108 protein-coding genes, 1 pseudogene and 1 riboswitch (2 of these 110 running past the window's edge) are annotated in these 112,686 nt (G+C 71.3%); of the genes and pseudogenes, 47 read left to right on the top strand and 62 right to left on the bottom strand.

Features of this window, described 5'->3' with window-relative positions:
• A protein-coding gene (gene nhaA / locus V4Y04_RS16265; RefSeq protein WP_332428741.1) for a Na+/H+ antiporter NhaA crosses the window boundary here: on the top strand, window positions 1-1,603 show its 3' portion. 293 nt of this gene lie to the left of the window's left edge; only the last 1,603 of its 1,896 coding nucleotides appear in the window; its start codon lies off the left edge, out of view; the stop codon is at window positions 1,601-1,603.
• A gap of 75 nt (window positions 1,604-1,678) precedes the next feature.
• Here nhaA and V4Y04_RS16270 read toward each other — a convergent pair whose 3' ends face one another.
• On the bottom strand, window positions 1,679-4,810 hold the full coding sequence (locus V4Y04_RS16270) for a sacsin N-terminal ATP-binding-like domain-containing protein (protein ID WP_332428742.1): 3,132 nt from the start codon (window positions 4,808-4,810) through the stop codon (window positions 1,679-1,681).
• Between the two features lie 291 nt (window positions 4,811-5,101).
• Here V4Y04_RS16270 and V4Y04_RS16275 point away from each other — a divergent pair, with 291 nt between their 5' ends.
• From V4Y04_RS16275 to V4Y04_RS16290, 4 genes are all read left to right on the top strand, one after another.
• Window positions 5,102-6,010: a hypothetical protein gene (locus tag V4Y04_RS16275; protein ID WP_332428743.1), complete on the top strand. Its 909-nt coding sequence runs from the start codon at window positions 5,102-5,104 to the stop codon at window positions 6,008-6,010.
• A gap of 147 nt (window positions 6,011-6,157) precedes the next feature.
• Window positions 6,158-7,162 (top strand): diaminopimelate epimerase, encoded by a 1,005-nt coding sequence (gene dapF, locus V4Y04_RS16280; protein ID WP_332428744.1) that lies wholly within the window; start codon window positions 6,158-6,160, stop codon window positions 7,160-7,162.
• A 109-nt stretch (window positions 7,163-7,271) separates the two neighbouring features.
• Window positions 7,272-8,348 (top strand): fatty acid desaturase, encoded by a 1,077-nt coding sequence (locus V4Y04_RS16285; protein WP_332428745.1) that lies wholly within the window; start codon window positions 7,272-7,274, stop codon window positions 8,346-8,348.
• A 139-nt stretch (window positions 8,349-8,487) separates the two neighbouring features.
• Window positions 8,488-11,565 (top strand): N-6 DNA methylase, encoded by a 3,078-nt coding sequence (locus V4Y04_RS16290; protein WP_332428746.1) that lies wholly within the window; start codon window positions 8,488-8,490, stop codon window positions 11,563-11,565.
• A gap of 19 nt (window positions 11,566-11,584) precedes the next feature.
• Here the strand turns inward: V4Y04_RS16290 and V4Y04_RS16295 are convergent, their stop codons facing one another.
• On the bottom strand, window positions 11,585-11,794 hold the full coding sequence (locus tag V4Y04_RS16295; protein WP_332428747.1) for a DUF397 domain-containing protein: 210 nt from the start codon (window positions 11,792-11,794) through the stop codon (window positions 11,585-11,587).
• Window positions 11,791-12,666, bottom strand: coding sequence for a helix-turn-helix domain-containing protein (locus V4Y04_RS16300; protein WP_332428748.1), 876 nt, complete (start codon window positions 12,664-12,666; stop codon window positions 11,791-11,793). Before V4Y04_RS16300 ends, V4Y04_RS16295 begins: the two co-directional genes overlap by 4 nt.
• Window positions 12,667-12,824: 158 nt before the next feature.
• On the opposite strand from V4Y04_RS16300, the gene V4Y04_RS16305 reads away from it, so the two are divergent.
• From V4Y04_RS16305 to V4Y04_RS16315, 3 genes are all read left to right on the top strand, one after another.
• Complete coding sequence (locus V4Y04_RS16305; protein WP_332428750.1) at window positions 12,825-13,295, top strand: ATP-binding protein; 471 nt, start codon at window positions 12,825-12,827, stop codon at window positions 13,293-13,295.
• 403 nt (window positions 13,296-13,698) lie between these two features.
• Window positions 13,699-13,860 (top strand): hypothetical protein, encoded by a 162-nt coding sequence (locus V4Y04_RS37770; protein WP_443080027.1) that lies wholly within the window; start codon window positions 13,699-13,701, stop codon window positions 13,858-13,860.
• 20 nt (window positions 13,861-13,880) lie between these two features.
• Entirely contained in the window at window positions 13,881-14,753 is an 873-nt protein-coding gene (locus tag V4Y04_RS16315; RefSeq protein ID WP_332428751.1) for a hypothetical protein, read from the top strand.
• 478 nt (window positions 14,754-15,231) lie between these two features.
• On the opposite strand, the gene V4Y04_RS16320 is transcribed toward V4Y04_RS16315, so the two are convergent.
• Window positions 15,232-16,158: a DUF3027 domain-containing protein gene (locus V4Y04_RS16320; protein ID WP_332428753.1), complete on the bottom strand. Its 927-nt coding sequence runs from the start codon at window positions 16,156-16,158 to the stop codon at window positions 15,232-15,234.
• 445 nt (window positions 16,159-16,603) lie between these two features.
• On the opposite strand from V4Y04_RS16320, the gene V4Y04_RS16325 reads away from it, so the two are divergent.
• The 4 genes from V4Y04_RS16325 (at window position 16,604) to V4Y04_RS16340 (ending at window position 20,837) form a co-directional block, all read left to right on the top strand.
• On the top strand, window positions 16,604-18,046 hold the full coding sequence (locus V4Y04_RS16325) for an MFS transporter (protein ID WP_332428754.1): 1,443 nt from the start codon (window positions 16,604-16,606) through the stop codon (window positions 18,044-18,046).
• A 574-nt stretch (window positions 18,047-18,620) separates the two neighbouring features.
• Entirely contained in the window at window positions 18,621-19,118 is a 498-nt protein-coding gene (locus V4Y04_RS16330; protein WP_332428755.1) for a DUF2771 domain-containing protein, read from the top strand.
• Between the two features lie 116 nt (window positions 19,119-19,234).
• Window positions 19,235-19,930 (top strand): futalosine hydrolase, encoded by a 696-nt coding sequence (locus tag V4Y04_RS16335; RefSeq protein WP_332428757.1) that lies wholly within the window; start codon window positions 19,235-19,237, stop codon window positions 19,928-19,930.
• Entirely contained in the window at window positions 19,920-20,837 is a 918-nt protein-coding gene (locus V4Y04_RS16340; RefSeq protein WP_443080028.1) for a 1,4-dihydroxy-6-naphthoate synthase, read from the top strand. Before V4Y04_RS16335 ends, V4Y04_RS16340 begins: the two co-directional genes overlap by 11 nt.
• A gap of 13 nt (window positions 20,838-20,850) precedes the next feature.
• Here V4Y04_RS16340 and V4Y04_RS16345 read toward each other — a convergent pair whose 3' ends face one another.
• A complete protein-coding gene (locus V4Y04_RS16345; protein WP_332428758.1) occupies window positions 20,851-21,234 on the bottom strand; it encodes a cold-shock protein in 384 nt (127 codons plus the stop codon).
• 176 nt (window positions 21,235-21,410) lie between these two features.
• On the opposite strand from V4Y04_RS16345, the gene V4Y04_RS16350 reads away from it, so the two are divergent.
• Entirely contained in the window at window positions 21,411-21,662 is a 252-nt protein-coding gene (locus tag V4Y04_RS16350; protein WP_332428760.1) for a hypothetical protein, read from the top strand.
• Here the strand turns inward: V4Y04_RS16350 and V4Y04_RS16355 are convergent.
• Both V4Y04_RS16355 and V4Y04_RS16360 read right to left on the bottom strand, forming a co-directional pair.
• A complete protein-coding gene (locus V4Y04_RS16355) occupies window positions 21,638-22,339 on the bottom strand; it encodes an HAD family hydrolase (protein WP_332428761.1) in 702 nt (233 codons plus the stop codon). The genes V4Y04_RS16350 and V4Y04_RS16355 overlap by 25 nt on opposite strands.
• Before the next feature lie 78 nt (window positions 22,340-22,417).
• Window positions 22,418-23,560: a hypothetical protein gene (locus V4Y04_RS16360; protein WP_332428763.1), complete on the bottom strand. Its 1,143-nt coding sequence runs from the start codon at window positions 23,558-23,560 to the stop codon at window positions 22,418-22,420.
• A 119-nt stretch (window positions 23,561-23,679) separates the two neighbouring features.
• On the opposite strand from V4Y04_RS16360, the gene V4Y04_RS16365 reads away from it, so the two are divergent.
• The 3 genes from V4Y04_RS16365 (at window position 23,680) to V4Y04_RS16375 (ending at window position 28,657) form a co-directional block, all read left to right on the top strand.
• Window positions 23,680-26,388: a helicase C-terminal domain-containing protein gene (locus V4Y04_RS16365; RefSeq protein WP_332428764.1), complete on the top strand. Its 2,709-nt coding sequence runs from the start codon at window positions 23,680-23,682 to the stop codon at window positions 26,386-26,388.
• A gap of 43 nt (window positions 26,389-26,431) precedes the next feature.
• A complete protein-coding gene (locus V4Y04_RS16370) occupies window positions 26,432-26,806 on the top strand; it encodes an iron chaperone (RefSeq protein WP_332428766.1) in 375 nt (124 codons plus the stop codon).
• Window positions 26,807-27,013: 207 nt separating this feature from the next.
• Window positions 27,014-28,657, top strand: coding sequence for a DNA repair helicase XPB (locus V4Y04_RS16375; protein ID WP_332428768.1), 1,644 nt, complete (start codon window positions 27,014-27,016; stop codon window positions 28,655-28,657).
• Between the two features lie 30 nt (window positions 28,658-28,687).
• Here the strand turns inward: V4Y04_RS16375 and V4Y04_RS16380 are convergent, their stop codons facing one another.
• Both V4Y04_RS16380 and V4Y04_RS16385 read right to left on the bottom strand, forming a co-directional pair.
• Complete coding sequence (locus V4Y04_RS16380) at window positions 28,688-29,068, bottom strand: hypothetical protein (protein ID WP_332428770.1); 381 nt, start codon at window positions 29,066-29,068, stop codon at window positions 28,688-28,690.
• A 122-nt stretch (window positions 29,069-29,190) separates the two neighbouring features.
• A complete protein-coding gene (locus V4Y04_RS16385; protein WP_332428771.1) occupies window positions 29,191-29,394 on the bottom strand; it encodes a hypothetical protein in 204 nt (67 codons plus the stop codon).
• Between the two features lie 585 nt (window positions 29,395-29,979).
• On the opposite strand from V4Y04_RS16385, the gene V4Y04_RS16390 reads away from it, so the two are divergent.
• On the top strand, window positions 29,980-32,007 hold the full coding sequence (locus V4Y04_RS16390) for a HelD family protein (protein ID WP_332432870.1): 2,028 nt from the start codon (window positions 29,980-29,982) through the stop codon (window positions 32,005-32,007).
• A gap of 50 nt (window positions 32,008-32,057) precedes the next feature.
• On the opposite strand, the gene V4Y04_RS16395 is transcribed toward V4Y04_RS16390, so the two are convergent.
• The gene (locus V4Y04_RS16395) at window positions 32,058-32,792 is read right to left on the bottom strand and encodes a copper homeostasis protein CutC (RefSeq protein ID WP_332428772.1); all 735 of its coding nucleotides are present in this window, start codon (window positions 32,790-32,792) and stop codon (window positions 32,058-32,060) included.
• 136 nt (window positions 32,793-32,928) lie between these two features.
• Complete coding sequence (locus V4Y04_RS16400; RefSeq protein WP_332428773.1) at window positions 32,929-33,609, bottom strand: maleylpyruvate isomerase family mycothiol-dependent enzyme; 681 nt, start codon at window positions 33,607-33,609, stop codon at window positions 32,929-32,931.
• Window positions 33,610-33,966: 357 nt separating this feature from the next.
• On the opposite strand from V4Y04_RS16400, the gene V4Y04_RS16405 reads away from it, so the two are divergent.
• From V4Y04_RS16405 to V4Y04_RS16425, 5 genes are all read left to right on the top strand, one after another.
• Complete coding sequence (locus V4Y04_RS16405; RefSeq protein WP_332428775.1) at window positions 33,967-34,116, top strand: hypothetical protein; 150 nt, start codon at window positions 33,967-33,969, stop codon at window positions 34,114-34,116.
• Between the two features lie 455 nt (window positions 34,117-34,571).
• Window positions 34,572-35,222, top strand: coding sequence for an HD domain-containing protein (locus V4Y04_RS16410; RefSeq protein WP_332428777.1), 651 nt, complete (start codon window positions 34,572-34,574; stop codon window positions 35,220-35,222).
• A 53-nt stretch (window positions 35,223-35,275) separates the two neighbouring features.
• A complete protein-coding gene (locus V4Y04_RS16415; RefSeq protein WP_332428778.1) occupies window positions 35,276-35,572 on the top strand; it encodes a hypothetical protein in 297 nt (98 codons plus the stop codon).
• The gene (locus V4Y04_RS16420) at window positions 35,569-35,874 is read left to right on the top strand and encodes a hypothetical protein (RefSeq protein WP_332428780.1); all 306 of its coding nucleotides are present in this window, start codon (window positions 35,569-35,571) and stop codon (window positions 35,872-35,874) included. Before V4Y04_RS16415 ends, V4Y04_RS16420 begins: the two co-directional genes overlap by 4 nt.
• A gap of 203 nt (window positions 35,875-36,077) precedes the next feature.
• The gene (locus V4Y04_RS16425; protein ID WP_332428781.1) at window positions 36,078-37,181 is read left to right on the top strand and encodes a GNAT family N-acetyltransferase; all 1,104 of its coding nucleotides are present in this window, start codon (window positions 36,078-36,080) and stop codon (window positions 37,179-37,181) included.
• On the opposite strand, the gene V4Y04_RS16430 is transcribed toward V4Y04_RS16425, so the two are convergent.
• On the bottom strand, window positions 37,163-37,456 hold the full coding sequence (locus tag V4Y04_RS16430) for a DUF4031 domain-containing protein (protein ID WP_332428783.1): 294 nt from the start codon (window positions 37,454-37,456) through the stop codon (window positions 37,163-37,165). The genes V4Y04_RS16425 and V4Y04_RS16430 overlap by 19 nt on opposite strands.
• Window positions 37,453-37,971: a hypothetical protein gene (locus V4Y04_RS16435; RefSeq protein WP_443080029.1), complete on the bottom strand. Its 519-nt coding sequence runs from the start codon at window positions 37,969-37,971 to the stop codon at window positions 37,453-37,455. The genes V4Y04_RS16430 and V4Y04_RS16435 overlap by 4 nt, the downstream gene beginning before the upstream one ends.
• Window positions 37,972-38,026: 55 nt before the next feature.
• Here V4Y04_RS16435 and V4Y04_RS16440 point away from each other — a divergent pair, with 55 nt between their 5' ends.
• The 3 genes from V4Y04_RS16440 to V4Y04_RS16450 all read left to right on the top strand — a co-directional run bounded on the left by V4Y04_RS16440 (window position 38,027) and on the right by V4Y04_RS16450 (window position 40,612).
• On the top strand, window positions 38,027-38,977 hold the full coding sequence (locus tag V4Y04_RS16440; protein WP_332428785.1) for a MurR/RpiR family transcriptional regulator: 951 nt from the start codon (window positions 38,027-38,029) through the stop codon (window positions 38,975-38,977).
• A 78-nt stretch (window positions 38,978-39,055) separates the two neighbouring features.
• On the top strand, window positions 39,056-39,997 hold the full coding sequence (murQ, locus tag V4Y04_RS16445) for an N-acetylmuramic acid 6-phosphate etherase (RefSeq protein ID WP_332428787.1): 942 nt from the start codon (window positions 39,056-39,058) through the stop codon (window positions 39,995-39,997).
• Window positions 39,998-40,042: 45 nt separating this feature from the next.
• On the top strand, window positions 40,043-40,612 hold the full coding sequence (locus V4Y04_RS16450) for a hypothetical protein (RefSeq protein WP_332428789.1): 570 nt from the start codon (window positions 40,043-40,045) through the stop codon (window positions 40,610-40,612).
• A 49-nt stretch (window positions 40,613-40,661) separates the two neighbouring features.
• On the opposite strand, the gene V4Y04_RS16455 is transcribed toward V4Y04_RS16450, so the two are convergent.
• The 6 genes from V4Y04_RS16455 to thrC form a co-directional block, all read right to left on the bottom strand.
• Complete coding sequence (locus V4Y04_RS16455) at window positions 40,662-42,185, bottom strand: MFS transporter (RefSeq protein WP_332428791.1); 1,524 nt, start codon at window positions 42,183-42,185, stop codon at window positions 40,662-40,664.
• A gap of 333 nt (window positions 42,186-42,518) precedes the next feature.
• Window positions 42,519-43,649: an NADH:flavin oxidoreductase gene (locus V4Y04_RS16460; protein WP_332432872.1), complete on the bottom strand. Its 1,131-nt coding sequence runs from the start codon at window positions 43,647-43,649 to the stop codon at window positions 42,519-42,521.
• Between the two features lie 352 nt (window positions 43,650-44,001).
• On the bottom strand, window positions 44,002-45,624 hold the full coding sequence (groL, locus tag V4Y04_RS16465; RefSeq protein WP_332428792.1) for a chaperonin GroEL: 1,623 nt from the start codon (window positions 45,622-45,624) through the stop codon (window positions 44,002-44,004).
• 545 nt (window positions 45,625-46,169) lie between these two features.
• Window positions 46,170-46,373 carry a cold-shock protein gene (locus tag V4Y04_RS16470; RefSeq protein WP_004986573.1) on the bottom strand — a complete coding sequence of 68 codons (204 nt, stop codon included), beginning with the start codon at window positions 46,371-46,373 and terminating at the stop codon, window positions 46,170-46,172.
• A gap of 431 nt (window positions 46,374-46,804) precedes the next feature.
• On the bottom strand, window positions 46,805-47,080 hold the full coding sequence (locus V4Y04_RS16475; protein ID WP_332428805.1) for a MoaD/ThiS family protein: 276 nt from the start codon (window positions 47,078-47,080) through the stop codon (window positions 46,805-46,807).
• Between the two features lie 206 nt (window positions 47,081-47,286).
• Window positions 47,287-48,579, bottom strand: coding sequence for a threonine synthase (thrC, locus tag V4Y04_RS16480; protein ID WP_332428807.1), 1,293 nt, complete (start codon window positions 48,577-48,579; stop codon window positions 47,287-47,289).
• An 18-nt stretch (window positions 48,580-48,597) separates the two neighbouring features.
• Window positions 48,598-48,850: riboswitch (SAM riboswitch) on the bottom strand.
• Window positions 48,851-49,112: 262 nt separating this feature from the next.
• Here thrC and V4Y04_RS16485 point away from each other — a divergent pair.
• From V4Y04_RS16485 to otsB, 3 genes are all read left to right on the top strand, one after another.
• Window positions 49,113-50,057 (top strand): glucosyl-3-phosphoglycerate synthase, encoded by a 945-nt coding sequence (locus V4Y04_RS16485; RefSeq protein WP_332432873.1) that lies wholly within the window; start codon window positions 49,113-49,115, stop codon window positions 50,055-50,057.
• A gap of 172 nt (window positions 50,058-50,229) precedes the next feature.
• Window positions 50,230-51,639, top strand: a complete 1,410-nt coding sequence (locus V4Y04_RS16490) for an alpha,alpha-trehalose-phosphate synthase (UDP-forming) (RefSeq protein WP_443080180.1) — start codon at window positions 50,230-50,232, stop codon at window positions 51,637-51,639.
• Window positions 51,640-51,943: 304 nt separating this feature from the next.
• Window positions 51,944-52,870, top strand: coding sequence for a trehalose-phosphatase (gene otsB, locus V4Y04_RS16495; protein ID WP_332428809.1), 927 nt, complete (start codon window positions 51,944-51,946; stop codon window positions 52,868-52,870).
• A 52-nt stretch (window positions 52,871-52,922) separates the two neighbouring features.
• Here otsB and V4Y04_RS16500 read toward each other — a convergent pair whose 3' ends face one another.
• Window positions 52,923-53,228, bottom strand: coding sequence for a DUF3263 domain-containing protein (locus tag V4Y04_RS16500; RefSeq protein WP_332432874.1), 306 nt, complete (start codon window positions 53,226-53,228; stop codon window positions 52,923-52,925).
• A 247-nt stretch (window positions 53,229-53,475) separates the two neighbouring features.
• Between V4Y04_RS16500 and V4Y04_RS16505 the strand changes: the two genes are divergently transcribed.
• The 3 genes from V4Y04_RS16505 (at window position 53,476) to V4Y04_RS16515 (ending at window position 56,708) form a co-directional block, all read left to right on the top strand.
• On the top strand, window positions 53,476-54,447 hold the full coding sequence (locus V4Y04_RS16505) for an ROK family protein (RefSeq protein WP_332428810.1): 972 nt from the start codon (window positions 53,476-53,478) through the stop codon (window positions 54,445-54,447).
• Window positions 54,447-55,643, top strand: coding sequence for an N-acetylglucosamine-6-phosphate deacetylase (nagA, locus tag V4Y04_RS16510; RefSeq protein ID WP_332428811.1), 1,197 nt, complete (start codon window positions 54,447-54,449; stop codon window positions 55,641-55,643). The genes V4Y04_RS16505 and nagA overlap by 1 nt, the downstream gene beginning before the upstream one ends.
• Before the next feature lie 135 nt (window positions 55,644-55,778).
• A complete protein-coding gene (locus tag V4Y04_RS16515; protein ID WP_332428813.1) occupies window positions 55,779-56,708 on the top strand; it encodes a 1-phosphofructokinase family hexose kinase in 930 nt (309 codons plus the stop codon).
• 42 nt (window positions 56,709-56,750) lie between these two features.
• Here the strand turns inward: V4Y04_RS16515 and V4Y04_RS16520 are convergent, their stop codons facing one another.
• Window positions 56,751-57,704 carry a carbohydrate-binding protein gene (locus V4Y04_RS16520; protein WP_332428815.1) on the bottom strand — a complete coding sequence of 318 codons (954 nt, stop codon included), beginning with the start codon at window positions 57,702-57,704 and terminating at the stop codon, window positions 56,751-56,753.
• Window positions 57,705-57,857: 153 nt separating this feature from the next.
• Window positions 57,858-59,558: a diguanylate cyclase CdgB gene (gene cdgB / locus V4Y04_RS16525; protein WP_332428817.1), complete on the bottom strand. Its 1,701-nt coding sequence runs from the start codon at window positions 59,556-59,558 to the stop codon at window positions 57,858-57,860.
• Window positions 59,559-59,940: 382 nt separating this feature from the next.
• Between cdgB and V4Y04_RS16530 the strand changes: the two genes are divergently transcribed.
• On the top strand, window positions 59,941-60,525 hold the full coding sequence (locus V4Y04_RS16530) for a flavin reductase family protein (protein WP_332428818.1): 585 nt from the start codon (window positions 59,941-59,943) through the stop codon (window positions 60,523-60,525).
• Between the two features lie 82 nt (window positions 60,526-60,607).
• Complete coding sequence (locus tag V4Y04_RS16535; protein ID WP_332428820.1) at window positions 60,608-61,081, top strand: GNAT family N-acetyltransferase; 474 nt, start codon at window positions 60,608-60,610, stop codon at window positions 61,079-61,081.
• A gap of 145 nt (window positions 61,082-61,226) precedes the next feature.
• On the opposite strand, the gene arfB is transcribed toward V4Y04_RS16535, so the two are convergent.
• Window positions 61,227-61,664, bottom strand: coding sequence for an alternative ribosome rescue aminoacyl-tRNA hydrolase ArfB (arfB, locus tag V4Y04_RS16540; protein WP_332428821.1), 438 nt, complete (start codon window positions 61,662-61,664; stop codon window positions 61,227-61,229).
• A gap of 145 nt (window positions 61,665-61,809) precedes the next feature.
• Between arfB and V4Y04_RS16545 the strand changes: the two genes are divergently transcribed.
• A complete protein-coding gene (locus V4Y04_RS16545) occupies window positions 61,810-62,385 on the top strand; it encodes a TerD family protein (RefSeq protein ID WP_332428823.1) in 576 nt (191 codons plus the stop codon).
• Window positions 62,386-62,547: 162 nt separating this feature from the next.
• Here V4Y04_RS16545 and V4Y04_RS16550 read toward each other — a convergent pair whose 3' ends face one another.
• Window positions 62,548-63,960 (bottom strand): M1 family metallopeptidase, encoded by a 1,413-nt coding sequence (locus tag V4Y04_RS16550; RefSeq protein WP_332428825.1) that lies wholly within the window; start codon window positions 63,958-63,960, stop codon window positions 62,548-62,550.
• 225 nt (window positions 63,961-64,185) lie between these two features.
• On the opposite strand from V4Y04_RS16550, the gene V4Y04_RS16555 reads away from it, so the two are divergent.
• Window positions 64,186-64,686, top strand: coding sequence for a hypothetical protein (locus V4Y04_RS16555; protein WP_332428826.1), 501 nt, complete (start codon window positions 64,186-64,188; stop codon window positions 64,684-64,686).
• Window positions 64,687-64,753: 67 nt separating this feature from the next.
• Here the strand turns inward: V4Y04_RS16555 and V4Y04_RS16560 are convergent, their stop codons facing one another.
• On the bottom strand, window positions 64,754-65,437 hold the full coding sequence (locus V4Y04_RS16560; protein WP_332428827.1) for a pentapeptide repeat-containing protein: 684 nt from the start codon (window positions 65,435-65,437) through the stop codon (window positions 64,754-64,756).
• Window positions 65,438-65,605: 168 nt separating this feature from the next.
• Between V4Y04_RS16560 and V4Y04_RS16565 the strand changes: the two genes are divergently transcribed.
• From V4Y04_RS16565 to V4Y04_RS16575, 3 genes are all read left to right on the top strand, one after another.
• Entirely contained in the window at window positions 65,606-66,766 is a 1,161-nt protein-coding gene (locus V4Y04_RS16565; RefSeq protein WP_332428829.1) for an NAD(P)-binding protein, read from the top strand.
• A gap of 164 nt (window positions 66,767-66,930) precedes the next feature.
• On the top strand, window positions 66,931-67,905 hold the full coding sequence (locus tag V4Y04_RS16570; RefSeq protein WP_332428831.1) for a zinc-binding dehydrogenase: 975 nt from the start codon (window positions 66,931-66,933) through the stop codon (window positions 67,903-67,905).
• Window positions 67,906-67,927: 22 nt separating this feature from the next.
• The gene (locus tag V4Y04_RS16575; protein ID WP_443080030.1) at window positions 67,928-68,821 is read left to right on the top strand and encodes an aminoglycoside phosphotransferase family protein; all 894 of its coding nucleotides are present in this window, start codon (window positions 67,928-67,930) and stop codon (window positions 68,819-68,821) included.
• A 167-nt stretch (window positions 68,822-68,988) separates the two neighbouring features.
• Here the strand turns inward: V4Y04_RS16575 and V4Y04_RS16580 are convergent, their stop codons facing one another.
• Genes V4Y04_RS16580 through V4Y04_RS16595 form a run of 4 tightly spaced genes read right to left on the bottom strand, consistent with a single transcriptional unit; the run spans window position 68,989 to window position 71,916 of the window.
• The gene (locus V4Y04_RS16580; protein ID WP_332428834.1) at window positions 68,989-69,345 is read right to left on the bottom strand and encodes an MmcQ/YjbR family DNA-binding protein; all 357 of its coding nucleotides are present in this window, start codon (window positions 69,343-69,345) and stop codon (window positions 68,989-68,991) included.
• On the bottom strand, window positions 69,342-69,776 hold the full coding sequence (locus tag V4Y04_RS16585) for a VOC family protein (RefSeq protein WP_332428836.1): 435 nt from the start codon (window positions 69,774-69,776) through the stop codon (window positions 69,342-69,344). The genes V4Y04_RS16580 and V4Y04_RS16585 overlap by 4 nt, the downstream gene beginning before the upstream one ends.
• Window positions 69,773-70,558 carry a hypothetical protein gene (locus V4Y04_RS16590; protein WP_332428838.1) on the bottom strand — a complete coding sequence of 262 codons (786 nt, stop codon included), beginning with the start codon at window positions 70,556-70,558 and terminating at the stop codon, window positions 69,773-69,775. The genes V4Y04_RS16585 and V4Y04_RS16590 overlap by 4 nt, the downstream gene beginning before the upstream one ends.
• A gap of 2 nt (window positions 70,559-70,560) precedes the next feature.
• Window positions 70,561-71,916, bottom strand: a complete 1,356-nt coding sequence (locus tag V4Y04_RS16595) for an APC family permease (protein ID WP_332428840.1) — start codon at window positions 71,914-71,916, stop codon at window positions 70,561-70,563.
• 72 nt (window positions 71,917-71,988) lie between these two features.
• Between V4Y04_RS16595 and V4Y04_RS16600 the strand changes: the two genes are divergently transcribed.
• Both V4Y04_RS16600 and V4Y04_RS16605 read left to right on the top strand, forming a co-directional pair.
• Window positions 71,989-73,011, top strand: coding sequence for a GlxA family transcriptional regulator (locus V4Y04_RS16600; protein ID WP_332428842.1), 1,023 nt, complete (start codon window positions 71,989-71,991; stop codon window positions 73,009-73,011).
• Between the two features lie 168 nt (window positions 73,012-73,179).
• A complete protein-coding gene (locus tag V4Y04_RS16605) occupies window positions 73,180-73,581 on the top strand; it encodes a hypothetical protein (RefSeq protein ID WP_332428844.1) in 402 nt (133 codons plus the stop codon).
• Between the two features lie 135 nt (window positions 73,582-73,716).
• On the opposite strand, the gene V4Y04_RS16610 is transcribed toward V4Y04_RS16605, so the two are convergent.
• The 17 genes from V4Y04_RS16610 to V4Y04_RS16690 form a co-directional block, all read right to left on the bottom strand.
• Complete coding sequence (locus V4Y04_RS16610; RefSeq protein ID WP_332428846.1) at window positions 73,717-74,985, bottom strand: MFS transporter; 1,269 nt, start codon at window positions 74,983-74,985, stop codon at window positions 73,717-73,719.
• Window positions 74,975-76,354, bottom strand: a complete 1,380-nt coding sequence (locus V4Y04_RS16615) for an ATP-grasp domain-containing protein (RefSeq protein ID WP_332428847.1) — start codon at window positions 76,352-76,354, stop codon at window positions 74,975-74,977. The genes V4Y04_RS16610 and V4Y04_RS16615 overlap by 11 nt, the downstream gene beginning before the upstream one ends.
• 121 nt (window positions 76,355-76,475) lie before the next feature.
• A complete protein-coding gene (locus V4Y04_RS16620; RefSeq protein WP_332428848.1) occupies window positions 76,476-77,804 on the bottom strand; it encodes a cation:proton antiporter in 1,329 nt (442 codons plus the stop codon).
• Window position 77,805: 1 nt separating this feature from the next.
• Entirely contained in the window at window positions 77,806-79,629 is a 1,824-nt protein-coding gene (locus tag V4Y04_RS16625; RefSeq protein WP_332428849.1) for an ABC transporter substrate-binding protein, read from the bottom strand.
• A complete protein-coding gene (locus V4Y04_RS16630; protein WP_332428850.1) occupies window positions 79,629-79,955 on the bottom strand; it encodes a hypothetical protein in 327 nt (108 codons plus the stop codon). The genes V4Y04_RS16625 and V4Y04_RS16630 overlap by 1 nt, the downstream gene beginning before the upstream one ends.
• Window positions 79,952-80,818 (bottom strand): dimethylargininase, encoded by an 867-nt coding sequence (gene ddaH / locus V4Y04_RS16635; protein ID WP_332432875.1) that lies wholly within the window; start codon window positions 80,816-80,818, stop codon window positions 79,952-79,954. Before ddaH ends, V4Y04_RS16630 begins: the two co-directional genes overlap by 4 nt.
• Window positions 80,819-80,955: 137 nt before the next feature.
• Window positions 80,956-82,272, bottom strand: coding sequence for an ATP-grasp domain-containing protein (locus V4Y04_RS16640; protein WP_332428851.1), 1,317 nt, complete (start codon window positions 82,270-82,272; stop codon window positions 80,956-80,958).
• Window positions 82,269-83,885 carry a class I tRNA ligase family protein gene (locus V4Y04_RS16645; RefSeq protein ID WP_332428852.1) on the bottom strand — a complete coding sequence of 539 codons (1,617 nt, stop codon included), beginning with the start codon at window positions 83,883-83,885 and terminating at the stop codon, window positions 82,269-82,271. Before V4Y04_RS16645 ends, V4Y04_RS16640 begins: the two co-directional genes overlap by 4 nt.
• Window positions 83,882-84,331, bottom strand: a complete 450-nt coding sequence (locus V4Y04_RS16650) for a cupin domain-containing protein (protein ID WP_332428853.1) — start codon at window positions 84,329-84,331, stop codon at window positions 83,882-83,884. The genes V4Y04_RS16645 and V4Y04_RS16650 overlap by 4 nt, the downstream gene beginning before the upstream one ends.
• Before the next feature lie 67 nt (window positions 84,332-84,398).
• Window positions 84,399-85,694: a SidA/IucD/PvdA family monooxygenase gene (locus V4Y04_RS16655; RefSeq protein ID WP_332428854.1), complete on the bottom strand. Its 1,296-nt coding sequence runs from the start codon at window positions 85,692-85,694 to the stop codon at window positions 84,399-84,401.
• Between the two features lie 56 nt (window positions 85,695-85,750).
• Entirely contained in the window at window positions 85,751-86,011 is a 261-nt protein-coding gene (locus V4Y04_RS16660) for an acyl carrier protein (protein WP_332428855.1), read from the bottom strand.
• Window positions 86,012-86,042: 31 nt separating this feature from the next.
• Window positions 86,043-87,938 carry an HAD-IIIC family phosphatase gene (locus V4Y04_RS16665; RefSeq protein WP_332428857.1) on the bottom strand — a complete coding sequence of 632 codons (1,896 nt, stop codon included), beginning with the start codon at window positions 87,936-87,938 and terminating at the stop codon, window positions 86,043-86,045.
• A gap of 24 nt (window positions 87,939-87,962) precedes the next feature.
• Window positions 87,963-88,991 (bottom strand): 3-oxoacyl-[acyl-carrier-protein] synthase III C-terminal domain-containing protein, encoded by a 1,029-nt coding sequence (locus V4Y04_RS16670; RefSeq protein WP_332428859.1) that lies wholly within the window; start codon window positions 88,989-88,991, stop codon window positions 87,963-87,965.
• Between the two features lie 219 nt (window positions 88,992-89,210).
• On the bottom strand, window positions 89,211-90,344 hold the full coding sequence (locus V4Y04_RS16675) for an FAD-dependent oxidoreductase (RefSeq protein ID WP_332428861.1): 1,134 nt from the start codon (window positions 90,342-90,344) through the stop codon (window positions 89,211-89,213).
• A 5-nt stretch (window positions 90,345-90,349) separates the two neighbouring features.
• On the bottom strand, window positions 90,350-92,833 hold the full coding sequence (pepN, locus tag V4Y04_RS16680) for an aminopeptidase N (RefSeq protein ID WP_332428863.1): 2,484 nt from the start codon (window positions 92,831-92,833) through the stop codon (window positions 90,350-90,352).
• A 148-nt stretch (window positions 92,834-92,981) separates the two neighbouring features.
• Window positions 92,982-93,932, bottom strand: a complete 951-nt coding sequence (locus tag V4Y04_RS16685; protein ID WP_332428865.1) for a ParB/RepB/Spo0J family partition protein — start codon at window positions 93,930-93,932, stop codon at window positions 92,982-92,984.
• Window positions 93,933-94,899: 967 nt separating this feature from the next.
• The gene (locus tag V4Y04_RS16690) at window positions 94,900-95,667 is read right to left on the bottom strand and encodes a transposase (protein ID WP_332428867.1); all 768 of its coding nucleotides are present in this window, start codon (window positions 95,665-95,667) and stop codon (window positions 94,900-94,902) included.
• A gap of 46 nt (window positions 95,668-95,713) precedes the next feature.
• Here V4Y04_RS16690 and V4Y04_RS16695 point away from each other — a divergent pair, with 46 nt between their 5' ends.
• On the top strand, window positions 95,714-96,031 hold the full coding sequence (locus V4Y04_RS16695; RefSeq protein WP_332428868.1) for a DUF6221 family protein: 318 nt from the start codon (window positions 95,714-95,716) through the stop codon (window positions 96,029-96,031).
• A gap of 316 nt (window positions 96,032-96,347) precedes the next feature.
• Here V4Y04_RS16695 and V4Y04_RS16700 read toward each other — a convergent pair.
• The 8 genes from V4Y04_RS16700 to V4Y04_RS16735 all read right to left on the bottom strand — a co-directional run bounded on the left by V4Y04_RS16700 (window position 96,348) and on the right by V4Y04_RS16735 (window position 102,898).
• A protein-coding gene (locus V4Y04_RS16700; protein WP_332428869.1) for an IS3 family transposase occupies window positions 96,348-97,528 on the bottom strand; the annotation gives its coding sequence in 2 pieces (ribosomal slippage) (window positions 96,348-97,241 and window positions 97,244-97,528; 1,179 coding nt in all).
• Window positions 97,529-97,617: 89 nt separating this feature from the next.
• Window positions 97,618-98,145, bottom strand: a complete 528-nt coding sequence (locus V4Y04_RS16705; RefSeq protein WP_332428870.1) for an ATP-binding protein — start codon at window positions 98,143-98,145, stop codon at window positions 97,618-97,620.
• A gap of 120 nt (window positions 98,146-98,265) precedes the next feature.
• Window positions 98,266-99,003, bottom strand: a complete 738-nt coding sequence (locus V4Y04_RS16710; RefSeq protein WP_332432876.1) for a class I SAM-dependent methyltransferase — start codon at window positions 99,001-99,003, stop codon at window positions 98,266-98,268.
• Window positions 99,004-99,068: 65 nt separating this feature from the next.
• Window positions 99,069-100,463 (bottom strand): hypothetical protein, encoded by a 1,395-nt coding sequence (locus tag V4Y04_RS16715; protein ID WP_332428871.1) that lies wholly within the window; start codon window positions 100,461-100,463, stop codon window positions 99,069-99,071.
• A 1-nt stretch (window position 100,464) separates the two neighbouring features.
• Window positions 100,465-101,229 (bottom strand): hypothetical protein, encoded by a 765-nt coding sequence (locus V4Y04_RS16720; RefSeq protein ID WP_332428873.1) that lies wholly within the window; start codon window positions 101,227-101,229, stop codon window positions 100,465-100,467.
• Between the two features lie 37 nt (window positions 101,230-101,266).
• A complete protein-coding gene (locus tag V4Y04_RS16725; protein ID WP_332428875.1) occupies window positions 101,267-101,851 on the bottom strand; it encodes a CYTH domain-containing protein in 585 nt (194 codons plus the stop codon).
• Window positions 101,852-102,008: 157 nt separating this feature from the next.
• Complete coding sequence (locus tag V4Y04_RS16730) at window positions 102,009-102,308, bottom strand: hypothetical protein (protein WP_332428877.1); 300 nt, start codon at window positions 102,306-102,308, stop codon at window positions 102,009-102,011.
• A gap of 80 nt (window positions 102,309-102,388) precedes the next feature.
• Window positions 102,389-102,898, bottom strand: a complete 510-nt coding sequence (locus V4Y04_RS16735) for a nucleoside-diphosphate kinase (RefSeq protein WP_332428879.1) — start codon at window positions 102,896-102,898, stop codon at window positions 102,389-102,391.
• A 408-nt stretch (window positions 102,899-103,306) separates the two neighbouring features.
• Between V4Y04_RS16735 and V4Y04_RS16740 the strand changes: the two genes are divergently transcribed.
• From V4Y04_RS16740 to V4Y04_RS16760, 5 genes and pseudogenes are all read left to right on the top strand, one after another.
• Entirely contained in the window at window positions 103,307-103,966 is a 660-nt protein-coding gene (locus tag V4Y04_RS16740; protein ID WP_332428880.1) for an NUDIX hydrolase, read from the top strand.
• Entirely contained in the window at window positions 103,963-104,376 is a 414-nt protein-coding gene (locus V4Y04_RS16745; RefSeq protein ID WP_332428882.1) for an NUDIX hydrolase, read from the top strand. Before V4Y04_RS16740 ends, V4Y04_RS16745 begins: the two co-directional genes overlap by 4 nt.
• A gap of 143 nt (window positions 104,377-104,519) precedes the next feature.
• Window positions 104,520-104,972: pseudogene (locus tag V4Y04_RS16750) on the top strand (tyrosine-type recombinase/integrase); the annotation flags it as partial.
• A gap of 378 nt (window positions 104,973-105,350) precedes the next feature.
• On the top strand, window positions 105,351-105,941 hold the full coding sequence (locus tag V4Y04_RS16755) for a DUF6907 domain-containing protein (protein WP_332428884.1): 591 nt from the start codon (window positions 105,351-105,353) through the stop codon (window positions 105,939-105,941).
• Complete coding sequence (locus V4Y04_RS16760; RefSeq protein ID WP_332428885.1) at window positions 105,938-106,579, top strand: HNH endonuclease; 642 nt, start codon at window positions 105,938-105,940, stop codon at window positions 106,577-106,579. Before V4Y04_RS16755 ends, V4Y04_RS16760 begins: the two co-directional genes overlap by 4 nt.
• 360 nt (window positions 106,580-106,939) lie before the next feature.
• Here the strand turns inward: V4Y04_RS16760 and V4Y04_RS16765 are convergent, their stop codons facing one another.
• Window positions 106,940-107,143 (bottom strand): hypothetical protein, encoded by a 204-nt coding sequence (locus V4Y04_RS16765; protein ID WP_332428887.1) that lies wholly within the window; start codon window positions 107,141-107,143, stop codon window positions 106,940-106,942.
• A gap of 169 nt (window positions 107,144-107,312) precedes the next feature.
• Between V4Y04_RS16765 and V4Y04_RS16770 the strand changes: the two genes are divergently transcribed.
• On the top strand, window positions 107,313-107,546 hold the full coding sequence (locus V4Y04_RS16770) for a winged helix-turn-helix domain-containing protein (RefSeq protein ID WP_332428889.1): 234 nt from the start codon (window positions 107,313-107,315) through the stop codon (window positions 107,544-107,546).
• Between the two features lie 474 nt (window positions 107,547-108,020).
• On the opposite strand, the gene V4Y04_RS16775 is transcribed toward V4Y04_RS16770, so the two are convergent.
• The 7 genes from V4Y04_RS16775 to V4Y04_RS16805 form a co-directional block, all read right to left on the bottom strand.
• Window positions 108,021-108,143, bottom strand: a complete 123-nt coding sequence (locus tag V4Y04_RS16775; protein ID WP_332428891.1) for a hypothetical protein — start codon at window positions 108,141-108,143, stop codon at window positions 108,021-108,023.
• A gap of 290 nt (window positions 108,144-108,433) precedes the next feature.
• On the bottom strand, window positions 108,434-109,558 hold the full coding sequence (locus tag V4Y04_RS16780) for a phage major capsid protein (RefSeq protein WP_332428893.1): 1,125 nt from the start codon (window positions 109,556-109,558) through the stop codon (window positions 108,434-108,436).
• Between the two features lie 208 nt (window positions 109,559-109,766).
• Window positions 109,767-110,048 carry a hypothetical protein gene (locus V4Y04_RS16785; protein WP_332428895.1) on the bottom strand — a complete coding sequence of 94 codons (282 nt, stop codon included), beginning with the start codon at window positions 110,046-110,048 and terminating at the stop codon, window positions 109,767-109,769.
• Complete coding sequence (locus V4Y04_RS16790; protein ID WP_332428897.1) at window positions 110,045-110,296, bottom strand: hypothetical protein; 252 nt, start codon at window positions 110,294-110,296, stop codon at window positions 110,045-110,047. The genes V4Y04_RS16785 and V4Y04_RS16790 overlap by 4 nt, the downstream gene beginning before the upstream one ends.
• 17 nt (window positions 110,297-110,313) lie before the next feature.
• On the bottom strand, window positions 110,314-110,490 hold the full coding sequence (locus V4Y04_RS16795; RefSeq protein ID WP_332428898.1) for a hypothetical protein: 177 nt from the start codon (window positions 110,488-110,490) through the stop codon (window positions 110,314-110,316).
• Between the two features lie 9 nt (window positions 110,491-110,499).
• The gene (locus V4Y04_RS16800) at window positions 110,500-111,837 is read right to left on the bottom strand and encodes an AAA family ATPase (RefSeq protein WP_332428900.1); all 1,338 of its coding nucleotides are present in this window, start codon (window positions 111,835-111,837) and stop codon (window positions 110,500-110,502) included.
• Window positions 111,834-112,686: the 3' portion of a bifunctional DNA primase/polymerase gene (locus V4Y04_RS16805; protein WP_332428902.1), read on the bottom strand. 5 nt of this gene lie beyond the right edge of the window; the window shows 853 of its 858 coding nt (coding positions 6-858); its start codon lies off the right edge, out of view; it ends in the stop codon at window positions 111,834-111,836. The genes V4Y04_RS16800 and V4Y04_RS16805 overlap by 4 nt, the downstream gene beginning before the upstream one ends.

Here is a 112,686-nt window from a genome sequence, read left to right on the forward strand (position 1 = left end):
CGGTCTGGAGGTCCGCTACGAGGTCTCCGTGGGCGAGCTGAACAGCCGCAGCCGGGTGATGATCCCGGCCCTCGCCGGGATCGGCGGCATGGCCGTGCCCATCCTGCTGTACCTGCTGATCGCGCCCGGGGGTGACGCCGCCACGGGCTGGGGCATCGTCATCGGCACCGACACGGCGTTCATGCTGGGCGCGCTCGCCATCGTGGGCCCACGGTTCGTCACGCAGCTGCGCGTCTTCCTGCTGGCCATCACCGTCATCGACGACATCGTGGCCGTCACCGTGATCGGCGTGGTCTACTCCGGCAGCATCAGTGTGCCGCAGCTGATCATCGCGCTCGTCCTGGGCGTGGTCCTGTCCGCGCTGACCCGCTTCGGCGTCTGGCAGGCGGCCCCGTACGTCCTGATCGTCCTCGTGATGTGGCTCGCCACGCTCCAGGCCGGCCTCCACGCCTCCATCGCCGGCATGCTCGGCGGTCTCCTGATCCCCGCCACAAGCCCGTCACGGGAAGGGGTGGAGCAGGCCGCGCGGCTCTTCCGCGCCTTCCGCCAGTCCCCCCTCGCCGACGTCGGCAAAACGGCACGCAAGGGGCTCCAGAAGGCCGTCTCCGTCAACGAGCGGCTCCAGACGTTCCTCCACCCGTGGTCCAGCTACGTCATCGTCCCGGTGTTCGCGCTGGCCAACGCCGGTGTCGACCTGCGCGACGGCGTCCTGACCAACGCCCTGACGTCCCGCGTCACCTGGGCCGTGGTCGTCGGTCTCGTCATCGGAAAGCTCCTCGGCATCTGGGGTGGCTCCTGGCTCGGCACCCGGACCGGCCTCGGGAAGCTCCCGACCGGGGTGGGCCACGGCCATGTCCTGGGCGGCGGCGTCCTGTCCGGGATCGGGTTCACCGTCTCCCTGCTGATCGTCGGGCTCGCCTTCGAGGACCCGGTCATCCGCGCCGAGGCCACCGTCGGTGTCCTGCTCGCGGCCGTGTTCTCCGTCGCCGTCGGCTGGCTGGTGTTCCATCTGGCCGCCGTCCTGCGCGGCGAGACGGACGCGGACCTTCCCCGCTACCTGGACCGCCCCGTCGACCCGGAGACGGACCACATCCTCGGACCTCCGGACGCTCCCCTCACCCTGGTGGAGTACGGCGACTTCGAGTGTCCCTTCTGCGCCCGCGCCACCGGCGTCACCGCGGAACTGCGGCAGCGTTTCGGCGACCGGTTCCGCTATGTCTTCCGGCACCTGCCGCTGCCCGACGTGCACCCGCACGCCGAACTCGCCGCGCGGGCGGCCGTCTCCGCCGACTACCAGGGCCGCTTCTGGGAGATGCACAACCTGCTCTACGAGCACCAGGACGAACTCGAGTACGAGGACACCGCCGGTTACGCCGCCGACCTCGGACTCGACGTCGAGAGGTTCCTGCGCGACCTCAACGACGAGAGGACGGCCGCCCGGGTCCGGGCGGACGCGGCCAGCGCCGAGGCCAGCGGTGCCCGCGGCGCCCCGACGTTCTTCGTCGGCAACCGACGGCACACCGGCCCGTACGACGCGGCGACGCTCGCCCTCAAGCTCGAGGCGCTCGAGGAGGCGTCCGGCTCGCAGGCGCCCACGAAGTAGAAGTAACCGAACCGTCCGCCTTCGACGGGGGGCCGGGGCCGATCCGGCCCCGGCCCCCCGTTTCCTCCGTTCCGGTCAGTCGAACCAGCGGTCCCTGGCCAGCTCCTCGGTCCTGGACGGGTCCTCCAGCAGCGCCGCGACCTCGAACCGGCGCGGCCACTGGCGGGCCGCCCACGCCAGCCCGGCGGCGACCCCCTCCAGGGTGGCCGCGTGCAGCACGCCGTCACGGGTCAGCCGCCAGTCGATCTCCACACCGTCCACGACGAGTTCCTCGTGCTCGACGTACGTGGCGGGAGTGCCCGGCCCGAGCAGCGTCCGCACCGGCTCCGGTACGTCGTGCTCGGTGCCCTCGCTGCCGACGTCCCCGGTGACGGACTCGCTCAGCCGCCGCACCTGGAACAGTTCGGCCAGCTCGGCGGCGCGCGAGGGACGGACGGGCAGCAGGGCCACGCCCTCGGTGAACGGCAGCAGGTCGGGCGAGTCGACGACCACCGCGTCGGCGGCGTCCACCACCTCGACCCGGCCGTCGACCACCGCGCGCAGCTCGTCCGGCAGGGTCACCTGATCCGGGTCCAGGTCGGCCAGCGCCCCGTAGAGGGCGTGCAGCCGGCCGGGGGTGACCTCACGGTCGGGGTCGGCGAGACGGTCGAGGAGTTCGGCGGCGCCGCCCGGCTCGTCGAGCAGCGCGGAGACAGACGTACGGACGCCGAGGGCCCGCAGCACCTGCTCGTCCTCGAAGCCGGTGGCGTCGGCCTCGTCGTACAGGCCGCGCAGCAGCGGGTCACTCCCGGCGGCGCGCAGACCGGCCGGGCGGCGGCCGCCGAGCACCGGGTGTCCGCGCAGCCACCACGCGGTATAGGGGCGTACGGTCTCGTGGGTGCCGTCCGGCAGCAGGACGCGGACCGGCTGGGTGAGCGCGTCGCGCAGCGGCGGGCGGGCGAGCAGGGCGAGGGCGCGGGGCCACTGGTCGTCGTCCACGAGGTCGAGGTCGCGGACGGCGACGAGTTCGGTGGCCACCGGCGGCACCGGGCTGTCGGGGAAGCGGTCGAGGACGTCCTCGCTCCACACGTCCACGGCGTCCAGCAGACCCGCGTCGTCGGGCTCGGCGAAGTCCCCTTCGCGGGGCTCGAGCTCGTCCGGGTCGAGGACGACGTCGGTGGCGCGGACGAGGACGAAGTCGACCAGCACGCCGCAGGCGGCCAGCGGGTCCTCGCCCCACTTGTCCGCCAGCTCGCGTTCCACGGCGGCGAGTTCACCTTCCCGCATCACCTGGGCGAAGGGACCGCCGGGGAAGACCAGTTCGCAGGCCGGGGAGAGCTCGCCGTCCTCGTCGGGCAGCGCGAGGGCGCCCAGCCACGGCTCGTCACCGGGTTCGAGACCCGCGTCGCGCACCAGCCCGAGCACAGTGTCGGCGAGCTCGTCGGCGTCGGGCGCCTCGTCCTCCCAGTTCAGGGCGCCCTCGTCGTCCAGGGAGGCGGCGACGGCGGCCCGCACCTGCGGAGTGGTGAGCACCGCGCGCGGGGTCGCCGGGAGGGCGCCGAGCTTCTCCAGCAGGGGGTGCACCGCGTCCGGGTGGGCGACCTTGAGGCCGAGCCGGGCCAGCGTCGCGGGGTCGACCCGGGCGGCCTCGGCGCCGGGCAGCAGCACCTGCCGGGGGCCGGTGGTGGTACGGCCGTCGGCAAGGGGCACGGGCAGCCCCGAGAGCCGGTCGGGGTCGACGCCGGCGAGGCTCTCGTACAGCCGCCGCCACCAGTCGGGCGACTTCTCCAGCCCGGCCAGCCGGTCGATCGCGTCGGCCAGCGGGAGGCGGGCCACCCCGAGCGTGCGCAGTTCGGCCCGCCGTTCGAGCCCGGCGGGCAGGAGGGTCGGCAGCACCTCCGCGAGAACCCGGACCGTGTCGGCGCCGGCGCCCTCGACGACCTCGGCCTCCCGGGGCCGCAGCGCCTCGGGCAGGTCGGAGTCGTCGTCGTGCCCGGTGGGCCCGGCGGCGGGCGGCAGGAAGGACGTGCGCGGGAGCCGCCCGAGAACGGCCTGCCGCAACGCGCCGTCCAGCTCACCCCGGCCGAGCGGACCGGGCACGAGGTCGATGATCCCGGCGGTCACCGGACGCCAGTCGGCGAGGAGCTCGGTGTAGGCGTCGGCGGCGCGCTCCACCAGGAAGTCGGTGAGCGGGCCGGGGGCGGTGTGCCGGCGGGTGGAGTCCAGCGGGAAGGAGGCGATGAGCAGGGCCGGGACGCCCAACGGCTCCTCGCTCGGCGTCGGCGCGTGCACGACCGGGCTGGTACGGGGACGCGCGGGGGCCCCGTCGGAGTCCACCGGAACGGCCCACGTCACCGACCAGTGCGGGCGCAGCCGCTCCTCGATCGGCCGGTCGGCGAGCAGGTCCGGCGTGAGCGGCCCGTGCGCGGCGACGGTACGCCAGCGGGTGGCGCCGTCCCGCGAGTCCTCGATCACGGTGAGCTCGCCGTCACTGCCGCGGCGCACGGTACGGGGCTCGGCGTCGCCGATCTCGACGACGACCTCCTCCAGACCGGGCAGCGCGAGCAGCAGCGCGTCGTCGACGGCGTGCAGCAGCCGCTCGGCGAGGTCGGCGGCGGCCGTGTCGCGCAGCGGCAGGATGACGGCGGTGTCGTACGGCTCGGGGGCGGTGCCCTCGGCGGGGAGGGGAAGCCGCAGCAACGGCACATGCCCGTCACGCCGGCGGATCTCGTCCCCCAGTCCCGCACTGTCCCCGGCGCTCTCACCGGCCAGCCCGCGCGCCTCGGCGAGCGACCAGCGCACCCCGCCCTGCCGGCCGACGACGGCGGGCTCGTCGGTGACAGCGAGGACGGCCGCGAAGCCGACCCCGAACCGCCCCACCGCCCGGTCGGGAGTGTCCCGCTTGGCGGAGGCCCGCAGCGTGGACAGCGACTCGACCCCGGCCGCGTCCAGTGGGGCCCCGGTGTTGGCGGCGACGAGCACCCCGTCACGCAGCGTGAGCCGAAGGCGTCCCGGAACCCCCGCGCGGGCGGCGGCGTCGGCGGCGTTCTGCGCCAGCTCGACGACGAGGCGGTCCCGGTATCCGCCGAGGACGAGGTCCTCCTCGGCGTTGGCGTCCTCACGGAACCGTGCGGGGCCGGCGGCCCAGGCGTCCAGCACCCCGCGCCGCAGCCGCGCCGTACCGAACGGGTCCGTGCCCTCGGCAGCGGGCCGTACGAACTTGCTCACGGTCACTCTCCTCATCGGCCCTGATCGGCGTGAGGTCGAAGGTACCGCGCCCGACGCCCCCGGCGAGCCGGGCCCGGCCCGGCCCCGGGCCGTGCTGTTCCTTGTCCTCACGGGGATGGCCGCCGGGCGAAGGCCGCCGTGGCAGCGACCCGAAAACCCCATGACGGAGAGGTGATGTTTGGCCACAAAACGCACTTGCCCACTCGTAGTCGGAAGCCCGAAGATGTGAGCCGGGCATGGACACGCGTCTCCGGCACGACCTGCCGGACAGGCCCCAGGGGGATGGAGATCATGACAGCAGAGCCGCGGCGGGACGTCAGTACTCGCGTGGCGGACGCCTTGTCCTCCCAGGTACTGAACGCGCTGGTGGGCATCGCCGGTATCGCCATTCCCACAGCCGCGTGGGTTGCCGAGAGCGGCGTACTGAAGGACGCCCTGCTGGCGGCTGCGACGGTACTGCTGCTGCTCATGGTGGCGAACCACATGTGGTTACGCCGTATCTACATTCAGCTCCGCCGGGCCAACGACCGGCACATGGCGGACGCCCGGTATTTCTCGCTGGTCCGCGAGCAGTTGGAGCGTGAACTCATCTCGGAGTTCGGTGAGATCGCCGACGGTCACCTCCAGGTGTACGCGTCCGAGGTGCCGCGCCTGTCCGTGCTGCTCTTCCAGGCGCTCATCGACTCCGGCACCGAGCCCAAGCGCGTTCTGGCGGCTGATCTCACCACTGACCCGAGGCTGTTGTCACAGCGACGGGAGTACCTGGCCGTGAACCGGCGCCTGATCGAGGGTGGGGGGACGGTGCAGCGGTTGTTCATCTGCTGGCAGGACGATCTCGTCCGGGAGGACTTCGCCCGTAACCTGCTCACTCTTGTCGACCATCACCGTTCCCTGGGTGTGCAATGCGCCCTCGCCGTACGGGACCGGTTGCGTGCCGACCAGGCCGTGGATTTCGTGGTGGTGTCGAAAGCCGCGGTTCTCCTGGAGGAGGAACAGGGGGACTCGGATTACCGCCGGGGGCGCAGCTCCGTGTACTTCAAGCACGTGGAGCGCTGGGCGGGACGCTTCGAGTCGATCTGGGGGCACGGTTCGGACTCGGCTCCGTTCGTCCTCCAGTCCTACGAGTCGCTCGTCCGTCCCATGCTGGACGCTGGAACATGGGACGAGACAGCCGTCCGGGGAACTGCGGTACGGCTCTGAGGCATGACCACCGCCCATCCCTTGTCCCGCTCCATCACGTTCCGTCACACCCGCAGGTGCCTGAATGGGCTTCGTTAGCATGGAGAACGACAGCCGGTCCGGACCTGACGGGACCGAGCGAAGCCACAGCGCGACGGAAAGTACGTGATGTCCACTCTCTCGCTCACCAAGGCCCATGGCTCCCGGAACGACATCTTCGTGGTGGACGGCGCGCCTCTCGACCACTTCGCCACCACGGACGAACTGACGCGGGCCGTCGGGCTGCTGTGCGACCGCAAGCGGGGGCTGGGCGGTGACGGGGTGTACTTCGTCGCCGATCACGGTGACGGCACGGCGCGGGCCTGGTTCTACAACCCCGACGGGTCCGAGGCACTGCTGTGCGGGAACGGGATGCGGTGCGCCGGCCGGATACTGCTGGACCGGCACCAGGCCGACTCCGTCGTCGTGGATCAGGGCCCCTATTCCTTCACCGTGCATGACCGTGGCCGTACCTCCCACGGGGTGCGTCAGGTCTCCGTGGAACTGCCCGCCGTCGACTTCGCCCCGGGTCAGCCGATCGTGGCGGAGGCGGGTCCGCACGGCGAGTACGTGGACCGGCTGCTGCCGGCCTTCCACCCGTCGCGGCACGTGACGGCGGTCGCCGTACCGAATTCCCATCTGATCACGGTGATCGACGCGTACACCGAAGCGGAACTGGTCGAAACCGGGAAGCGCGTCGCCGGTTCGCCCGAGGTGTTCCCGATCGGCGCCAATCTCTCCTTCGTGCTGCCGCTGTCGGACGACGAGGTGTTCGTCCACACCTACGAACGGGGGGCCGGGCTAACACCGTCGTGCGGCTCGGGCATCGCGGCCTCCCGCGCCACCCTGTCCCGCCTCGGACGTGTCGAACCGGAGCAGCCGGTGACCGTACGCAACCCTGGAGGTATCGCCCGGAGCTTCCTCCAGCCCGTCGGTGACGTGTGGCAGCCCGTATTGGAAGGCAACGCCACCCTTGTGTACGAGGCGGAAATCGACCCGGCCGTGCTCCTCGGTGACGGTCCGGTGGAGTACACGGGTACCTCACACATGGCGGAAATCAGCGCGTTCGCGGAACTCAGCCGGGAAAATATGAAGGTGTTGCACGAGGCCGGTATCCACCCGACCGAGATCTGATCGCGTCCGTCCCTCTCCGGGGCTCGTCCGGCCGGGAGGCACCGCGCTCTCCCTCCGGTCGGCCCCGCCCCCGTGCCAGGTCCGGGACGGAAACGGGGAGGGAACAGTCTTGGGGGCATTGTCGGCCGGACTGGTGGCCATCGCGGCAGGCATCGCGCTGCGGCAGGTGGACCGCTGGTGGTTCAGCCCGATGCGGGGGCGGCACAGACCGGACTCGCTTCGGTCGGTAATGACGCTTCAACGTGAGCGGCTGAACAACCTCACTCCCGTGTTCCTGATTCTCGGGCACTGGCTGGAGTTCGCCGGATGGTGCGCGGTGGCTGTGCACGGCGGCCCGGGGGGTTGCGCCGTCGCCGCCTTCGCGGGCGCCGTGAAATTCCGCCACCTCCAAGAGGTGAGCCATTTCGCGGTGCACGGCGTGCTGGCTCGCGGCGCCCGGCTGAACACGCTGCTCGCCGAGGTCGCCGTACATATCCCGCTCGGCTTCGTTCCCGTGGCCGTACGCCGCCGTCGGCACGTACGTGAGCACCACCCGAACGCGACGGTCGCCGGAGCCGACCCGAACCTGGCCGAACTGCACCGGGCGGGAATACGGACGGGGGCCACGACGGTGCGGTACGTGCTCGGCACGGTTCACCCGCTCACTCCGGCCGGCATGTTCGACACCGTGCGCAGCCTGACGGTCCTGGGGCGGGAAGCGGGTGCCGGGCGGCTGCGGGCGGCCGGTCCGCTGGTGGTGGCAGCGGCTGCGGCCACGGCCTTCGGCTGGGAAGCGGCAGTTTTCGTCGTCGTGCTGCCCCGCCTGCTGCTGTATCCCCAGCTCGCCTGGATGTCACTGCTCGTCGAACACCGCTGGTTCGATCCTGAGCCGGTCACGGGACCGCCGGTCGCCGTCGAGGCGGGCCGCTGCCTGCGGTTGTACCCGCGCAACGTGCTGCTCGCCCTGCTGGCCCGGGGCACCTGGCTGCCGTACGGCGACCTGTACCACTTCGCCCACTCCGCGCACCCGGCAGTGCGCTGGAACTACCTCCCCGTGCTGGAGCGCTCCCTCCACGGCCCCGCCTACCGGCCGCACGCCCTGCTGCTGGGCGAGTCCGCGGTACTACGCCGCCACCGCCGCGCTCTGGCACCGGTCTCCGGCACCGGGGCCCCAGCACGTCCGGGATACCGCCCCAGGGAAGCGTGACACCCCCGCGCCCTGTGCTTCCGACCTCGCCCGGTGCCCGGCATGCCCTCGTTGTCGGTGCCCTGCGGCACAATGGCCGCTGTTTCCGGTTCCACCGCGTCACCGCTCCGGCGCTCGCGGTCTCATCAAGGGGGAGTGGATGACCACAGCGCCGCAGACCAACCTGGACAAGCTGCTCACCCGGCTCGCCGACCGCAAGGCCACGCGCACGGAGGCGGACCTCCAGTCAGATGTCCGACAGTTCCTGCTGGACGGCTGGCTCAACCTCGACGAGGACAACCTGAGCGTCGACCTGGAGTCCCAGGTGGGCGACGGTCGCCGCATTGACGTCGAGATCGGCCTCACCGCCATCGAATGCAAGCGGGACCTGCGCGGCACAAAGATCCTCAAGGACGCCGAGAAGCAGCTCGAAGGGTACGTCCGCACCCGCACCGAACAGGTCGGGCAACGTTACGTCGGCATCCTCACCGACGGCGCCGACTGGCGCGCGTACGCCTTGTCCGGTACGGCGTTCGTCCAGGCCGGCCGCTTTGAGGTCAAGCCGCGCCGCACCACGCCCCGGGAGCTGCTGACCTGGCTCGAGGACGTCATGGCGACCGTCGAGGGCGTCAAGCCGACCCCCGACGTGATCAAGGGCCGGCTGGGCGCGGGCAGCATTGCCCACGGCATCGACTACGCCACGCTGTCCGGGCTCTACGCGGAGCACAAGCACCTGCCCACCGTGCAGCTCAAGCGGGAGCTGTGGGCACGGCTGCTGCGCAGCGCGCTGGGCGCACAGTTCGAGGACAGCGACGAGCTGTTCATCGAGCACACCCTCCTGGTCAACACCGCCACGATCATCGCGCACTCGGTCCTCGGCTACGACGTCCGGCGGATCCCCCCGGCCTCGCTCGTCCTCGGCCAGCTCTTCGGGCAGGCAGACATCCATGGAGTCGTCGAGTCCGACTTCTTCGGCTGGGTGATAGAGAACGAGGTCGAGGGCGGCGCCGAGTTCGTCAGCGCCGCCGCCCGCCGTCTGGGCCGCTACGACTGGGCGAGCGTCGAGCACGACGTCCTCAAGGTGCTCTACGAGTCGGTGATCGCACCCGAGACGCGCAAGAAGCAGGGCGAGTACTACACGCCGGACTGGCTCGCCGAGAAGATGGTCTCCGACGTCCTGACCGACCCGCTGAACCAACGCGCCCTGGACCCGTCCTGCGGCTCCGGCACGTTCCTGTTCCACGCCGTACGCCGCTACCTGACCGCAGCCGAGGCCGACGGTCGCCCGCTGGCGAAAGCCCTCAGCGAGCTGAGCGACCACGTGGCGGGCATCGACCTCCACCCGGTCGCCGTCGCGCTGGCCCGCGTCACCTATCTGCTGGCCATCGGCCGCGACCGTCTGACCTCCGACGAGCGCGGGGAGATAAGAGTCCCGGTCTTCCTCGGCGACAGTGTGCAGTGGCAGCAGCGGACCGATCTCATCGACCACGGCTACCTGGTAATCCGCACGGAGACGGGGGGCCTGCTCAATTATCAGAACGAGCTGCGGTTCTCCGAGCGCCTCCTCGCGGACGCCGGACGCTTCGACCGGCTCGTCAACGCGCTCGCCGACCGTGCGGCCAGCGACAGCCGGAAGAAGGGGACCAGGCCGTCACTGACCAGTCTGTTCAAGGTCCTGGCCATCCACGACCCGGACGACCAGGACGAGATCACGACGGCCTTCCGCATCCTGTGCGAGCTGGTCGACGAGGACCGCAACCACATCTGGTCGTACTACGTGCGCAACCTCGCCCGGCCCATGTGGCTCTCCATGGCGGACAACCGCGTGGACGTGCTGATCGGCAACCCGCCGTGGCTGTCCTACCGGCACATGCCGAAGGACATGCAGAAGCGGTTCAAGGAGATGTGCCAGTCCCGCGAGCTGTGGCGCGGCGACGAGGTGGCGACCCACCAGGACCTGTCCGGCCTGTTCATCGCCAGGGCGGTGCAGCAGTACCTCGCGGATGACGGCGTCTTCGCCTTCGTCGTGCCCAACCCGGTCCTGGACCGGCCGTACTGGGCCGGCTTCCGGGCCGGCGACTACCCGGACCCCAACGAGCCCGTACGCGTCGAGTTCACCGGCTCCTGGGACCTGCGGCGGCTGCGCCCGCACTTCTTTCCGCGCGGCAGCGCGGTGGTCTTCGGGCGCCGGATGACCTCGGGCGTGGGCGACGCGGCGCGGGGCAACAACCCGGTTCCGTTGCCGAAGACCACGGAGCGGTGGACCGGGAAGATTCCGGTGACGGCTCATGACTGGGCGGATGTCCGGGGGTGGGTCATGCAGGAGACGGCCGAGCTGAAGTACGTGGGCGAGGATCTGATCTCGTCGCCGTATCGGTCGCGGTTCGAGAACGGGGCCACTATCTATCCCCGCTACCTGTTCTTCGTCACGCAGCAGGAGTCCGGCCCGCTGGGTCTGGGAGGCGGACGGATTCGACTCCGCTCGGAGCGGAGTAGCACGGAGAAGCCACCGTGGAAAGAATTGCCCGATCTCGAAGGCGTGGTCGAGACGCAGTTCGTGCGTTCAGTCCTTCTGGGAGAGAGTGTGCTGCCCTACCGCCTCCTCGCGCCGCGCAGAGCAGTCCTACCCATCGAAGGCACCAAGACCCTGCTCCACGGAGACCACGACAACATCGACCGTTACCCGGATCTCGTGAAGTGGTGGCGTAGAGCGGAGGGCCTGTGGTTGGAACATCGGAGCAGCGAGCGGCTGACTCTGCTTGAGCAGCTTGATTTTCGTCTAAAGCTTTCCACACAACTCCCGGGAACACGCCTGCGCGTGGTGTACGGCAAGGCCGGGATGCACGTCTCGGCCGCCCTGGTGGATAACCCGAGTGCTGTCATCGACCACAAGTTGTACTGGGGCACGGTGGCCACCCGTGAAGAGGGTATGTACCTCTGTGCCATCCTCAACGCGCCCGCGCTCACCGAGATCGTCCGCCCTCTCATGTCCTACGGCAAGGACGAGCGGGACATCGACAAGGCTGTATGGCAACTCCCCATCCCCCAGTTCGACCCTGCGAATCCGAGCCACCAGCGGCTTGCCGAACTTGGAGCCGTGGAAGCCACGCGCATTGCCGCTCTGGAGCTCGACGAGTCCAAAAACTTCGTCAAACTGCGTCAGGTAGTCCGCTCCGTGATTGCGGACTCACCGGACGCAGAGGAACTCGACCAGTTGGTCCGCCTACTCCTGGAGTAGGCGGACCAGGCGGTGCGTGTCAGCCCTCGGACACGTATGGAACGAAGGACGTCCATGTGTTCGGGGCGAAGGCGAGGCGGGGGCCTTCGGTGTTCTTGGAATCGCGGACGCGCACGGTACCGGGAGTAACGGCGAGCTCAACGCAGGAGTTGCCGTCCGTGCCACTGCTGTAACTGCTCTTGAACCACGCCAGTTCAGAGGCGTCCCTGACGGAGGCCTTACGGATCATGTCTCTCCCAGCAGTTGTTCGATGAAGGCGAGCGACTCTCTCGGCGGGAGAGCCTGCGCTCGGATGGTGCCATACCGCAACTCAAGGATGCGCAGGTCCCTGGGTTCAGCAGTCGGCCGACCGTTGAATGCGCCGTCGGAACGCCCCACGGCCGTACCGTCCGGGAACTTCAGCAACTCGATCTTGCCGTCCACACCCGGATGAGCATCGGTGTTCGTCGGCATCACCTGAAGAGTGACGTGGTTCAACCGCCCCACCTCCAGCAGACGTTCGAGCTGACGCTGCCACACCATTGTGCCTCCAACCGGTCGGCGCAACGGTGTCTCTTCCAGGACGAAGTGGATCGATGGCGCCGGGTCGCGTTCGAACACGGTCTGCCGAGCCAGGCGGGCAGCCACCATGCGCTCCATGTCGTCCGAGGAGTACGGCGGCTGTGCCGCCTCCATCAGCGCGCGAGCGTGCTCCGGCGTTTGCAACAGCCCATGGACGCTGTTGCACTCGTAGATACCGATCTCAACCGCCTTGGCCTCCAGCTTCCCCAGCTCCCGCACCTTCTTCGGGTACCGGACCTTCTTCACGTCCTCCCAGGCCGCCGCGATGAGCCCGCCTGCGCTCAACACCTCGTCGGCCCGGTCCAGGTACTCCTGCCGAGGAATCCGCTTGCCGCCCTCGATCTTGTACACCATGTCCTCGCCGTACCCGACCGTCCTCCCGAACTCGCCGGCCCGCATCCCCACCGCCTCGCGCCGCAGCTTCAACTGCCGCCCGACGGTCGTGATGACCGCGATGCCCCACTCGTCGTCCGGGTCCACCTCCCAACCCGGCTCGTCTGCCTCCGTCTTGAGCCGACCCGCCTCTGTCTCGACCGTCATATCGCGCCTCTCCGTCGAACCGCCTGTCGTGCACCCAGCGGCATACCCTCACCAACGGCCCGTACCGTCCGGACAGCACCGGACAAGCTCCGTACAGTGACCGTACGCGTACGCCAAGTCACCACTCACGGTATGCGGGTACCGCCACCCTGAGTGACGTGAACCAGAAAACCGCCGAACCCGCCACCCCCATCCGCAACTTCAGCGTGCAGCTCTCCCCCACACCCCGCGGCGCCCGCCTCGCCCGCCTGCTCGGGGCGGAACAGCTCCGCTCCTGGGGACTGCCGCTGGATCCCGCCCGCCAGATCATCGCGGAGCTGGCCGTCAACGCGACCACGCACGGCCGCGTACCGGGACGGGACTTCCGGCTCACGCTCTACGTCGTGGCCGACACCCTCCGTATCGAGGTCACCGACACCCGGGGCGAACGGCTCCCCCAGCCCCAACCGGCCGCCCCCGACGCCGAATCCGGCCGGGGTCTACTCCTCGTCGAGGCCCTCGCCGACCGCTGGGGCGTAACCGAGGGCCGCTTCCCGCGCAAGATCGTCTGGGCCGAACTGCGTCTCACGCCACCGGAACCCACGTCCCCAGGCTCCGGTGTCGTCAGTGCCTTTCCCAAAGAAAAGTGAGAGAGAAAGAACCTCCACCAAGCCCCACCCCACCGCCCGTTCGAGGTCTAGGACCAAACTCACTCGGGCGGGTGAACATCGCCGGTCGGGCTGGTTTTCCGGTCCCCCAACACCCTTACGCTCAGCGCAACAACCGCAGACCAGGCCGGTGATCGCCGGTCACCGGCCGCGGACAGACTTCGGCCCCCGCCGGGACAGACATCCCACTGCGAGGGCCTGACCAACAAGGAAGCACAACCTTCCCGATGGATACCCAAAACCCTAGCGCGCCCCCGCGCGCCCAGTCAGCCGACAGCGCCGATCGGCCCACGCGCGGGCGGCCCTCCGACCCCCTGTACGCCCCACCGCGCACCCCACGGCCGGCGTCGTCCACGAGAACACCCGTCACACCACCCGCTTCACGGTGATCGGCAATCACCTCGCCCAGCACCGCGAACTCTCCCTGCCGGCGATCGGACCGGCCTGCCACCTCCAGTCCCTCCCCACCGGCGCCCCGGCCGACAGCAAGACGATCGCCGATCGGTTCCCCGAAGGCCCGCCCCGCATCGCCGCCGCACCTGCCTGAACTCACAAAGAAAGAACCCCATGGTCAGTTCTTCCCACGAGGCGATGCACCGCATCTTCCAGCACGACCCCGGACTGTTCAGCCGCGTCTCCCGGTTCCTCGGGGTGGACGTACCCACTCCGGTGAAGGCGTCCATCCTGCCGACCGACCTCACCGAGGCCAACCCCGTCGAACGCAGGGTGGACACCCTGCTGCGGCTGGAGACCGCGGAACAGGGCGCGTTCCTGCTGGCCGTGGAGGCCCAGGGCAACAGGAAGCCGGACAAGCCGGCCAGCTGGGCGTACTACGTCAGCTACCTGTGGACGAAGTACCGGCTTCCCACGGCGCTCCTCGTCGTCTGCCAGGACCACGCCACGGCCCGCTGGGCCCAGCAGCCGGTGTGCAGCGGGCCGTCACAGATGCCCACCCTCACCCTGCGGCCCCTGGTCGCGGGCCCGCACAACATGCCCGTGATCAAGGACCCGGAGGAGGCCCGTGCCGACCTGGTGCTGGCCAGCCTGGCGGCCATCACACACGCCGCCGATACGGCCGTCAATGAGATACTGAAGGCGCTCTCCACAGCACTGCGGGACACCCCCGAAGACATCGCGGATCCCATTGTCGAATTCACCGCACAGGGGCTGGGCAACCGTCCGGCCAAGCACCTCTGGAGGAACCTGGTGGCCGTGGACCTCTCCTTCTACAAGTCCTACATCTCCGAAGAAATCCGGGACGAAGGGCGCGCCGAGGGCCGTGCCGAGGACATCCTGCTCGTCCTCGAGCAGCGCGGCCTCGACGTCTCCGACGACGTCCGCGGTCGCATCACGGACTGCACGGACCCCGACCTCCTCCGGCTCTGGCTCATGCGCGCCGTCACCGCGCCGAAGGCCGAAGAGATCTTCGGGGACCAATAGCCGGGCGGGTCCCTCCACCGGCGTGGAACGCGAAAAGCCGTGCACCTGGCCGACAGGGCCCGGTAGTGGAGGCGGAAAAACCTTTCCCAATGGCGCGGCATTGCTGAACGCCCACAAGGAGCGGCACAACAGCCGTTCCTTTCAAGGCAATTACGCTCGAAGGATATAAGCGTGCAGGTGAGGCGGGGTGTGGGTGTGCCGCCGCCGAGGGCGGCCCGCCCACGCAGGTCGGCGGGGGCAGGTCCGGACAAGCCGGGAAAGGTCGGGGCAGGTGTGAGTCGCCAGTGGACCGGTCGTGCCGGTCGTACCGGCCGCACCGGACATCTCATGTGCCCGGCTGCCTGGGCCACAGTGCCCCCCACGGGCACACCGAACAGAACGTCGGGGCGGGCCGGGGCACGTCGGGGCGGGCCCCGGCGCGTACCCGGCCCCGCCGGGAGCCGCGTGTGCGGCGCGCCCGGGGGCGTCCGCACCACTCCTACGAGTGCCCCAGCTCCGCCGACGACTCGTCCTGCGTCGCCGGGACCGAGCCCGAGTCCGGGGCCGGGCGGAGCGGGAACGGATCGACGCGGGTCTCGTCGATCCTCGGCGGGACGGGCTGCGGCGGCTTGGGCATGACCGCGGCCTCGGAGTGACCGCCGCAGCCGTACGCCAGGGAGACCACGCGGCCGTCGGCCGGGGAGAACTCGTTGGCGCACACGCCGAATGCCTGGCCCAGGGAACCGCCGATACGGGCGAGGAAGCCGCAGCTGACACAGGTGGCGGGGGCCGCCTGCGCCATCGGGGTCTTGGCGCCGAACGCCTCCTCCCAGCGGTCGGCGGCGATGTGCAGGCCGTAGCGGGACAGGACGCGGGCCCGGCGCATGCCGAGTTCCTCGGCGACCGACGCGATCGAGCCGCGGGCGGGTGCGATCGTCAGGTCGGCCGGGGCGGCCCCGGCGACCTCGGCGTCCTCCGCCTCGACCAGCTCGGCGAGTTCCGCGGAGACCGTGGAGTTCGGTGACGGCTCGTCCTCGCCGGAGTAGCCGGGCTCCAGGCGCAGGTCCTCGGCGTCGGTGGGCAGCAGGTCGCCGGGGCCCATGTCACCGGGGCGCAGCCGCTCGCTCCACGGCACCCACTCCGGCGCGAGCAGCGCGTCGGGGCCGGGCAGCAGGACCGCCTCGTCCACCGTGACGATCTTGGCGCGGGAGGCGCGGGCGACGGTGACGGCCCAGCGCCAGCCCCGGTAGCCGAGTTCGCGGCACGCGAAGAAGTGGGTGACGACCCGGTCGCCCTCGGAGACGAGCCCTTCGTGTTCTCCGACGACCCCGGGTGCGGCGGTCTCCTCGGCGGCGGCACGGGCGAGGTCGACCGCCTCGGCGCACAGGCGGTCGGGGGTGCGGCTTCGCGTTGTCGCTGCGCTCACAGGTATCGCTTCTCTCCTACGCCGTCTCACGAGTGCGCCACTCCCAGCGCGAGGGCGGACGGAGCGGACCGCAGGACCGCGTCGACGTCCACGCCTTTTCGTGCTCGGGCGCGCCTCCATCCATTCTGCGGGATGGCTGAGATACGCACGCTACCTTCTCACGTGCGTATGGCCTACACCGACGGTAGCTCTCGGGCCGCCACGCGCCGGAATCCGACCGGTCCACGGCACCTCGCCACAGCCCGTCACACCCGTACCGCACCGGCGTGGCGGGTGGTCGGCAGGGTGGTCGGCGGAGTGGTGGGCAGGGTGGTGGGCGGAAGTGGTCGGCAGGTCCGTCGGCGGGCACTGCGCCGATGCGGTGTTCCGCCGGACAGCGCACGTGCCGAAGCCGTCACCGCGGTGGGAGCACTACGTACCGCCATATCGGGGCACTATGAACGTCGTGGCTACCGCGAGGACACCCCAGGGCGCCACCGGGACCGGTGAGGCGAACGGGGTCAGGGTGAAGGGAAAGGACCGACGCGTCGGGACGGGCCGGACCGGCCGCCCGTTGCGTGCGCTCGGGCGCGGCCTGCGCTTTCCGGTGACCGGGACCGCGCGCGGAATCCGCCGGGCCACCCACGCGCACGGCGCCGGCGAGTCCGGGCTCGGCAAACTGATCGAACTGCACGGGGTGAACGGCGCCGGCGACGTCATGATCACCGTCGCGCTCGCGTCGACCGTCTTCTTCTCCGTGCCGACGGACGAGGCCCGGGGCCGGGTCGCCCTCTACCTCGCCATCACGATGGCCCCGTTCACGCTTCTGGCCCCGGTGGTCGGCCCGCTTCTCGACCGCCTTCCGCACGGCCGCCGGGCGGCGATGGCGGGCGCGATGCTCGCCCGTGCGGTCCTCGCCCTGGTGCTGTCCGGGGCGGTCGTCACCGGCGGCATCCAGCTGTATCCGGCCGCTCTGGGCGTACTGGTGTCCTCGAAGGCGTACGGGGTGGTCAGAAGTGCCGTCGTGCCCCGGCTGCTGCCCCCCGCGTTCTCCCTGGTGAAGGCCAACTCGCGGGTCACCCTCGGCGGGCTGCTGGCCACCGGCGTCGCGGCTCCGATCGGCGCGGGGCTCCACCAGATCGGGCCGCGCTGGCCGTTGTACGGGGCGTTCGTCCTGTTCGTGGCGGGGACGGTGCTGTCGTTCACGCTGCCGTCGAAGGTGGACTCCGCGAAGGGTGAGGACACGGCGCTGCTCGCGGCGGACGAGACGCATCTGCACGGCCCGCACCTCAAACCGGTCAAGCGGCCCGGTCTGCGCACGGTCGGACCGGCCGTCACGCACGCGCTGGCCGCCAACGCGTCCATCCGCTGTCTGACCGGGTTCCTGATCTTCTTCCTCGCGTTCCTGCTGCGCGAGCATCCGATGACCGGGCAGAGCGCCGCCGTGTCCCTGGGCGTGGTGGGCGTGGCGGCGGGCGTGGGCAACGCGCTCGGTACGGCCGTCGGGGCGTCGCTGAGATCCCGGGCGCCGGAGATCATCATCGTGACGGTGGTCGCCTGTGTGGTCGCCGCGGCCATCACCGCGGCGGCGCTGTTCGGCGCGGTCGTGATCGCCTGCCTGGCCGCGGTCGCCGGGTTCGCGCAGGCGCTGGCCAAACTGTCCCTGGACGCGTTGATCCAGCGGGACGTGCCCGAACTGGTCCGCACGTCGGCGTTCGCGCGCTCCGAGACGCTGCTCCAGGTGTCGTGGGTGCTCGGCGGGGCGATCGGCATCGCGATGCCGCTGATCGGGTCGCTGGGCCTGGCGGTGGGCGCCGCGATCGTCGCCACGGGCTGGCTGACCACCGTGCGCGGCCTGGTCGGCTCGGCCCGGCACGGAGGAGGCACCGGGCGTGCCCAAGTGGCGTGAGCCCGTCCGGCGTACGACGGGAGGTCACGACGTGGTCCGGTGCGGCGTCGGCGCGGCGTCCGCGCCACGTCTGTGCCGCGTCCGCGCGGCGTTGGCACCACACCGGTGCGACGCCGGCACCACGTCCGCGCGGCGTCCGCGCCACGTCTGTGTGGCATCCACGCGGCGTTGGTGCCACATCGGCGCAGCGTTGGCACCACACCGGTGCGACGCCGGCACCACGTCCGCGCGGCGTCCGCGCCACGTCTGTGTGGCATCCACGCGGCGTTGGTGCCACATCGGCGCAGCGTTGGCACCACACCGGTGCGACGCCGGCACCACGTCGGCACGGCATCGTCGGCGCGGCGTCCGCGCCGCGTTCGCGCGGCGTCCGCGCCATCCCGGCACCACGCCGGTGCGACGCCGGTACTGCGTCCGTGCCGCGTCCGTGTGACGCCGGTGCGGCGTCCGTGCCGCGTCAGCGCCACGTCCGTGCGGCATCGGCGCGGCGTCGGCGCGCGAGTGGCGTAACGCTCCGGCCACGCCGTACCCCCACGTGGGGAGCGGACAGGGCGCGCCCGATAACCTTCCGCCCATGACCACGTTGCCTCGCGGCGCAGCCGCTCCGAGTGCCCGCGCCGTGCGGCGCCGCCGTGCCGTCGCCACCGCCGGCGCCGTATCCGCCGGACTGCTCGTCCTGTCGGCCTGTGACAAACCGACGGCGGTCTCCACCCTCACCGTCGGCAGTTCCTCGGTGACCTCCGAGGCGACCTGCGGCGGCCACGGCGACGCGCTGAAGGCCGCCGACGTCACCAAGTGCCTGCAGGACAAGGGGGTCAAGGAGATCACGGTCGACCCGGACGAGACCGTGCGCTTCGGTGTCGACCCGGAGATCGCCGACAAGGGCTGGACGATCCTGATGAACGGCCAGCCGCTGACCGACTCCAGCACCAAGACGTACCGCACCATCCCCGGCAGCGTGTTCTTCAACGCCCAGTACGGCGCCCAGGGCGACTCGACCCTGGTGTCGGTCAAGGAGGGCGAGAGCAACGCCACGGGCCTGTGGTCCTTCCGGCTGAAGAAGGACGCCTGATCAACTCGCCCGGCCCGCACAGCCCTGAGAGCCCCGGCGGCGCTGACGGCCCTGGTACGTCCGCCCTCCCCGGGTTCCCCGCCCGTACGGGTCCGAGGGCCCGGGGCGGCGTTCTCGTGGTCACCGCGGTCCCCGCCGAGCGGGACGCGGTGGCCGGGGCGTTCCCGGGGGACTCGCACGAGGTCGCCCTGCCGGGAGTGACCGTGGTCGAGATCGCCGACGGTCCCGACGTGCTCGCCGCCGGTGTCGGCCCGGCCCTCGCCGCCGCCTCCACGGCCACCGCCCTCACCGCCGCAGCCCTGACCGGCCGCCCCTACGACCTCGTCGTCTCGGCCGGGATCGCCGGCGGTTTCGTACCCCACGCGCCCGTCGGCTCGCTCGTCGTCGCCGACGAGATCACCGTCGCCGACCTGGGTGCGGGGACGGCGGACGGCTTCCTGCCGGTGACCGCCCTCGGCTTCGGCGCCGTCACCCACCTGCCCCCCGCCGCCCTGGTCCGTGACGTGGCCGCCGCGGCCGGCGCGCTCACCGGCGTCGTCCTCACCGTGTCGACGGTGACCGGCACCGCGGCCCGCGCCGCGCACCTCGGTGACCTGCACCCCCGCGCGCTCGCCGAGGCCATGGAGGGCTTCGGGGTCGCCGAGGCCGCCGCCGCGCACGGTGTGCCCGTGCTGGAGATCCGGGCGGTGTCGAACCCCGTCGGCCCGCGCGACCGCGCCGCCTGGCGCATCGGCGACGCCCTGACGGCCCTCACCGAGGGCTTCGGGAAGCTCGCGCCCGTCCTGGAGAGTTGGAACCGGCATGACCACTGAATCCCGCGAGCCCGACGAGACCCGCGAGCCCGGCGAGACCCGTGAGCAGTCCGCGACCGGCGGCCGGCCGCTGGGTATCGCGTACTCCCCCTGCCCGAACGACACCTTCGTCTTCGACGCCCTCGCGCACGGCCGCGTCCCCGGCGCGCCCGCCCTCGACGTCACCTTCGCCGACATCGACATCACCAACGGCATGGCCGAGCGCGGCGAGTCCGACGTGCTGAAGGTGTCGTACGCGGCCCTCCCCTACGTCCTCGACGAGTACGCCCTGCTGCCCTGCGGGGGCGCGCTGGGCCGCGGCTGCGGCCCGCTGGTACTGACGCGGGGCGAGGAGTACGGGGACCTGAGCGGCCGTACGGTCGCGGTGCCGAGCGAGAGGTCGACGGCGTACCTGCTCTTCCGCCTCTGGGCGGCGGACACCCTGCCCGGCCCGATCGGCGAGATCGTCGTCATGCCGTTCCACGAGATCATGCCGGCCGTGCGGGACGGGAAGGTCGACGCGGGACTCGTGATCCACGAGGCGCGCTTCACGTACCGGAACTACGGGCTGCACAAGCTCGCCGACATGGGCGAGCACTGGGAGCGGACCACCGGGCTGCCGATCCCGCTCGGCGCGATCATCGCCAAGCGGTCCCTCGGCGCGAAGACCCTGACCCTGCTCGCCGACTCGGTCCGCGCCTCCGTACGGGCCGCCTGGGACGACCCCGAGGCGACGCGTCCGTACGTCATGGAGCACGCCCAGGAGATGGACCCGGCCGTCGCCGACCAGCACATCGGGCTGTACGTCAACGAGTTCACCGCCGACCTGGGCGAGGACGGCTACGCGGCGGTGCGGGGCCTGCTGACGCGCGCGGCGGCCGAGGGACTGGTGCCGTCCCTCGGCCCGGACGCGCTGCGGTTCCCGTGACGGGGTGCCGCTCTCACACGTCCAACTGGTCGGCGACGGCGCGCAGGAGGCCGGCGATCTGCTTCCCCGAGGTGCGCTCCGGGTAGCGCCCCCGCTCCAGCATCGGCGTGATGTTCTCCAGCAGGGTCGTCAGGTCCTGGACGATGGAGGCCAGCTCGTCGGGCTTCTTGCGCTGGGCCGCCGCGACCGACGGGGTCGGGTCGAGGACGGTCAGGGACAGGGCCTGATCACCGCGCTGTCCGGCGACCACGCCGAACTCGACGCGCTGGCCCGGCTTCAGCGTCTCGAGTCCGGCGGGGAGGACCGAGGAATGGACGAAGACGTCACCGCCGTCGTCGCGGGAGAGAAAGCCGAAGCCCTTCTCATTGTTGAACCACTTGACTTTGCCGGTAGGCACGTCTGTCCTCGTCCTCGTGCTCGTCGGAAAACTGCTTCGGAAAACGGCTCTTGAACGGCTCTTGATAGCACTCGGGCGGGTCCCGGTGACCCGCCGCTACCAAGGCTAATGGTCTCCGGGCAGGTGACAAGACTGCCGCCGGGTTGTTCCCTCGGGCCAGGAACTACCCTGGTCCGGTGGCTGACAAAACCCAAGCGAATTCCCCGGCTCCCGGAGACGGCCTGATCCGTGCCGGCGGCATCGTGTTCATCATCGGCGCCGTGGCCACTCTGGTCACGGTGGCCCCGTTGTTCCTCGGAATCGAGGCGTTCCCGACGTACATGTTCGTGCTGAGCATGCTCATGGGCGTCGGATTCCTGATGGCCGGCGCGGGTGTGCTGCGCTCGGCCGCGGCCGGACGCCGTCAGGCGCGCACCGCCGGGGAGTAACCGGGCGTCCCCCCGTTTTCCCGGTCGTCCATGTAGTCCGAGAGCCAGCCGGGGAATTCCGTCAGGTCGGCGAGGACCACGTCCGCGCCCGCCTCCCGCAGTTCCGCGGGGTCGCAGGGGCCGGTGGCGACGGCGACGGCCAGCGCGTCGGCGGTCCGCGCGCCGCGCACGTCGCCCACGTGGTCGCCGACGTACACGCCCGCACCGTGCTCGCGCAGCGCCAGTGCCTTCTGCTCGGCCCACAGGTTGCCGATCACGGCGTGCGGTTCGATGCCGAGGTGGGCGAGGTGCAGTTCGGCGTTCGGCTCGTGCTTCGCGGTGACGACGACGGCGCGCCCGCCCGCCTCGCGTACGGCGGATATCGCCTCGCGGGCGCCGGGCAGCGCGGGCGTGGCGGCGATGGCGTACGTCGGGTACATCGCCCGGTACAGGTCGGCCACTTCGTCGATCCGCTCGGCCGGGAACCAGTTGATCAGCTCGTCCTCGAGGGGCGGTCCCAGCCGGGTGACGGCGAGATCGGCGTCGATGTGGGTCCCGGTCCGCTCGGAGAGCGCCCGGTAGCAGGCGCGGATGCCGGGCCGGGAGTCGATGAGCGTCATGTCGAGGTCGAAGCCGACGGTGAGCGGGGGCGTGGTCGTGGTCGTAGTCGCGGTCGCGGTCGCGGTCGTGGAGGCCATACCCGTCATTGTGCCCAGTGCACGCAAACAACAGGCCGCCGGCGGTGCGCCCTCGCTCGGCGGCGGTGTACGCGCCCCTCAGCGGGGGCGCTGGGAGCGCCAGGTCAGGAACAGGGCCGAGGCGACGGCCGCGGCCCTGACCACCCAGGGCCAGGTCTCGGAGACGGCGTCGTTCATGGTGCCTTCGGCGATGGGGGTGCCCCAGCGTTCCTCGGTCCTGCCCCAGAGCCAGACGGCTCCGCCCGCGAGCGCGAGACCGGGCAGGACGACGACCGCCCACTTGATCTCGGCCCGGCTCAGGCGGCGGGAGGCGTAGACGATGACCCAGCCGAGGAACAGGGCGAACCAGTTGCCGAGCACGGCGCCCACGACCAGCAGGCCCGCGGCGACCAGGAGCAGGGGGTTGCTCCAGCCGCCGGACGGCAGGCGTGGGAGCCGGCGGCGGACGGCGGAGCCGCTCTTCCCGGCCCCGGTCCCGCCGGCGGCCGGGGCCCCTCCGGCCTGCGCGGCGGTGCGCGCGCCGGGTACGGACGGCCCGGCCTCCTTCCCGCCCGGTCCACCCGGTCCCTCGCCCGGCCCCTCGGCGCCGTCGACGCCCTTCGCTTCCCTGGACGGCGGGGCCTTGAGCAGTTCGGGGATCTCCACGCCGCCGACGAAGCCGGGGACCGCGTCGCCGACGCCGAAGGGGCTGCTGTCCACCCGCCACCAGTCGGGCTGCTCGGCGCTGTCGCCGAGTTCGTCCGTACCCGCCTGGTGCGGTGCGGACGGTCCGGCGGGGGCGGAGGGTGCGGCGTTCGGGTCCCCGGCCGGACGGGGCCGGGGGACGGCGCGGCGCAGGACGTTCTTCGCCCGCTGGGCGCGGTCGCCGGCCCGCTGGGCGGGGACCGCGGAGGGCACGGGCCCGGACCCGGGCTCGCCCGGGGTGGCGACCCCGTTCCCCTCCGCACCCCGAGCCGTCCCCCCGGTGCCGGAGGCGCCGGGGGAGCCGAGGGCGCCGTTGGAGGCCGCCGTCACGATCTCGTCCGGGGTGCCCATGCGGGAGATGATGCGGCGCACGGCGGCCGGGGAATCGACGGCGGCCTTCGCCCGGTACCGGTCGATCTCGTTCCGCAGGCCGGCGACCAGACGCATACGGGTCGCCGACGGCAGCTGCCGTTGCTGGGCCACGTCGCCGACACGGCTCAGATACTCGTAGACGACCTGGTCACTCTCGATACCCACGAAGTCCCCTCCGGGGCGGATGCGTTGGCGGACGACGTCGGACGACGGTACCGCGAGTCCGGCCGCCCGGCCCAACTCCACGCACCCCACCGGCGTATCCACCCGATACGGTGATGCGGATGAGCACCGAGGAGAAGCCCACGGCTACCCCCCGATCCCTCGCGGAGGCGCTCCGGGGACGGGACGACGCCGAGCTTGCCGCGCTCCTGCGCAGCCGGCCGGACCTTGTCACGCCCGTGCCCGCCGATCTCACGCAGTTGGCCGCCCGGGCAGGTACCCGCGCCTCGGTCGTCCGTGCCCTGGACCGGCTGGACCGGTTCACGACGCAGACCGCGCAGGCGCTGGCCGTGGCGGCGGATCCGGCGCCGTACGAGGAGCTGCTCGGGCTGCTGGCGGGCGACGAGGGCGACCGGGGGGTGGCCACCGCGCTGCCGGGTGCCGTGCGGACGCTGCGCGAGCAGGCGCTGGTGTGGGGCGACGACGACCGGCTGAGGCTGGTCCGTACGGCCCGTGAGCTGCTCTCCCCTTCCCCGCAGCATCCCTCGCCGACGGGCCTCGGCCCGACCGTGCGGGAGGCGACGGCCGGGATGTCCCCGGGGCGGATCCAGGAGATCGTGACGACGGCCGGACTGCCCTCCACGCACGACCCGGTCTCCGCCGTGGCGGCGCTGACCGGGCTGTTCACGGACCGGGAGCGGATGGCGGCGCTGCTGGCCGAGGTGCCGTTCGAGTCGCTGGATGTGCTGGAGCGGCTGGTCTGGGGGCCGCCCTACGGCCAGGTCACCGCCGATCCGGCGACCCGGCTGCGCCGGCTGCTGGACCGGGGGCTGCTGCTGCCGACCGCGCCCGGGACGGTCGTCCTGCCGCGGGAGGTGGCGCTGCATCTGCGCGGCGGGCGGGCGCACCTGGCGGTGGAGCCGGTGCCGCCGCCGGTCGTGGCCGCGGCCACGCACCCTCCCCGGGTGGTGGACGCGACGGCGGCCGGGCAGGCGTACACGGCGACGGCGACCGTCGAGGAGCTGCTGAAGGACTGGGACGAGGGCGGCCCGGCGGTGCTGCGGTCCGGCGGGCTGAGCGTGCGCGACCTGAAGCGGACCGCCGTCGCCCTGGACGTGCCCGAACAGGTCGCCGCGTTCTGGGTCGAACTCGCCTACGCGGCGGGCCTGCTGGCTTCCGACGGGGAGGCCGACGAACGGTACGCGGCGACTCCGGCGTACGACACCTGGCGGGAGCGGCCCGCCGCCGAGCGCTGGACGACGCTGGTCACGGCGTGGCTGACGGCGACCCGGACGCCGGGACTGGTCGGCGGGCGGGACGCGAAGGACCACACCCTGTCGGCCCTGGGCCCGGGGCTCGACCGGTCGGCGGCCCCCGAGGTGCGGCGCCGGGTGCTGGCGCTGCTCGCGGGGCTGCCGGAGGGTGCGGCACCGGACGCCGGGTCGGTGGCGGAGCGGCTGCGGTGGGAACGGCCGCCGCGCGCGACGGGCGGGGCCGCCGGTTCCGGTTCCGGTTCCGGTTCCACAGGCTCGGCCACGGGTGCGGGCTCGGGCGGGGGTGGGGGCGACGATCTGCGCTCGCGGCTCGCCCGGTGGACGCTGACCGAGGCCGAGATGCTGGGCGTCACCGGCCGCGGCGCGCTGTCCGCGCACGGCCGGGCCCTGCTCGGGATGCCCGCGCCCGCGCCGAAGGCACAGGCGCAGGCGCAGGCCGAGCGAGCGGGCCGGGCACCGGAGTCGACAGGACCGGGCGACCGGCTCCCCGTCCACCACCGGCCGGCCGCCGGGCACCCGGACTCCCCCGCCCAGGACTCCCCCGCCCCGCCTTCTCCCGCCCTCCCCGTCCTCACGCCCGCCGAACAGGCCGCCGCGTCCGCCGCCGCCGCCCGGCTGCTCGCCCCGCAGCTGCCCGAACCACTGGACCACGTCCTGCTCCAGGCCGACCTGACGGCGGTCGCGCCCGGCCCGCTCCAGCGGCCGCTCGCGGACATGCTGGGGGTGCTGGCGGACGTGGAGTCGAAGGGCGGGGCGACCGTCTACCGGTTCACGCCGGGCTCGGTACGCCGCGCTCTGGACGCCGGCCGGGCCGCCACCGACCTGCACGCCTTCCTCGCCGCGCACTCCCGTACCCCTGTGCCGCAGCCACTGGCGTATCTGATCGACGACGTGGCCCGCAGGCACGGACATCTGCGGGTGGGTGCGGCCTCCGCGTACGTACGCTGCGACGACGACGCGATGCTGAACGAGATCCTCGCCGACAAGCGGGCCGCGGAACTGGGCCTGCGCAGGCTCGCGCCGACCGTGCTGGCGGCGCAGGCCGATCCGGCCGGCCTGCTGGAGGGGCTGCGCCGGATGGGGTTCGCGCCGGCCGCCGAGTCCGCCGAGGGCGATGTCCTGATCACCCGCGCCGACGCCCGCCGTACCCCGCCGCGCACGGCACCCGAGCCGGTCCCGGAGGGGCCGCCGGTGCCCGACGACACGCTGCTCGCGGCGGCGATCCGCGCCGTCCGCGCCGGTGACCTCGCCTCGACCGCCCCGCGCAAGGCCGAGGCCGGGGAGGCGGACGGGGCCGGGGCCGGGGCGGAGAGCGGTGAACTGCCGCGCACCGGGTCCGCCGAGACCCTCGCCACCCTGCAGGCCGCTGTCCTCACCGGCGAGACGCTGTGGATCGGCTACGTGAACGCGGAGGGCGCCGCCAGCCAGCGCGTCATCGCCCCGGTCCGCGTCGAGGGCGGCTTCGTCACGGCGTACGACCACACGGCCGACGAGGTGCGGACGTACCCGCTGCACCGGATCACCGGGGTCGCGGAACTGGCGGACGACGAGAGCTGAGCGGGCGCCGCCGTCCGGGGCGGGCCCCGCGTACGCTGCACGCATGGCGCAGAGCACGGCGGCGGACGTCGACGGCTACCTCTCCGAGGTCCCGGAGGGACGCAGGGCCGCCCTGACCGAGCTGCGGCGGTTGTGCGGGGAAGAGCTCAAGGGCTTCGCCGAGGTGATGGCGTACGGCATGCCCGCCTACGAGCGGGACGGCACGGCCGAGATCGCCTTCGCCTCGCAGAAGCGGTACGTCTCCTTCTACCTGATGCGAAGCGATGTCCGCGCGGCCTTCGAGGGCCGGCTGGCCGGGCAGGACATGGGAAAGGGCTGTCTACGGTTCCGCAGACCGGAGGACGTGGAGAGCATCGACTTCGGCCTGGTGCGTGATCTGCTGCGCGCCACGGCGTCCGGACCGGGCACGGTCTGCTGAGAGGCGCGGCCCGTTGCTGCCTTTGCTCCTGACCCTGCCCCTACTCCTGCCCCTACTCCTGCCTCTGCTCCTGCTCCTGCTTCCTGTGGCCGCTGTCACTCCGGCCCCCAGGGGGCGGGTGATCAGGCAAACTGGACGTTTGGCCGAACTGTGCCCGTGCAGTGCCCGTGCCGAGTCCGTCGCAGAGCCGCAGAAAGGCAGCCGCGCGTGAATGGTCCGCTCATCGTCCAGTCCGACAAGACGCTTCTCCTGGAAGTCGACCACGAGCAGGCCGGTGAGTGCCGTCGCGCCATCGCGCCGTTCGCCGAGCTGGAGCGGGCGCCGGAACACATCCACACCTACCGGGTGACCCCGCTCGGCCTGTGGAACGCGCGGGCCGCCGGCCACGACGCCGAGCAGGTCGTGGACGCGCTGGTGAAGTACAGCCGCTACCCGGTGCCGCACGCGCTGCTCGTCGACATCGCCGAGACGATGGACCGCTACGGCCGGCTCAGCCTGTCCAAGCACCCCGCGCACGGTCTCGTCCTCACCAGCACCGACCGGCCCGTGCTGGAGGAGGTGCTGCGCTCCAAGCGGATCGCCCCGCTGGTCGGCGCCCGCCTCGACCCGGACACGGTCGCCGTGCACCCCTCGGAGCGCGGGCAGATCAAGCAGGTGCTGCTGAAGCTGGGCTGGCCCGCCGAGGACCTCGCCGGGTACGTGGACGGCGAGGCGCACGACATCGAGCTGCGCGAGGACGGATGGGCGCTGCGCCCGTACCAGAAGCAGGCCGTGGAGAACTTCTGGCACGGCGGTTCCGGCGTGGTCGTCCTGCCCTGCGGCGCGGGCAAGACGCTCGTCGGTGCCGGGACGATGGCGCAGGCGAAGTCGACCACGCTGATCCTGGTCACCAACACCGTCTCGGCCCGCCAGTGGAAGCACGAACTGGTGAAGCGGACCTCGCTGACCGAGGACGAGATCGGTGAGTACAGCGGGACGCGGAAGGAGATCCGGCCCGTCACCATCGCCACGTACCAGGTGCTGACGACCCGCCGCAAAGGCGTCTACCCGCACCTGGAACTGTTCGACTCCCGGGACTGGGGCCTGATCCTCTACGACGAGGTGCACCTGCTGCCCGCGCCCGTCTTCAAGTTCACGGCGGACCTCCAGGCCCGGCGGCGACTGGGCCTGACGGCGACGCTGGTGCGGGAGGACGGCCGCGAGTCGGACGTGTTCTCGCTGATCGGCCCGAAGCGGTTCGACGCGCCGTGGAAGGAGATCGAGGCGCAGGGGTACATCGCGCCCGCCGACTGCGTCGAGGTCCGGGTCAACCTCACCGACTCCGAGCGCATCGCGTACGCCACCGCGGAGACGGAGGAGAAGTACCGCTTCTGCGCGACGACCGCCACCAAGCGGAAGGTCACGGAGGCGATCGTCCGGCGGTTCGCGGGACAGCAGATCCTCGTCATCGGGCAGTACATCGACCAGCTGGACGAGCTGGGCGAGCACCTGAACGCCCCCGTGATCAAGGGCGAGACGTCGAACGCCCAGCGGGAGAAGCTGTTCAACGCGTTCCGGGAGGGCGAGATCAGCGTCCTGGTCGTCTCCAAGGTCGCGAACTTCTCGATCGACCTGCCGGAGGCCACGGTCGCCATCCAGGTCTCGGGCACCTTCGGGTCCCGGCAGGAAGAGGCCCAGCGGCTGGGCCGGGTGCTGCGCCCCAAGGCGGACGGCCACCAGGCCCACTTTTACTCCGTCGTCGCCCGCGACACCATCGACCAGGACTTCGCGGCCCACCGCCAGCGGTTCCTGGCGGAGCAGGGATACGCGTACCGGATCATGGACGCGGACGAGCTCCTCACGGAGAGCTGACCGTACGGGAGGGCCGGCCGTACGGGAGGGCTAGCCCTTGGGCAGGTTGAACACCAACAGGATGACGAACAGCGGCGGCAGCAGCGAGAGCGCCGCCGCCCAGGCACGCGGGACCGACCACCGGATCCTCCACGGCAGCAGCCAGGACACGAGCCAGGCGCAGAAGGTCAGGACACCGCCGAGGACCGTCCCCCGGTGGACCACGTCCAGGGCGGTCGTCAGGGCCTGCGAGCAGTCGTCGGGACCACAGCTGTCGGTCGCCATGACGGACATCGCCGCCGCCAGCAGCGCCACCGGCCCCAGGACCGTCAGGAGCACGGTCGCGATCGTGGGCGCCACCCAGGCCCGGCGGTCCTGGTCGGGAGGGTCGGGCACCGCCCGCATCAGGGGGGCGGAACGGTCCTGGCTCATGGGGCCAGTCAAGCCGAGTGACGGGGCCCGGACAGGGGCGTACGTACTCAGCCGGTACCTGTCCGCGTACTCGGTCCACGCGGCTACGGGTGGGGCGGGCAGGCCGGGACTCGGGCGGGCCGTTACCTCCGGCGAACGCCCGCCTCCTCGTTGTACTCACCGAGGACGGTGACCGAGAAGAAGCTCTCGGTGAAGACCCGGACCGCGCGCAGGACGTTGCCGATGCGGTGCGGGGGGTGGGGAACGGAGCCGATGGCGGTGGCACCTCGATGCGGGGCGCCCCGGCCACGGGCCTGACTTCCTGGGGTGAAGGTCGCTGTGCTCATGTGTCCAGAGTGCGCCCTATCACCCATTCGGGGCATCGATCCCTGGGCCCGACTTCAGGTCCCGTCGTGTACGCCCTGAGACGCACGGTCTCCTCTTCGAGGAGTACCCGTACCCCTGAGAGCCCTGCGGGATGCGAAACCCCGAACCCCGAGACCAAGACCGGGACGGCGGACGACAGACGACGAGGGCGGGGCGAGGGCGGGGTCGGGGCGGGGGCGAATTGACCGTTCGCCCCCGGTGCGGGAGCCGACTAGAATCTCCCGCTCGCCCCGGCCGCCGGAACGGAAGCCGTCCGGGGCCTTCCCGCCTCCCTCGCCGGAGTGCCGCCGCCCGGACGGAAACCGGACGGTCCGCCATGCCGTGATCACGCGGCATCACCGCCAGCACCAGCCGGAGGCAGACCCGTGCCCGCGCACGTCCCCGAACCCGTACCAGCCACCCCAGCCATGTCCGCCACCAGCACCACCGTCGAGGTCGACAGCGGCACCGACGCCAACACCGACGGCGACGGCGGAGGCGGAGGCGGAGGCCCTCTGGCCCGCGAGCGCTCCCACCTCTCCGCGTCCCGTACCGCCCTGCGCGCGATGCGCGAGGACGTCGAGGCCCTCGACATCCGTGACGTCACCGCGAACTGGGTCAACGCGCAGATCCTGGAGCGGCAGATCGGGGACCGGATCAAGGCCCTGGCCGACCTCAGCGGCACCCCGTTGTTCTTCGGCCGCCTCGACTACCTGCACGCTCCGGGTCTCGAGGAGGCGGAAGGGGCGCGGGGAGAGCGCCCGCAGCCGGAGGCTGCTTATCGGACACTGCACATCGGACGTCGGCATGTGCACGACGCCGACGGCGACCCGATGGTGATCGACTGGCGGGCGCCGGTCTCGCAGCCGTTCTACCGGGCGTCCAAGAAGGACCCGATGGACATCGCGCTGCGCCGCCGTTTCGGCTACACCGGCGGGGATCTCACGGCGTACGAGGACGAGCACCTGTCCGACCCGGCGGAGGCAGCGGTCACAAGCAGGCTGCTTCAGCAGGAGATCGAGCGCCCGCGTGTCGGCCCGATGCGGGACATCGTCGCCACGATCCAGCCCGAGCAGGACGAGATCGTGCGGTCCGGCCTGTCGGACAGCGTCTGCGTGCAGGGAGGTCCCGGTACCGGGAAGACGGCCGTCGGCCTGCACCGGGTCGCCTACCTGCTGTATGCCCACCGCGAGCGGCTGGCCCGCACGGGCACGCTGGTCGTCGGGCCGAACCGGTCCTTCCTGCACTACATCGAGCAGGTGCTGCCCGCGCTGGGCGAGCTGGCGGTCGGGCAGGCGACGGTGGACGACCTGGTGGCCCATGTCGAGGTGCGCGGGACGGACGACGCGCGGGCCGCGCTCGTCAAGGGCGACGCGAGGATGGCCGAGGTACTGCGCCGGGCCCTCTACGCGCACGTGACCCCGCCCACCGAACCGGTCGTCGTCGTGCGCGGATCGCGCCGCTGGCGGGTACCGGCGTACGAACTGGATGAACTGGTCCGTCAGTTGCTCGACCGGGGCATCCGCTACGGCGCCGCCCGCGAGGCCCTGCCGCAGCGCATCGCACACGCCGTGCTGGTGCAGATGGAGCAAGCCGGGGAGGCACCGGACGACCGGGTGCAGGACGCGGTGGCCCGCAACAGCGCGGTGAAGGCGGCGGTGAAGGCCGTCTGGCCGGCCGTCGACCCGGCGAAGCTCGTCCTGCGGCTGCTGGCGGATCCGGAGTTCCTGGCCGAGCACGCGGCCGGACTGCTCGACGAGGACGAGCGGAAGGCGATCCTCCGGTCGAAGCCGGCCCGGTCGGTGAAGTCCGCGAAGTGGTCGGCGGCGGACGCGGTACTGATCGACGAGGCCACCGACCTGATCCGACGCACCCACTCCCTCGGGCACGTGGTGCTCGACGAGGCGCAGGACCTCTCCCCCATGCAGTACCGGGCGGTGGGCCGGCGCTGCACCACCGGTTCGGCGACCGTCCTCGGCGACCTGGCCCAGGGCACCACGCCGTGGGCGACCCGGAGCTGGGAGGAGGCGCTGGGCCACCTGGGCAAGCGGGACGCGGTGGTCGAGGAGCTGACCGCCGGTTTCCGCGTCCCGACGGACGTGATCGAGTACGCCTCCCGGCTGCTCCCGCACATCGCGCCGGGGCTGACGCCGGTGGCGTCGATCCGCGACAACCCGGGCTTCTTCTCGATCCGCCCGTCCACCGCCGAAGCCGAAGCCGCCGACGGGACGGGTGACGGGACCGGCGATGTGCCGGCGGCCTGCCGCGAACTGCTGGCCCACGAGGGCTCGGTCGGCCTGATCGCCGCCGACGCCCGGATCTCGGAACTGGCTCGGGCCCTGTCGGAGGCGGGCCTCGGCTACGTCGCGCCGGGCGAGGAGACGACGTACGACACCCGGCTCACCCTGGTTCCGGCATCCCTGGCGAAGGGCCTGGAGTACGACTACGTGGTGCTGGACGAGCCGCGTGCCGTGGTCGACGGCGAGCCCGACGAACGCACCGGCCTGCGTCGCCTGTACGTCGCCCTGACCCGCGCGGTCTCGGGCCTGATCGTGACGCACGCGGCCCCCTTGCCGGAACAGCTGCTGGTCTGAGCCGCTCCGGCGGAACCGGTCCGGCTGACACCGCTCCGGCAGAACCGGTGTCAGCCGCCGCCGCCCGCTCCGTCGACCGCCCCGTCGACCGCCCCGTCCACCACCCGGCGCCACTGTGCGACGGCCTCCGCCGAGACGGGCCCGGTCCATCCGCCGGGCCGGGCCGCGCCTCCGATGTGGAAGGCGCGGATCCCGGCGGCGAGCAGGGTGGGCACCTGTTCCAGCCGCAGGCCACCGCCGACGAGCAACTGCTGCTGGTAGCCGGGTTCGCCCCCGCGCCCGCGCCGGGCCTCGGCGAGCAGGGTCGGGAGCCCGTCGGCGACACCGCCGGGCGCGCCGGCCGTGAGGTAGGTGTCGAGGCCGGGCAGCCCGTCGAGCTGCTTGCGGAGGGCCTCACGGTCGGCGGCGCGGTCGACGGCGCGATGAAAGGTCCAGGGGCAGCCGTCCAGCGCACCGGTCACCCGCTCCACGGCGTCCAGGTCCACCCGGCCGTCGGTGTCGAGGAACCCGAGGACGAACTCCTCGGCGCCGGCGTCCCGCATCTCGTGGGCCGTGCGCACCAGCCGGTCGGGGTCACCGACGGCGAACCCGTCGGCGAGGCGCAGCATCACCCGCAGCGGGAGGCCGACGGCCGCGCGGACTGCGGCGACGGTGGCGGCGGACGGGGTCAGTCCGTCGGCGGCCATGTCGGTGACCAGCTCGAGCCGGTCCGCACCTCCCGCCTGCGCGGCCACCGCGTCCTCGGCGTCGAGGGCGATCACCTCCAGGAGTGCACGCTTGCTCATGGAACCCCATTCCTCGGCATCAGGGCACGGATCGTCGACGACCAGAGCCCCAGAGAGCTGGAGACCTAGAGGTCTAGTCCAATCCAGCCTACGCCCGCCGACCGGGGATCCGCGCCCCCACACCCCGCGGCCGGTCTCATCCTCCGAAGATGTTCAGCTCCGTGGCCTCCGCCCCGGCCAGCTCGTACGAGGCCCCGTTCACCGACCGTCCCGCGTACAGCCGCACCAGCGTCGCCGCGTCCCCGATGTACCGCGCCGGAGGACGCTCACCCGAGATCTTCCCGAGCCGCAGCGGCTCGTCGGCGTCATCGAGATCGGCGTGCAGCGACAAGTGTCCCATCGCACCCGTGACGTGGGCCAGCAGATCGAGCGCGTACGGCAGTCCGGCCCCCGCGTACGCCCCGGGCTCGCCGAGTGCCTCGCGGACGTCCCCGGCGTGCACCCATTCGCCCAGCGCGAGGATGTCGAGGAGCCCGCCCGCCCCGGCGATCACCGGCCCGGCCCCGGTCATCCCGCTCTCCAGCTCGTCGATGACGCGCCGGTCGCTCCACGCGGCCCGTTCGGCGATGTCCCGTTCGTTCGACGCGGGCGAGAACACCCCGGCCTCGAACCGGTTCTCCACCACCCGTGTGAGCGCGGCCGAACAGTGCGCCAGCACGTCCCGCACGGTCCACCCCGGGCAGGCCGCGACCGGCAGGGCGAAGTCCTCCTCCGCCCGCCCCCGCAGCAACGGGACCAGCGCGTCCCGCTCAACGGTCAACAACCGCCCGGGAAGCCCGGGTTCACGCACACCACGCACATCAGCAGGAGTCGTCATGCGGGCCAAGCTAGTGGCGGCCCGAGGCCCTGTCGCGGTTCACGGCCATATCGCGGCTCCAGCACCGGCGGAGGCTTCGTCCGTGGCCCGGCCGGGGGCCAGCTCGCCGGTACGGGTTCCAGGTCGTCGTTCTCCTTCGTGGAACCGGAGACCGGGACCGGACTGCCGGCGGTGCCGGACGTGCCGGAACCGTCGGAACCGTCGGAACCGTCGGAACCAGGATGGCCAGCGGGAAGGCGACCGCGGCGAAGCAGCGGACCTTCGGGGACCGCACCGGGCCACCGGCCAGCGCGGGCAGCGGAGTGCTCACGTCGGTGACCTGGGGGCGGCCTGGATCGCGGTTCGGAGCGGCGCTCCTTGAGCAACGCGAGCACGAAGGCGGCGCCACCGCGCCGGCACGCGGCGGGCGACTTCCTCTCCGACTCCATCGCCGGACTGCTGACGGCCCCGGTCAGCCACCGCCCGGACACACCGCCGGGCGAAGACGGTGAGGAGTTCCTGCCGTAGCGGTCTTTTCTTCCGGCCGCGCGGCCCGCGGTTCGCCGCAGGCGCCGAGCAGGTTCGCCTACGCCGCGGAGGGCTTCGAGCCGACGAGGGCCTCGAAGGGCACGAGCATCCGGTCCCGGCCCAGCGCCGCGCCCTTGCCCGCGTTTCCGCCGCGCACGCCGTCGTTCCCGGCACACCCACCTGGAAAAACGTGAGCACTTCACCCTCCACTGTCCACATAGCGCCCATTTGAACGCCTGATGGACATTCACCCGCTGGCTGCTCACGTTTTTCAGCAGGACACCCGCTCCCAGCCCGCGGTTCCAGCATCGAGAGGTCCGGGCTGTCGGCACTGGAGAGCACACAGAGCCATCGACAGGGCCGCCGAGAACGCCTCCGTTCTCCTGGCAGGCCGCCTGCACCCCGGCCGGGCTCGGCCTCTGACGTATCGGGGCACGCAGCGGAACAATGGCCGCATGGCCGACACCGATGTTCTGCGCGAGCGTTTCGTCCGGGCTCTGGAGGGGGCCCGCGGTCCCGAGGGCGGGAGCGGGGCCGATGCCGTGCCCTACGCCGACAATCTGCTCGCCCGCTGGCAGGAACCGCAGCGGCGCTATCACACCGTCGCTCACCTCACCGCCGTACTCGACCGGGTCGACGAGCTGGCGGCGCACGCGGACGACCCCGACGTCGTACGCCTCGCCGCCTGGTTCCACGACGCCGTCTATCTACCGGACCGGTCCGAGAACGAGGAGCGGTCGGCGCGGCTGGCCGAGCGGGCGCTGGCCGAGGCCGGGGTGCCGGAGGCGAAGGTCGCCGAGGTGGCGCGGCTGGTACGGCTCACCGTCACCCACGACCCGGCCGACGACGACCGTGACGGCCAGGTGCTGTGCGACGCCGACCTCGCGATCCTCGCCTCGCCCCCGTCCGCGTACGCCGCCTACACCGCCGCCGTCCGCGAGGAGTACCACTTCGTACCCAACAACGCCTTCCGCGAGGGGCGGGCCGCCGTACTGCGTCAACTCCTCGACCTGTCCCTCCTGTTCCGCACGCCGTACGGGCGGGAGCACTGGGAGGCCACGGCCCGCTACAACCTCCGCGGCGAGCTGGAAATGCTGACGCGATGAAGCCGGCCGGAGTAGCGTCGGGAACCAGCTCTCTTCAGGAAGGATCACACTCCGTGAGCGAACAGCCTGTCCACCCGGAAGCACCCGTGGAACCGCCGCCCATGCGGACCCTCGGCGAAGTCCGGGCCGCCCTTGCTGCCGGGCTCGGTTTTCCGGGCGACCTGGCCCGCTTGGAAGCCGAGCTGACGGCCACCATCAACCGTGTCGATTTCACGGACCTGCGTGAGGTGTCCGAGCTGATCGCGGCATATCGCGGGCATGTCCTGACACGCTGCGACCCCGACTTCGAGGCCTCCCTCGCCGAGGGCATCGACCTGGCTCGTGCACTGAAGCGGGAGGACTTCCGTTGACCGAGCCGACGGCCGTCGTGGAGATCACGCACACCGCACGCAAGCGCCTCGATCTCCTGGGCCCCGCCGCCGGGGCAGTCGTCGAGGCGTTACGTGCGGAGCTGGAGCGGACGCGGCAGCTGGGCCGTCGCGTCCGCGTACTCGATGAGGGCGCGGAGGTCTGGGTGACGCGTGTCGAAGCCCGCGCGGACTGCCCCGCCCTGTCCGTCACCTACGTCCACCTTCCCCACCCGGCTCCCCCCACCTGTGCCATCGTCTCGGTCGTACCGGACGACACGGGCGACGAGAACGACCAGGCCTGACGAGCGAGAGAGCACGAACGGCCGGCACGGCCGATGAGCACCGTGACGGCCAGGTGCTGCGCGACGCCGATCTGGGATCCTCGCCCGCGTACACCGCACGCCGTACGGGCGGGAGCACTGGGAGGCCACGGCCCGGTACAACCTCCGCGGCGAGCTGGAAATGCTGTCGACCCCGACGCCGCCGCCCTCGTAGCCTGCCCCTCATGCATGCCTTGGGAGCGGAACAGCCGGCGGAACGGGTGGAGGAGGCCGTCGCGGACTGCGTGACGGCCCTGCGGGCGGTCGCCGACCGGGACTGGGGAGGCGTGCGGGCCGGGCGGCTGGAGTGGGACTGCCGGGAGACCGCGGTGCACATCGCCTCCGATCTCCTCGCGTACGCCGGTCAGTTGGCCGGCCGGGCGCAGGACGCGTACATACCCTTCGAGATCACCCTCGACGGCACCGACGACGGCTTGGACCCCGCCGACAACGCGGGCGTCCTCCAGGTGATCGGCACCACCGGCGCCCTCCTCGCCGCCACGATCCGCACCACCCCGCGCGCGGTCCGCGCCTTCCACCCGTACCCCTTCCGGCACGCGAACCGCGAGGGCTTCGCCGCGATGGGGGTGGCCGAGGTGCTGCTGCACACCCACGACATCACCGAGGGCCTGGGCGTACGGTACGAACCGCCCGCCGAGCTGGCCTCGTTCGTCCTCACCCGGATCTTCCCGCACGCCCGGCCGGGACCCACCCCCTGGCAGACCCTGCTGTGGGCGACCGGGCGCGGCGAGCTGCCGGGGCGCGAGCCCGTCGGCCCGTGGCGCTGGAGCGGCGATCCGGTGCTCCGCAGCGAACGGCTCGGCCTGGAGGGCCTCACTCCGGCGAGCGCCGCCGACCTCACCACGGGCGGTGACGGCGGTTTCGCGTGGGCCGGTTCCGTTCCCGCCGACGGGACCCGGGTGGGCGCCGGGATGATGGTCAAGCAGTACGAGGAAGGGGTGTTCCGGCCGGAGTGGACCGCGTACGTCCTGGTCCGGCGGGAGGACGACCTCGCCGTGGGCGCGATGGGCTTCCACGCCGTCCCGGACGAGGACGGCCGGGTCGAGGTCGGCTACGACCTCGTCGAGGACGCCCGCGGCCACGGTTACGCCACGGAGGCGCTGCGCGCGCTGTCGGCGTGGGCACTGGCCCAGGACGGCGTACGGATCGTCACCGCCGTCATCGACCACGACAACGTGACCTCGCAGGGCGTCGTCAGGCGTGCGGGATTCACCAGGGTCGGCGAGGACGAGGCGAGGGGCGAGTACGTCTACGAACTCCGCCGCTGAACCGCGCCCCCGCGCACCGTCCTTTTGCGTACCCGCAGGCCCGCTCCGTGCAGCAGCCGTACCACCTCGCGGCTGCTGACCTCCACCGCGCCGGCGAGCACGACGTCCGGGTACCGGTGCTGGGGGATGTCGTAGTGGTCGCGCTCGAAGGCGCGGCGGGGGACGCCGAGGGCGGCGGCGAAGATGTGCAGTTCGTCGTAGGAGACGTCGCTGACCAGGTGGGACCAGAGGCGGCCGTGGCCCGGCCAGGTGGGCGGGTCGATGTACACGGTCATGCCGGGGCCGCACCGCCCGTCGCGCCGCCCGCCCCGCCGCCCGGGGCCCCGCTCAGCGAGCCCACCGCCGCGACCCGCACGCCCGCCCGGTGGCACACCCAGTGCGGGTCGGGGCCCAACTCCGGTTCCACCTCCAGCGCGTGCGGATCGTCGGAGCCGCACACCGGGCACAGCGGCCAGCGTCCGTACCGGTCCAGCAGGGCGTCCTGCACATCCTGGGCGACCAGGCCGGCCACGAACTCGGCACCCTGAGGCCACTGTTCGACCCACCAGCGGCGCTGTGTCACGGACTCCTCGACGAGTGAGACGACCTCCGCCCCGGCGACCTCGTGCGCGACCAGGTCGGCGAGCACGAGGGCGCGCGCCGCGTGCAGGGCCTGTTCCGAAGGACTGACGGGGCCGACGGGGCCGCCGTCGGGGCCGCCGTCGGGGCCGCCGTCGGGGCCGCCGTCGGGGCCGTCGTCGGGGCCGTCGTCGGGGCCGTCGGGGTCACCGGAGTCGTCGTGGGGGTGCATGCCCCTATTGTGCGCACTCTTGACCACGCCACCGAAACGAAAATATCTTTCAACGGTGACCCAGGATGTGAAGGAAATTTTCGCGGACCGGCGCCGCGCCGGCACCCCCGGCAATTCCGCTGCCGCCCCGCCCGCTCCCGCCGCCCTCGCGGCCAAGGTCCGTACGCTGGCGCCGTCGATGACCCGCTCCATGCAGCGGGTCGCCGAGGCCGTCGCGGACGACCCGGCCGGCTGCGCGGCCCTCACGGTCACCGGCCTCGCCGGACTCACCGGCACCAGCGAGGCCACCGTCGTCCGCACGGCCCGCCTGCTCGGCTATCCCGGCTACCGCGACCTGCGCCTGGCCCTCGCCGGGCTCGCCGCCCAGCAGGAGTCGGGCCGGGCCCCCGCCATCACCACCGACATCGCGGTGGACGATCCCATCGCCGACGTCGTCGCGAAGCTCGCCCACGACGAGCGGCAGACCCTCGCCGACACGGCCGCCGCACTGGACACCGTCCAGCTCGGCGCGGCCGTCGCCGCCCTGGCCGGCGCCCGCCGGACGGACGTGTACGGCATCGGCGCCTCCGGTCTGGTCGCCCAGGACCTCACCCAGAAACTGCTGCGCATAGGGCTGATAGCCCACGCCCCCGGCGACCCGCACCTCGCCGTCACCAACGCGGTGCAGTTGCGCGCCGGTGACGTGGCCGTCGCCATCACGCACTCCGGTTCGACCGGCGACGTCATCGAACCGCTCCGGGTCGCCTTCGAGCGCGGGGCGACGACCATCGCGGTCACCGGCCGGCCGGACGGGCCCGTCACCCAGTACGCCGACCACGTACTGACCACGTCCACGGCCCGCGAGAGCGAGCTGCGCCCGGCCGCGATGTCGTCCCGGACCAGTCAGCTCCTGGTGGTGGACTGCCTGTTCGTGGGGATCGCCCAGCGCACCTACGAGTCGGCCGCCCCGGCCCTGTCCGCTTCCTACGAGGCACTGGCCCACCGGCACCGGAGCGGTTCCCGCTAGCGGGCGGGGCTCCGGCCCCTCCCTTCACACCCCCTCACAGTTCCAGCACAGGCCAGAGACACCGGAGAGAACCGTTCCATGACCCACACGTCCGAACCTCGTGGTCTCCGCGCGGAGTTGGAGACCCTGACCACCGAGGCGTTCCGTCCGGAGCTGGCGGACGTCGACCGGCTGCCCACCCTCGGCATCGCCCGGCTGATGAACGGCGAGGACGCCACCGTCGCCGCCGCCGTGGCCGAGCGGCTGCCCGCGATCGCCGCCGCGATCGACGCCATCGCCGACCGGATGGCCCGGGGCGGCCGGCTGGTCTACGCGGGCGCGGGCACCGCCGGCCGGCTGGGCGTCCTGGACGCCTCCGAGTGCCCGCCGACCTTCAACACCGACCCGGGCCAGGTCGTCGGCCTGATCGCGGGTGGCCCGGGTGCCCTGGTCACCTCGGTCGAGGGCGCCGAGGACTCCGCGGAGCTGGCCGCGGCCGACCTGGACGCGCTGGCGTTGACCGCCGACGACACGGTGGTCGGCGTCTCCGCCTCCGGGCGCACGCCGTACGCCGTCGGCGCCGTCACGCACGCCCGCGCGCGGGGCGCCCTGACGGTGGGCCTCGCCTGCAACGCGGGCAGCCCGCTCACCGCCGCGGCCGATCACGGCATCGAGGTGGTCGTCGGCCCGGAGCTGCTGACCGGCTCCACCCGCCTCAAGGCCGGCACCGCCCAGAAGCTCGTCCTCAACATGCTCTCGACGATCACGATGATCCGGCTGGGCAAGACGTACGGGAACCTGATGGTCGACGTGCGCGCCTCCAACGAGAAGCTGCGCGCCCGCTCCCGCCGGATCGTCGCCCTCGCGACGGGGGCGGCGGACACCGACGTCGAGCGTGCCCTGGCCGCCACGGACGGCGAGGTGAAGAACGCCGTCCTGGTCCTGCTGGCCGACGTGGACGGCCCGACCGCGGCCCACCTCCTCACCGAGTCCCACGGCCACCTGCGCGCGGCGCTGGCGGCAGCGGCGGGCCGGCCGTGACGGCTGGGACACTGGACCCACCCCTCACCCACGGAGACGAACGACATGAACCACGCGCAGCTCACCGCCCTGGGCCGCGCCCTGCGCGTCCTCGGCGAGCACGGCGAGGCCCTGGCAGGTGACACCCCGGACGCCAAACTGCACGAGGTCCGGGCGGACCTGAAGCGCGCGCTGGACCGGCTGGAGGAGAGCGTCAGCACGGCCGTGCCCAGTACGCGCTGCCCCGAGCACCCCACCGGCCCGGTCGACGAGAGCGCCCCCGACCTGTGCCTGCTGTGCGAGACCCGGCGGCGTACGGCCCGCCGCGCCGAGTTCAACGGGCCGGCGCACCGGCAGTCGTCCACCGGGCCCGTCCCGTCCCGGTACGGAATGCACGGCGACCGCCCCCAGCCCCAGCAGCGCTGGCTGCCGGAGCTGTGGAACGGCCGGGCGTGGCAGTTGTGCGGCACCCCGCGCCGCGACCGCCGCGAGGCCGAACTGTTCATCGCGGCCGAGCTGCGCGGGCCCCGGTCCGCCATGGCGTACCGGCTGGTGCTCGAGTTCACCGACTACGAGGTACTGCGCGTGTGGGGTACCCCGGCACGGACCGGCAGCGAACCGACGGGGAGTCTGTGACGCCGTGACACCGTGACGCCGTGACGCCGTGCCCCTGCCTGCCCTGCGACTACGCCTTGGCGGCCGGAACCCCGGCGGACTCGGCGGACGCGGCGGACGCGGTCCCCGCCCCGGTCGAGTTCTCCGCGCTCTTCGCACGCGCCACGGTCGGCCCCTCCGGGTGCCGGCGCGGAATGAAGGCCGCTACGACGAACCCGACGAGCGCGGCACCCGAGCCGAGCGCCAGCACCGTGCGGAAGGCGTCCTCGGACGGCACCGCGAACGCACCGAGCCGCGTGGTCATCTGGGCCAGGACGACACCGGCGACGGCGCTGGCGACGGACGTGCCCAGGGACCGCATCAGGGTGTTGAGGCTGTTCGCCGAGCCCGTCTCGGAGGCGGGCACGGCGCCCATGATGAGCGCGGGCATCGCCCCGTAGCAGAAGCCGATACCGGCGCCGATGACACAGGACGCCAGCACGAAGTGCCACACCTCGGCCATGAGGACGACGTTCAGCCCGTAGCCCGCGGAGACGATCAGGGCGCCGATCATCAGCGTCACCTTCGGCCCCTTGGCGCGGGAGACGAGTGCGGAGACCGGGGCCAACGCCATCATCACCAGGCCGGACGGGGCCATGACCAGACCGGCCGTCAGCAGTGACTTGCCCAGGCCGTAGCCGGTCTGCTCCGGCAGCTGGAGCAGCTGCGGGATGACCAGGGACATGGAGAACATCGCGAAGCCGATCGCCACCGAGGCGGCGTTGGTCACCAGTACCTGGGGGCGGGCCGAGACCCGCAGGTCCACCAGCGGCTCGGTGACGCGCAGCTCGTAGAAGCCCCAGGCCGCCAGGATGACGACGGCCGCCGCGAACAGGCCGAGCGTGGTGCCGCTCCCCCAGCCCCAGTCGGCACCCTTGGAGATCGCGAGCAGCAGGCACATCAGGCCGGCCGCCATCCCGATCGCGCCGGGCACGTCGAACCGGCCGCCGGTGCGCACCTTCGACTCCGGTACGAGGGCGAACACCAGGGCCAGCGCGACGACACCGAGGGCGGCCGAGACCCAGAACAGCGCGTGCCAGTCGAAGTTGTCGGCGATGAGCGCGGCGGCGGGCAGGCCTAGGGCGCCGCCGACGCCGAGCGAGGCGCTGATCACCGCGGTCGCCGATCCCAGCCGCTCGGCGGGGAGTTCGTCGCGCAGGATGCTGATGCCGAGCGGGATCACACCGGACGCGAGGCCCTGCAGGGCGCGGCCGACGATCATCGGGGTCAGGCTGTCGCTGAGTCCGGCGACCACGGAGCCGATGATCAGCATGCTCATGCTGAGCAGGAGCATGCGCCGCTTGCCGTACATGTCGCCGAGGCGCCCCATGACCGGTGTCGCGACGGCCGCGGCGAGCAGCGTCGCGGTGATGGCCCAGGCGGTGTCCGACGCCGAGGCGTTCAGGTACGCCGGCAGCTGTCCCACGATCGGGATGACCAGCGTCTGCATCAGCGAGACGACGATGCCGCCGAAGGCCAGTACGGCGACCACGGCGTTGGGTTCGGGCGGCGCGGATTCCCCGGCCGCGGCGGGCCGGGTGGGTGCGTCGGACATCAGGGAGCTCTCCGTCGTGGCTCAGTTCTCATTGACTTGGGCAACTTTATAGAGGTTAATTGAGTTAAGCAAGTTAATGTGGCGGGGTCTTTTACTGGGCCTTGTCGCCACCTAACGGACACCCGAAACGGACAATCGGAGCGAACCCGAGGCAGACCCGGGGCAGGCCCGGAGCAGCCCGGAGGCCGAGGCGGGAGCCGCGCAGAGGGCCGCGCAGGGGCCGGAAACAGGAAGGAGCCCGGCGTGCGTGTCCCGTGGGACACGCACGCCGGGCTCCTCCACCTCCGGAGCTCCCCCGCCTCCGGGACTCGGCTCGGCTCGGCTCAGTTCAGTTCAGTTCAGCGTCTTGAGCGACGCCGCGTCGTACGACGCGATCTCGTCGATGCGTCCGCCGAGGACCTTCGCCGCCCATTGCGGGTCCTGGAGCACCGAGCGGCCCACCGCGACGAGGTCGAACTCGTCGCGCTCCAGCCGGTCGAGGAGATTGTCGAGACTGCGGAGCTCCGCGCCCCGGCCCTGGAACGCCTCCATGAACTCCCCGTTCAGGCCGACCGAACCGACCGTGATGGCGGGCCTGCCGGTCAGTTTCTTCGCCCAGCCGGCCAGGTTCATCTCCGAGCCCTCGAACTCCGGGAGCCAGTAACGGCGGGTGGAGGCGTGGAAGGCGTCGACACCGGCCGCCACGAGCGGGGCGAGGATCGCCTCCAGCTCCCCGGGGGTCTCGGCGAGGCGGGCGTCGTAGGCGTCCTGCTTCCACTGCGAGAAGCGGAAGATGACGGGGAACGCGGGCGAGACCCGCTCGCGGACCGCCGCGACGACGTCCGCGGCGAACTTCGTCCGCGCCACCGGGTCGCCGCCGTAGGCGTCGGTACGGCGGTTGGTGCCCGCCCACAGGAACTGGTCGATGAGGTAACCGTGGGCGCCGTGCAGTTCGACGCCGTCGAAGCCGATGCGCTCGGCGTCCGCGGCGGCCTGCGCGAACGCGCCGACCACGTCGTCGATGTCGGCCCGCGTCATCGCCTTGCCCGTGCCCTCGGTGCCGTCCGTGCGCACGCCGGACGGGCCGATCGCCGGGGCGTCCGGATACGGTGCCTGCCCCTGCTCCCGGACCATGCCGATGTGCCAGAGCTGCGGCACGATCGTGCCGCCCGCCGCGTGCACCGCGTCGGCGACCTTCGCCCAGCCGGCCAGCTGCTCCTCCCCGTGGAACCGCGGCACCCGGTCACTGAGACCGGCCGACTCGTGCCCCACGTACGTGCCCTCGGTGACGATCAGCCCCACACCGGCGGCGGCCCGCCGGGCGTAGTACGACACCACGTCCTCGCCGGGAACGCCGCCCGGGGAGAACATGCGGGTCATCGGCGCCATCGCGATGCGGTTCGGGACGGTCAGGCCGTTGATCACGGTCGGACGGGAGAGCAACGCGGCGGCTCGGGCGGCGGTCTCCGTGGCGGTGACGGTCACGGGCACGTGGGGGCTCCTCGCTGTATATACCAGTCAGTATGTGCACGTGCATTAAATGCACACCTGCACCAACCGGCGACAGCGAAGAGGCATTCCGCCCACCCCTCCCGACCGGGCGTGACCCCGGTCACACCCACCCGCGGACCGGCCCGCCCGTCATCCGACCGAACCCCGGAGCCCCCGAGGCTCGAACCCCGACACCCGAGCCCTCTTTTCAAGGAATGGGTGGAGGGTCCCACCCCGCCCTCCCGCCCCGCATGTTGAAAAAGCCCGAGGGCGGCACCCCCTGTCTGAACAGGAAGTGCCGCCCTCGGTACCGACGGACCGGGTCCGAACCTGAGGTGAGTCAGGCTCAGAAGTCCATGTCACCGCCCGGCATGCCGCCCGGAGCGGCCGCGCCGGCCTTCTCCGGCTTGTCGGCGATGACGGCCTCGGTGGTCAGGAACAGCGCGGCGATCGACGCGGCGTTCTGCAGCGCGGAACGCGTCACCTTGGCCGGGTCGATGATGCCTTCCTTGACCAGGTCGACGTACTCGCCGGTCGCGGCGTTCAGGCCGTGGCCCGGGGTCAGGTTGCGCACCTTCTCCACCACGACACCGCCCTCGAGGCCGGCGTTCACGGCGATCTGCTTCAGCGGGGCCTCGAGCGCGAGCTTCACGGCGTTGGCGCCGGTCGCCTCGTCACCCTCGAGCTCCAGCTTCTCGAACACCGAGGAGGCCTGGAGCAGGGCCACGCCGCCACCGGCGACGATGCCCTCCTCGACGGCCGCCTTCGCGTTGCGAACGGCGTCCTCGATGCGGTGCTTGCGCTCCTTGAGCTCCACCTCGGTGGCGGCACCGGCCTTGATGACCGCGACACCGCCGGCGAGCTTCGCCAGGCGCTCCTGCAGCTTCTCGCGGTCGTAGTCCGAGTCGCTGTTCTCGATCTCGGCGCGGATCTGGTTCACGCGGCCCTGGACCTGGTCGGTCGAGCCGGCACCGTCGACGATGGTGGTCTCGTCCTTGGTGATGACGACCTTGCGGGCACGGCCCAGAAGGTCGACCGTGGCGTTCTCCAGCTTGAGGCCGACCTCCTCGGAGATGACCTCACCGCCCGTGAGGATGGCGATGTCGCCGAGCATGGCCTTACGGCGGTCGCCGAAGCCCGGGGCCTTGACCGCGACGGACTTGAAGGTGCCGCGGATCTTGTTGACGACCAGGGTCGACAGGGCCTCGCCCTCGACGTCCTCGGCGATGATCAGCAGCGGCTTGCCCGACTGCATGACCTTCTCCAGGAGCGGCAGCAGGTCCTTGACGCTGCCGATCTTGGAGTTGGCGATCAGGATGTACGGGTCGTCGAGCGACGCCTCCATACGCTCCATGTCGGTGGCGAAGTACGCCGAGATGTAGCCCTTGTCGAAGCGCATACCCTCGGTGAGTTCCAGCTCCAGACCGAAGGTCTGGGACTCCTCGACGGTGATGACGCCTTCCTTGCCGACCTTGTCCATGGCCTCGGCGATGAGCTCGCCGATCTGGGTGTCGGCGGCGGAGATGGAGGCCGTGGAGGCGATCTGCTCCTTGGTCTCGACGTCCTTCGCCTGCTCCAGCAGGGCACCGGAGACGGCCTCGACGGCCTTCTCGATACCGCGCTTGAGGGCCATCGGGTTGGCGCCGGCGGCTACGTTGCGCAGGCCCTCCTTGACCAGGGCCTGGGCGAGAACGGTCGCGGTGGTCGTACCGTCACCGGCGACGTCGTCCGTCTTCTTGGCGACTTCCTTGACCAGCTCGGCGCCGATCTTCTCGTACGGGTCCTCGAGCTCGATCTCCTTGGCGATGGACACACCATCGTTGGTGATCGTGGGAGCGCCCCACTTCTTCTCGAGGACGACGTTGCGGCCCTTGGGGCCGAGCGTCACCTTGACGGCGTCCGCGAGCTGGTTCATGCCGCGCTCGAGGCCGCGCCGTGCCTCCTCGTCGAACGCGATGATCTTGGCCATGTGAAGTGGTCCCTCCAGGACTGGGGGTGATGACTCCAGGACCGCGCCCGCGCCCGCGACGGACGGCTCACAGACCCGGTGGTTCCTTGCTCCACCGGTCCTGCGGGCCTCACCGACCCGGTCCTTACGTTGTCACTCTCACCTTCAGAGTGCTAACGCAATGATTAGCACTCGACCCATGCGAGTGCAAGCGCCTTCGAGGATCGGCGGGCGACTCAGCCACCCGCGAACACCCCGGCCAAGACGGACGGCGCGACGAATCAGGGCAGGAGACAGGGACGGAGGCAAGGGCTGAGCAGGGACGGAAGCAGAGGCGGGGGAAGAGGCGGCGTCGGAAGCGGAGGGGCGGGCACGTCCTGACCTCCGGCCGACCTCCGGGCCGAGCCACGGGGCGGGGCGCGGGCCGAGCCACGGGGCGGGGCGGGGCGAGCCGCGGGGCCCGGGGCCGGCCCCGGGCAAGGCGAAGGGCTCGCGCCCCCGGGGCGAACCCCGGAGACACGAGCCCTTCACTGGCAGGAAAATTCTTGTGGTTGCCGGTAACGCGTTCAGGCGGTGACGCGAACCATGTCGGCCTGTGGGCCCTTCTGGCCCTGCGAGATCTCGAATTCGACCCGCTGACCCTCTTCAAGGGTGCGGTAGCCGTCCATCTGGATCGCGCTGTAGTGGACGAAAACATCCGCACCACCGTCGACCGCGATGAAGCCGTATCCCTTCTCCGCGTTGAACCACTTGACGGTGCCCTGAGCCATGCCTAACTCCCCTATTACTGGCCCTTGCACAGATCCGCACTTCGCGGATCCGGGTCAGACCTCACTCCCCAAACGGTTGGGGGCGTGCGCCGGAACGCGTCGACCGCGGCTGAATGTATCTGCCCAACTGCCCTCTGCAACAGGTCAATCGGACGAGAAATCTCGACGACGCCGGTCCGGAATATGACGGCAGTTCGTCCGATTCCAGGGCAAGCCAGACCGGACAAACACCACAAAAGCCGCAGAAGGGGCCCAGACTTTGGCTATATCCAGTCGGGCGGGCGGCAGGAATTAATGGTTCCCGATGGGGAAATCGAGGCCGTGTTCCCCGACTCTATCGTGTTCAATCCAACGGAATGGCCCCCTCCGCTTCTCTCGCGGAGGGGGCCATTCGATGAACGCTCAGTAATTCCGATTACCGATGGTAATGATCAGCCGCCGGCGACGGCCGGGATGATCGACACGCCCGCACCGTCCGGGGTCGCGGTCTGCAGGCCCTGCTCGAAGCGGACGTCGTCGTCGTTGACGTAGACGTTGACGAAGCGGCGCAGCTTGCCCTGGTCGTCGAGGACCCGGGCGGCGATCCCGGCGTGGCTCTTCTCCAGGTCGGCGATGACGTCGGCGAGAGTGGCGCCCTCGGCGCCGACCTCGGCCCTGCCACCGGTGTAGGTGCGCAGGATGGTGGGGATGCGAACGGTCACGCTCATGCGTCTTGACCTCCGGTCACGATGAGATTACTTTGCGTGTCGACCGCCGGGTCGGCGGTTCCGGCCTGTGGAGCAGATGCAAGACCTCGGCCCGGGATGCCCCGGGGCAGTCGGCCGTGCAGCGGGAAACCCGGTGGGCGACCGCCGTCCTCCTCCTCGGGGCTCCGAGGAGGAGGACAAGCGAGGTCGGGCGAGGTCAGGCGAGGTCAGGCGAGGCCGGCCTCTCGGAACGACTCCAGGTTCGGGCGGATGGTCGCGGTCAGGCCGGTGTCGGCCACCGCGTCCAGCGTCTTGAGGCCGTCGCCGGTGTTGAGCACGACGGTGGTCAGGGCCGGGTCCAGGTCGCCGTTCTCGATCAGCTTCTTCGTGACGCCGACGGTCACGCCGCCCGCGGTCTCGGCGAAGATGCCCTCGGTCCGGGCGAGCAGCCTGATGGCCTCGACGATCTGCTCGTCCGTCACGTCCTCCACCGCGCCGCCGGTACGGCGCGCGATGTCCAGGACGTACGGGCCGTCGGCGGGGTTGCCGATGGCGAGCGACTTGGCGATGGTCTTCGGCTTCTGCGGCCGGACGACGTCGTGGCCCGCCTTGTACGCGGTCGACACCGGCGAACAGCCCTCCGCCTGGGCACCGAAGATCTTGTACGGCCTGTCCTCGACGAGGCCGAGCTCGATCAGCTCCCGCAGCCCCTTGTCGATCTTCGTGAGCTGCGAGCCGGAGGCGATGGGGACGACGAGCTGGTCGGGCAGCCGCCAGCCGAGCTGCTCGCAGATCTCGTACGCGAGGGTCTTGGAGCCCTCGGCGTAGTACGGCCGCAGGTTGACGTTGACGAAGCCCCAGCCCTCGCCGGCCGGGTCGCCGATCAGCTCGGAGCAGAAACGGTTCACGTCGTCGTAGTTGCCCTCGATGCCGATGAGCTCCCCGCCGTAGACGGCGGCCATGACGACCTTGCCCTGCTCCAGGTCGTGCGGGATGAACACGCAGGAGCGCAGTCCGGCGCGGGCGGCGGCGGCGCCGACGGCACCGGCGAGGTTGCCCGTGGAGGAGCAGGAGAGGGTGGTGAAGCCGAAGGCGCGGGCGGCCTCGAGGGCCTGGGCGACGACCCGGTCCTTGAAGGAGTGCGTCGGGTTGCCGGAGTCGTCCTTGACGTACAGGCCGCCGGTGACGCCGAGTTCGCGGGCGAGGTTGTCGGCCTGGACGAGCTTGGTCCAGCCGGGGTTGATGTTCGGCTTGGTCGCCACGTCGGCGGGGACGGGCAGCAGGGGCGCGTAGCGCCAGATGTTCGCGGGGCCCGCTTCGATGCGCCGGCGCAGTTCCTCGGTGTCGTGTCCCGAGAAGTCGTAGGCGATCTCCAGCGGGCCGAAACACTCCTGGCAGGCGAAGACGGGACCGAGCGGTACGCGGTGGCCGCACTCGCGGCAGGACAGCGCGGCGGCGGGGCCGAGATCGACCGAGGGCGCGGCGGATTCCGTGGTGCTTTCAACAGTCTGCACAGCCATGTGAGGCGAGGCCCTTTCTCCTCATCTTCCCCACGACGCATCTCGTCGTGAGACGGATTTGGCACCTTCCCTAGCCGGGAGCCTCGCGAGGACGATCAGTGACGCGATCCACTGCGACGCGCGGTGAACGCCGCGATGCGCGGTGGTCGTCACGGTGCACGGTGATCGTCACGGTGCGCTGTGATCGTCGATCGACGGTGATCTACGAGAACCGGCTGGAGGGTTGCCGGGGCTTCATCGGGCCGTTTCCCTCTGCCCCTCTGGATGAGCTGTATGCAGTTGTGTCGTGCGGTTGTGGGTCGTGCGGTCGTACGGCGCGGACGAGTACCCGAGAGGGTCGCGACCCCCGATGTTCGGGGTTCATCCGCGTTGTTCAAGACTGTAACCGAAGGCCAGGAACGTGCAGAGAGCACGTCCGAACCGCGAGACGGATCGCGAGGGCATGGAACACCGGAGCACGGGCCGCCCGGACGGGAGCCGCAGGAGTATGGACCAGAGGGGTTATGGACCGCAGAGGTGAGGAGCAGCCGACCGTGCTGGAAGAAGTCGAGCGCTGGCTGGCCGACCGCTCCTGGTCCGTGACCGACCGCCCGGTGCACCGCCTCCTGGCCGCGAAACGCGCCACGGGACAGACGGTGAGCGTGGTGCTGCCCGCGCTCAACGAGGAGGCCACCGTCGGCGGGATCGTCACGGCGATCCGGCACGAGCTGATGCTGCGGGTCCCGCTGGTCGACGAGATCGTGGTCGTGGACTCCGGCTCGACCGACCGCACGTCGCGGGCGGCCGCCGCGGCGGGCGCGACCGTGGTGCACCGGGACGCGATCCTGCCCCGCATCCCCGCCGTGCCCGGCAAGGGCGAGGTGCTGTGGCGCTCCCTGCTGGTCACCCGGGGGGACATCGTCTGCTTCGTCGACGCGGACCTCAGGGAGTTCTCCGCCGACTTCGTCTCCGGCATCGTCGGCCCCCTGCTCACCGAACCGGACGTGCAGCTGGTGAAGGCCATGTACGACCGGCCCCTGGGCTCCGCGGCCGGCCAGGGGGGCAGGGTCACGGAGCTGATGGCGCGCCCGCTGCTCAACCTGCACTGGCCGCGGCTGGCCGGCTTCGTGCAGCCGCTCGGCGGCGAGTACGCGGCCCGCCGCTCGCTCCTGGAACGGCTGCCCTTCCCCGTCGGCTACGGCGTCGAGCTGGGCATGCTGGTCGACGCCCTGCACCTGGTGGGCCTGGACGCCCTCGCCCAGGTCGACGTCGGTGTCCGCAGACACCGCCACCAGGACGGCCAGGCCCTCGGCCGGATGGCCGCCGCGATCTACCGCACCGCCCACCTCCGCCTGGCCCGCGGCCACCTCGTCCGCCCCGCGCTCACCCAGTTCGAACGCACCGGCGCCGGCTTCGAGCCCCGCACCCACCCGGTGGACACGGAGGAACGGCCCCCGATGGCGGACATAGCCGAGTACCGGTCCCGCCGGGTGGCCTGACCACGACGGGCCCGCGCACCCTGCCGCAGTCCTTGCCTCAGCCCTTGCCGCAGCCCTTGACCCGGCATTCCGGGCGGGTCCGGTCGTATACGGCCGGTCCGCCGGTCCACATACGGCTGATCCGCACGTTTGAGCGTTTCGGAGGCGGGCTAGGTTCAGGCGTATGGCTTCCATGCAGGCTGGTCAGGGTGCTCAGGTGCTGGTCGCGTCGAACCGCGGCCCCGTTTCGTACACGGTGGACGAGGACGGTTCGCTGCGGGCCAGACGGGGCGGCGGCGGACTGGTGTCCGGGCTGTCGGCAATCGGGTCGGACGCGGACTCGCTGTGGGTGTGCTCGGCACTGTCCGACGGCGACCGCGAAGCCGTGCGGCGCGGGGTCGGCGAGGACGGCGTGCGGATGCTGGACATCCCCGCGGACGTGCACGCCGACGCGTACAACGGCATCGCGAACTCGGTGCTGTGGTTCGTGCACCACATGCTGTACCAGACACCGCTGGAGCCCGTCTTCGACGCGGAGTTCCGCCGGCAGTGGGCGTCCTACGAGTCCTACAACCGGGCGTTCGCCGAGGCGCTGGCCGAGGAGGCGGCCCAGGGGGCCGCGGTCGTGGTGCAGGACTACCACCTGACACTGGTCCCGGGGCTGCTCCGGGAACTCCGCCCCGACCTGCGCATCGGTCACTTCTCGCACACGCCGTGGGCCCCGCCGGAGTACTTCCGGATGCTGCCCGACGACATCGCCTGGCAGGTGCTGCGCGGCATGCTGGGCGCGGACCGGCTCGGCTTCCTGACCCGGCGCTGGGCGGACGCGTTCACCGCGTGCTGCGAGCGGTTCGCGGACGGGCTCGGACGGACCGCGATCGGGGTGCACGGGCTGGGCGCCGACGCGGACTTCCTGCGCGGCCGCGCGCACGAGACGGACGTCGAGGAACGGATCGTCGCGCTCCGCGAGGAGATCGGCACGGCCCCCGACGGGACTCCGCGCAAGACCGTCGTCCGGGTCGACCGGACCGAGTTGTCGAAGAACATCGTGCGCGGCCTGCTCGCCTACCGGCAGCTCCTCGACGACCGCCCCGAGTGGCGCGAACGCGTCGTGCACGTCGCCTTCGCCTATCCCTCCCGGCAGGATCTCGCCGTGTACCGCGACTACACGGCCGAGGTGCAACGGGTCGCCGAGGAGATCAACGAGCGGTACGGGACCCCGGGCTGGCGGCCCGTCGTCCTGCACGTCGAGGACGACTTCGCGCGCTCCCTGGCCGCGTACCGGCTGGCCGACGTGGCCCTGGTCAACCCCATCCGGGACGGGATGAACCTGGTCGCCAAGGAGATCCCGATCCTGTCCGACGGGGGCTGCGCGCTGGTGCTGTCCCGGGAGGCGGGCGCGTACGAGGAACTGGGCGAGGACGCCATCGCCGTCAACCCGTACGACGTGGTCGAAACGGCGCGGGCCCTGCACGAAGGACTCACGATGCGCCCGGCGGAGCGGACCGAGCGCGCCAAGCGCCTGACCGAGGCGGCGACCGCGCTGCCGCCGCAGCAGTGGTTCCTGGACCAGCTGAACGCACTGCGGGACGGAATCCGGTGACCTGAGCCGGAGATTCCTGGGCGGGTCCTGCCGGCTGCCCGACGCGCCGTCGGCGGCCGGGAGAAGCCGCGGCCGGCGGCGTTCGTGGATGCCGCCGGATGCCGCCGGATCCCGTCGGATCCCGTCGGATGAAGGGCGGCCGACGATCTGCCGGAGAACGTCCGACCCGGGTCACTGGAACCGGCCGCCCACTCACCACTCGCCCGTCCGTCCGCCCGCCCGCTCGTTCTCCCGGCCTGCCCGCCGTCCCTGGATGGCCGGTCACGGATGCGTGCGGACGGGTGTGCGTGGATAGGTTGGCGGTATGGGCAGCTCTACGGATTCCACGGACCCGCACGCCACGCACCCCGACGCCTCCGGCACCGACGCCACTGATGCCGGCGCCTCCGCCACCCTGCCGGTGCCCGCCACGCGGGCCGGGCGGGACGGGCTCGACGCGCTGCTCACACGGCCGGGGAAGGCGCTGATCGCCCTCGACTTCGACGGGACGCTCTCACCGATCGTGCCCGACCCCGAGCAGGCGCGCGCCCATCCCGGCGCGGTGCGCGCACTCGCCGCGCTCGCCCCGCGGGTGGCCTCCGTGGCGGTGGTCACCGGCCGGCCTCCCGAGGTCGCGGTGCGGCACGGCGGCTTCGCGGACGTCCCCGGCCTGGAGCACCTGGTCGTCCTCGGCCACTACGGCACCGAGCGCTGGGACGCCGCCACCGGTGACATCACCGCGCCCGCCCCGCACCCCGGGGTCGCCGCCGTCCGCGCGGAACTGCCGGGGCTGCTCGACCGGCTCGGTGCGCCGGAGGGCACCTGGACCGAGGAGAAGGGCCGCGCGGTGGCCGTCCACACCCGCAGGGCCGCCGACCCCCAGGCCGCCCTCGAGGCGCTGCGCGAACCGCTGACCGGCCTGGCACACCGGCACGGGCTGGTCGTCGAGCCCGGCCGCATGGTCCTGGAACTGCGTCCGCCCGGGATGGACAAGGGCGTCGCCCTGGCGGAGTACGCCCGCGAGATCGGCGCCGGGTCCGTCCTCTACGCGGGAGACGACCTGGGTGACCTCCCCGCCTACGCCGCCGTCGACGCACTCCGCTCGGACGGTGTTCCCGGTGTGCTGGTGTGCAGCGGCAGCGACGAGGTCACGGAGCTGCGGGAACGCGCGGACGTGGTGGTCGACGGCCCCGAGGGTGTCGTCCACCTGCTCGGGGCACTGGCACGGGCCCTGGCTCCGCGAACGGACTGAACGGCCGTCAGCCCCGCCGCACGGAACGCTGAACGCTGAACGCGAGCCGTGTTCAGCGTTCCGTGCGGCGGGACTCCCGGACGCGGCGGAGCCGGTTCACGGTGACCGGGTCGTGGGCCAGGGCGCGGGGGTCGTCGAGCAGGGCGTTGAGGAGCTGGTAGTAGCGCACCGGGGCCAGGCCCAGCTCCTCGCGGATCGCCCGCTCCTTCGCGCCGGGGCCGAGGAAGCCGCGGCGCTCCAGCGCGAGGATGTCCCGCTCGCGCCGCGCCGGCCACTCCTGGCCCTGTTCCCGCTCCCGCCCCTGTTCCCGCTCCTCGTCCGTGCCCGGGTCCTGGTCCGTGCCTGGGCCCTCGTCCATGCCTGGGTCGTGGTCCATACCCCGCACGGTAGCCCCCACCGCCGACAGCCGGCCCACGGGCGGCGGGCGGCGCCCTACTGCGCGCTCTCCGCGCGTGTGGCGGTCGCCTGGAGCCGGCCCAGCACGTCCTCGGGGCTGCGCCGCTGCACTGCTTCCTGCCCCAACTCCGGTGCTCCGCGCCATCCGCTCCGAAAAGTTTCCGATAATCGGATTAAGGTCTACACCACGTAAGTGGACTAGACCTCTTATGGGTCCCGGGGTCACACTGTCCCCCGTGGAACACGTCATCGCCCTCGATGTGGGCGGCACCGGAATGAAGGCCGCCCTGGTCGGAGCGGACGGCACGCTGCTGCACCGGGCCCGCCGGGCCACCGCGCGCGAGCGCGGCCCGGACGCGGTGGTCGCCGGAATCCTGGACTTCGCCGCCAATCTCCTGGCCCACGGCGCCGAACACCTCGGCGGGCCCGCGTCCGCCGCCGGCCTCGCCGTCCCCGGCATCGTCGACGAGACGCGGGGCGTCGCCGTCTACTCCGCCAACCTCGGCTGGCGCGACCTCCCGCTGCGCGCGCTGCTCGCACAGCGGCTCGGCGGCATCCCGGTCGCCCTCGGCCACGACGTCCGCACCGGCGGGCTCGCCGAGGGCCGCATCGGGGCGGGCCGGGGCACCGACCGGTTCCTGTTCGTGGCGCTGGGCACCGGCATCGCGGGCGCCATCGGCATCGACGGCCGGGTGGAGGCGGGCGCGCACGGCTTCGCGGGCGAGATCGGCCACATCGTCGTACGGCCCGGGGGCCTCCCCTGTCCGTGCGGTCAGCGCGGCTGCCTGGAGCGGTACGCGTCCGCGGCGGCGGTCGGCGAAGCGTGGGCGGCGGTCTGCGGCGAGGAGGGCGCGGACGCGGCCCACTGCGCCGGGGCCGTGGCCTCGGGCGACGTACGGGCCCGGGAGGTCTGGCAGGAGGCGGTCGAGGCGCTCGCCGACGGGCTGGTCACCGCGCTCACCCTGCTGGACCCCCGCACCCTGATCATCGGTGGCGGGCTGGCCGAGGCCGCGGAAACCTTGTTCACACCGCTGCGTGAGGCCGTCCGGCAGCGGATCACCTTCCAGAAACCGCCGTCCCTGGTCCCCGCGGCCCTCGGGGACAGCGCCGGATGCCTGGGCGCGGGACTCCTCGCCCGGGATCTCCTCACCACCACTGACCCCTCGGAGGTAACCACCTGATGGCCCCCACCAAGGTTCTCACCGGTGCCCGGGTGGTCCTGCCCACCGGGACCGTGGACAACGGCCGTGTGACCGTGGAGGGCACCCGGATCGTCGCCACGGCCCCCGCGAACGCCACCCCCGAGGCCCCCGCGATCGCCTCCCCCGGCGCTCCCGGGAACGCCGTCGAGACGCTCGACCTGACCGGGCACTGGCTGGTGCCCGGCTTCGTCGACCTCCACAACCACGGCGGCGGCGGCGCGTCCTTCCCCTCCGGGACCGTCGACGAGGTCCTCAAGGGCATCCACACCCACCGCCTGCACGGCACCACCACCCTGGTCGCCTCGACCGTCACCGGCGACATGGACGTCCTCGTCCGGCGCGCGGGCCTGCTGGCGGAACTGGCCGAGCAGGGCGACATCGCCGGCATCCACTTCGAGGGCCCGTTCATCTCGCCGTGCCGCAAGGGCGCGCACTCCGAGGAACTGCTGCGCGACCCCGACCCGGCGGAGGTCCGCAAACTGATCGACGCCGCCCACGGCCGGGCGAAGATGGTCACCCTCGCCACCGAACTGCCCGGCGGCCTCGACTCCGTACGCCTGCTCGCCGAACACGGCGTGATCGCGGCCGTCGGCCACACCGACGCGACGTACGAGCAGACCGTGGCGGCCATCGACGCGGGCGCCACGGTCGCCACCCACCTGTTCAACGCGATGCCGGCGCTCGGCCACCGCGCCCCCGGCCCGATCACCGCCCTGCTGGAGGACGAGCGGGTCACGGTCGAGCTGATCAACGACGGCACCCATCTACACCCGGCCGCCCTCCAGTTGGCGTTCCACCACGCGGGCCCCGGACGGGTGGCGTTCGTCACGGACGCGATGGACGCGGCCGGCTTCGGCGACGGCCGCTACCTGCTCGGCCCGCTGGAGGTCGAGGTCGCCGACGGCGTGGCCCGGCTGGTGGAGGGCGGCTCCATCGCGGGATCGACGCTCACCCTGGACCGTGCCCTCAAGCGGGCGGTGACCGTCGACGGGCTGCCCGTCGAGCACGCGGTCGCGGCCCTGTCCACCAACCCGGCCCGGCTGCTGGGCATGGACGACAGGATCGGCTCCCTGGAACCCGGGAAGGACGCCGACCTGGTGGTCCTCGACGCGGACTTCACCCTCAAGGGCGTGATGCGCCGGGGTGAATGGGTGGTAGCTCCCCAACTGGGCTGATCCGTCCCCCCCCTTCTCTCCCCGGTCGGGCCCCGGCCGGGCCCGGCCGGGGGAGCGGGGCCCGACCGGGGGGTGGGCCGACGGCCGTCTCTTTGGCATGATCAGGGGCCGGAATGACGGAGGGAGGCCGGCCCGGTGATCCTCACCGTCACACTGAACACCGCTCTCGACATCACCCATCGCGTGCCCGCCCTGCGTCCGGGCGCCTCCCACCGGGTCACCGAGGTGACCGAACGCCCCGGCGGCAAGGGCGTCAACGTGGCCAGGGTGCTCGCCGCCCTGGGCCACGAGGTGACGGTCACCGGCTTCACCGGCGGCACCACCGGACGGCTCCTGCGTGAGGGGCTCACCGCGATACCGGGCCTGACGGACGCGCTGCTCCCGGTGTCCGGCACGACCCGGCGCACCCTGGCCGTGGTCGACGAACGCTCCGGCACCACCACTCAGCTCAACGAGCCCGGCCCGGTCGTATCCCACGCCGAGTGGCACGCCTTCCAGGAGGTCTACGAGGATCTGCTGGACGGCGTCTCGGCGGTGGCCCTGTGCGGCAGCCTGCCCCCGGGCGTCCCGGTCGGCGCCTACGCCGGGCTGGTCCGCACCGCCCGCGCCGCCAAGGTCCCCGTCCTCCTCGACACCAGCGGGTCACCACTGCGCCGCGGCATCGCCGGACGCCCCGACATCCTCAAGCCGAACGCCGAGGAACTGGCTGAACTCACCGGCTCCCACGAGCCGTTGACCGCCACCCAGGACGCCCGCCGACGCGGCGCCGGCGCGGTGGTCGCTTCCCTGGGCCCGGACGGGCTGCTCGCGGTGACCCCTCAGGGCCACTGGCGCGCCGCGCCGCCGGCCCGTCTGCGCGGCAACCCCACCGGCGCCGGCGACTCCCTGGTCGCGGGCCTGCTCTCGGGCCTGGTGGAACACCTGCCGTGGCCGGAACGCCTCGCCCGGGCGGCGGCCCTGTCGGCGGCGACCGTACTGGCCCCGACAGCGGGCGAGTTCGACCGCGAGACCTACGAGAACCTGTTGCGGCGCACCGTGGTCACGAGCGAGGCCGAGGCGGCGTAGGGCCTGTCCCGGCGGCCGACGCCGACCGGGGCGGCTCCGCCCCTACTCCTTGACCCGGCCTTCCTTCAGCCACAGCTGGTCCAGCAGGACGTTGCACTTGTCGCCGTCGTTGCAGGAGACCGAGATCGTGTTGGTGCCCTTGTTGAGGGCGGGCCATGCGTAGGTCTTGGTCCAGCCCTTGGAGAAGTCGCCGTCCTTGGCGTGGGCCCAGTTGTCCATGTTCAGCTTGTTGCCGAACTCCTTGCCGTTGACGGTGAGCGTCATCGACTGGGGCTCGTCGGTGGTGCTGTAGCGCACGAAGACGGTGTAGTCACCGTCCTTCGGGATGCCGTCGACCGTCCAGGTGACCGTGGAACCCGGCTGGTTGAGGTTCGTCACGTAGGTGCCGCCGTCGGACTGCGCGCCCTCGACGTCCTGCGCCAGGGCCGCGCCGCCGCCCAGACGCAGCGCCTTGGCATCGATCGTCGGCAGCTCGGCCGCTTCCTCTTCCTTGTCGTCACCGCTCGCCGAGGGGCTCGGTTCGGTGGTGGTCTGGGACTGGGTCGGGGACGCGTCGGCCTGGTTGCCGCTCTTGTCGTTCTTGTCGTCGTCGCCGCTGAGCATGGCCACGCTGATGCCGATGACCACCGCGGCGACCACCGCGACGGCGCCGATGAGCAGGCCCTTGGTGTTCGGGCCGCGGCCCCGGCCACCGCCGCCGTGACCACCACGGCCGCCCGGAAGCTGCGAGGAGACGGTGGGTGCGGCGCCGGGCAGTGTCTCCGGTGCCGCGTAGTTCGCGTTCGGCCGGCCGTGCGTTCCCTGCTGCGGCGCCTGCGCCGCGGGGCCCTGCTGGCCGTACTGACGCGTGCCGACCGGCCGCACCCGGTTGACCGAGTTCGGGTAGCCGTAGCCCCCGGACGGCGGCTGGGCTCCGTTGGCCTGACCGTCGGCGTAGAGGTAGCCGAACGGGTCGTCGTCCTCGGGCGTGTTTGCGCCGTTGTTGCCGGACGTCATCCCTTGGTACTCCTAGCTGCGGATCGGATGCGGTACGGGTGGTGAGGTAGGCGAGCCTACCTTCCCCCATTCTCGAATCTACTCGAACAGGGGGACCCCCATCCGACCACCCGAACAGGTGACTCGGGCCGCATCAACTCGCCGACCTGGGTCTCATCCCGCCCGCCGATGCTGTTTGGGACGAGATCGTTTCTCGATGTACATCCGCTCGTCGGCCGACTTCAGCACTTCGTCCGCCGTCATGCCGCAGTGGGCCCACCCGATGCCGAAGCTGGCGCCGACCCGCACGGCCCGGCCCTCGGCCCGGATGGGCTGGATGATCTCGTTGCGCAGCCGTACGGCGAGGTCCTGGGCGTCGGCCCGGCCGAGCCCGTCGGCGAGGATCACGAACTCGTCGCCGCCGAGCCGGGCGACGGTGTCGCCGTCCCGGACGCCGTCGCCGAGCCGGCGGGCGACCTCGATGAGCACCGCGTCGCCCGCGTTGTGCCCGAACCGGTCGTTGATCGACTTGAAGCCGTCGAGGTCGCAGAAGAGCACCGCGAGGCCCTTGGCGCCGTCGTCCTGGTCCTCGTCGGGGGCGATGGCGTGCACATGATGGTCGTACCCCTCGAACCCCTCGGCCTCGGGCGGGAAGTCGAAATCGTGGCCGCGGTCGAAGGCGGGCGGGCCGAAGGCGGGCGGGCCGTAGCCGGCGTCCTGGGAGTCGAAGGACTCGAAGGCGGCCATGGCTTCGTCCACGGCGGCGGGCAGTATCGACGGGCGCTTCCGGCACAGGCGTGCGGAGAGCCGGGCGCGCAGCTCCGCGGAGTTCGGCAGACCGGTGAGGGAGTCGTGGGAGGCGCGGTGGGCGAGGTGCAACTCGCGGCGCTTGCGCTCCTCGATGTCCTCGACGTGGGTGAGCAGGAAGCGCGGCCCGTCGGCCGCGTCGGCGACCACGGAGTTGCGCAGGGACACCCATACGTAGGTGCCGTCCCGGCGGGCCAGCCGCAGCTCGGCGCGGCCGCCCTCGGCGGAGGTCCGCAGCAGCGTGCCGATGTCCTCGGGGTGCACGAGGTCGGAGAAGGAGTAGCGGCGCATCGCGGAGGCGGGGCGGCCGAGCAGCCGGCACAGCGCGTCGTTGGTGCGCAGGACGCGGCCGTGCTGGTCGCCGCCCATCTCCGCGACGGCCATGCCGGACGGGGCGTACTCGAAGGCCTGCCGGAAACTCTCCTCGCTGGCGCGCAGGGCCTGCTGCTCGCGCTCCAGGCGGACCAGGGCGCGCTGCATGTTGGAGCGCAGCCGGGCGTTGCTGATCGCGATGGCGGCCTGGAAGGCGTACATCTGGAGCGCTTCGCGGCCCCAGGCGCCGGGCAGCCGGCCGTTGCGCGGGCGGTCCACGGAGAGCACGCCGACCAGTTCGCCGGCTCCGCCGCCCTGCGGGCCGGGGGCGTACATCGGGGCGAAGAGCCGGTCGGAGGGGTGCCACTCGTCCTCGAAGCGGGGCGGGGGCCCGTCGGTGTACCACTGCGGGACGTCGTCGTCGTCGAGGACCCAGCCCTCGGTGTGCGGTATGAAGATCAGGTCGCCCCAGGTCTCGCCCATGGCGAGGCGGCGCTCCCAGGACTCGCGCGAACCGACCCGGCCGGTGATGAGGGACTCGGCGGCCGCGTTGCCCGAGAGGGCGGCCACGACCAGGTCACCGTCGGGGCGCACGAGGTTGACGCAGGCCAGTTCGTACCCCAGGGCGTGGACGGCGCCGTCGGCGACGGTCTGGAGGGTGTCGGCCAGACTGCGGGCCGTGTTCATGTCGGCCATGCCCTGGTGCAGTTGCCGCAGGGAAGCAAGACGGACATAGGGCTCCGACTCGGTCTCCATGCTCACCCTCCCCCCGGGACCTCGCAGCGAATCAAGCGTTCTCATCGGCGTATCGTCCTGGCAGCCTCCCCGCCACTGAATCACAGCGCGCTGCCCACCCGGTACACAGGGTCAACAATTGCCACCCCTTGTGATTCAAGTCACAACTAAACATGAACAATTGGGAGACCTTTCCGCAGTTTCTCCGGCCGTTCACCGGATATACCGAATGAACGGCATGCGCCTCATGCGCCGCATGCGAATTCCGCACCCTTTCCACAGGGTTCGGTCCGTGGGCGCCGGCTCACGCCCGTGGAGCGCAGGAGTCCGTCGCTGGTCCTAGGTCCCCGCTCGGGCGGAGGCCCGATGCGGGACGTACGGAGCGGAGACTAGCGTTTCCGGTGTGCTGAACACTCCCGTACCCCCGCCCACGATCACCGCCGTACCCGCCGCCCGGCATGCTGAGGGGGTGAGCGACGACGAGTTCCGCGCAGCCATGTCCCGTCTGGCCGCCGGTGTGGTCCTGGTGACCGCGCAAGAGCCGTCGCTGGACCCGGACGACCCGCGGGCACCGGCCGGCGAGGACGTCGGCATGACCGCGACCGCGTTCCTTTCGGTGTCCCTGGACCCGCCATTGGTGCTGGTCAGCCTGCGCGAGGGCTCCCGCATGGACGACCTGCTCGACGAGCAGCCACTGTGGTCGGTGTCGGTCCTGTCCGAGAGCCAGCGGCACATCGCGGGCCGCTTCTCGATGAAGGGCCGGATCAGCGACCGCCTCCTCTTCGCGGACATCCCGTACGTGCGGGGCGAGTACAGCGGCGCCCCCCTGGTCGGCGGCGCCCTCGCCACCCTGGAGTGCCGCACCGAGCAGAGGGTGCCGGCCGGCGACCACACCCTGGTGATCGGCCGCGTCCTGACGGCGGACGTACCCAGCGCGGACGGCGGGCCGCTGACCTACTTCCGGGGCCGTTACCGGCACCTGGCCTGAGCGTTCCCGGGGCTCTTCACGGAAGCCTCCCGGGCCGGAAATCCCTTTTACCGAAAGGGAATTGCTTCCCTACGCTGCCCGGGTGACAAAGACCACATCTCCCCGCCTCGAAGAGCTCACCCCGAAAAACCTCGACGCCGCCCTCGGCATACGCGTCCGCCCCGACCAGGAGTTCGCGGTCGCCCCGGTCGTGAAGTCCCTCGCCGAGGCATACGTCCACTCCGGCTCCGCCTGGCCCCGCCTGATCGTGGACGGTGACCGCGCGGTCGGCTTCCTGATGGCCTTCCTCGACATCGACTGGCACGAGGACGGCGGCAGCCTCGTCCGCTCGGGCCTGTGGCGGCTGAACATCGCCGCCGAGGAACAGGGCAAGGGCTACGGCCGCTTCGCCGTGGAGTCGGTCGCCGCGGAGATCCGCGCCCGGGGCGGCAAGGAGCTCCACGTCACCTGGCATCCCGGCGAGAACGGCCCGGAGAACTTTTATCTGGGCCTGGGCTTCCGCAGGAACGGCGAGGTCGTCGGGGAGGAAACGGTCGGAGTGCTGGACCTGGCCTGACACCCGTCCGCCCCGTTCCCGCGCGGAGGACCCCGCCCCCGCCTGGATCACCCCGGCCCTACCCGGGACACCCCCGGTTCCGTCCGGAGCACCCGGCCCGCGCCGAGGCACCCCGGGACACGGAGCACCCGGGTCCTGCCCGAGGTCACCCCCAGTCGCGCGCGGAGCGCCCCCGCTTCGTCTCCGAGCGCTGCTTCTTCTCCCGTAGCCGGCGCTCGTTGATGCCGCGGGGGATGCGGGTAGGTTTGCGGGGCCGGGGCGGGGGCGCGGTGGCCTCGGCGAGGAGCGCCGTGAGGCGCACGGCGGCGGTCTCTCGGTTGCGCCACTGGGAGCGGTGCTCTGAGGCCCGGACGGTGACGACACCGTCGGTCAGCCGCCCCGCCAGCCGCTCCAGCGCCCGCTCCTTCCACACCTCGGGCAGCGCTTCGGTGGCGGCGAGGTCGAAACGCAGCTCGACCTGCGAGTCGGTGGTGTTCACGTGCTGCCCGCCGGGCCCCGACGAACGCGAGAAACGCCACATGAGCTCGGCCTCGGGCAGGAGGACGGAGCCGCGGATGACATGGGGACCGGACATGCCGTCCATGGTCCCGCCTCTGACCGGTCCGCGTCACCCGAATATCCCGGGTAAAGAAAGTAAAGCCACCTGGAACCTCGCGTACTCCTCTCGCGTTCAAAGGGGTAGCTGTAGCTTCGTAGCCGTACGTACACGAGGGAAGGGACTCCCAACAATGGCTGTAAGCCTGTCCAAGGGTGGCAACGTCTCGCTCACCAAGGAGGCTCCGGGCCTGACCGCCGTCACCGTGGGCCTCGGCTGGGACGTCCGCACCACCACCGGCACGGACTTCGACCTCGACGCCTCCGCGATCGCGGTCAACCCGCAGGGCAAGGTGTACTCGGAGGGTCACTTCGTCTTCTTCAACAACAAGCAGACCCCGGACAACACCATCGTCCACACCGGCGACAACCGCACCGGTGAGGGCGAGGGCGACGACGAGCAGATCAACGTCAACCTGGCCGGTCTCCCGGCGGACGTCGAAAAGATCGTCTTCCCGGTCTCGATCTACGACGCCGAGACCCGCAGCCAGAACTTCGGCCAGGTGCGCAACGCGTACATCCGCGTCATCAACCAGGCCGGCGGCACCGAGATCGCCCGCTACGACCTGTCCGAGGACGCGGCCACCGAGACCGCCATGGTCTTCGGCGAGCTGTACCGCAACGGTGCCGAGTGGAAGTTCCGCGCCGTCGGCCAGGGCTACGCCTCGGGCCTGACGGGCATCGCCCAGGACTTCGGCGTCGGGGTCTGACGGACGCCCCACACCACGTTCCGGAGCCCCCGGCCCGCCTTCCCGGCGGCCGGGGGCTCCGGCGCGCGCAGGGCACGGGCAGGGCGCACGCAGGGAACGTCCCAGGGCTGCGGGGCTACGGCCTTCGGCTTCCAGGTCATCGGCTCTCCAGGACTTCAGGCCTCAGGGCGTGGAGGGCCGGGCCGGCTTCCCCTCCCCGTACAGCCAGTCCGACCAGATCCCGTCGAAGTCCTCGTCCGGGGCCGACCTCTCCACGTACGCCGTGAAGTCGGCGGTGTCCGCGTTGCCGTGGCGGTGCTTCGCCGCCCAGCCGCGGAGGAGGGCGCGGAAGGCGTCGTCGCCGACCGTCCGCCGGATCCTGTGCAGGACCATCGCGCCGCGCTGGTAGACGGGGACGCCGGAGATGTGCGCCGCGTCGGGCGGCCGCGCGGGTGGGAACGACCAGACCGCCTCGTTCGTCGCCGCGTCGGGGAAGTACGTTCCGGCGTACATCGCGTCGAAGGTCTCCTGGGCGGTGCCGTCCCCGTGGTCCTCCCGCCACAGCCACTCCGCGTAGGTCGCGAACCCCTCGTTGAGCCACATGTCCCGCCAGGTCTTCGGCGTGACGGAGTTGCCGTACCACTGGTGGGCCAGCTCGTGCACCAGGAGCAGGGTGCTGGGCGCCCCGGCGAACACGGGCCGGTTCTGGGTCTCCAGGGCGTACCCGGCGTCCCCGGGACGCTCGACGATCGCCCCCGCCGAGGAGAAGGGGTACGGGCCGAACCAGCCCTCCGCCCACTCCACGGCCTCCGGGAGCCGGGCCAGCACCGTACGGCTCGCCGCCGCCTGCCGCGGATCGACTGCGGTGTGAACGGGAAGGCCGCCGCGGGTCGTGGTGCGGCCGGTCTCGTACCGGCCGACGGCGAGCACGGCGAGGTAACTCGCCATCGACTCGGTGGTACGCCAGGTGAAGGCCGTCCGGCCCCCCTTCGTCCGCTCCCCCGCGGGCTCGCCGTTGGACACCGCCCGCAGGCCCTTGGGCACCGTCGCCGTGACGGTGTACGTCGCCTTGTCGAAGGGGTGGTGGTTGCCCGGGAACCACGCCATCGAGCCCGTCGGCTGGCCCAGCGCCAGCGCCCCGTCCGCGGTGCGCAGCCAGCCCTCCTCGGAGCCGTCCGGGTCGGTGACGGTCACCGGGGCCCCGGAGTAGCGGACGGCCACCCGGAACGTCCGGCCCCGGTCCAGTCCCTTCGCCGGCCGGACGGTCAGCTCCTGACCGGCGCGCCGCCAGCGGGCGGTGCCGCCGTCGACGGTGACCCGCTCGACGTCCAGGCCCTCGAGGTCCAGGTTCAGCGCGGTCAGGTCCTCGGTCGCGCGGGCGGTGATCGTCGCGGTGCCGGTGAGGTGATGGGCGGCCGGATCGTAGGCGAGGTCGAGCGCGTAGTGGGAGACGTCGTACCCGCCGTTGCCGGCCTTCGGGAAGTACGGGTCGCCCGCACCGGCGCTGCCCGGACCACCCGATCCGTCAGAACCCCCAGGTCCTCCGGACGCACCCCCCGCGCACCCGGCCACTGCCACCGCCACCGCCGCGGTCACGAGGGCGACGGCGGCGAGCGGACGGGGGCCGTGGGGACGGGGGCCGTGGGAACGAAGGCCGCGGGGACGGCGATGGCCACGGGGCCGGAAGCGGAGGCGCACCCCGCGATCCTAGGAAGAACACGGCCGCGCACCACGGAGCGACCCCGGCCCCACAGTCGTCGAGCCCGTCCACCGGACCGTCCGCCGCCGCCGCACCGCGTCCGCCGTGACACCATCACCTCCGTGCTCGACATCGGCTATGCCCTCTCCAACCGCTTCCCCGACCCCCCGCAGACCGACTACCGCCGTGCGGACGTCCACGCCCTGCGGCACGACCTCTTCTGCGGCGACGTCTACCTCGCCGACACCAAGGAGGACCGGGAACTGTCCACAGCCTGGGGATGGGTGCCGGTGCTCGACTTCGCCTGGGCCCTGTGCGACATCGTGGAACGCGTCGACCGGGACCCGGCGGGCTCCCGTGCCTCCCGCCCCCAGTACGCGGAACTGGACTTCACCGAATCCACCGACCGGCTGCTCTTCGAACGCCGCTTCGGCTGGGTCGACATCGAGGCCGAGTGGCTGCCGGCGGACGAACCGCCCCTGACCTTCTCCCACTCCGAACTCCGCCGCGAGGCCCGCGACTTCCTGCACGACCTGCTCGCCGACCTCATCGACCTGCACGAGGACCTGGGAGAGAACCCGGCCATCTGGACCCTCCAAGCCCGCCACCCGCGCCTCGACTGACCCACCGCGCGCGCCCCGGCCCTCCTCCCCCTCCGCCCACGCCCTTTCCGCCCCGCTCCCCCGCCCCTCAGTCCTCCACCCGGATCCCCAGCTCCCCCGCCAGCACCGGTGCCAGATCCAGCAACTGCCCCGTACTGATCACCGCCCCCGCCAGCCGGTCCACACCCCGGGCGATCTCCAGCGAAGCGGCCCCGCGCAGATCGACGTCCGTCAGCGTGGCCCCGCTGAGATCCGCGCCCTTCAGCGCGCAGTCCACGAACTCCACCCGCTCCAGCCGCGCCCCGCCGAAGTCCGGCTCGACCAGCACACAGTTCTCGAAGACGACGTCCCTGAGCCGCGCGGACCGCAGATTCAGGAAATCGATCTTCCCGCCCCGGACCAGCACCCGCTCCAGCTCCGCCCCGTGCAACTGAGTCCCCCCGAGACGCGCGTCCGTCAGCTCGACGTCGCGCAGCGTCGCCCCGGAGAGATCCGTGCCCACCCCCCGCACACCGGCGAGGACCGAGTCCAGCACCCGGGCCCTGGACAGCCGCGTCCCGTCCAGCGCGCATCCCGTCAGCACGCAGTCCATGAACCGCGCCCCCGCGCCGTCCTGCGCCGAGAGATCCGCCTCGAAGAACTCCAGCCCGTCGTAGTCCCCGTCCGGCTCCAGCTCACCCCCCTCGTACCGCTCGGGCACCGGCAGCCGCAGCTCCGGACGCCGAGCGCCCTTCACCCCCGTACCGCCCGCCGACACCGCTCGCCTCACCATGTCCTCATCCTGCACTCCCCCACTGACAATCGGCCTGACCTGCGAAGACCTCGGGCCTGTCACATCCTGGAGCCCTGGGCCGTCGTAGCCACGAGTGACCGGGGCCATCGGAGACCGGACCGTCTCCGAAACCACCGGGCGCGACCCCGACCGAGGGAGAACCCAGCCATGCACCGCATCACCGTCATCGGCGGCGGTTTCGCCGGACTGACCGCGGCCATCACCGCCGCCGAGGCAGGAGCCGAAGTCACCCTCCACGAAGCGCACCACACCCTCGGTGGCCGTGCCCGCACCGCCGAGGGCCCCTACCGGACCAACGAGGGCCCGCACGCCCTCTACAGCGGCGGCCCGCACTGGTCCTGGCTCCGGCAACGCGACCTCATCGGCCCCCTCGCTCCCCTCCCGCCCCTGGAAGCCGCCCGCCTCCGGCTCCGCCACCACGGCACCCTGCACCGCGTCCCGCCCCTCGCCATGCTGAAACTGCTGCGCCGCGCCCCTGCCCACGCCCCCGTCGACACCGACTTCCGTACCTGGGCCACCGGTATCGCCGGCGAGGAGGGCGCGCTCGCCGCCGCCCACTACTCCGCCGTCGCCCTCTTCCACCACGACCCCGGCTCCCTCTCCGCCGCCTTCGTCCAGGAACGCCTGCGCCGCGCCGCCAAGCTGCCGCCGGAGGCCCATTACCCGCGCGGCGGCTGGGGCGGCCTCATCGACCGCATGGCCTCCCGCGCCTGGAACCTGGGCGTCCGCATGGAGACCCTGTCCCGCGCGGACACCCTCCCCACGGACGCCCCGGTCGTCGTCGCCACCTCCCTGGACTCCGCCCGCCGTCTCCTCGGCGACCCCGCCCTCACCTGGCCGAGCGGCCGCACCGTCCTCGTCGACCTCGCCCTGCGCACCCGGCGCGGCGACGCGTTCGTCGTCTCCGACCTGGACGCGCCCGGCTGGCTGGAACGGTTCACCGCCCAGGACCGCACCCTCGCCCCCGCCGGCGAACAGCTCCTCCAGGGCCAGATCCCCATCGCCCCGCACGAGACCAGGGCCGACGGCGTGGCCCGCGCCGAGGAACTGCTGGACCTGGGCCACCCGGGCTGGCGGGAACGCGTCACCTGGCGGCGGGAGGCGGTGGCGAACGGGCGGACCGGCGCCGTCGACCCGCCCGGCACCAGCTGGCACGACCGGCCCGCCGTCGACCGCGGCGACGGCGTCTACCTCGCGGGCGACCAGGTCGCCGCCCCCGGTGTGCTCTCCGAGGTCTCCTTCAACAGCGCCCTCACGGCCGTCTCCCTCGCCCTCGGCCGGCACGAGCTTGACCTCAAGCGAGCTTGAGGTTGAACAGTGGGCCCACCACAGTGACCACGCCGAGCCGACACCCGGTCCGGTACACCGGCCCGGGCGTCCCCCGGGCCGGCGCCTCGGACCGGTGTCCCGGACCAGCGCCTCGGACCGGTGTCCCGAGCCGACTTCCCGGACCGCGCCCACAGGAGACACCCATGCACGCCATCCGCCTGCACGCCTTCGGCCCCGCCGAGAACCTCACCCACGAACAGGTCCCGGATCCGCGGCCGGGCCCCGGCCAGGTGCGTATCACCGTCCGGGCCGCCGGGGTCCACCTCCTGGACACCGCCCTGCGCCAAGGCCACCAGGGGCCCGCGCCCACGCCCACCGCCCTGCCCACCGTCCCCGGCCGCGAGGTCGCCGGGGTCGTCGACGCCCTCGGCGACGGCACGCCCGCGAACTGGCTCGGCAGGCGCGTCGTCGCCCACCTCGGATTCGCCCCCGGAGGCTACGCGGAGCTGGCCGTCACCGACGCCGACCGCCTGCACGAGATCCCGGAACGCCTGGACTTCGCCCAGGCCGTCGCCATGATCGGCACCGGCCGCACGGCCATGGGCGTCGTGCAGTTCGCCGAACCCGGCCCCGGGGACGTGGTCGTCGTCCCCGCCGCGGCCGGCGGCATCGGCACCCTCCTCGTGCAGTACGCCAAGAACGCGGGCGCCACCGTCATCGGCCTCGCCGGCGGCCCTGACAAGGCCGCCCGGGTCTCGGCGAACGGCGCCGACCTCGCCGTCGACTACACGGCCCCGGCCTGGCCCGCACGGCTCGCCGCTCACGAGGGCAAGGCGACCCTGGTCTACGACGGCGTGGGCGGCGACACCGCCCGCACGCTCGTCGCCCTGCTCGCCCCCGGCGGCCGCCACGTCGTCTTCGGCTGGTCCGCCCAGGGCCTCGACAGCACCGACCCCTACCTCGTCGACGGCGTCTCCCTCAACGTCCTCGGCCCCGAGATGATGCGCCGAGCGGGCGGCCCCCACCCCGTACGCACCCTCGAACTGCGCGCCCTCGCCGAAGCCGCCGAAGGCCGGCTCACCCCCGCCGTCCACCGCTTCCCCCTCGCCGACGCCGCAGCCGCCCACCACGCCCTGGAGAACCGGGGCACGACCGGAAAGGTCATCCTGGAGCCGTGAACGCCGTGAGCGCCGTACTACGGTGCCCACCGTGATCCACGTACCCGAGGAACTCGCGGCGGCACAGGAGAAGTTCAACGGGGAGGCGGGCCGCGCCTTCGTCGCCCGGCTGCCCGGGCTGGCCACCGCCTTCCTCGATCGCTGGCACCTGCATCTCACCGGCGCACCGATGCACGGTGTGAGCGCCCTGGTCCTCCCCGTCGACCGCGCGGACGGCACACCGGCCGTGCTGAAGCTCCAGATCCTGGACGGGGAGACCGAGGGCGAACCGGTCGCCCTGCGGATCTGGGACGGCGACGGAGCGGTCCGCCTGCTGGAGCACGACGCGGCCACCGGCACGATGCTCCTGGAACGCCTCGACCCCTCCCGGATGCTCTCCCGCCTCCCGGACGCCCACGAGGCCGTCCTGGTGATCGCCCGCCTCCTCGCCCACCTCACCGCCACCCCCGCCCCGGCGGGCATGCGCCGCCTCGGCGACATCGCCCGCACCCTGCTGGAGCGGACCCCCCGGGCCCTGGACCGCGTCCCGGACCCGGCGGCCCGCCGCGTCCTCGCCGACTGCGCGGCGGCCGTACGGGAGGTCGTGGACGAGCCCGGCGACCGCCTCCTGCACTGGGACCTGCACGAGGAGAACGTCCTGGCCGCCGAACGTGCCGACTGGCTCGCCATCGACCCCAAGCCGCTGGCCGGCGACCCCGGCTTCGAACTGTGGCCGGCCCTGTACAACCGCTTCGACGCCGACGACGTCCACTGGCGCTTCGACGCGATGACCGACGTCCTCGGCCTGGACCGCGAGCGGGCCCGCGCGTGGACGTACGGCCGGCTGCTGCAGAACTGCCTCTGGGACCTCGAGGACGGCCGCCCTTTGGAGGACCGCCAACTGGAGATCGCCCGCCGCCTGGACGGCCGGACATGAAAAACCCCGGGCCGGAGAAACCCGGCCCGGGCCGGCAGAAATGGTTCGGACGCGGTCCTGCGCTCACTGCTCGCCGATGACGGCGACGGCCCGGCGGTGGACTCGGTCGGTGGTCCGCCGCCCGGCGCCGTCCCGGTCGGTGTCCCCGGGCAGGCGGCCCCGTCTCGTCACCCTTCGCCCTGCAGTGACTCCAGGTAAGGGACGGCGACGGACTTCGGGACCGCCATGAGCCAGGCGTCCAGGACCAGGGGAGCCAGGTCCTTCGGGGTGAACGCCGGCATACGCAGGGAGACCCAGTTGTAGCGCAGGTCGGAGGTACGGGGGAGGTGGAATTTTTCGGGGGCGGAGGCGATCAGCAGGTCGCGTTCCTCGCGGGGGAAGGCGAAGCCCATCGTCGTCTCGTCCGGGGAGACCGAGGCGTACACGATCCGCCCGACCTTGAACTTCACGTACTCCCTGATCAGATGTTCCTCGGTGCGGGGCAGACGCAGTGCCGCCGCGCGGACGTCGTCGAGGGTGATCACACGCCGCTCCCGCGGTCCGGTGCGTAGTGGACCAGCTCGATCAGCAGGTTGGCCGGTGCCGGGGCGTACAGGAAGGTCACCGTCATTCCGTCGCGTGCGCCCTTGCAGGGCTGGGCGTCGACCGCCGTGTAGCCTTCGCCGCGCAGCCGGGCCGTCTCGTTGTCGAGGTCGTCCACCTCGAAGGCCAGGTGGTACAGGCCGGGGCCCTGCCGTTCGAGGCGGCCGTCGATGGCGGAACACTCCTGGGCCGGGGAGACGATTTCCACGGCCGGGTTGCCGAGGCCGCCGCCGAACTGCCAGAACTCGCAGGCCACCCCGTAGTCGTCGGCGTGCCCCTCGTCGTACTTGCGCATGCCCAGTGTGGTCATGAAGGCGGCAACACCGTCGGGGTCCTCGGTGGCCAGCCCGATGTGGTCTATGCGAAGGATCACCGTATGTCCGATCGAGTCAGTGTGAGGTACGTGTAGTCATCCAGCATCTTGGCCAGGGGGCGTCCTGGACACCCGTACAGGACGGCTAGTTGTTCCTCGTCCAGGCCGCTGTCGGCCAGGACGTGCCGGGCCCAGTCCCGGTTGAGGCGCTGGTGGGCCGTGTAGGCCGCCGCGTCCCGGGCGCCGTGCAGCTTGCGGGCGATGGCCTCGTCCCAGGGGACCAGGGTGCGCGGGCGCAGGCCGTGCAGGAGTTTCGAGGCGGCGGTCGCGCCCAGGGCGCGGGGGCGCTCCGGCGGTCCGACGCGGAGCGCGGCCAGGTCGGCGTAGCAGGCGCCGAGGGGCGCGACGGCGTCGTCGGTGAGGTCGCCGATCCGGGTTTCCGGGCCCGGGAGCCGCGCGTACCAGCGGGACGCCCAGGCACGCAGCCCCGGGCCGAAGGTGTCCGGCTCGCCGGGGCGGGGATAACGGATCCTGCATCCCCAGGAGTTCAGCCATCTCAGCGCGGCGTCCGGATCGTCGTGCGCCAGCGGTTCGTACGAGGCCGGTGCGGGCGGGGCCTGCGTGGGCCGTGCGGGCGGGGCCGGTGCATCGGTGTCCGGACCCGGCCCCGCGTCCAGGCCCGCGTCCAGGCCCACGTCCGCGCTCAGGCCCAGGAATGCGGCCACCGCGCGGTGCAGGCTCTCGGCGGTCGGTGGCCCGCACGCGGCAGGTGTCGCGGTCGCGGCGGCCGGCAGCCCGCGCACGGCGGATTCCGTGGTCGCGGCGTCCGGTGGAGGGGGCACGGTCACAAGCCTGCTTCCCGGGTGCCGGGGGCCTTCTCCAGCGGCGGCGCGGCGGTTTCCGCGGCCTGACCCGTCGCCCGGCCCGCGGCCTCGCGGCGGCGCCGGTTCAGCCGCAGGTAGAGGAGGGCGGCGCCGGCCACGGTGAGCGGCCAGAGCAGATAGGGGCCGGCCATGACCAGCAGGGCCGCGACGGCGACGCACGCGCCCAGTGCGGAGGCCCTGCCCTTGGTTCCCTTCGGGAGCAGCCGCAGGGCGGCGGCCACACCGACCGCGTAGACGGCCACGAACGAGCCGGTGGTGAGCAGGACGAGCGGCTCGGCGCCGAGGCCGGTGAGGCCCACGCCGAGCAGGGCGAGGAAGGACAGGCCCGACACGACGGCGAGGCTGCGCCGCGGCACCTCTCCGGCGACACTGCCGCGGGACATCCACCCGGGCAGCGCGCCGTCGCGGGCGAGGGCGGCGCCGAGGTTGGCGGCCCCGGCGTAGTAGGCGTTCATGGCGCCGGTGGTGAGCAGCAGCGCGGCGCCCGCGGCGAGGTAGCGGGCGTGGCCGCCCAGGCCCTGGGCCATCAGGTCGCCGAGCGGGGCGTCCGAGCGCGAGGCGCTGTCGCCGAGGACGACGATGACCGCGAAGGCGACCAGCAGGTACAGCCCGCCCACGATCACCACGGCCGAGTAGGTGGCCCGGGGCAGGTCCCGTTCCGGGCGCCGGAACTCACCGGCCAGGTGCGTGATCGCCTCCCAGCCCGCGAAGCTCCAGACGAGCAGCGCGGCCGCCGGCAGGACCGCGGACCAGCCGTGCGGGGCGAACGGTTCGAGGTTGGCGGTGTCCGCCTTCGGCAGCGACAGCGCGACGGCGAGCAGCAGCAGCGTGACGAGCAGCCCGGCCAGCATGAACTGGAACCGCCCCGTCACTCGCAGGCCCAGGGTGTTGGCGGCGGTGACCACGAGCATCAGCCCGACGGCGGTGACCATCGTGGTCGTGGTTCCGCCGCCCACCGCGGAGGAGACGTACGCGCCGCCGAACAGTGCCGCGGCGGCCGCGCCCGGCGGTACGGCGAGGTAGAAGCACCAGCCGACGACGGCGGAGGCCCGCTCCCCGAACGCCTTCATGGCGTACGTGGCGACCCCGCCCGCGTCCGGGTAGCGGGCGCCCAGCGCGGCGAAGGCGGCGGCCAGCGGCGCCGACAGGACGACGAGGGCCAGCCAGGCCAGCAGCGACGCGGGGCCCGCCTTCTCCGCGGCGAGCGCGGGCAGGGCGATGACACCGGTGCCGAGCACCGCGCCCACGTACATGGCGGTGCCCTGGGCCGCGCTGAGGGTTCCCCCGGAGGGTTGGGGCGTTGCTGCTTCGCTCATGCGGGTCAGCTTGGCCCGCGGGCTCCCCTGCGCACCATCGGCAGTTTTGACATCGTGCGCTAAATTACCGACATGCGTCCCCATGTGATCGCGATCGCCCTGACGGATGCCACCCCCATGTTCGAACTGGCCGTTCCCTACGAGGTGTTCGGGAACGACCGCTCCGATCTGGTCGACCCCTGGTACGAACTGCGCATGTGCGGGGACCCGTCCGGCCCGCTGCGCACAGCGGCCGGTCTGCAGGTGCACACCCCCTACGGGTTCGACGATCTGCTCGACGCCGACACCGTCCTCGTCTCGGCGTGCGCCCGGCCCGTCCAGCTCGACCCGCCCGCGCGGCTGGTCGAGGTACTGCGCGAGGCCCACGCCGCGGGGAAGCGGATCGTCTCGATCTGCACCGGCGCCTACGTACTGGCCACGGCGGGGATCCTGACGGGGCGTACGGCGACGACGCACTGGATGAACGCCGGGGACTTCGCCCACCGTTTCCCCGAGGTCGACTTCGTCCCCTCCGCGCTCTACACCGACGACGGCGACATCCTCACCTCGGCAGGCACCGGCTCGGCCATCGACCTCTGCCTGCATCTGGTGCGCCAGGACCACGGCGCGGCGGTCGCCAACGAGGTGGCCCGCCGGATGGTCGTGCCTCCGCACCGGGAGGGCGGCCAGTCGCAGTACACCAAGCCGGTGGTGCGGGCGGAGACGAGCGACGACCTCGGCCCGGTGCTGCAGTGGGCGCAGGAGCGGCTGCACGAGCCGCTGACCGTTCCGCAGCTCGCGCGCGCCGCGCGGCTGGGCGAGCGCACGTTCGCGCGGCGCTTCCGGGACCGGCTCGGCATCACCCCGCTGCAGTGGCTGCTCCAGCAGCGGGTCCGGCTCGCGCAGGAGCTGTTGGAGACGACGGACGAACCGGTGGAGCACATCGCGCGGAACACCGGGTTCGGCACGGCGGCCAACCTCCGCTACCACTTCGGCCGGGTCACGACCGTGTCCCCGCAGACGTACCGGCACGTCTTCCGCCACCGCGCCGAACAGCAGGCCCACAACGCGGCGGCCGGCCGCGCGGAACGTCCCGGCGCCGTGAAGGTGCCGTGACGGTGCCGTGAAGGTGCCGGTCCCCTCAGGCACAACATGCCTTTCCCGAACGCCCGTTGCTCCGGGAGACCCTCTTTGGTTTGCTCCCTGGGACATCCACGTACGGGGACATTCGCGTACGGGGACATTCGCGCACCGGACATTCGGGCGACCGGCCGAGGGGACGACATGAGCGACGGCACGAACGACGAGGCGAGCGACGGCACGGGCGACGACACCGACGCACCGTGGCTGCTGGAGATCCGGCTGTTCACCGTGAAGCCGGGCGCCCGGGAGGAGTTCCACCGCGTCAGCCGGGACGGCACGATCCCGCTGATGCGTGACTGCGGCATCACCGTGGTCGCCCACGGCCCGTCCCTGAACGACGAGGACGGGTACTACCTGCTGCGGGCCTTCCGCTCCGAACAGGAGCGCGTCGAGCTCTCGCAGTCCGTGTACGCCACGGACGTGTGGCTGCGGAAGTACGACGACGTGGTGCCGGAGATGATGACGGACCACCGGACCTCGGTGCTGCCCGTACCGCGCCCGGCGCTCGAGGAGTTCGCCCGGAACCTGGCCGCCGTCGGCTGACCGCCCGACCGCTCCGGCAGCACGACGGCCGCCGCCCCTCGGGGGACGGCGGCCGTCTTCGTGAAGGATCCGGTTTCCCGTGAAAGGGGATCCGGCGAACGGCCGGATACCCGGATACCCGGCACCCGGCACTCGCTACGCGTCCGCCGGCTGTGCGGCCACCTTGTCGGTCGGCTCCGTCGGTGTCCTGGGCGGAGTGCGGACGGCGACGAAGCCCAGTGCCGCCGCGGCCAGGCCGATCACACCGAGGATCGGCCAGACGTCGTGGCCGAGCCGGACGAACAGCAGGCCGCCGAGGACCGGGCCGATGGCGGTGCCGAGCGCGTGCATGAACTGGAAGGCGCCGATGTAGCGGCTGCGCAGATGCGCCGGGCCCGCCGTCGCCGGGTGGGCGAAGACCGCGGGGCCGCCGATGACCTCACCGATCGTCCACACCAGGGTGGCGCCCATGATCACGGCGGCGCCCATCGGCATGCCGTACAGCGCCACGCCCACGCCGACCAGGCCGAAGGAGACGCCCACCGTGATCTTCGTCCGCCACTGCTGGGTCACCTTGGTGAGCGGGAGCTCGAAGGCGATCACCATGAAACCGTTGAGGGAGACCGCGGCCGTGTACCAGAACAGGTCGAGGTCGTGGGCCTCCACGTCCAGCGGGAGCGTCGAGAGGTACTGCACGTAGATGATCGCGTTGAGCAGGGTGGCCGTCAGGAACAGCACGTACCGGCGGTCGCGGAGCATCGCCCTGTACCCCCCTGCCGTGCCCCCCTCCTCCTCGGGGGCCTCCTCCACCGCCTCCGCGGACCTGCGGGGCAGGGCGAGGGCCGCGACGACGGCGTAGGCCAGCGCGATCGCCGCCTCGCCCCAGAACAGCAGGGTGTAGCTCTCCCCGTCGAGGTGGTAGAGCCCGAGGCCGACCATGGGCGCCGCCATGGCCCCCACGTTCAGGCACCACCGGTACATGCCGAAGACGACGACCTGGGAGCTGCCCGTGGTGAGCCCGGACAGCAGGGAGGCCGCGGCCGGCCGGTAGAGCTGGGCCATGAGGCTGGCCAGGAACACGGCCGCGACGAGGGTCGGGTAGTTGGGCAGGTAGAGCAGCGCCGCGGTGAGGACCGCGGTGCCGCCCATGCCCACGACCGTGGCGTTGCGGGCCCCGAGGCGGTCGGCGAGGGTACCGCCGAGCAGGACACCGGCCACGGCGCCGGCTCCGTAGCCGCCCAGCGCGTAGGCCGCCTCGCTCTCGGAGTAGCCGCGGTAGGTCAGGTAGAGCACGATGAACACATTGAGGAATCCGCCGAGTTTGCTCAGCAGCACACCCGCGAGGATCGTCTTGACCGCGACCGACGAATCCCTGAACGTGGCCCAGATCGCCGCGTTCTCGTCCTTCTTCTCCTCAGTGGCCATGCGCGTGCACCTCGTCTCCCGCACGGTCGGCGTCCGGGGCGTCCGGGGCTTCCCGATCGTCCCGGGCGCCGCGTACGTCCAGTGCCGATTCGGCGGCGTCCAGGGCTGCCCCGCACGCCTCGACGGAGTCGCCGGTGGCGATCGCGAAGGCGATCCGCCCCCACACCGTGCCCTTCGGCGGCGGCGAGACCACGGCACCGGGCCGGGCCACGGCCACCACCTGCTCGACCGCGTCGGGAAGCTCGTCCTCGCGGAACGCGACGGATTCGATCCGGGTGTCGTCGTGGTCGACGTAGAAGAAGCGGATGCCCGCGACCCGGTGGTGGGCCGGGGTCGTGGCGGGGGCGATGCCGCAGGCGGCGCGCGCCGCGGCGAGTCCCGGGTCGATGCCCGTGGCCAGCACGCCCAGATACGGGATCATGTCGCCGCCGAGCCGGCCGTTCACCTCGATCAGGCGCGGGCCGTCGGTGGTCAGCATGAATTCGCTGTGGGTCCAGCCGTCCCGGAAACCCAGCGCGGTGTGGGTGTCCTGGAGGGCGTCCAGCAGCCGCGGGTCGGTGAGCAGCGGATCGTCGCCGTCCACGAAGTGGCCGGTCTCCTCCGCGTACGGCGGGTAGCCCACGACCTTGCGGCCGACGAACAGCGGGGTCACCACGCCGTCCCGGACGACCGCGTCGACACTGATCTCCTCGCCGGTCACCAGCTCCTCGACGAGCACCGGCTGATCGGTGCTGAAGGGCAGCGGATCGGGGTCGGGACCCTGCGCCCCGGCGGTGAACGCGAACTTCTCCGCGAGCTGTACGGCGTCGTCGACGCGGACGACGCCGAGGCTGGCCCCGAGTCCGCGCGGTTTGAGGATCGCGGGGTAGCCGATCCGGTCGGCGGCGGCCAGTGCCTCCTCCAGCGTCCGGACCGGTATGGAGCGGGGCTGCGCCACGCCTGCGGCGTCCAGGGCCTCGCGGGTCTGGCCCTTGTCGCGCAGCCGCCAGATCACGTCCGGCGCCCCGTTGCGCAGCCCGAGCGCCTCGGCCACATAGGAGGCGGCGTGGATGCGGCCCTCGTCCCAGCACAGGACGCCGGCGACGGGTGTGGCCGCGTGCACCTCACGGGCGGCGTCGGCCATCGCCGGGCCGTCCAGGGTGGTGGGCAGCACCGTCCAGCCGGAGATGTACTCCTTCTCCCAGGTGGGTTCGTCCACATGGAAGAGGTGGATGTCGAACTCGCCGCGAATGGAACGCAGCAGATACTCACGGTACGTCCGCATGCCCGTGGCCACCACGAGCAACAGCGGCCGCTGCCCTTGCACCGCCTGACCTTGCACCGCCTGACCTTGCACCGTCTGTCCTTGCACCGTCTGCACTGTCCTCATGTCACCTTTTCTTTCCAGGAGTTGGGGTGGCCGAGCGCGCACAGGGGTGGACGGGCCGGCCTCACGGTAGTGCCGGATTCGGGGAAGGAATCCGGAGCGTCGGAAATTCGGTGCGCATGCGTCAGGAATTCGACTCCACCCCCGGGCCACCGGCCGTGACCCGCTCCCGCAGCCGTTCCTCCGCGGTGACGGGCATGCGGCGTACGGCGAGACGCATCAGCGGCGCGGCCATCACGGAGGTCACGATCGCCACCAGGACGACGATCGTGTACATCTCGGCGGTGAGGACCCCGAGCCGCAGCCCGACCATCGCGATGATCACCCCGATCACCCCGCGGGCGTTCATCCCCGCGCCGAGCGCGAGTCCCTCCCAGTGCCCGAGCCGGCCCGCCCTGGCCCCCGCGTACACGCCGGCGTACTTGCCGGCGACGGCGACGAACAGCACGAGCAGCGCCGACCCGGCGACCTCGGGCCTGACCAGCGCCGTCAGGTCGATACGCAGACCCGCGGTGGCGAAGAACAGCGGGGCGAGGACGGTGACGGCGACCACCCGCAGCGGGGCCGCCCGCTCGCGGTCGAACTCCGCGCAGGAGCCGATCAGGACACCGACGAGGAAGGCTCCGATGACCGCCTCCATGTGGAGCGCGTGACCGGCCGCGGCGCCCAGGAGGATCAGCACGGTGCACACGGCGGGCACCGAGTCGCCGCCGCCGGAGCGTGCCGACCACCGCAGTGCGCGGCGCACCAGCGGCCCGCCCACGAACCGGGCGCAGGCGAGGAAGGCGGCCAGGGACGCCACGGACCACAGGACGTCCGGACCGTGCACGCCGGTGGTGGCCATCGCCGAGACGACGGACAGCAGGAGCCAGCCCGCGAGGTCGTCCACCAGGGACGCGCCGATGGTCAGCTGCCCGATGTCGCGGTGCAGCAGCCCCATGTCGAGCAGGGTCCTGGCGATCACCGGCAGCGCGCTGACGCAGAGCGCGACGCCGGTGAACAGGGCGAAGACAGTGCGGTCCACTCCGTCGACGAGCAGGGTGGCCGGGATCGCCAGGGCGGCGGCCGCCCCGCAGACGAGGGGCACCACGAGTCCGCCGGCGCTGACCAGGAGAGCGGCCTTCCCCTTGCGGCGCACCAGCCCGAGGTCGACGCCCATGCCCGTGACGCCGACCAGCAGCAGCACACCGAGTTGTCCCACCGCGTCGAGCAGGTGCATCGGGCCCGGCCGCTGGGGCAGCAGCCAGGCCGCGAGGCCGGGGGCCAGCGGGGCCAGCAGCGACGGCCCCAGCAGCACCCCCGCGCACAGCTCGCCGGCGACCGCGGGCATGCCCAGCCGCTGGGCCAGCCGGCCCAGCAGCACGGCCGTACCGAGCAGCACACCGATCTGGAGCAGGAACATCAGCAGGTCGTGCGCGGCCAGGGGAGCCACCGGGGATGCGGACAGGGACACGTCACACGTCCCCGCGGTAGTACCAGTTCTCGGGGTTGATCATCCCGAACGGGTTCACCGGCCCGAACCCCCCGATCTCGTGGGCCACTTCGAAGAGCCGGATGGGGAAGTTCGGGGTGAAGACGACCGGTACCTGCTCCGCCACGAAGTCCTGGTAGGCGTAGAGGTCCTCCAGATCGTCGGAGGTGACGGACGCCTCGATGAGCCGGTCGGCCCTGGGGTCGCTGTAGTGGCCGAAGTTGCCGCCCGCGTCCGTCCGGAAAAGGATCTCGCCGCTGGGGTAGTGGTAGGCCCAGCCGCCGTTCCAGCAGGTCAGCTCCCACAGGCAGTCCGGCCCTGCGGCGCAGGGCCCGTCCTCGGCGACGAGCACCGAGCCGTACACCTCCTCCATGCGCAGCTCGATTCCGGCGGCCGCGGCGTCCTTGCGGTACTTCTCCATCAGCCGGGTCAGTGCCGGGCGCCCCTCCACATAGCGCAGCGAGAGACTCAGCTTCGTGCCCGCCGGTATGCCCTCGCCCGCCTGGCCGGACCCGGTGCCGGGGTTCACGCAGACGGCCGGTGTGGTGCTGGTGTCCCATCCGTTGGCGGCCAGGAGCGCACGGGCACGGTCGATGTCGAAGGGCAGTGGCCAGGCCCCCTCGCGCTGTCGCGGGGAGACGAGGTCGGTCGCCGGGATCATCGGGACGGGGCCGTTCTGCCGGTAGGCGTAGCCCTGGTAGATGTCGCGTACGGCGGAGTCCTGGTCGAGCGTGCTCTGCAGCGCCTGCCGGAAGTAGGTCTGCCGGAAGATCTTCCCGGCCACCGTGGGGTTGTTGTAGTTGAGGCAGAAGTAGCGGATGCAGAAGGCGACCTGCGGTATCAGGGTGTAGTGCTCGGCCAGCGGATTGGGTCCGCCCACGGTGGGGTCGGTGGCCGGCTCGGAGGCGAAGCTCAGCGGCAGGTAGCCGACCTGGATGCCGCCCTCGGCGTGCGGTCCGGCCTTGAGCAGTTCGTACTCCTCGCCGTCCGAGAACGTCGGCACCTGGCGGAACTCGTCCAGATAGGGCTTGTCGGGCCCTGAGTAGTGCACGTTGGGCACGAAGGTGACCAGACCCTCGAGCGTGTAGCTCTTCAGCCGCCAGGGGCCGCTGACCACGCTCCAGACGGGGCTGCCGGCCCACCGGGTGCGGTGCTTGTTGCCCTCGTCGACGATGTCGCCCTGCTCCGCCATCAGGTAGTCGTAGACGGCGGGCACGTCGGCCAGGCCGCCCGACGCGTCGGCGGGTCCCTCGGCGGTACGGTCCCAGGCCCTGGGAAGCGGGGTGATGGTGCTGAGCTGGTTCATCAGCACCCACTTCTTCGAGTAGGCCTTGTCGAAGGTGAAGTAGACGGTGTCCTCGGCGAGTTTGCCGTACGAGGTGAGGTTGTCCGGGAAGTATCCGGGCACGTACTCGCCGTACCGGTCGCCCTTGACCTTCATCAGGTTCACCCAGAACAGCACGTTGTCCGCGCACAGGGTCTCGCCGTTGGACCACTTCCACGGCTTGATCCTCACCGTGACGGTCAGCCCGTCGTCGCTCCACCGCGGGGGTTCGCCGATGCTCTGGTCGTAGTCCACGTCCGGCGTCCCGCGGCTGCCGAAGTAGTACAGCGGCCGGTACATCAGCATCTGGAACTCGTAGATGTTGCGGGTGCCCATCCGCTCGGCCGGCGTGAACGGGAAGATCACCGCGGGCGGGAACCCGGGGGCGCACGCCCAGGTCACCGTGCCGCCCTTCCGGGGGACGGACGACCGGACGGGCTCCGGCGCGGGCGACGGGGTGGGCGACGGGGTGGGCGGCTCCATCACTTGACCTCCTTCAGATACGAGACGCCCCGTGCCGCGCGGGCCCCGTAGCGCTCCCACTCCTCGCGCAGGTCCACTCCGCCGTCCTCCCGGATCTCCGGTGTGCTGCGGCAACGCCCGGACACGACCTCGCCGTCGTCCAGGACCATGGAGTAGGCGAAGTGCAGCGAGCCGTCGGGGGCGCAGACGCCGGTCAGGGAGCCGCGCCGGGCCCGGCCGCCGGAGAAGGTGCCCCACAGCAGGTTGCCGTCCTGCCGGTAGACCGCCGTACGGCCCTGGGCCTCCGCCTCGGCGGGGCGGAACCGGCGTCCGTCATAATCGATCATGCGCCGGCCCCCGGCACCCGGTCACGGATCTCGAGCGTGCAGCACTTGGAGCTTCCGCCCGACTTCAGCAGCTCGGACAGGTCCACGCCGATCGGCACGAAGCCGCGGCTCCAGAGCCGGTCGACGAGGTGGGTGGCCTGCTCGGGCAGCAGCACGTGCCGGCCGTCCGAGACCGCGTTCAGCCCGAACACCGCCGCGTCGTCCTCGGTCGCCTCGATCGCGTCCGGGTACAGCTCGCGCAGGGTCCGGCGACTGTCGGCGGTGAAGGCCGCCGGGTAGTACATGATCTCCTCGTGGTCGAGCACGGCCAGCGCGGTGTCGAGGTGGTAGAAGCGCGGGTCGACCAGTTCCAGCGTCACCACCGGGCGGCCCAGGACACGTTCGGCCTCCGTGTGCGAGCGCCGGTCGGTACGGAAGCCGGTGCCGGCCAGGATCCTGTCGCCCGTGACGAGGTAGTCGCCCTCGCCCTCGTTGATGTGGACGGCGTCGTGGACCTCGTAGCCGTGCGCGCGGAACCAGTCGGCGTAGGCCGGGCCCTCGTCGGCGCGCTGCGGGTGACGGAACCGGGCAGCCAGCACCGTGCCGTCGAGGACGGTGGCGCCGTTGGCCGCGAAGACCATGTCGGGCAGGCCGGGGACCGGGTCGATCAGCTCGACCTGATGGCCGAGGCCCAGGTAGAGGCTGCGCAGCCGTTCCCACTGGGCGACGGCGAGCGCGGGGTCGGTGGGCTTGGCCGGCTCCATCCAGGGGTTGATGGAGTAGACGACGTCGAAGTGGACCGGTGAGCACATCAGATAGCGCCGGGGCCGCACCCCGCGTACCCGCCGGCCGCTCGTGGCCGCGGTGGGGCGGGGTGCGGACATGGTGTCTTGCTGCACTGTCGTTTCTCCTTGCGCGAAAGCGGACGGAAGGCGTCGCACGGTGTCGGTCGCACGGTGAGGGACCGGACCGTGAGGGACCGGACCGTGAGGGACCGGACGGTGGGAACCGGACGGTGGGATCAGGTGGCCGCGACGGCGCCCTGCGACGCCGGGGTGCCCTTCAACTCCGGGGTGTCCTTCGGCTCCGGGGTGTCCTGGCGGAACGTCACCTCGATCCGGGAGGCGAAGTCGTTCATCGTGGCGAACGCCTCCTCCTGCGTCGCCCCGGTCGTCCCCAGGAAACCGAGGATGGTGTTGCCGTCCGGGGGCCGGCGGATCACGTCGCCCGGCCGGGCGGTGATCTTGAGGAGGAAGACCTCGTCCGCCTCCGCGACCTCCGGCGGCACCTCCACCCTGTCGACCACGCCCGCCTCGCTGATCAGGCACATGGCGGTGACATGCACACCGGTCGGCCGGAAGTGCCGTACGCCGGGACGCACCCCGCGTCCGATGTCCACGACGGCCCTGATCGGGTCGTGGTCGGCCGTTCTGCGCGCGATGAGGTCGAGGCCGCCCCCGCCGACCCGGGCGGCGATCTCCAGCAGGTGGGGTTCGCCGTCGTGGTACCGGACCTCGGCGTGCAGGACGCTGCGCCGCAGCCCCTGGGCGTGTGCCCCGGCCCGGACGGCACGGCGGACCTTCTCCATCTCCTCGGGCGGCAGCGAGGTGGGCGCGTGGTGGACGTCGTCGTCGAAGGTGCCGCCCTCCGCGGTGATCCGGTCCACCACCGAGCCGAGGTAGACGTCGTCGTCCCAGACGACGGCCTCCATCAGGTACTCGCGGCCGTCCAGGAAGGACTCGACGAGCAGTCCGTTCGGGCCGAGGTCCACCCCGTCGGCCTCGGAGTTGACCCAGAACAGATCCCGGATACCGTCGGCCGCCCGGGCGTACCGTTCGGCCATCTCCCCGGGGGTGTCGATCCGGAAGACGAAGTGGCTGCCCGCGCCCAGGGTCGGCTTCAGGACGACCGGGTAGCCGAAGTCGCTCGCGGCGCCCAGAGCGTCGTCCAGGCTCTCCACCAGCCGGTACGAGGGGATCGGTGCGCCCGCACGCTCATAGGCCTGCCGCATCAGGTACTTGTTTCTGCTGCACACGGCGGCCGGCACGCCGATGCCCGGCAGGCCCAGCGCGTCGGCGACCGCGGCGACGGTGATCACGGAGGACTCGGAGAAGGTGATGACCCCGTCGAAGTGCTCCTCCGCGTGCCATTCCCGGGCCGCGGCGACGATGTCGTCGATCTTCCGGGAACCCGCCAGCCGATAGCGTCCGGCCGGCCAGAAGTCCTCCGTGCCCTCCCCGTTGAGCACGTGGAGCTCGACGCCCAGGTCCTCCACCTGCCGGTAACGGCCGTGGTAGTAGTTCAGGTACTGCACCGTCTCCATCGTGAGCAGTTTCACGCCGCTGCCTCCTCCTGCCGGGCTCCGTCCCGGACGGCCTGCGGCAGCCGCGGCAGGGCGAACGGGGTGATCTTCTCGGGCTGTACGACGTCCAGGGCCAGCTCCACGCCCGCGGCGTCCGCCTCGGCCGCCGCGTCGACGAGCAGCGGGGCGGCCGAGGCCAGCAGCGCCCGCACCTGGAGCAGCAGATCGCCGACGGCGAGGGCGTCGTCCCCCTCGCTCACGTCGCGGGCCGTCGCGGCCAGCCGGGCGACCACCGCGGTGACGTTCTCGGCGGTGCGGCCCAGGCTGAACGCCTCCAGCTCGTAGGTGAGCCGGAACCGCTCGATGATTCCGGCGGCCCGCTCCCGGCCCACCGCGGTGGTCGGCAGCGGGACGGCCGGGCCGGCCGGGGCGAGGGCGTCGAGGGTGCGCGCGAGCCGGTTCCACGGCTCGGTCAGCCGCCGTGCGGTCACCTCGGTCAGCGCGGCCGTACTGAAGTTGGTGCGCTGGAACTCCGGTGCGGTCAGCGCCAGATAGAAGCGGACGAGGTCTCTGGGCACCTCGGCCAGCAGATCCGCCGACCAGATCAGATGGTTACGGCTGGTGGAGAACTTCTCGCCCTCCAGGTCGTAGAACTCGTTGCTGATGTTGGCCTCGGGCAGCGCGTAACGGTCGCCGTGCGCCATCAGCAGCACGAGATCCATCAGGCCCCAGTGGTAGACGTTGTCGAAGCCGTGGAAGTACACGAGCCGCGTCCCGCTGTCCGCACGCCACAGCTCGTCGACGCTCCCGGGGGTCTCGCCGCGCCGGACGGCCGACCACCAGGTGCTGTACATGACGGCGGGCATGGCCTCCACCCACGGGTAGAGGATCTGCCCCGGCGTCTCGGGGAAGGGCGCCGCGATGCCCCGGTCACCGGGCACCGTCACCGGTATCTCCGGCAGCGGACGGGCCAGCAGCTCGCGCACGAGTTGCGCCGCGTGCGGGCGCCAGCGGCCGAGCCGTTCGGCGAAGTAGGAGGTCAGCCGGTCCCGGTACTCCTCCATGGGCAGTACCAGGAGGGTGGCCTCGCGGGTGGTCACCGGGGAGTCGGGGTCCAGGACCGAGCTCGGGCCGAGCAGTTCGTCGGCGTTGTTGGGGTGCCCGCACCCCTCGCACACCCCGCCGCTGCTGCCGGCCAGGCAGACGGGGCAGTGACCGGTCATCAGGCCGTCGTACAGGTACCGGCCGGTGCGCTGTACGTACGGCAGTCGTACGGTGCGCTCGCGCAGGCGGCCCGTCTCGTGCAGCCGGGTGAAGAACTCCAGCACCGTCGCCCGGTAACGGTCGTCGACCGGCGGCAGTCCTTCCATCGACAGGCCCATCGAGGCCAGCGTCCGCCCGATCCGCGCGGTGGAGGTGGCGCACAGTTGCTCCGGCTCCACGCCGAGGCGGCGGGCTGTGGTGGTGACGTAGGTCTGGCTGTCGTCCGTGCAGGTCGTGTAGATCACGTCCCGGCCGTCGGCCGACAGATACCGGCTGTAGACGTCGCCCGCGAGATACGGGCCGGCCATGTGGCCGATGTGCAGGTCCCCGTTGGGGGTGGGCGTCGCCGCCACAACGACCGCACGGCCCCCGCCACGCGCGCTCATGCCGTGCCCTCCGGGTTCTCCGCGTTCTCCCGGTTCTCCGGGTTCTCCGGGTGCGTCTGGCGCGTCTGGTGCTCCGGGTTCTTCTCGTTCTGCTGGTGCCGGGTGCCGAACCGCTCGGCCAGCTCGGCGTCCCACCAGACCGCGTACATCTGGAAGTCGGCGTCGCCCTCGTTGACGACCTGGTGGCGGACACCGGGCCGGAAGTGGACGACGTCACCGGCGGCGAACGGCACCTTCCTGCCCTCGCTGACGATCGCCGCCGCACCGGTCATGGCGATCCACACCTCGTACTCGTGGTGCTGGTGCGGACCGGACTCCGCGCCGGGCGGCACGACGCACCAGGAGCCCTCGAAGGGCGCGTTCAACTCCGGCCAGGGGAACAGGCGCTGGGCGCGCAGTCCGTTGTCGGGGGCGAGGTTGTCCCGGTCGAGTTCTCGGATGTCCACGTGTGTCTCCTCTGCTGGTCGTATCCGCTCTGCCGTCGGTCGCGCCGGCGGATTCGGTGGGTCCCGGTCACAGGGACCGGGCGAGCAGGGACTCGTCGGCGGCCGCGCCGCGGCGGGCCAGCAGGTCGGTCACGATGTCCCGGGAACGCATGGCGAGCACGCTGAGCAGGGAGTCGGCAATGCCGTGGGTGGCCTCGTTGACGCCCTGGAGGTAGCAGTTGGCGGTGTACGACTCCGGCAGCACCATCCGGTAGTCGCGGTCGACGGTGGCCTGGCCGGCGCCGGTCGCGGCCGCCAGCTCCCGCACCATGGCGGGCATGTCCCCCACGAAGCCGGTGCCGAGCAGCACCAGGTCGCAGCGCAGCTCCTCGCGGTCTCCGGTCCTGCGGTCGACGGTGGTGAGGACGACCTCGTCGCCGTCCATGCGGGCCCCCGCCACATCGGTCAGGGTGAGCATCCGCAGCCGCTCGGTGCCCTGCAGCCGCTCCTGGTACATCTCGCGGTAGAGCGTCTCCAGCATGGCGGGGGCGAGCCCCGCGTAGTTGGTGACGTGCATTTCGCGCAGTACCTGGTGGCGGATCTCGGAGCGCGTCGCGTAGAAGTCGTCGATGAAGGACGGATAGAACAGCTCGTTGGTGAACTTGCTGCTCTGGTAGGCGTTCAGCCCGATCGAGCGCATCAGCATCGTGCACTGCGCCTCGGGGAAGCGCCGGTGGGCGGCCCACAGCAGTTCGGCGGCGCTCTGCGCGCCCCCGACCACCACGATCCGCCGCGTCCTGTCCGGGTCGACCTGCTCGATCCGGTCGGAGTAGCGGGTGCTGTGGATGACCCGGTGGCCGGGCAGCCCGGTGAACTCCGCGGGCACGTGCGCGTCCCGGCCCGCGCCGATCACCAGGTTCCGGCTGGAGAGGACCGACCCGTCGGCGGTCCGCGCCAGCCAGTGGGTGACCTCGCCGTCCCGGGCCGGACCGGGCTCGATCGACACGCACCGGCGGCCGTACTCGACCCGTACCTCGCGCAGCGAGGAGGCCACCCACTGCAGATATCCGGAGATCTCCGAGCGGTAGGGCGTGAACGTGCCGAGATTGATGAACTCGTCCAGCCTGCCGATCGAGTGCAGGTAGTTGATGAAGGAGTACTCACTGCGCGGATTGCGCAGCGTCACCAGGTCCTTGAGGAAGGAGACCTGGCTCTGGGTCCAGGGCAGCAGCATGCCCCGCTGCCACACGGTGTCGTCGTGCTGTTCGATGATCAGCGTGCTCGCGGCGAGTTCCTTGGGTGCCAGTTCCTCCAGCGCGATACCGAGCGCCAGATTGGCCGGGCCGGCGCCTATGGCGAGAACTTCGACTTCCTGGTGACGCAAGGGGTTCCTCCCTGAGTTACCTGAGTTACCTGAGTTCTTGGTACGACGACATCGCCTCACGGACGATGCTGATCACCGGCCCGGACTTTCTCGATCAGTGCGACCATTTCGGCGACGGTGTGGGCGTCGTGGAAGGAGCGCAGGTCGAGGCCGACGGCGAACCGCTTTTCCAGCCGCAGCAGCGCTTCCATCGAATTCATGCTGTCCCAGCCGAGCGCGGCGAGGGCCGTGTCCGGCGGGACGTCGGCGGGGTCGGCGCCCAGCACGTCGGCGATGATGTCGGTCACCGTCTCCTCGATCGAAACCGGATCGTTCATGGGGGGATTCATTCCTTCCGTTCAGTGCCTGCTAGTTCCGGCCGTTCAGTGCGATCCATTCCGGTGCGGTCCGTGCCGCACCGGCCGCGTCGAGGGTGAAGAACCGGGTGTCGTCCGCGGCCGTTTCCCCGGACGAGGCGGCCGGGACCGGGGTGAATCCGGCACCGGTCCAGAAATCCGCGGCCACGCCGTTTCGGTCGGAGCGCCGGAAACGGCCTTCGAGCGTGCCGACGCCGGCTTTCACCGCCTGTCCGGCGAGGTGTGCGACGGCCGCCCGCTCCACGCCGCGGCTGAGCACCCGGCAGCTCAGGACGAAGTTGAGGACCCGCCACACGTCGGGGGTGCGCTGCACCCACAGGGCGCCGACGACTCCCTCGTCGCCGAAGCGGTCGGTCACCGACACGGACAGCACCAGATGGCCGGCGTCCTCGCTCATCCGCAGGGTGGCCGCCTCGTCGTACCGGATCCCGGTCAGGTTGAACTGGTTGGTCCGGGCGGCGAGCTGGGCGATCCGGCCGATCGTGTACCCGGTCGCGGGCGTCACCTCGACGGCGAGGTCCAGGGCGCGCAGGAAGTCCTCCGAGGAATCGAACCCGGACGAGAAGTCCCCGCGCAGCGCGCGGCCGCGGTACAGCTCGGGTCGCTCCCGGTCGGTGTCGGTAAGCGCCAGGACGTCGAACCAGCCGTCCCGGAGCAGCGAGTCCACCAGGTGGGCGGGGTCGCCGGCCGCGGAGACCACCGCGACCTCCGGCAGTTCGTCCTCGACCTGCGCGCGCTCGAAGTCGGAGTCGTCCATGAAGACGAACGACCCGGTCGACAGTGACAGCGCCTCGGCGGCCCGGCGCAGATTGCCCGCCTTGGCCGACCAGTCGACCATCCGCGCGGAGAACGCGTCGGGCCGCAGCACCACGTCCGGATGCCCGGCGAGGACCCGCTCCACCTCGTCCCCGTCGTTCTTGCTGGCCAGGACCAGGACGACGCCCTGCTCCCGCAGCCGTGCCACGGTGCGCTGCAACTCCGTGTAGCAGTTGCCCGGGTACAGGCCGCCCAACTGGACGCCCTGGGCGCCGACCTCCCCGAGCACGCCGCCCCACAGGGTGTTGTCCAGGTCGAGGGCCAGAACCTTGCGGGACAGCCCCGCCCGCGCCTGGGCGACCCGGCGCACCAGCCGGGCCAGCAGCAGCAGGGCGTCGTCGCCGTAGGCCAGATCGCCGTACCGGTGCAGCCGTACGTCGCACGCCCGCACCGGTGCCTCGGCCAGCTCGCCGACGAGGTCGACGGCGACCACCTGGGCGTGTTCCTCCGCGAGGCCGAGCAGCGCCGCGTTGAGCCGGTACCAGGCCCGGACCACCTGGGACCGGGCCCGCACGCTGACGATCCCGTTGCGTACCTGTGCGGGCAGCGGGACGGTGTGCACGACCACGGTGGCGGCCGTCCGGCCGAGGGCGCCGGCCACCAGGGTGCGGAACTCCTCCAGCCGCGCCTCGACGTACTTCTCCAGCCCGCCCGGCTCCGCCGCGTTCCAGTCGCCCGGCAGGAAGTACCCGGCGTCCATCAGGAGCGTGACCAGGCCGGGATCGTCACCGACTCCCGCGCTCTCACCGTCGCCGATGAACGATCCGGTGGCCAGGGTCATGTCGAAGGTGCCGTAGTCCGCGACGTGCAGGACGGGCAGGAGCCCGGCGCCCACCAACTGGGCGCGCAGCAGCGGCTCGAACGGGCCGACGGTGCCGGTCGCCAGTACGGCCACCGCGACTTCGCGGGGCCGTTCCCCGTCCACGGCCAGGGTCTTCAGGATCCGGCCGGCCTGCCGGGCCACGGCCGGGTCGTCACTCTGCAGCAGGACCCGGCGGGTGCGGGGACCGGGCATACGCCGTTCCCGTACGGCAGCGCGCAGGGCGGCCTTCGGGGTCTCGCTCTCACTCACGGTGCGTGCCTTCCTGTCTGCGGGTCAGGCCCGGACGAGAGAGCAGTACCAGCGCATCCCGATGGAGATCCCGGTCAGCGCGACCAGGTCGCCGGGAGCGACGACCCCCTGCTCGATCAGCTCGCCGAGCGCGGTGAGCTGGTCGGCGGAGCCCATGTGCCCGTGGACCTTGGCCCGTTCGTAGCTGGTGCGTTCCAGCGGGATGCCGAGCGGTCCGGCGATGTCGGCGATGCCGTCCGGGTCGTTGATGTAGATCAGGTGCGTCACCTCGCCGCGCCCGACCCCGGCCCGCTCGCACGCACCGTCGAGGGCGTCGACGATGCGGGTGACGGCCGCCTCGCCGAACTCACGCAGCCGGGCGGGGTCCCGCCGGAAGTGCTCCTGCACCCGCACGTGACCGGGGTCCGCCGTCCGGCTCGACCACCCCTCGGGGGGCAGCGGGGCCACCGCGCCGCCGTAGTCGGTACGGAACCAGTCGCACAGGTCCGGGACGGTGAACTGCTCGGTGGACAGCCAGGCGTTGCGCTCGTGGCCGCGCCGCAGGACCGTGGCCACGGCGCCGTCGCTGTGCACCGCGTTGTTGACGGTCATCCGGTTGCGGTGGAATTCGCTGACCCGGTTCACCGCGACGAACAGCACGGTGTCGATCTCCGGCTGCACGGCGAGGACGCCGGCCACGATGCCCAGTCCGGTGACGCCCGAGGCGCAGCCCTCGTTCAGCAGCAGGGTCTGACGCTTCTCCATGCCCAGGGCCCGGCCCAGCGCCGCCGACCCGTCCCAGTGCGGGTACTCGGGGTGCTCGGAGGTGGCCAGCACCAGCAGGTCGATGTCGTCGGCGTCGACCGAGGTACGGGCGAGGGCGTCGCGCGCGGCCTCGGCCGCCAGATCGGTCGTGGTGATCTCGTCGGGGGCCCGGTGAAAGGTCTGGTAGCCCCACTGGAGAACACGTTCCGGGTCGGGGACATATGTTCCCGCCACTTCTTCGACCTTCTGGTCGGCACCAAAGGCGTAACCGAAACCAGTAATTCCGAAACCATACGGAAGATCCGCCATGGACATCTCTCTCTCGCTGCGATTCCTGCGGCCGCGTGGAATCTTCGCCGGTATGGATGGCTGAATCAACCCCCTTCCTCCAGAGCGGAGTTGCACGTTAAAACCAAGTTGAACGCGCATAGAACGGCCAAGTTGAACGGGCATGAAAAATGAGTGCGGGGCCGGAAAACAACCCGGCCCCGCACTCGGCGCATACGTCTGCGATATCACGTATGCCCATCACTCCAGCAATGCGGCGGCTGCCTTCCTGCTCGCGAAGACCACGGTTTTGGCGGCGCCTCCGCTGCCGCCGGTGAAGGTGTACAGCCCCGGTCCGAGGGACCGCAGTTCCAGGCCTCCCGGATCGTGGTAACAGTCGCAGGACGCGACGGTGCGCACGACGGTGACGGTGACACCGAAGACCTGCCGTACACGCTCGGCGAGCCGCTCCGCGGTCTCCGTGTCCGGTGTCACCGCGTCGGGGTCGACGTCCCACCGGTCGCACGGGATGCCGAGCAGGAAGGTGCCGTCACCCCAGGGCCGGCCGTAGAGCCCGGAGTTCTCGTCGACGAAGGGCACGAGCCCGCCCAGCACCGCCCCGCCCGGCGACACCCCGTCCGGCGACGCCCGGCACAGGCTGTACTGGATGTGCTTGGTGCGCAGTCCCGCGTCCGGTAGCCCGCCGCGGGCCAGCAGCCCCGGTGTCCAGGCGCCCGTCGCGACGACGACCCGGTCGTAGCGCAGGGTGCGGCCGTCCGCCGTGCGCACCGTCGGGTCCGGGGTGACCGCGTCGACCGCCGCGGCGTGCACGGTGGCCCCCGCCCCGGCCGCCGCCCGCAGGGCCGCGCCGCGCAGCCGGTGCGGGGAGATGTATCCGGCGTACCGCTCCACCACGGCGACGGAGCCGGGCGGTAGTTCCCGGAACGGGAAGGCCCGTAGTATCCCGTCCCGGCCGACCACCTCGGCCGAGCCCGGCAGCCGGACGTCGACGACGTCCACCGGCGCCCGGACGTCGGCGTCGCCGGACAGGACGTACAGCGAGCCGGTCTCCCGGTACCCGGACCACTCGCGCAACCGGTCGCTGCCCCTGATCTCGGCGAGGCTCTCCGCCGCCGGCCCGGCCGCGGCCGCCGTGGGCTCGAACCCCCGGACCAGCCCGCCGGATACCCTCGACGCGTCCGTCCGCCCCACGGCGTTCCCGGCACTCCCGGCGCCCCCGCCGCCTTCCGTGCCCACGGGACCCTCACCGCCCGCGGCACCCCCGGTGAACAGATCCACCGAAGCCGCGCCCCGCGCCCGCACGGTCCGCCAGGCGAGCAGCGTGCCCGCGATCCCGCCGCCGACGATCGCGATCCGCGGGCCGCCCCCGGCCACCCCCCTCACTTCCCGCCCGCCCGTACCGCGACGACCCGTCGCAGGTCGTGGGTGTGGTCGGCGGCCCGGCGGCGCAGCGTCACCGGAAGTGTGTCGAGCGCGAGCATCCGCTCGGCCGCCTCGAGGGTCTCCGGGGTGGCGGCGTAACGCGGGTAGAGGAAGCGGAGCAGCTGGTCCAGCACCAGATCACCCCGGTCGCGGGCGGCGGTGGGCATGTCCGTGAAGAACCGTTCGACGTACGGCCGGGTCAGCACCGTCTGTTCGGGCTGCCAGAACCCCTCGGCCAGGGACCACAGTTCGTAGTGGGACAGATCGGCGCCGCGCATGATCGCGGTCCACGCCGCTTCCTTGGCGCCCGCCTCGGGCAGCGCCGCCCGGCACTTGGCCGCGAACTGTTCGGCGACGGCGCCCGGCCCCGCCTCCAGGGCCGCGGCGACGCCGGTGGCGTCCACGCCCCCGAGTACGGCGAGCCGGTAGCGGACGCGCCAGCTCATGTCGGTGTCGAGGACCAGCCCGGAAGGCAGTCCGTCGCCGGCCAGCCAGCCGGACAACTCCTCGGGGTCCGCGGTGAAGTCGACCAGGCCCCGGAAGAGCGTGATCATCCGCTCGTCCTCCGCACCGGTGCGGGCGAGCCGGCCACGCAGTGCCTCGGCGACCCGGGCCATCGCCTCGGGGCGCTCCGGTGGCGCGAGGAACCGGTCGGCGACGTCGTGCCGGGCCTGTTCGAGGACCTCGGCCAGGATCGACAGCTCGCTTTCCTCCCCAACCATGTCGCCGACCAGCGCCAGATGCGCGGCGGCCGGGTACGTCCCGTCCTGGACGCCGAGCAGCAGGGCACACCACACCATCGCCCGGTTCAGCGCGGACAGCCCGGGGAGCGTGCCGGGCAGCGCGGCCAGTGAGCCGGGGTCGAATCCGATCTTGGCGTAGGTGAGGTCGCCGTCGTTGAGGAGGAGGAAGGAGGGCGCGGGACGGCCCACGAGCTCGGGCAGTTCGGTGCGTTCGCCCTCGATCCGGACCCGGACGGTGGTGCTGTCGTGCGGGGAGTGGAGGCCCACGTCCATGGTGTGCGTGCGCAGCACCGGATGACTGGCGGGGGCGCCCTGCAGGACTGCGGCGGCGCTGATGCGTCCGTCGGTGACGGTGATCTCGGGGGTGAGCGTGTTCACGTTGGCCGTGTGCAGCCAGGTGTCGGCCCAGTCGGTGAGATCGGTGCCGGCCGCCTCGCTCATCGCGTCGAGGAAGTCCGCGGCGGTCGCCGTGGAGTAGGCGTGCCGGTCGAAGTAGACGCGCAGTCCGGCGCGCAGCGCCTCGTCGCCCACGTGCGCGGCGAGCTGGCGCAGCGCGGAGTGGCCCTTGAAGTACGAGATCCGGTCCAGCTCCAGCTGCACGGTGCGGACGTCGGGGCCCTCGATGCCGACCGGGTGCGTGGAGGGACGCTGGTCGGGCAGATACGCCTGGCCCTTGCGACGGGCGGCGAACGTCGTGGGCGGTCCGGGAAACCGGGTGACCTCGCTGGTGACGCGGTGCGCCATGTAGTCGGCGAGCGACTGGCCCAGCCACAGGTCGTTCCACCATGTGTGGGTCACGAGTCCGGCCAGCCACAGCAGGGAGATGCCGTGGGCGAGGACGACGGCCCTGGTCTCGCGTTCGCTGTCGGTGGCGGCCGAGCTGAAGAGGTACTGCTCGCGCAGCAGTACGCAGCCGGGGTGGTCGAGCGAGAGCACGCTGAACTCGGGCACGAAGACCTGGTCGAGTTTGGCGAACGGATGCCCCACTCCGAAGAGTTCGGCGTAGGCGTCCAGACACTGGGCGGTGATCTCGAAGACCTCGTCGACGTCGGCCTTCAGGGCGTCCGCGAGCGAGGCCCGGCAGTGCAGCCCGAGGGGGATGCCGTGGTGCTCGGTCCGGAAGGAGGCATACGGCCCGGCGACGAGCGCGGTGAGGTAGGTGGCCAGGGCCGGCGACTCTGTCAGCCTCCAGCGGCCCGGCCCGGTCCGTACCGCTTCGCTGTTCCCCAGGACCTGCCAGGTCTCGGGCACCCGCAGCTCGAACCGGTACGGGGCCTTCAGGTCGGGCTGGTCGAAGCAGGCGAAGACGCGCGGCGCGTTGTCGAGGTAGACGAAGGAATAGACGTACGTCTCGCCGTCGGCGGGATCGACATAGCGGTGGAGCCCTTCGCATTCCTGCGAATAACCCATGTCGGCCACCACGACGACTTCGTTTTCCGCAGCGAGTCCGGTAAGCGGGAACCTGCCGTCACGCAACGCCGCGACGTCGAGTCCGCGGCCGTTCAGTGTGATCGAGCGGAGTTCCTCCGGATCGATGTCGACGAAGGTTTCCGCACCGGATTCACGGGCGTCGAAGCGGATGGTCGTCGTCGAGCAGAAAGTTTCCGGTCCGGTGGTCAGATCGAGCTCGACGTCATAGGAACGGACCAGGAGCAGGGCACCACGTCCCCCTGCTTCCTCCCGGGTCAGGCTTGGCATACGAATTTCCTTTCGCGAGGGGCCAAAGGATCGTCGTACGACGGGAAGCGAGCGTCAAGGAGAGCAAGAAGCTAAATGAGGGAAGGGGAATGCCGGTGACCGAGAACCTGCTCGCCCCCCGGTCACCGGCATTTCCTTCGAACGCGGATCAGGCCTCCTGCAACTGCCCTTCGACCTCTTGCGCTATGTACATCCAGATCTCCCCGCAGGAACGCGCCACGGCCGCGATCTCATTCACCCAGTGCGGCGGAACGCCCTTGACCCCCGCCACCACGTCCTGTGTGCTGATCGCGTGCATGTCGTACCAGCGGAACAGGATCCTGCCCGCCTCCGAGTACCTCAGCAGGGGGTCCTGCAGGAGCTTGGCCCGCAGCCTCGACCAGTCGGCGGTGCCGAGGACGGCCGGCTGCGCACCGTCCGCCGGCCGCACACCGCCCACGTGGTCGGCGGGCGGGGCCGACCGGTTCTCTCCGCCCGGCCCGTCATCCGGTCCGTCACCCGGTCCGGCCAGACGGAGCTTGGGCGGGAGCGGGTCGGCGCCCCGCTGGACCCGCTGCCGGACGTCGCGCGCGGTGGCGACCGACACCCCGGCCTGACGTGCCACCTCCCGCAGCGGCATCTCCGGGTAGGCCGTGACCACCTCGCTGGCGCGCAGTCGCCCCTGGCTGTAGTTGACCGGCCGGTAGCGGCCGTCCCTGCCCAAACGCACGTTCAACTGCGCCGGCTGCACAGTTGAACCGTCCACGACCACCTTGCGCAGTGCGGCCACGGTCCTCGGCGCGAGCCCGGTCACCGCGGCGACCGCCCGGTCCGACCAGAGGGGCTGCGCGGAGAGCACCCGGCGCACGGCCGCCTCACGGTCCGCCCGCGACAGAGGGAGACCGTGCGTCACGTTCTCCTGCACCGCCACGAGGAAAGCCAGTCCCTCGGGGCCGTCGAAGAACCGGACGTCAATCGCCTCCCTGCCTTTCATCCGCGCCGCCAGAAGACGATGCGATCCATCGATCACCCGCATCGACCGGCGGTGCACGATAATCGGCGGCAGCGAGTGTTCGACCTCCGCGAGTGCCTGGGCGTGCGCAGGGTCCTCTCCGTCCAAACGAGGAGAGTCACCGGGCTTTATCGACGCTATCGGAACGGATTCGACCCGACTCAGTTCCACCGCTAATCCGCGATGCCCCCCAAAGGGTCCACCAGAACTTTCGTCACCATGCTCTCGAGTTTCCATCACAGCAAGTACGCCCCCCGCGTGATCGATCAAGATTCCTCTGCAAGGAATCACGAACACCCTCACCTGCGCCGTTCCTAGGAATACGGAACCCACCCGCCGCGCCACTTCTCCGCACCGAGAAGTTGAATATCAAGTTCCATGAAGCGGAACATAGGCAGGGGTGCCGTTGGCCTGCCGCGAAGGCTACTGCCCCATCCGTCCGATGTCACCGGCAATTGCGCTCTCCCCAGACATGGCATGGGCATGATTTTCATGGTATAGAGACGACACCGTGCGGCGCGGCCGGCAATGCGCTCGAGCAACGACGTGAACACGCCGGAAAAGAAGGAGCCCAGGCCGGATCCATCCCGACCTGGGCTTCGCCCGAGCCCCCTGTCGGATTCGAACCGACGACCTACGCATTACAAGGGCCCGCAAGATCATCCTGGCTGATGCTGCCGAGTGTCACGTAATCCCGTTTCCCCAGTTCAGAGCCCTATGCGCCTGAACCCGCGTACCACCCTATCCACCCCTGTGCCATCCCGTCCGCTCACGCACCGCTCACGCAATACGAGCTGGCTCTTGCTCCACCACCAGCACGCCTCATGCCGCGTCGCCCTTCTGATCATTTGCGCGCAGGAACTCTGTACCGACGGCAGCAACGACCGCAGGGTCGAGGCGCAGTAGTGCTGGCAAGCAGATACTCCAATGACCGATCGACAGCGCTTGCGCGAGCAAGACCCTCGAACTGTCGGTCTCAAAGTCGACAGCCAGTGCCGTCAGGGTCCTAAGAGCTGTCCCGTAATTGATCTCTGAGTGGCCTCGGGCATGGTGGGCTGCTGTACGGCTGGGTGGTCTATCCGGCGAGGGCGAGGTTGTGCATCCGTGCGATGCCGAGCATGGCGTAGTGGACGCCATCGCCTTTGAGACGGCAGTCGCGGAGGATCTTCCAGGTCTTCATGCGGGCGAAGACGTGCTCGACACGGGCGCGAACCTGCTTGTGGGACGTGTTATGGGCCTGCTTCCAGTCGGACAGTTCTTCCCCTTTGCGTCGTCGGTGGGGCATCACGAGCCCGGTGCCCGGATAACCGCCGTCGGCGATGGTCAGGGTCGTGCCGACGGCGGCCTTCGCGCCGGACTCCTCCCACGCCTTGCAGTCGTTGCGGTTGCCGGGCAGGGGCCGGCCGACCATCACGACCAGGCGGATGTCGGCGTCGATGACGACCTGGTGGTTGGTGGAGTACCGGTAGTTCTTGGACTGCTCGGCGATGGTGTGATCGCGGGTGGGCACCAGGGTGCCGTCCACGATCAGCACGGTGTCCTTCGCGAACCGCTTGCGGGGCTGAAGGGCGAGCATCGGGCCGAGGTGATCGATAATCCGGTCCGCCGCGGATTTGGAAATTCCGAAGAGCGGGGCCAGCTGGCGCATGGTCAGGTTCGTGCGCCAGTAGGCCGCGACCAGCAGCGCCCGGTCCTCCAGCGGCAGGCTCCACGGCCGGCCCCTGCGGACCGCGTCCGCACCCTCGCGCCGCAGAACCGTCACCAGCTTCCCGAACTGCCGCGGGCTCAGCCCGGTGAACGGGGCTATCCAGGACGGCTCCGACGCCGTGATCACACCAGCCACCGCAAGATCGTTCCATGACGTCCGGCACAACGTCGAGAATGCTCATATGACTGTCGAACTGGTGAGGTTCCTTGAGGCGCGGCTGGATGAGGAGGCCGACTTGGCCCGGCGCTGCGACGGTGACGGATGCGGGGAGTGGTCTGCCCACGGACACACGGTCGACTTCTGCCAGGTTGACCTCTCCGGCTTTCACCCCACGATTGCTCTGCACGTGGCTCTGCACGACCCGGCCCGCGTCCTGCGCGAGATCGAGGCCAAGCGGCGCATCCTGGCCCGTCACGCTCGCGACCCCTGGCCGTGCCACAACTTGCGCGACCTTGCTTCGCCCTACACCGCCCATCCTGACTTCCCCGCCCGGTCCTGAAGCGCAGCAGATGAGCTGAGCGCCCGACGAGGCTGCGAGCCTGAACCGAGCCTCGCCCACTGAAGATCATTTACGGGACAGCCCTTAGCGCATTCATAGGGGTCGGTGATCGCAGTAGCGATAGCCTCGGCACGTGCAAAATCGCCCATGCCTGCACAGGCATGGGCGACGGTGCCGAGAGCGCGCGACCGCCTGAGCGGATCGGCGATCGACTGAGCCATGCGCTCCGCCTCATCCAAGGCACCAGCCCCCGCTGCAATCTGCACGATGGCGGCCAGCGTCTTGGGACTGCTGCATGATCGGGTGACAGCGGGGTTTATGCAGCCAGGGCTGCGGGTGGGGTCATGATGGTCTCGTACTCGACAGGGGTCAATCGGGCCAGGCGTCTCTGGCGCCGGCGTCGGTGGTAGGTGCGCTCGATCCAGGTGACGATCACGATCCGCAGCTCCTGGCGGGTGGCCCAGGTACGGCGGTCGAGGACGTTCTTCTGCAGCAGCGCGAAGAAGCTCTCCATTGCCGCGTTGTCGCCGGCCGCACCGACCCGGCCCATGGAGCCGATCATGTCGTGACGTCCGAGAACGGACACGAACTTCCGTGAGCGGAATTGCGACCCGCGATCGGAATGAACAGTGCATCCGGCGACCTGGCCGCGACGGGCCACCGCGGATTCAAGGGCTGTCACCGCGAGGCTGGACTTCATCCGGGCGTCGATGGAATAGCCCACGATACGGCCGGAGTACACGTCCTTGACCGCGCACAGGTACAGCTTTCCCTCGCCGGTTGCGTGCTCGGTGATGTCCGTCAGCCACAACCGGTTCGGCTCGTCCGCGGTGAAGTCCCGCCGCACCAGGTCGTCGTGGACCGGCGGCCCGGCCTTGGCGTTCTTCCCGCGGCCCTTGCGCTTGCCGAAGGCACTCCACCAGCCGTTGTCCCTGCAGATCCGCCAGGCGGTCCGCTCAGCCATCGGCTCACCGGCGGCGCGGGCCTCGTCGAGGAGGAAGCGGTGACCGAACTCGGGATCGTCGCGATGCGCGTCGAACAGGGCGTTGGCCCGGTGTGCCTCGGCGAGCTCCGAACCGGTGACCGGTGAGGCCAGCCACCGGTAGTAGGGCTGGCGGGCCAGCCCGAGCACCCGGCACGTCACCGCCACCGGCACCCGGTGAGGGGCAGTGGCGGCGGCCAGCTCGCGGACGAGCGGGTACATCATTTTGACGGCAGGTTCGCCTGCGACAGATACGCCGCAGCCCTCCGCAGAACCTCGTTCTCCTCCTCCAGCAGGCGGATGCGCTTGCGGGCCTCGCGCAGCTCGGCCGACTCACCCGACGCTGCCGCGGGCTTGGCGCCCTCGTCGGTGTCGGCACGGCGCAGCCACTTCGAGAGCGTAATCGGGTGGACGCCGAAGTCGGTGGCGATCTGTTCCAGTGTGACGCCGGGCTCACGGTTGCGCGCGACCCGCACGACGGCCTCGCGGAACTCCTTCGGATACGGCTTGGGCACTGCAACATCCTTCCAGGCCGCCTCTCAGCAAGCCAGGTCAGGTGTCACTCATCCGTGCAGCAGTCCCGTGCCACGGTTGGTTGGCTCGACTACAACTCGCATAGGCCGGTCAGGACTCTCCCGATGAGCATCGGGGTGGCTTGCCAACCGCCGATGCCTGGCTCACCAAGAGCGCTGCTGGGACAAGCGGGAACCTCTGCCCAGACGGCCTTCCCAGAGTGTGGCTGTGTGGGGAAGTAGCCCCAGCGGTTGGCCATGGCCTGGATGAGGACGAGTCCGCGGCCCCCGGTGGGGCTGGCGTCGCCGGCGCGAGGTGCCGGCGGTCGCGGGTCGGGGTCGCTGACCGCGAGGATGATGCCGCCGTCGGTGGGCCAGAGCTTGAGAGCGATCGTGCCGAGGCCGGCGTATTCGGTGGCCGTTTCAGACGGCTCCGTGGGCTGGGCGTGCCGGATGGCGTTGGTGGCCAGTTCCGAGATGAGGAGTCGGGCAACCTCGATGCCCTCAGCGGGGAAGCGCCAGCGCTGGAGGATGTCGACGGTGTGGCCGCGGGCCCAGGCGACGGCGTTGGGGGTGGCAGCGAGGGTAAGTTCGCTGATGGACGGGGGGACCTGGTTCATGCGGGTGGCTCCCTCGGCGGCATGGCCGGGCGGGTGCGGGGCGCTGTGGCGTAGGAGAAGGCCCGCGAGTCCGGGGCGGCTAGCGGCGGGGCGTCCCGGACTCGCGGGCTGCTTGGAGGGCTACTTCGTGGCGACGACGTAGACGCTGCCCCAGCGGCGCTTCGGGTTCGCCATGGCGGGGTCGAACGTCCAGGGCTCGACGGTGGTGAAGCCGGCCTCGGTGAAGAGCTGGACGAGCTTCTCGTGGTCGTAGGCCCACAGGTGCGGGGTGTACGTGGGGTCGTCGTCCTGGTCGCGGAAGACAAGGTTGACGAGGTCGAGCCGCGTGTTGATGTCGCCGCGGCAGTCGCGCTTGGCGTACCAGCGCTCGATCGTCTCGTCGGTGGCTTCCAGGGGGCGGGGGTATTGGCTCAGAGCGAAGGCGGCATCGGGTACGCCGGTGATGATCCGACCGCCCTCCGCGAGGACGCGGTGCGCCTCGCGGACGTAGTACTTGGCCGAGCGCGGGTAGTCGATGTGCTCCAGGAAGTGCTCGGAGAAGATTTCGTCGGTGCTGTCGTCATGGAGGGGGATGCCCTCGCGGATGTCCCAGAGGAGGTCGGCCGGCGGGACGAGGTCGATGTTGAAGAAGCCGTCGATGCGGTGCGCTCCGCCGCCGATCTGGACCTTGGCAGGCTTGTCGTCGATCCGACCGTTGGGCCAGGCGCGCCGGTTGGCGTGGTGGTAGCGGTGGAGTTCGATCTCCTTGGCGGCAGCCCGGAGGATGCGGGAGAGGCCATGGGTGGTGGCGGGGTCGGCAAGGACGGCGTCGATCTGCTCGCCGAGGAGGTCGACAGAAGGCATGCCGGAGGGACTCATCATGGGTCTCCTGCGTGTGAGGTTGCTCGGGGCGGGGTAGGGGCCGCGGATGGCGGCGGCGATGATCAGACGACGCTGGGCGCGGGGGCGGTCCACTGGTTGTTGCGCATCAGGGTGTACTTGATGTCCACCAGCCGCGGGGCGATGGTCAGCGAGAGTTCCTCGGCCGGGTGGAGGTGGCCGGCATCGTCCTGCTCGGCGCGCCAGACGCGGTAGTCGAGGTTGGGATAGGCCGGGTTGATGCCGATCTCGCCCTTGGGCATCGTGCCGTTGAACGGGGCGACGATGTCCATGTGGTTCCAGTAGTTCCAGGCTTGCAGTGCCTTGTGCTGGTCGAAGTAGAAGTAGAAGTCGGGGTAGCGGCCGAAGGTGCGTAGTTCCCGGTGGATGAGGTGGCCGAGGAGCGGTCCGAGCTGGGTGGCCAGGGAGTCGAACTCCCAGCGCTTGTGGTGCCAGGCTTCGGGGGTGTCGCCGGGTGCGAAGAGGCGAGCGGCGGCGAGGTAGCTGATCCGATCGACCAGGTACTCACTCGCGTGGGTGGTGTCGATGGTCGGGTCGACCCGGTGGATGAGCGCGGCCAGATGCTTCGGGCGAGGCCGGAACCTCGCGAGGTCGAACTTGCCGGCCATGGCGGGGAAGGAAGCGAACAGCATCTCCTTGTAGAGCCAGTTGTTCAGTTCTCCGAGCTCGGCCAGGCGCCGGGTGTGGTGGGAAGTCGAGTGGAGCATCAGGTACTCGGCGACCGCTTCGAAGTACAGGTAGCCGAGGATCGGCAAGCGGGGGATCGTCTCGTCGAGCAACTTGAGGAACGGCTCGGCGTCGACACGGGAGCCCTGATAGGCGACGGCGGCAGCGGTGGCGAGGAACGCGGCCGAGTTCTTGACCCGGCTGACGACGGTCTCGCGCAGCTGGTGCCGTTCGTTCTTGCTCAGCAGGTATTCGAGGTGGCTGTAGATCTGCAGGTGGATGAGGCCCAGCCGCAGGTAGTCCACGCCGGCGAGCCCGCGGTACGCCTGCGGCGGGGTGTCGATCTCGAAGATCAGCGGAGTGGGGATGCGGTCGGTCACGCCGAGCTTGGCCAGGAAGGCCGGCGCTTCCTTGGTCAGGACGTACGAGCCCAGATTGTGCATGCGGAAGCCCTGATCGGTCGCGGTGAGCGGCGCGCAGTAGATGCTTCCGACGAGGCAGCCACCCGACGGATAGAGCACTCCCTGCCGGCTGATCTCCTCCAAGGCGTGGGTGACGTGCAGCAGGTGCAACTTGCCGCTGCCGCTCAGAGCCTCGAAGAGGGCGTTCTGCCGGAGCAGGTGGCCGTTCGGGGTCTCCTCGGCGAGCCGTCTGTCCCAGCTCGCGGCCGGGGCGGCGAGGGGATCGGTGTGGTCGGTAGGGCTGGGGATGAGGGTGGAGTCGAAGAAGGCGTGGGCATCGGCCCACAGGTGGTAGGCGTCGAGGAAGTCCACGTCACACCAGGCCCTTCTCAGCCAACGCGTAGAAAACGGCCTCGGGGCTGCTGGCACCGGCGAGGTGGGCCTTCTCGGAGATCAGCACGAGGTCGAAGGCGAGGCTTCGCACCTGGTCGAAAGCGAGCTCACGGATGTACTGGGCATCCGGCCACCACTTCAGCTTCGGCAGGCGGTAGCGGTCCAGGGCGTCGGCGGCCTTGACCACGTCGGTGATGCGCTCCGCCCGTGTGTGGTCGGTTCTGTCGTCCGCGGTGAACGCCTCGTACGGGATGTCGTGGAGGCGAATGGCGGTGGCGGCCTGCACGATCCGGCGTGGTGTGGCGGTGAGGCCGAAGTGGCCCCAGACGGTGTCGGCGTTCGCGGCGAGCCAGATGGCCGCACGGGCGCCGTGTCCGCGGTCGTCCTTGTCGTGACGTCGCTGGCAGTCGTGCACGGCGGCGGCGACGATCGTCGTGGCGGTGTCGGCGTCGTCCAGGCCGTTGGCCTCCGCGAGGACGGCGGCGAGCGCCGCCGTCCTCATGGCGTGCCGGACGCCGTGGAGCGACGTGTACAGGCGGGGGTCGGCCAACCACAGGGTGGGCAGCCCGCTCCGGGTGAGGAGCCCCTGCGACGGCGGGCGCAGGGCCGGTCGCGTCGCCTGCGGGAGGTCGGGCCTGTTGTCGCTGATCCACGCGATGGTGGCCTGGTCCATGTGCTGGTGGAGCGGCAGCTGCCCTTGGGCAGCCAGGTCGATCAGACTTGCGGTCAACGGGGTCGTGCTCATTTGTGCCCACCCCTTGGTGGTCTCCGCGGTGATGTCCCTACCGGATGGGCGCGGCCTGCTGCTCGCGCTCCTTGCGCTCCTTCTCGCCAGCCTCGAAGGCGGCGGTGAAGTCGGCCAGCTCCTGCTCCGTCATCAAGGTCACTCCCAGCGCCGTGGCGACGTCCGTGATCTTGGCTTCCGCCTCGTCGCGGGCCGCCTCAGAGGCGTCGTCCTCCAGCAGGACCTCGAACTCGGCGTGGTAGCCCCACGCCTCACTCCACTTGACCGCGATCTCGACGTCGTCGAAGCGGAAGTTGTGACGGAAGTTGAACGCCTCGTGCATCGCCGTCTCGAACCCCAGGGCGTTGAACACCTTCACCGCGGCGGGAACGTCGGCGGGCGCGATGGCGAACTCGGTCTCCGCGAAGGCCGCACCCTGCCCGATCTTGCTCCCCTTGAGAGTGATCTTGGCGGTGCCGGTGGCGGTGTTGTCGGTGACCTTCAGGAGCTGGTCGGGGAACACGTAGAAGTAGATGTGCTTGTCGTCGGGACCCAGGTCCTCCCCGTCCGCCATCAGGCGGGTGACAAGCTGATCGTGGGCTTCCTTGGTAAAGCGGGCGCGCATCTCGATCTCGACGGCCACGGGGTGCTGTCTCCTCGGTTCAGGCATGGCGAAGCCAGCCGGACCCTTGCCGTAGGGGGCCTGTCCGGTCGGGCGATCGCTGTGAGGTTGGTGGTCAGGCGTGGGGTAATGCGGCCGAGCCGGTGCCGGCCGCATCACCCGAGGTGGATCTGTGGCGTCAGCCGAGGTCGCCGAAGCGGTCCTGGACGACACCGGCGTGCAGGTAGGTCGGCAGCTGAACGCCTCCGACCGACGTGCGGTTGGTGGCGACCTGCTCTTCCGTCTCGCTGGGGAAGCCCTCCAGGAGACGCAGGCACTGCTGCACCCATTCGCGCGACTTGAACCAGTCGCCCAGGTCGCGGTGGCGTGCCGCCAGGGCGTACGCGGTCTCGGTGGCCGCCCACCGGTCGGTCACCAGCTCACGCTGGAAGAGCGACTCCAGTTCGTCGGCGGAGGCCAGGCGGGTTTGGTTGGTCATGCTGCCCTCTCAGATCAGACGGTCGTGCCCCAGTGATGATCAACGCCCCGGCGTCCGCGCAGTGACGCCATGACCCGCTGTCAGTAGGTGTAGATCTCGGCCAGCGTCTTGTAGTCCTGCAGCTCGTCCTTGTCGAACCACAGCTCCACCTCCTGCTTGGCCTCCTCCGCGTTGCCGGATGCGTGCACGAGGTTCGCGACTGCCTTGCCCGAGGAAATGCTGGCTGTCGCGCTGTAATGCGAGAGATCGCCTCGCACCGTGCCGGCAGGAGCCTGGTTCGGGTACGTGCTGCCGACGATCTTGCGGACGGTGGCAATGGCGTCGAAGCCTTCCAGCACCAGAGCGATAACGGGTCCCTGCTGCATGAAGGTCGACGTGACGTTGTAGACCTCCGAACCCAGCCGTTCCTCAAGGTCGAAGTAGTGCCGACGGGTGAACTCCTCGTCCATCCACTTCATTTTGGTGCCAACGATCTTCAGCGCGGCGTCCTCGAACCGCGTGATGATCCTTCCTGCCAAGCCACGCGCCAGCGCATCGGGCTTGAGCAGGACGAGCGTGCGCTCGACAGTGTGTGCCTGAACCTCGGCCATTGACTCCCTTTCGCCTTTCTAGCAAACGAACATGACGGTCGATCAGCCGTCATCTGCTGAGGTTACCGGCGTTGGCAGGGCGGTTCGGGCGTGCGGGCAATGCCCCGGACGGGCGAAAGTCGGCATTCGTGCCGCCGACCAGCCGGCCGAGAGGCCAGATTCAGCCAACTTCACTGTTCTTCTTATCCGCTGGGCATACGCACCTAGAATCTCCTGGTGGTTGTCTGGCTCTCTGGCGCCTGTTACGCGCCTCCCAGGGACTGAGCCTTCGGCGGGTGATTCCGTGGCCCCTGGTGACTCCAAATTCTTCCGGGGCTTCTCCTGCGCGACCATGAAGCGCCAGTGCAGTAGGAGTGCACTTTTAGCGCGCGGGTTCCTGCACTGGAGCAGCGACGAGAGGGCAGTTCTGTGGACGTGATCGAGCGCTGGAGCGGCCGCTACGCTTGTCTGCTGCAGTCCGCGCTACGCCTCGGCAACGAACAGTTCGCCGCTCACCTGGGCATCGCCGTGAGGACCGTGGCCACCTGGCACTCCGACGCTGCTGTCGTGCCTCGCAGAGAAATGCAGCAGCTCCTCGACACGGCCCACGAACAGGCCCCCGCAGCTGCGCGTCAGCGCTTCGCGCTCCTGCTGGCGAAGGAGCAGGCTCCGGCGGACTCGACACCGCCTGGCGCGCAGGCACTGCGCGTGGCCATCGCGGTGGTCGTCCGCGATAGCGACGTGCTGCTGGTGTGCCGGCGCGACGACGACGCTGCGGGGATTACCTGGCAGTTCCCGGCCGGGGTCATCAAGCCGGGAGGCAAGGCAGAGACCACCACCGTGCGGGAGACCCTGGATGAGACGGGTGTCCACTGCGCGGTCCGCCAGCACCTCGGGAACCGGCTCCACCCCGTGACCGGTGTGCTGTGCGAGTACTTCCTGTGCGAGTACCTGGCCGGCGAGGCCATCAACAGCGACGCAGCCGAGAACATCCACGTCATGTGGGTCCCCAGAAACGCGGTGCCCCGCTTCATCCCCGTCGTTACGATCTTCCCACCCGTCCTGGCCGTCCTGGAGGAGCAGACGTGACGCAGCAGAACACGGACGAGCGGCCGGGCATCGCAGCTGCCATCGTCGTGAACGAGAGGCGCGTGCTGATGGTGCGCCGCCGGGTTAGCGAGGGACAGCTCTCCTGGCAGTTCCCAGCAGGTGAGGTCGAGCCCGGCGAGGCCCGCGAGGACGCCGCCGTGCGGGAGACCCAGGAGGAGACCGGCCTGGACGTGGCCGCCATCAAGCTGCTCGGCGAGCGGGTCCACCCGAAGACGGGCCGACTGATGTCGTACACGGCCTGCGAGGTGGTAGGTGGCACCGCCTATGTCGCGGACGCCGAGGAGCTGGCCGAGCTCGCATGGATCGCCCATGGCGAGATTCCGCAGTACGTGCCGTACGGGCTGTTCGAGCCCGTACAGGACTACCTCGACGCCGCCTTACTGCCCTGAGCGGCCCAGCACCAGACCATGGGAACAGGGGGGACATGAACCGCCCCGGGTTTGATGGAGACATCGAAGACCCGGAAGGATCCCGAGCATGGCTGCTCCCATCGAAACCAGCTAACCGACTCTCCACCAAACTCGGGGCTTGACAGCAGGAGGCGGACCGTGACGAGTGGGGATCGGCCTGGGTGGACACCGGCCTCGTCTTCACCCAGGAGGACGGCTCCTGGCTACACCCCGGCAAGGTCACTGATCTCTTCGAACGACTCGTCGCCGCCTCCGGTCTCCCACCGATCCGGCTGCACGACCTCCGCCACGGTGCGGCCACGCTCATGCTCGCCGCCGGCATCGACGTCAAGATCGTGTCGGACACCCTCGGGCACAGCGACACCCGGATCACGCGGGACATCTACCAGAGTGTCCTGCCCCACGTCGGCAAGAGCGCCGCCGAGGCCACCGCCAAGCTGGTCCCGCTCCAGCGGAAGGCGGAAGCGGAGGAAGCCGCCCGCCAGGCGGAGAAGGCCCGGAAGAAGGCCAAACGCGCCGAGAAGACCCCGGCCGAGGGCAGGAAGAAGGCCCGACGGAAGAAGCCCAGGAAGTAGGGCCGAGTCCTCCTCCGCTCACTCATCGCTCACGCAAGCCACCCCGCGGCACCCGGGCCGTGTGACGTGTCACGCCCCGAGTAACACAAAAGGCCAGGTCACGGGCTATGTGACCTGGCCTTTTCCGGAGCCCCCTGTCGGATTCGAACCGACGACCTACGCATTACAAGGTCTTTAACGCTCTCGCGGTGACCAGCGACAGAACCACCATAGGCCGGTTGACCTGCGGATTTGGCATCCCGCTAGATCCCAAGTAATCCCGGCTCATCCTGTTCTCACGTGTACGGAATGTGTACGAGAACGGGGCGGCCCCGGGCGGTGTCCTACCACCGACCACGGGGCCTACGGCCGGACCCTTCCAAAGCAAGGAACCCGACCATGCAGCACAACGTACAGCCCTTGTGCGGCGCCCGCCGTCCCGGCTGGGAGCGTCCCGGCCCCGGACGTCGTCGCCTCCCCTGCATACTCCCCGCCGGCCACAACGGCGACCACCGCGACGCCTTCGCCCAGACCTGGGACGGCCCTTCCCCCGCATCCGGTGATGCGGACCTGATGCGCGTTGATGCGCCGCAGGTCAACGGTCCGCGCGTCCACACGGTCCGGCTGCTCGACGCCCCCGGCGCCACCCTCACGGTCACCTGCCCCGACTGGTGCGTGTCCGACCACGCCGACGAGAAGACCCACGGGACGTTCGCGCCCGACTTCACCCACCACGGGGAGGAACTGGCCCTCCCCTCCCCCACCGACGGCGAGCCCACGCTGTCCGCCCGGATCTCGCACGCCCCGTTCAGCAGCATCCAGCGCGAGCCCGTCATGGGCGTCTGGCCGGCCAACGGAGACATGGGCCCGGACCAGGTCCACGAGTTCGCCGACCGGCTGCGCGCCTACGCGGACGCCCTCGACTGCATGAGCGTCGACCTGGACGACGCCCGACTGAACGCACGCGACACCCACGAGGGGGACCGGTGAACGCTCGTCCACTGAACATCGTCACCGAGTGCCCGAAGTGGTGCACCGAGGACCACAGCGTCCAGGCCGGGGAGGACCGCGAGCACCACGCCGGCGCGGAGCGGGAACTCCGTCTCCCTGACGGCCGCCTGGTCCTCGAGGCGTCCCTGACGCTGGAGCCGGGTGCGTCCGCGCCCCAGCTCGTCGTCAGCGGCTCCATCGAGTCGTTCGTCGACGACGTGCAGCTGCTCGGCGCGGCTGAGGCGAAGAGGTTCGACGAGGCGCTGCAGCGGTTCTCTTCGCACGTGAGCCGGATGACGGCCACGGTCCGTGCCGAACAGCCGCGGCCGCCGAGGGGGCGGCCGAGTAAGAAGCGGCGGACGCTGCCCGCGAGCATGCAGCACGCCGGACCGGAGACGCGCCTGTACCTCGCGGAGCGGGACGGCCGGCACTGCTTCTACTGTCGAGCCCCGTTCGACAGCCTGAAGCAGGCGACGACGGACCACTACGTCCCCCGGTCGGTGTGGGCGTGCAACCTGCCCGCGAACCTCGTGCTCGCCTGCGAGCCGTGCAACCGGGCGAAGGACAACCGGTTGCCGTGGCCGCTGGTCTGGTTGCTGCTCACCCAGCACCACCAGGCGCCGGCGCTCGCGGCCTGACACGAGGGAGGGAGGCCCGGCAGGGGAGGGGGAGACGGCGTTCCAGGCCGTTTCCCCGCTTCCTTGCCGGGCCTCCCTCGCATCCCCGCCCCGGTCTTCCCCCAGCTCATCCCGGGGGAAGCCGGTCGGGGAGGCCCGCGGGGAGAACTCCCCGCCTCCCTCACTGCTCCGTGCGGCACGCCTCCCGCAGCGTCCGCACCAGCGCCCGGCCCGTCCCGCACCCGCGGACGTCGTCCACGCACTGCTTACACATCTGCGTGTGCTCCAGCAGCGCCCGGTACGCCAGTCCCGCCGGCCCTTCCCGGTAGGTGCCTGCCGCCGCAGAGTTCGGTGAGCGAGACGACCGCCGACTCGCCGCGTTCACGGCTGGTCCGCGAACGGCACCAGGCCGTGGACGCCGCGGCACGGGGCGCAGGCGAAGTGCGTGATGCCAGACCCCGAGCCCTGCTCGATGACGTCGATGAGCCGGATGCCGTCGGTGTTGCCCTGGTGCCAGTGGCACCAGCCGAACGCCGTAGGAACGGTCTCTTCCTCGGTGGTCTCGGTCTGCGTAGGCTCTGCCATGTCGTCGCTCCCTCGTAGCGGTGGCCATACCCCCGGGCCCGTCACGGCCGCGGGGGCTTCTTCGTGCTGGTCGGACCGTACCGCTACAGTCCACTACAGGGCACCCCATACGGCCACATGGCGCCACCTACGGGTGCCCGTCGCGGGGTGTCGCCCTACGTTCCGGAGCATGAGCGAGGACCCGTTCGTCTACGTCTACGTGCGCGTTGCCAACGAGGTGGAAGTCGAGATCCGGGCCGGCCGCCTGCCGCACGGTGCGCGCCTGCCGAACGAGCGGGACATGGGCGCGCAGTACGGCGTAGCCCCGGGCACCGCCCGGCGGGCCGTCCAGGAACTGCGGGAGCGCGGACTGGTCGTCACGCTGCCCAACAAGGGCACGTTCGTCGTCGCACCCAGTGAGTGAGGCAGCGAGCAGGCGCGGCCCCGCCGTATGACCACCTCTAGCAGCGCGACATGACCACCTCACTGCCTCACTGAACGGCCGTTCCCGCAGGTCAACGCCAGTGACCCAAGTCAGTGAGGTGACCAGTGGAAAGTCACTGCCCACGCACGCCCTCACTGGTTTCGCCCCGGCCCCCTGGTTTCGGGTCGACCCGAAACCGGTTTCGCCCCCGATGTCGGGGGTGACCTGCGAAGTTTCGGGTTTCGGGGGTCGTCGCAGCACCCCCTCTACCCCCTCTACAGCGCAGGCCAGAGGGCACTACCCACCCCGCTACCGGGGTAGAGGGGCCGCTCTACCGGGCGGCAGCAGGAAGGGGGGCCCGTAGACCCCCCCTTTGTTTTACTGAGCACGCACGCGCGCTGCTGACAGCGCCGGGCCCCCGACGATTCAGTCTGAAGACTGAGACTCCCTATCCCCCGGGGGCCCGACGCAGGATCAGCCGGCCGTCAGGTCGACGGTGGCGAGCGCTCCGGGCCGCTTGAACGCGACACCGATCCGCGCCTCAGCGCGGAACTTCACCTGGTTCTTCTCGAAGAGTGGGCCTCCCTGGACAGCCACGTCGGAGGCTTCGGCGGAAGGCGCCGGAACGCCGGCGTCGGGGCCACCTTGCGGCCGCCGGAGTCCCGTCCTTCACCCCTACCGGTCAGCAACTTCAGCGCTGCAGGCTGTGCGGTGCGCGCCATGCCTACCCCCTGACCTGCGGATTCACTGGTGACGCTGCGTCATTTCCCCAGTTTCGATTTCACAATTCTGAGCGTGTATGTGCCGAGCTGACAGCGCCGGGCCCCCAGACGATCGCTCCGCAGATCTGACCTCCCCTACCCCCGGGGGGGCAGGGGAGGCCGCGGTCAGGCCGTCAGGTCGACGGTGGCGAGCGCCCCGGGCCGCTTGAACGCGACACCGATGCGCGCCTCAGCGCGGAACTTCACCAGGTTCTTCTCGAACAGGGCTCCGGCCTCGGACCAGTCCATCTTCACGCCCTGCCGGGTGAGCAGGGTGACGGTGGACCAGTCGCCGACGAGCCCGGTCCCGGCTTCCATACCGGCGTCCAGGACGACGGGCACGCTCCACAGCTGGAGCGGCGCGCGGCCGGACGGTGTGCCGGACAGTTCGGGTTGGTCCTGCTCGTTGCGCAGTAGCTCGATGGTCTCCCAGTCGTTCGGGTTGAAGACCCACGCGGTCGGCTTCTCTCCGGCGAGCTGCAGCGTGGTGAGCACCTTCCGCGTCGTGATGAGCGGGTTGGTGACGTAGGCCTGCGAGCGGACGCCGGTGGTGCCGAGCAGTCCGGCGACCGCGGTGCCGTCCTCGGCGGTGCCGCCGTTGAGGATGACCGAGTGCGCCTCGAGCTGGAGGCCGGCGGTCATCTCGGAGCGGAGGAAGTCCTGGAGGGCGGGCATGTCCGCAAGCCACTGCTTGGGGATCTCCTCGGAGAGGTGGGCCAGGGTCATGACCCCCCCGGGGACCCTCTCCAGGGAGTAGGGGGAGGTGGGCTTTTGGGCCCCCCGGGGGACGGTGGCCGCGTTGTGGGTGCGGGCCGTCTGCCGCATGTAGGTGAAGGCGTCGCCCCCGGTCATCTCCTGACTGCTGATGACCTGGGCGAGCCCGTTGGAGGCGTAGGGCAGAACGACGGTGCCGATGTCGACGGGCAGCATGACGGAGCCGGAGGTGGGGAGCAGCGCCTTCTGTCCGTGGGTCATGCCGCGCTGGGTGATGGCGTCGGTGAAGGCGCGGGCCAGGCCGTCGGGCTGTTCGGCCTTCATCTGTCCTGCGTCCCGCTTCCCGGCGTGCTTGGCAGCCAGTTCCTGCGCATCGTCCGCGGCCTTCACCCTCGCCGCAACATCGTCGGTCTCGGTCTTCAGCTCGTTGATGCGGGTCATCTCGGCCTCGGTGAAGTCCCGGTTCTCTTCCTTCGCCTTGGCGACGATGTCCGCCGCTTCCTTCAGCAGTGCCTGGAGCTTCTCGCGCAGCGTCATGATGGTCCGTTCTGGCCGCGGCGTGCGGCCTCGGTGTGGAGTGCTGGTTGTCTCCACCACGGGGCGGCGTTGAGGGCTTCGCGGCGGCCGGCGGAAGCCTGGCAGCGGCGGCCTCACACGACTTCGCGTCGTGGGGCTGGGCCCCCTGACGGCGGTCTACGCGGGCGCCTCGCAGGCGATGGCGGACCGGCCCGTCAGGGGCTCGTGATCAGTCTCGCACGCCCTGATGGGCGGCTTCAATGAGCGCGGCCAACTGCTCGCGGGCGGACGGCTGGACGTGCCCACCGGCGGTGGCCTTGTCGCCGATGCGGACCATGTCGGCGACGGTGCCGCACAGGGAGATCAGCAGCCGGGCGGCCTCGCCGAACGTGACGGTGGCGAGCATGGCTTGCGCCCCGTTGGGGTTGTCGGCCCAGGCGAGGGCGAGGCCTGCGGCGTCGGCGCGGCCCTGGAGCAACTCGGCTTCCTGCTCGGGGGTCATGTCGTTCACGGGGTGCCTCCGGGGTGCAGGGGGATGGGGAGCATCTCGGGGCGGCCGGCCTCACCGCTGCCGTCCGCCGGGAACCAACAGGTGGCGTCCCACTGGTCGACGGTGTCCGCGGGGAGGCTGGCCCAGTCGTCGGGGTCGCCCTCCCAGTGCTCGGTGCGGTCGGTGTTCGTGGCGACGACGGAACGGCCGTCGTCGTTGATGAACCGCAGGGGCACGCGGCGCCCGCTGCTCGGTGTGCTGTCGTCCATGGGTGGGTCCTCTCGTGTCAGGCGACGTTGGCGAGGTGCTGGGTTCGGATGGCCCAGACGAGTTCGCAGGACGGGTCGGGGCAGCGGACGAGTTCGACAGGCGTTCCGCTGACGGTGGCGGTGCCGACGGTGCGGACGTTCCGCGGGCGGCGGCAGCTGGGGCAGTGCACGGCGCGAGCCTTGGTGGTGGGCATGGGCGACTCCTACGCGGCGTCTCGGGCTCGGTTGAGCGGGTCGAAGCAGGAGGGGCAGGTGGTCTCTCCGTTGGCGGCGTGCAGGGGGTCGAGCGGGTCACCGCACACCGTGCAACGCGCCCCACCGTTGGTCACGGTGGGTGACTGGGATTCCGAAGGTGACCCCGAAGGTGACGAAGGTGACGAAGGTTCTGAGCTCGGTTTCGCTGCCATCTTCGTCACCTTCGAGTCACCTTCGGATTCGTCGGTCACGCTGAGTACCCAGACCCAGCCCTTCCCGAAGCCCGACTTCTGGGACGTCACGCCGACCTTGGAGCGCGCGCGCTGGATGGTGTGCTTCGCGAAGCCGTCCTTCTCCGCGGCCTTGATGACGTCACCAGCGGACGCCTCCCCGCCGTTGTCCATGAGGTAGTCGACGAGCCAGGCTCCGGCCTCATCGCGCTCGCCGCGGTCTGTGTCCTGCCCCTGCGCGAGGATCTCGGAGACGCTGCGGGCCGACTGGCCGGTGAACTCGAACCGGCCCACGGACGCGATGCCCTTCTTCGTGGGGACCTCGGTCGTTTCGATGTTGTACGAGAGCGACGGGAGGTCGGAGCGGCCAAGGCTGTTCTTGGACTGGCTCATCACCCGACAGTCGTTGTCGTCGTCACGGGCGAACCCGAACACGGCCCGGGGGACGTTCTTGAACGCGCCAGATCCCGTGATGAGTGCGGACGGGTCGGTGCCGGCGCCCTTGCCGAAGTGGGCGATGCCGAGCAGTACGGCCCCGGTGCGGTCGGCCATGCTGGCGAGCGGGTCCAGGGCGGTGCGCACGTCCCGTTCACGGTGGGTGTCGATGCCCTTGCCGATGCACGACATGAGCGGGTCGAGGACGACCAGGGCGACGTCATGCTCCGCGATGGCCTTCTCCATCAGGCTGTTGTCCTGCGGCAGGCTCAACGTCGTCTCGCCGTACTCGGCTTCGACCGCTTCGACGCGGTACACGAGGTCGAGGTCCGCGCCGGCCCCGATGAGCCGGGGCACGATGGTCTGCTTCCACGAGTCCTCGATGGCCACGTAGAAGACGGCGCGCGGGCGGCCGTGGAAGTTGCCGGGCAAGGCCCCGCGGGTGATCTGCGCGGCCATCCACATGCCGAACGACGACTTGCCGGTGCCCTCGCGTCCAGCGGCGACGGACAGGGCGCCGGCGGGGATGCGGCCCTCGCCCTCGTCGAGCCACGCCCACACCACAGGCTCCGGCTCGATGTCCGAGGCGCGGGTGATCCGCAGGGTTCGGGCAGGCTGCGGCTCGTCCAGCGTGATCCCCGCATTGCGCAAGATCTCCTCGGCCTGGTCGTGCTCGTTCAAAGGGTGCCTCCGGCCGATCGGTAGGCGGAGGCGATCGTCGTGCGCGCCTCCGCCTCAGTGAGTCCTGCATGGGTGGCCGCGTCGACCAGAGCACCGGCGACCGCGCGCACGTCGAGCTGCGCTTTACTGGCCTGCTCGAACGCGCGGCAGGCCGCCCAGTACAGGCAGCTGTTGCGGTTGCCCTGACGGGCGTTGAGGACGGAGCGCACCAGGCCGACGAGGGCGCCGCCGCCCTCGCGGGGCGGGGCGCCGGCGGGCCGCGGTACGGGCGGTGCGGCCGGTGCTTGTATGGCGGTGAGTAGCCAGGCGGGGGCGGGCACGGGCGGCTGCTCGGGGTCGACGAGTTCGTAAATCACGCCGGTGGCGTGGACGGAGCCGGGGCCGATGACGTACCCGCGCGGGCCGCGCACGTCCCCATCGAACTTGCCGCGCAGTGCACCGAGCCCGTTGCCGAGCTGGAGACTGCCGGGCGACCAGTAGTAGTCGTGGTGCCCCTTTGCCGTGGTGACGCGCATCGTCGGCGTGTGCCGGTAGCCGAAGGCGCCGGCGGCGTCCTCGAGGGCTCCCGGCCGGTCGCTGTCGACGACCAGGAGTCGGGCGCCGTCCGGGCCGTCGACTCCGCCGATGGCCACGCCGACGTTGCGCAGCTGCTCGCCGAAGGTGCGGCGCACCTGGTCCTCGTCGAGGGTGTGCGCGCGGGTGAAGGGCACGCACGGGTGCTTGCCCCGGTCCGTGCAGACGGCGGGGTCGTGGCCCTGCCCGATGCCCGCGCACCGCTCAAGGCCGGGGTGGTCGGTGGAGAAGACGGCGAAGCCGTGGCGGACGAGCCACAGGGCGCCGTCGAGCGGG

It is taken from the genome of Streptomyces sp. P9-A2, from assembly GCF_036634175.1.
GTDB lineage: Bacteria > Actinomycetota > Actinomycetes > Streptomycetales > Streptomycetaceae > Streptomyces > Streptomyces pratens.

What these genes read in the sequence shown, in the direction of transcription:
- cdgB (WP_332428817.1), bottom strand. Translation starts at nt 59,558, where the DNA reads ATGGAGACCGAGTCGGAGCCCTATGTCCGTCTTGCTTCCCTGCGGCAA.
- V4Y04_RS16330 (WP_332428755.1), top strand. Translation starts at nt 18,621, where the DNA reads ATGACCACGTTGCCTCGCGGCGCAGCCGCTCCGAGTGCCCGCGCCGTG.
- V4Y04_RS16290 (WP_332428746.1), top strand. Translation starts at nt 8,488, where the DNA reads ATGACCACAGCGCCGCAGACCAACCTGGACAAGCTGCTCACCCGGCTC.
- V4Y04_RS16600 (WP_332428842.1), top strand. Translation starts at nt 71,989, where the DNA reads ATGCGTCCCCATGTGATCGCGATCGCCCTGACGGATGCCACCCCCATG.
- V4Y04_RS16755 (WP_332428884.1), top strand. Translation starts at nt 105,351, where the DNA reads ATGCAGCACAACGTACAGCCCTTGTGCGGCGCCCGCCGTCCCGGCTGG.
- V4Y04_RS16545 (WP_332428823.1), top strand. Translation starts at nt 61,810, where the DNA reads ATGGCTGTAAGCCTGTCCAAGGGTGGCAACGTCTCGCTCACCAAGGAG.
- otsB (WP_332428809.1), top strand. Translation starts at nt 51,944, where the DNA reads ATGGGCAGCTCTACGGATTCCACGGACCCGCACGCCACGCACCCCGAC.
- V4Y04_RS16410 (WP_332428777.1), top strand. Translation starts at nt 34,572, where the DNA reads ATGGCCGACACCGATGTTCTGCGCGAGCGTTTCGTCCGGGCTCTGGAG.
- ddaH (WP_332432875.1), bottom strand. Translation starts at nt 80,818, where the DNA reads ATGTCCGCACCCCGCCCCACCGCGGCCACGAGCGGCCGGCGGGTACGC.
- V4Y04_RS16435 (WP_443080029.1), bottom strand. Translation starts at nt 37,971, where the DNA reads ATGCACCCCCACGACGACTCCGGTGACCCCGACGGCCCCGACGACGGC.
- V4Y04_RS16275 (WP_332428743.1), top strand. Translation starts at nt 5,102, where the DNA reads ATGACAGCAGAGCCGCGGCGGGACGTCAGTACTCGCGTGGCGGACGCC.
- V4Y04_RS16475 (WP_332428805.1), bottom strand. Translation starts at nt 47,080, where the DNA reads ATGAGCGTGACCGTTCGCATCCCCACCATCCTGCGCACCTACACCGGT.
- V4Y04_RS16770 (WP_332428889.1), top strand. Translation starts at nt 107,313, where the DNA reads ATGAGCGAGGACCCGTTCGTCTACGTCTACGTGCGCGTTGCCAACGAG.
- V4Y04_RS16450 (WP_332428789.1), top strand. Translation starts at nt 40,043, where the DNA reads ATGAACCACGCGCAGCTCACCGCCCTGGGCCGCGCCCTGCGCGTCCTC.
- V4Y04_RS16795 (WP_332428898.1), bottom strand. Translation starts at nt 110,490, where the DNA reads ATGCCCACCACCAAGGCTCGCGCCGTGCACTGCCCCAGCTGCCGCCGC.
- V4Y04_RS16570 (WP_332428831.1), top strand. Translation starts at nt 66,931, where the DNA reads ATGCACGCCATCCGCCTGCACGCCTTCGGCCCCGCCGAGAACCTCACC.
- nagA (WP_332428811.1), top strand. Translation starts at nt 54,447, where the DNA reads ATGGCCCCCACCAAGGTTCTCACCGGTGCCCGGGTGGTCCTGCCCACC.
- V4Y04_RS16705 (WP_332428870.1), bottom strand. Translation starts at nt 98,145, where the DNA reads ATGAACCAGGTCCCCCCGTCCATCAGCGAACTTACCCTCGCTGCCACC.
- V4Y04_RS16340 (WP_443080028.1), top strand. Translation starts at nt 19,920, where the DNA reads ATGACCACTGAATCCCGCGAGCCCGACGAGACCCGCGAGCCCGGCGAG.
- V4Y04_RS16455 (WP_332428791.1), bottom strand. Translation starts at nt 42,185, where the DNA reads ATGTCCGACGCACCCACCCGGCCCGCCGCGGCCGGGGAATCCGCGCCG.
- V4Y04_RS16670 (WP_332428859.1), bottom strand. Translation starts at nt 88,991, where the DNA reads ATGGCGGATCTTCCGTATGGTTTCGGAATTACTGGTTTCGGTTACGCC.
- V4Y04_RS16295 (WP_332428747.1), bottom strand. Translation starts at nt 11,794, where the DNA reads ATGATCCGTAAGGCCTCCGTCAGGGACGCCTCTGAACTGGCGTGGTTC.
- V4Y04_RS16490 (WP_443080180.1), top strand. Translation starts at nt 50,230, where the DNA reads ATGCAGGCTGGTCAGGGTGCTCAGGTGCTGGTCGCGTCGAACCGCGGC.
- V4Y04_RS16425 (WP_332428781.1), top strand. Translation starts at nt 36,078, where the DNA reads ATGCATGCCTTGGGAGCGGAACAGCCGGCGGAACGGGTGGAGGAGGCC.
- V4Y04_RS16660 (WP_332428855.1), bottom strand. Translation starts at nt 86,011, where the DNA reads ATGAACGATCCGGTTTCGATCGAGGAGACGGTGACCGACATCATCGCC.
- V4Y04_RS16385 (WP_332428771.1), bottom strand. Translation starts at nt 29,394, where the DNA reads ATGAGCACAGCGACCTTCACCCCAGGAAGTCAGGCCCGTGGCCGGGGC.
- V4Y04_RS16695 (WP_332428868.1), top strand. Translation starts at nt 95,714, where the DNA reads ATGACTGTCGAACTGGTGAGGTTCCTTGAGGCGCGGCTGGATGAGGAG.
- V4Y04_RS16520 (WP_332428815.1), bottom strand. Translation starts at nt 57,704, where the DNA reads ATGACGTCCGGCAACAACGGCGCAAACACGCCCGAGGACGACGACCCG.
- V4Y04_RS16625 (WP_332428849.1), bottom strand. Translation starts at nt 79,629, where the DNA reads ATGGAGCCGCCCACCCCGTCGCCCACCCCGTCGCCCGCGCCGGAGCCC.
- V4Y04_RS16615 (WP_332428847.1), bottom strand. Translation starts at nt 76,354, where the DNA reads ATGAGGACAGTGCAGACGGTGCAAGGACAGACGGTGCAAGGTCAGGCG.
- V4Y04_RS16730 (WP_332428877.1), bottom strand. Translation starts at nt 102,308, where the DNA reads ATGACCAACCAAACCCGCCTGGCCTCCGCCGACGAACTGGAGTCGCTC.
- V4Y04_RS16595 (WP_332428840.1), bottom strand. Translation starts at nt 71,916, where the DNA reads ATGAGCGAAGCAGCAACGCCCCAACCCTCCGGGGGAACCCTCAGCGCG.
- V4Y04_RS16380 (WP_332428770.1), bottom strand. Translation starts at nt 29,068, where the DNA reads ATGAGCCAGGACCGTTCCGCCCCCCTGATGCGGGCGGTGCCCGACCCT.
- V4Y04_RS16500 (WP_332432874.1), bottom strand. Translation starts at nt 53,228, where the DNA reads ATGGACGAGGGCCCAGGCACGGACCAGGACCCGGGCACGGACGAGGAG.
- V4Y04_RS16630 (WP_332428850.1), bottom strand. Translation starts at nt 79,955, where the DNA reads ATGATCGATTATGACGGACGCCGGTTCCGCCCCGCCGAGGCGGAGGCC.
- V4Y04_RS16565 (WP_332428829.1), top strand. Translation starts at nt 65,606, where the DNA reads ATGCACCGCATCACCGTCATCGGCGGCGGTTTCGCCGGACTGACCGCG.
- V4Y04_RS16390 (WP_332432870.1), top strand. Translation starts at nt 29,980, where the DNA reads ATGCGCGAGGACGTCGAGGCCCTCGACATCCGTGACGTCACCGCGAAC.
- V4Y04_RS16505 (WP_332428810.1), top strand. Translation starts at nt 53,476, where the DNA reads ATGGGTCCCGGGGTCACACTGTCCCCCGTGGAACACGTCATCGCCCTC.
- V4Y04_RS16610 (WP_332428846.1), bottom strand. Translation starts at nt 74,985, where the DNA reads ATGGCCACTGAGGAGAAGAAGGACGAGAACGCGGCGATCTGGGCCACG.
- V4Y04_RS16605 (WP_332428844.1), top strand. Translation starts at nt 73,180, where the DNA reads ATGAGCGACGGCACGAACGACGAGGCGAGCGACGGCACGGGCGACGAC.
- V4Y04_RS16430 (WP_332428783.1), bottom strand. Translation starts at nt 37,456, where the DNA reads ATGACCGTGTACATCGACCCGCCCACCTGGCCGGGCCACGGCCGCCTC.
- arfB (WP_332428821.1), bottom strand. Translation starts at nt 61,664, where the DNA reads ATGGACGGCATGTCCGGTCCCCATGTCATCCGCGGCTCCGTCCTCCTG.
- pepN (WP_332428863.1), bottom strand. Translation starts at nt 92,833, where the DNA reads ATGCCAAGCCTGACCCGGGAGGAAGCAGGGGGACGTGGTGCCCTGCTC.
- thrC (WP_332428807.1), bottom strand. Translation starts at nt 48,579, where the DNA reads ATGGCTGTGCAGACTGTTGAAAGCACCACGGAATCCGCCGCGCCCTCG.
- V4Y04_RS16735 (WP_332428879.1), bottom strand. Translation starts at nt 102,898, where the DNA reads ATGGCCGAGGTTCAGGCACACACTGTCGAGCGCACGCTCGTCCTGCTC.
- V4Y04_RS16470 (WP_004986573.1), bottom strand. Translation starts at nt 46,373, where the DNA reads ATGGCTCAGGGCACCGTCAAGTGGTTCAACGCGGAGAAGGGATACGGC.
- V4Y04_RS16315 (WP_332428751.1), top strand. Translation starts at nt 13,881, where the DNA reads ATGGTCAGTTCTTCCCACGAGGCGATGCACCGCATCTTCCAGCACGAC.
- V4Y04_RS16400 (WP_332428773.1), bottom strand. Translation starts at nt 33,609, where the DNA reads ATGACGACTCCTGCTGATGTGCGTGGTGTGCGTGAACCCGGGCTTCCC.
- V4Y04_RS16765 (WP_332428887.1), bottom strand. Translation starts at nt 107,143, where the DNA reads ATGGCAGAGCCTACGCAGACCGAGACCACCGAGGAAGAGACCGTTCCT.
- murQ (WP_332428787.1), top strand. Translation starts at nt 39,056, where the DNA reads ATGACCCACACGTCCGAACCTCGTGGTCTCCGCGCGGAGTTGGAGACC.
- V4Y04_RS16790 (WP_332428897.1), bottom strand. Translation starts at nt 110,296, where the DNA reads ATGGACGACAGCACACCGAGCAGCGGGCGCCGCGTGCCCCTGCGGTTC.
- V4Y04_RS16560 (WP_332428827.1), bottom strand. Translation starts at nt 65,437, where the DNA reads ATGGTGAGGCGAGCGGTGTCGGCGGGCGGTACGGGGGTGAAGGGCGCT.
- V4Y04_RS16395 (WP_332428772.1), bottom strand. Translation starts at nt 32,792, where the DNA reads ATGAGCAAGCGTGCACTCCTGGAGGTGATCGCCCTCGACGCCGAGGAC.
- V4Y04_RS16355 (WP_332428761.1), bottom strand. Translation starts at nt 22,339, where the DNA reads ATGGCCTCCACGACCGCGACCGCGACCGCGACTACGACCACGACCACG.
- V4Y04_RS16645 (WP_332428852.1), bottom strand. Translation starts at nt 83,885, where the DNA reads ATGAGCGCGCGTGGCGGGGGCCGTGCGGTCGTTGTGGCGGCGACGCCC.
- V4Y04_RS16365 (WP_332428764.1), top strand. Translation starts at nt 23,680, where the DNA reads ATGAGCACCGAGGAGAAGCCCACGGCTACCCCCCGATCCCTCGCGGAG.
- V4Y04_RS16710 (WP_332432876.1), bottom strand. Translation starts at nt 99,003, where the DNA reads ATGAGTCCCTCCGGCATGCCTTCTGTCGACCTCCTCGGCGAGCAGATC.
- V4Y04_RS16780 (WP_332428893.1), bottom strand. Translation starts at nt 109,558, where the DNA reads ATGACGCTGCGCGAGAAGCTCCAGGCACTGCTGAAGGAAGCGGCGGAC.
- groL (WP_332428792.1), bottom strand. Translation starts at nt 45,624, where the DNA reads ATGGCCAAGATCATCGCGTTCGACGAGGAGGCACGGCGCGGCCTCGAG.
- V4Y04_RS16720 (WP_332428873.1), bottom strand. Translation starts at nt 101,229, where the DNA reads ATGAGCACGACCCCGTTGACCGCAAGTCTGATCGACCTGGCTGCCCAA.
- dapF (WP_332428744.1), top strand. Translation starts at nt 6,158, where the DNA reads ATGTCCACTCTCTCGCTCACCAAGGCCCATGGCTCCCGGAACGACATC.
- V4Y04_RS16300 (WP_332428748.1), bottom strand. Translation starts at nt 12,666, where the DNA reads ATGACGGTCGAGACAGAGGCGGGTCGGCTCAAGACGGAGGCAGACGAG.
- V4Y04_RS16370 (WP_332428766.1), top strand. Translation starts at nt 26,432, where the DNA reads ATGGCGCAGAGCACGGCGGCGGACGTCGACGGCTACCTCTCCGAGGTC.